Source organism: Echinicola marina (assembly GCF_020463795.1).
Taxonomy (GTDB): domain Bacteria; phylum Bacteroidota; class Bacteroidia; order Cytophagales; family Cyclobacteriaceae; genus Echinicola; species Echinicola marina.
The window spans coordinates 5225001-5340343 of the sequence record NZ_CP080025.1 but is presented as its reverse complement, the minus strand read 5'-3'; the positions used below and the strand labels follow the sequence as shown (position 1 = coordinate 5340343).

At 39.8% G+C, this 115343-nt stretch carries 89 protein-coding genes and 1 other RNA gene (1 of these 90 only partly in view); 55 read left to right on the top strand and 35 right to left on the bottom strand.

What is annotated here, in order from left to right:
- Nucleotides 1-1341 carry the end of a SusC/RagA family TonB-linked outer membrane protein gene (locus tag KZP23_RS21710; protein ID WP_226333905.1) on the top strand. Its footprint begins 1878 nt before the window's first position, so only the last 1341 of its 3219 coding nucleotides appear in the window; its start codon lies beyond the left edge, outside the window; the stop codon is at nt 1339-1341.
- A 939-nt stretch (nt 1342-2280) separates the two neighbouring features.
- Nucleotides 2281-3645, top strand: coding sequence for a RagB/SusD family nutrient uptake outer membrane protein (locus tag KZP23_RS21705; protein WP_226333904.1), 1365 nt, complete (start codon nt 2281-2283; stop codon nt 3643-3645).
- 62 nt (nt 3646-3707) lie between these two features.
- On the opposite strand, the gene KZP23_RS21700 is transcribed toward KZP23_RS21705, so the two are convergent.
- Nucleotides 3708-3980, bottom strand: coding sequence for a DUF6520 family protein (locus tag KZP23_RS21700; protein WP_226333903.1), 273 nt, complete (start codon nt 3978-3980; stop codon nt 3708-3710).
- A 1017-nt stretch (nt 3981-4997) separates the two neighbouring features.
- Nucleotides 4998-5402 carry a MauE/DoxX family redox-associated membrane protein gene (locus KZP23_RS21695; RefSeq protein WP_226333902.1) on the bottom strand — a complete coding sequence of 135 codons (405 nt, stop codon included), beginning with the start codon at nt 5400-5402 and terminating at the stop codon, nt 4998-5000.
- A 343-nt stretch (nt 5403-5745) separates the two neighbouring features.
- Here KZP23_RS21695 and KZP23_RS21690 point away from each other — a divergent pair, with 343 nt between their 5' ends.
- From KZP23_RS21690 to KZP23_RS21640, 11 genes are all read left to right on the top strand, one after another.
- A complete protein-coding gene (locus KZP23_RS21690; RefSeq protein WP_226333901.1) occupies nt 5746-7296 on the top strand; it encodes a terpene synthase family protein in 1551 nt (516 codons plus the stop codon).
- 125 nt (nt 7297-7421) lie between these two features.
- Nucleotides 7422-7622: a hypothetical protein gene (locus KZP23_RS21685; RefSeq protein WP_186758550.1), complete on the top strand. Its 201-nt coding sequence runs from the start codon at nt 7422-7424 to the stop codon at nt 7620-7622.
- Nucleotides 7623-8353: 731 nt separating this feature from the next.
- Entirely contained in the window at nt 8354-9100 is a 747-nt protein-coding gene (locus KZP23_RS21680; RefSeq protein WP_226333900.1) for a hypothetical protein, read from the top strand.
- Between the two features lie 4 nt (nt 9101-9104).
- The gene (locus KZP23_RS21675) at nt 9105-9554 is read left to right on the top strand and encodes a DUF5675 family protein (protein ID WP_226333899.1); all 450 of its coding nucleotides are present in this window, start codon (nt 9105-9107) and stop codon (nt 9552-9554) included.
- Entirely contained in the window at nt 9530-9751 is a 222-nt protein-coding gene (locus tag KZP23_RS21670) for a hypothetical protein (protein WP_226333898.1), read from the top strand. Before KZP23_RS21675 ends, KZP23_RS21670 begins: the two co-directional genes overlap by 25 nt.
- Before the next feature lie 27 nt (nt 9752-9778).
- Nucleotides 9779-10015: a hypothetical protein gene (locus KZP23_RS21665; protein WP_226333897.1), complete on the top strand. Its 237-nt coding sequence runs from the start codon at nt 9779-9781 to the stop codon at nt 10013-10015.
- Nucleotides 10016-10403: 388 nt separating this feature from the next.
- Nucleotides 10404-10820 carry a hypothetical protein gene (locus KZP23_RS21660; RefSeq protein ID WP_226333896.1) on the top strand — a complete coding sequence of 139 codons (417 nt, stop codon included), beginning with the start codon at nt 10404-10406 and terminating at the stop codon, nt 10818-10820.
- Between the two features lie 261 nt (nt 10821-11081).
- Nucleotides 11082-12146, top strand: a complete 1065-nt coding sequence (locus tag KZP23_RS21655; RefSeq protein WP_226333895.1) for a hypothetical protein — start codon at nt 11082-11084, stop codon at nt 12144-12146.
- A gap of 64 nt (nt 12147-12210) precedes the next feature.
- Nucleotides 12211-12363: a hypothetical protein gene (locus tag KZP23_RS21650; protein WP_226333894.1), complete on the top strand. Its 153-nt coding sequence runs from the start codon at nt 12211-12213 to the stop codon at nt 12361-12363.
- A 283-nt stretch (nt 12364-12646) separates the two neighbouring features.
- Nucleotides 12647-12808, top strand: coding sequence for a hypothetical protein (locus KZP23_RS21645; RefSeq protein WP_226333893.1), 162 nt, complete (start codon nt 12647-12649; stop codon nt 12806-12808).
- Nucleotides 12792-13295, top strand: a complete 504-nt coding sequence (locus tag KZP23_RS21640; protein ID WP_226333892.1) for a DUF6169 family protein — start codon at nt 12792-12794, stop codon at nt 13293-13295. Before KZP23_RS21645 ends, KZP23_RS21640 begins: the two co-directional genes overlap by 17 nt.
- Nucleotides 13296-13892: 597 nt before the next feature.
- Here the strand turns inward: KZP23_RS21640 and KZP23_RS21635 are convergent.
- Nucleotides 13893-14966 (bottom strand): ATP-binding protein, encoded by a 1074-nt coding sequence (locus KZP23_RS21635; RefSeq protein ID WP_226333891.1) that lies wholly within the window; start codon nt 14964-14966, stop codon nt 13893-13895.
- Here KZP23_RS21635 and KZP23_RS21630 point away from each other — a divergent pair.
- Together KZP23_RS21630 and KZP23_RS21625 are read left to right on the top strand one after the other, a co-directional pair.
- Complete coding sequence (locus tag KZP23_RS21630) at nt 14965-15153, top strand: AlbA family DNA-binding domain-containing protein (RefSeq protein ID WP_226333890.1); 189 nt, start codon at nt 14965-14967, stop codon at nt 15151-15153. The genes KZP23_RS21635 and KZP23_RS21630 overlap by 2 nt on opposite strands.
- Before the next feature lie 140 nt (nt 15154-15293).
- Entirely contained in the window at nt 15294-18347 is a 3054-nt protein-coding gene (locus tag KZP23_RS21625) for a TOTE conflict system archaeo-eukaryotic primase domain-containing protein (RefSeq protein WP_226333889.1), read from the top strand.
- Nucleotides 18348-18632: 285 nt separating this feature from the next.
- Here the strand turns inward: KZP23_RS21625 and ssrA are convergent.
- From ssrA to dut, 16 genes are all read right to left on the bottom strand, one after another.
- Nucleotides 18633-19042, bottom strand: a transfer-messenger RNA (tmRNA) gene (ssrA, locus tag KZP23_RS21620).
- A 115-nt stretch (nt 19043-19157) separates the two neighbouring features.
- Nucleotides 19158-19835 (bottom strand): energy transducer TonB, encoded by a 678-nt coding sequence (locus KZP23_RS21615; protein WP_226333888.1) that lies wholly within the window; start codon nt 19833-19835, stop codon nt 19158-19160.
- An 828-nt stretch (nt 19836-20663) separates the two neighbouring features.
- Nucleotides 20664-21338 (bottom strand): energy transducer TonB, encoded by a 675-nt coding sequence (locus KZP23_RS21610; RefSeq protein WP_226333887.1) that lies wholly within the window; start codon nt 21336-21338, stop codon nt 20664-20666.
- Nucleotides 21339-21411: 73 nt separating this feature from the next.
- Complete coding sequence (locus KZP23_RS21605; RefSeq protein WP_226333886.1) at nt 21412-21804, bottom strand: VanZ family protein; 393 nt, start codon at nt 21802-21804, stop codon at nt 21412-21414.
- Nucleotides 21797-22174 (bottom strand): glycine cleavage system protein GcvH, encoded by a 378-nt coding sequence (gene gcvH, locus KZP23_RS21600; RefSeq protein WP_226333885.1) that lies wholly within the window; start codon nt 22172-22174, stop codon nt 21797-21799. Before gcvH ends, KZP23_RS21605 begins: the two co-directional genes overlap by 8 nt.
- 58 nt (nt 22175-22232) lie before the next feature.
- On the bottom strand, nt 22233-29273 hold the full coding sequence (sov, locus tag KZP23_RS21595; RefSeq protein WP_226333884.1) for a T9SS outer membrane translocon Sov/SprA: 7041 nt from the start codon (nt 29271-29273) through the stop codon (nt 22233-22235).
- 98 nt (nt 29274-29371) lie between these two features.
- Complete coding sequence (gene ruvA / locus KZP23_RS21590) at nt 29372-29971, bottom strand: Holliday junction branch migration protein RuvA (protein WP_226333883.1); 600 nt, start codon at nt 29969-29971, stop codon at nt 29372-29374.
- On the bottom strand, nt 29968-32241 hold the full coding sequence (locus KZP23_RS21585) for an NADP-dependent malic enzyme (RefSeq protein ID WP_226333882.1): 2274 nt from the start codon (nt 32239-32241) through the stop codon (nt 29968-29970). Before KZP23_RS21585 ends, ruvA begins: the two co-directional genes overlap by 4 nt.
- Before the next feature lie 22 nt (nt 32242-32263).
- Nucleotides 32264-33358 (bottom strand): DUF4837 family protein, encoded by a 1095-nt coding sequence (locus KZP23_RS21580; RefSeq protein ID WP_226333881.1) that lies wholly within the window; start codon nt 33356-33358, stop codon nt 32264-32266.
- Nucleotides 33359-33448: 90 nt separating this feature from the next.
- Nucleotides 33449-34846 (bottom strand): lytic transglycosylase domain-containing protein, encoded by a 1398-nt coding sequence (locus KZP23_RS21575; protein ID WP_226336567.1) that lies wholly within the window; start codon nt 34844-34846, stop codon nt 33449-33451.
- A 13-nt stretch (nt 34847-34859) separates the two neighbouring features.
- A complete protein-coding gene (gene gatA / locus KZP23_RS21570; RefSeq protein ID WP_226333880.1) occupies nt 34860-36290 on the bottom strand; it encodes an Asp-tRNA(Asn)/Glu-tRNA(Gln) amidotransferase subunit GatA in 1431 nt (476 codons plus the stop codon).
- A gap of 12 nt (nt 36291-36302) precedes the next feature.
- Nucleotides 36303-36509 (bottom strand): Sec-independent protein translocase subunit TatA/TatB, encoded by a 207-nt coding sequence (locus KZP23_RS21565; protein WP_186758532.1) that lies wholly within the window; start codon nt 36507-36509, stop codon nt 36303-36305.
- A 132-nt stretch (nt 36510-36641) separates the two neighbouring features.
- Nucleotides 36642-37892 (bottom strand): murein hydrolase activator EnvC family protein, encoded by a 1251-nt coding sequence (locus tag KZP23_RS21560; protein ID WP_226333879.1) that lies wholly within the window; start codon nt 37890-37892, stop codon nt 36642-36644.
- Between the two features lie 3 nt (nt 37893-37895).
- Complete coding sequence (locus KZP23_RS21555; protein WP_226333878.1) at nt 37896-38636, bottom strand: DUF4292 domain-containing protein; 741 nt, start codon at nt 38634-38636, stop codon at nt 37896-37898.
- Nucleotides 38629-40377 carry a tetratricopeptide repeat protein gene (locus KZP23_RS21550; RefSeq protein WP_226333877.1) on the bottom strand — a complete coding sequence of 583 codons (1749 nt, stop codon included), beginning with the start codon at nt 40375-40377 and terminating at the stop codon, nt 38629-38631. Before KZP23_RS21550 ends, KZP23_RS21555 begins: the two co-directional genes overlap by 8 nt.
- A gap of 114 nt (nt 40378-40491) precedes the next feature.
- Nucleotides 40492-40926: a dUTP diphosphatase gene (dut, locus tag KZP23_RS21545; protein WP_226333876.1), complete on the bottom strand. Its 435-nt coding sequence runs from the start codon at nt 40924-40926 to the stop codon at nt 40492-40494.
- Nucleotides 40927-41263: 337 nt separating this feature from the next.
- Between dut and KZP23_RS21540 the strand changes: the two genes are divergently transcribed.
- Entirely contained in the window at nt 41264-42676 is a 1413-nt protein-coding gene (locus tag KZP23_RS21540) for a hypothetical protein (protein ID WP_226333875.1), read from the top strand.
- A 22-nt stretch (nt 42677-42698) separates the two neighbouring features.
- On the opposite strand, the gene KZP23_RS21535 is transcribed toward KZP23_RS21540, so the two are convergent.
- Nucleotides 42699-44213, bottom strand: a complete 1515-nt coding sequence (locus tag KZP23_RS21535; RefSeq protein WP_226333874.1) for an oligosaccharide flippase family protein — start codon at nt 44211-44213, stop codon at nt 42699-42701.
- 22 nt (nt 44214-44235) lie between these two features.
- Complete coding sequence (locus KZP23_RS21530; protein ID WP_226333873.1) at nt 44236-45021, bottom strand: enoyl-CoA hydratase/isomerase family protein; 786 nt, start codon at nt 45019-45021, stop codon at nt 44236-44238.
- 231 nt (nt 45022-45252) lie between these two features.
- Here KZP23_RS21530 and KZP23_RS21525 point away from each other — a divergent pair, with 231 nt between their 5' ends.
- From KZP23_RS21525 to KZP23_RS21515, 3 genes are all read left to right on the top strand, one after another.
- A complete protein-coding gene (locus tag KZP23_RS21525) occupies nt 45253-46716 on the top strand; it encodes an NADP-dependent isocitrate dehydrogenase (protein WP_226333872.1) in 1464 nt (487 codons plus the stop codon).
- A 112-nt stretch (nt 46717-46828) separates the two neighbouring features.
- Nucleotides 46829-47308 (top strand): hypothetical protein, encoded by a 480-nt coding sequence (locus KZP23_RS21520; RefSeq protein WP_226333871.1) that lies wholly within the window; start codon nt 46829-46831, stop codon nt 47306-47308.
- Nucleotides 47309-47500: 192 nt separating this feature from the next.
- Nucleotides 47501-47944 (top strand): hypothetical protein, encoded by a 444-nt coding sequence (locus KZP23_RS21515; protein ID WP_226333870.1) that lies wholly within the window; start codon nt 47501-47503, stop codon nt 47942-47944.
- 67 nt (nt 47945-48011) lie between these two features.
- Here the strand turns inward: KZP23_RS21515 and typA are convergent, their stop codons facing one another.
- Nucleotides 48012-49817, bottom strand: a complete 1806-nt coding sequence (gene typA / locus KZP23_RS21510; RefSeq protein ID WP_226333869.1) for a translational GTPase TypA — start codon at nt 49815-49817, stop codon at nt 48012-48014.
- 651 nt (nt 49818-50468) lie between these two features.
- Between typA and KZP23_RS21505 the strand changes: the two genes are divergently transcribed.
- The 4 genes from KZP23_RS21505 to KZP23_RS21490 all read left to right on the top strand — a co-directional run bounded on the left by KZP23_RS21505 (nt 50469) and on the right by KZP23_RS21490 (nt 54151).
- On the top strand, nt 50469-50681 hold the full coding sequence (locus tag KZP23_RS21505) for a hypothetical protein (RefSeq protein WP_226333868.1): 213 nt from the start codon (nt 50469-50471) through the stop codon (nt 50679-50681).
- Nucleotides 50682-50969: 288 nt separating this feature from the next.
- Nucleotides 50970-52343 carry a histidine--tRNA ligase gene (gene hisS / locus KZP23_RS21500; RefSeq protein ID WP_226333867.1) on the top strand — a complete coding sequence of 458 codons (1374 nt, stop codon included), beginning with the start codon at nt 50970-50972 and terminating at the stop codon, nt 52341-52343.
- Between the two features lie 468 nt (nt 52344-52811).
- Nucleotides 52812-53144, top strand: coding sequence for a YbaB/EbfC family nucleoid-associated protein (locus KZP23_RS21495; RefSeq protein ID WP_226333866.1), 333 nt, complete (start codon nt 52812-52814; stop codon nt 53142-53144).
- On the top strand, nt 53144-54151 hold the full coding sequence (locus KZP23_RS21490; RefSeq protein WP_226333865.1) for a glycosyltransferase family 2 protein: 1008 nt from the start codon (nt 53144-53146) through the stop codon (nt 54149-54151). Before KZP23_RS21495 ends, KZP23_RS21490 begins: the two co-directional genes overlap by 1 nt.
- Here the strand turns inward: KZP23_RS21490 and KZP23_RS21485 are convergent.
- The gene (locus KZP23_RS21485; protein ID WP_226333864.1) at nt 54148-54366 is read right to left on the bottom strand and encodes a PspC domain-containing protein; all 219 of its coding nucleotides are present in this window, start codon (nt 54364-54366) and stop codon (nt 54148-54150) included. The two genes, KZP23_RS21490 and KZP23_RS21485, sit on opposite strands and share 4 nt — an antisense overlap.
- 44 nt (nt 54367-54410) lie before the next feature.
- Here KZP23_RS21485 and KZP23_RS21480 point away from each other — a divergent pair, with 44 nt between their 5' ends.
- The 4 genes from KZP23_RS21480 (at nt 54411) to KZP23_RS21465 (ending at nt 58922) form a co-directional block, all read left to right on the top strand.
- Nucleotides 54411-56252 carry a tetratricopeptide repeat protein gene (locus KZP23_RS21480; RefSeq protein WP_226333863.1) on the top strand — a complete coding sequence of 614 codons (1842 nt, stop codon included), beginning with the start codon at nt 54411-54413 and terminating at the stop codon, nt 56250-56252.
- Nucleotides 56253-56435: 183 nt separating this feature from the next.
- Nucleotides 56436-57416: an isoaspartyl peptidase/L-asparaginase family protein gene (locus KZP23_RS21475; RefSeq protein WP_226333862.1), complete on the top strand. Its 981-nt coding sequence runs from the start codon at nt 56436-56438 to the stop codon at nt 57414-57416.
- A 5-nt stretch (nt 57417-57421) separates the two neighbouring features.
- Nucleotides 57422-58162, top strand: a complete 741-nt coding sequence (locus tag KZP23_RS21470; RefSeq protein ID WP_226333861.1) for a copper homeostasis protein CutC — start codon at nt 57422-57424, stop codon at nt 58160-58162.
- A gap of 298 nt (nt 58163-58460) precedes the next feature.
- The gene (locus KZP23_RS21465; protein WP_226333860.1) at nt 58461-58922 is read left to right on the top strand and encodes a CBS domain-containing protein; all 462 of its coding nucleotides are present in this window, start codon (nt 58461-58463) and stop codon (nt 58920-58922) included.
- A gap of 24 nt (nt 58923-58946) precedes the next feature.
- On the opposite strand, the gene KZP23_RS21460 is transcribed toward KZP23_RS21465, so the two are convergent.
- Entirely contained in the window at nt 58947-59678 is a 732-nt protein-coding gene (locus tag KZP23_RS21460) for a YdcF family protein (protein ID WP_317198024.1), read from the bottom strand.
- A 192-nt stretch (nt 59679-59870) separates the two neighbouring features.
- Here KZP23_RS21460 and KZP23_RS21455 point away from each other — a divergent pair, with 192 nt between their 5' ends.
- A complete protein-coding gene (locus KZP23_RS21455; RefSeq protein WP_226333858.1) occupies nt 59871-63086 on the top strand; it encodes a UvrD-helicase domain-containing protein in 3216 nt (1071 codons plus the stop codon).
- Between the two features lies 1 nt (nt 63087).
- Nucleotides 63088-65949, top strand: coding sequence for a PD-(D/E)XK nuclease family protein (locus tag KZP23_RS21450; protein ID WP_226333857.1), 2862 nt, complete (start codon nt 63088-63090; stop codon nt 65947-65949).
- A gap of 80 nt (nt 65950-66029) precedes the next feature.
- On the opposite strand, the gene KZP23_RS21445 is transcribed toward KZP23_RS21450, so the two are convergent.
- Nucleotides 66030-66482: a YciI family protein gene (locus tag KZP23_RS21445; RefSeq protein ID WP_226333856.1), complete on the bottom strand. Its 453-nt coding sequence runs from the start codon at nt 66480-66482 to the stop codon at nt 66030-66032.
- Nucleotides 66483-67512: 1030 nt separating this feature from the next.
- Here KZP23_RS21445 and istA point away from each other — a divergent pair.
- From istA to KZP23_RS21415, 6 genes are all read left to right on the top strand, one after another.
- Nucleotides 67513-69060 (top strand): IS21 family transposase, encoded by a 1548-nt coding sequence (istA, locus tag KZP23_RS21440; RefSeq protein WP_226332541.1) that lies wholly within the window; start codon nt 67513-67515, stop codon nt 69058-69060.
- A gap of 29 nt (nt 69061-69089) precedes the next feature.
- On the top strand, nt 69090-69815 hold the full coding sequence (istB, locus tag KZP23_RS21435) for an IS21-like element helper ATPase IstB (RefSeq protein ID WP_226332542.1): 726 nt from the start codon (nt 69090-69092) through the stop codon (nt 69813-69815).
- 150 nt (nt 69816-69965) lie between these two features.
- Nucleotides 69966-71042, top strand: a complete 1077-nt coding sequence (locus KZP23_RS21430; protein WP_226333855.1) for an ATP-binding response regulator — start codon at nt 69966-69968, stop codon at nt 71040-71042.
- Between the two features lie 126 nt (nt 71043-71168).
- Nucleotides 71169-71912 (top strand): MlaE family ABC transporter permease, encoded by a 744-nt coding sequence (locus KZP23_RS21425; protein ID WP_394370989.1) that lies wholly within the window; start codon nt 71169-71171, stop codon nt 71910-71912.
- Nucleotides 71913-71915: 3 nt separating this feature from the next.
- Entirely contained in the window at nt 71916-72665 is a 750-nt protein-coding gene (locus tag KZP23_RS21420) for an ABC transporter ATP-binding protein (protein ID WP_226333853.1), read from the top strand.
- Nucleotides 72665-73657: an MlaD family protein gene (locus KZP23_RS21415; RefSeq protein WP_226333852.1), complete on the top strand. Its 993-nt coding sequence runs from the start codon at nt 72665-72667 to the stop codon at nt 73655-73657. The genes KZP23_RS21420 and KZP23_RS21415 overlap by 1 nt, the downstream gene beginning before the upstream one ends.
- Before the next feature lie 148 nt (nt 73658-73805).
- Here KZP23_RS21415 and KZP23_RS21410 read toward each other — a convergent pair whose 3' ends face one another.
- Nucleotides 73806-74801, bottom strand: coding sequence for an endonuclease/exonuclease/phosphatase family protein (locus tag KZP23_RS21410; protein WP_226333851.1), 996 nt, complete (start codon nt 74799-74801; stop codon nt 73806-73808).
- Between the two features lie 210 nt (nt 74802-75011).
- On the opposite strand from KZP23_RS21410, the gene acnA reads away from it, so the two are divergent.
- From acnA to pgi, 7 genes are all read left to right on the top strand, one after another.
- A complete protein-coding gene (gene acnA, locus KZP23_RS21405) occupies nt 75012-77789 on the top strand; it encodes an aconitate hydratase AcnA (RefSeq protein WP_226333850.1) in 2778 nt (925 codons plus the stop codon).
- Nucleotides 77790-77891: 102 nt separating this feature from the next.
- A complete protein-coding gene (locus tag KZP23_RS21400) occupies nt 77892-79007 on the top strand; it encodes an alpha/beta hydrolase family protein (protein WP_226333849.1) in 1116 nt (371 codons plus the stop codon).
- Nucleotides 79008-79197: 190 nt separating this feature from the next.
- A complete protein-coding gene (locus KZP23_RS21395) occupies nt 79198-79731 on the top strand; it encodes a hypothetical protein (RefSeq protein WP_226333848.1) in 534 nt (177 codons plus the stop codon).
- Between the two features lie 50 nt (nt 79732-79781).
- Nucleotides 79782-80480 (top strand): hypothetical protein, encoded by a 699-nt coding sequence (locus tag KZP23_RS21390; RefSeq protein WP_226333847.1) that lies wholly within the window; start codon nt 79782-79784, stop codon nt 80478-80480.
- A 68-nt stretch (nt 80481-80548) separates the two neighbouring features.
- Nucleotides 80549-80899, top strand: a complete 351-nt coding sequence (locus tag KZP23_RS21385; protein ID WP_226333846.1) for a hypothetical protein — start codon at nt 80549-80551, stop codon at nt 80897-80899.
- A 20-nt stretch (nt 80900-80919) separates the two neighbouring features.
- The gene (locus KZP23_RS21380; RefSeq protein WP_226333845.1) at nt 80920-81621 is read left to right on the top strand and encodes an AAA family ATPase; all 702 of its coding nucleotides are present in this window, start codon (nt 80920-80922) and stop codon (nt 81619-81621) included.
- Nucleotides 81622-82288: 667 nt separating this feature from the next.
- Nucleotides 82289-83935 (top strand): glucose-6-phosphate isomerase, encoded by a 1647-nt coding sequence (gene pgi, locus KZP23_RS21375; RefSeq protein ID WP_226333844.1) that lies wholly within the window; start codon nt 82289-82291, stop codon nt 83933-83935.
- A 212-nt stretch (nt 83936-84147) separates the two neighbouring features.
- On the opposite strand, the gene KZP23_RS21370 is transcribed toward pgi, so the two are convergent.
- From KZP23_RS21370 to proB, 4 genes are all read right to left on the bottom strand, one after another.
- On the bottom strand, nt 84148-84573 hold the full coding sequence (locus KZP23_RS21370) for a DUF1801 domain-containing protein (protein WP_226333843.1): 426 nt from the start codon (nt 84571-84573) through the stop codon (nt 84148-84150).
- A 61-nt stretch (nt 84574-84634) separates the two neighbouring features.
- On the bottom strand, nt 84635-85621 hold the full coding sequence (locus tag KZP23_RS21365; protein ID WP_226333842.1) for an NAD(P)-dependent alcohol dehydrogenase: 987 nt from the start codon (nt 85619-85621) through the stop codon (nt 84635-84637).
- Between the two features lie 263 nt (nt 85622-85884).
- Nucleotides 85885-87132 carry a glutamate-5-semialdehyde dehydrogenase gene (locus KZP23_RS21360; RefSeq protein ID WP_226333841.1) on the bottom strand — a complete coding sequence of 416 codons (1248 nt, stop codon included), beginning with the start codon at nt 87130-87132 and terminating at the stop codon, nt 85885-85887.
- A 2-nt stretch (nt 87133-87134) separates the two neighbouring features.
- A complete protein-coding gene (proB, locus tag KZP23_RS21355; protein WP_226333840.1) occupies nt 87135-88226 on the bottom strand; it encodes a glutamate 5-kinase in 1092 nt (363 codons plus the stop codon).
- 477 nt (nt 88227-88703) lie between these two features.
- Here proB and KZP23_RS21350 point away from each other — a divergent pair, with 477 nt between their 5' ends.
- Together KZP23_RS21350 and KZP23_RS21345 are read left to right on the top strand one after the other, a co-directional pair.
- Nucleotides 88704-90059: an alanine/glycine:cation symporter family protein gene (locus tag KZP23_RS21350; RefSeq protein WP_226333839.1), complete on the top strand. Its 1356-nt coding sequence runs from the start codon at nt 88704-88706 to the stop codon at nt 90057-90059.
- Nucleotides 90056-91180 carry a glycerate kinase family protein gene (locus KZP23_RS21345; RefSeq protein WP_226333838.1) on the top strand — a complete coding sequence of 375 codons (1125 nt, stop codon included), beginning with the start codon at nt 90056-90058 and terminating at the stop codon, nt 91178-91180. Before KZP23_RS21350 ends, KZP23_RS21345 begins: the two co-directional genes overlap by 4 nt.
- A gap of 34 nt (nt 91181-91214) precedes the next feature.
- Here the strand turns inward: KZP23_RS21345 and KZP23_RS21340 are convergent, their stop codons facing one another.
- From KZP23_RS21340 to KZP23_RS21330, 3 genes are all read right to left on the bottom strand, one after another.
- Entirely contained in the window at nt 91215-92234 is a 1020-nt protein-coding gene (locus tag KZP23_RS21340) for a pirin family protein (RefSeq protein WP_226333837.1), read from the bottom strand.
- Nucleotides 92235-92354: 120 nt separating this feature from the next.
- A complete protein-coding gene (locus KZP23_RS21335) occupies nt 92355-93761 on the bottom strand; it encodes an amidohydrolase family protein (RefSeq protein ID WP_226333836.1) in 1407 nt (468 codons plus the stop codon).
- Between the two features lie 95 nt (nt 93762-93856).
- Complete coding sequence (locus tag KZP23_RS21330; protein ID WP_226333835.1) at nt 93857-94846, bottom strand: NAD(P)H-quinone oxidoreductase; 990 nt, start codon at nt 94844-94846, stop codon at nt 93857-93859.
- A gap of 322 nt (nt 94847-95168) precedes the next feature.
- Between KZP23_RS21330 and KZP23_RS21325 the strand changes: the two genes are divergently transcribed.
- The 5 genes from KZP23_RS21325 (at nt 95169) to KZP23_RS21305 (ending at nt 104615) form a co-directional block, all read left to right on the top strand.
- Nucleotides 95169-97400, top strand: a complete 2232-nt coding sequence (locus KZP23_RS21325) for a sodium-translocating pyrophosphatase (RefSeq protein ID WP_226333834.1) — start codon at nt 95169-95171, stop codon at nt 97398-97400.
- Between the two features lie 284 nt (nt 97401-97684).
- Complete coding sequence (locus KZP23_RS21320; RefSeq protein ID WP_226333833.1) at nt 97685-100879, top strand: SusC/RagA family TonB-linked outer membrane protein; 3195 nt, start codon at nt 97685-97687, stop codon at nt 100877-100879.
- 12 nt (nt 100880-100891) lie between these two features.
- Nucleotides 100892-102289: a SusD/RagB family nutrient-binding outer membrane lipoprotein gene (locus KZP23_RS21315; RefSeq protein ID WP_226333832.1), complete on the top strand. Its 1398-nt coding sequence runs from the start codon at nt 100892-100894 to the stop codon at nt 102287-102289.
- 66 nt (nt 102290-102355) lie between these two features.
- A complete protein-coding gene (locus KZP23_RS21310) occupies nt 102356-103651 on the top strand; it encodes a D-alanyl-D-alanine carboxypeptidase/D-alanyl-D-alanine-endopeptidase (protein ID WP_226333831.1) in 1296 nt (431 codons plus the stop codon).
- A 46-nt stretch (nt 103652-103697) separates the two neighbouring features.
- Nucleotides 103698-104615, top strand: coding sequence for a serine hydrolase (locus KZP23_RS21305; protein ID WP_226333830.1), 918 nt, complete (start codon nt 103698-103700; stop codon nt 104613-104615).
- Nucleotides 104616-104622: 7 nt separating this feature from the next.
- Here the strand turns inward: KZP23_RS21305 and KZP23_RS21300 are convergent, their stop codons facing one another.
- On the bottom strand, nt 104623-105195 hold the full coding sequence (locus KZP23_RS21300) for a TlpA family protein disulfide reductase (RefSeq protein ID WP_226333829.1): 573 nt from the start codon (nt 105193-105195) through the stop codon (nt 104623-104625).
- Between the two features lie 229 nt (nt 105196-105424).
- Between KZP23_RS21300 and KZP23_RS21295 the strand changes: the two genes are divergently transcribed.
- Nucleotides 105425-107683 carry a Tex family protein gene (locus KZP23_RS21295; protein ID WP_226333828.1) on the top strand — a complete coding sequence of 753 codons (2259 nt, stop codon included), beginning with the start codon at nt 105425-105427 and terminating at the stop codon, nt 107681-107683.
- A gap of 41 nt (nt 107684-107724) precedes the next feature.
- Here KZP23_RS21295 and KZP23_RS21290 read toward each other — a convergent pair whose 3' ends face one another.
- Nucleotides 107725-110052: a TonB-dependent receptor family protein gene (locus tag KZP23_RS21290; RefSeq protein WP_226333827.1), complete on the bottom strand. Its 2328-nt coding sequence runs from the start codon at nt 110050-110052 to the stop codon at nt 107725-107727.
- A 278-nt stretch (nt 110053-110330) separates the two neighbouring features.
- Between KZP23_RS21290 and KZP23_RS21285 the strand changes: the two genes are divergently transcribed.
- The 5 genes from KZP23_RS21285 (at nt 110331) to KZP23_RS21265 (ending at nt 114950) form a co-directional block, all read left to right on the top strand.
- The gene (locus KZP23_RS21285; RefSeq protein WP_226333826.1) at nt 110331-110588 is read left to right on the top strand and encodes a hypothetical protein; all 258 of its coding nucleotides are present in this window, start codon (nt 110331-110333) and stop codon (nt 110586-110588) included.
- A 10-nt stretch (nt 110589-110598) separates the two neighbouring features.
- Complete coding sequence (locus KZP23_RS21280) at nt 110599-111366, top strand: XRE family transcriptional regulator (protein ID WP_226333825.1); 768 nt, start codon at nt 110599-110601, stop codon at nt 111364-111366.
- 843 nt (nt 111367-112209) lie between these two features.
- Nucleotides 112210-113556: a Gfo/Idh/MocA family protein gene (locus KZP23_RS21275; RefSeq protein ID WP_226333824.1), complete on the top strand. Its 1347-nt coding sequence runs from the start codon at nt 112210-112212 to the stop codon at nt 113554-113556.
- 12 nt (nt 113557-113568) lie between these two features.
- Entirely contained in the window at nt 113569-114339 is a 771-nt protein-coding gene (locus KZP23_RS21270; protein ID WP_226333823.1) for a 3-keto-disaccharide hydrolase, read from the top strand.
- 2 nt (nt 114340-114341) lie between these two features.
- The gene (locus KZP23_RS21265) at nt 114342-114950 is read left to right on the top strand and encodes a 3-keto-disaccharide hydrolase (protein WP_226333822.1); all 609 of its coding nucleotides are present in this window, start codon (nt 114342-114344) and stop codon (nt 114948-114950) included.
- Nucleotides 114951-115343 lie beyond the last annotated feature (393 nt).

The following is a 115343-nucleotide window of genomic DNA, read 5'->3' as shown; positions in this document are numbered from 1 at the left end:
TCGGGGACGGTAGACCGTTTTGTATCGGGGTATGTCAATGCAGGATATACCTACCGGAAAAAATATATGCTGACCGCAAGTGCCAGAAGGGATGCTTCTAACCTTTTTGGGGTGGCCACTAATCAAAAAAGTGTCCCGTTATGGTCCACTGGTTTGGCCTGGATCATCAGTGAAGAGGATTTTTATGGAAATGGGGGCGGATCATTTATGAAATTAAGGGCCACCTATGGCTATAATGGCAATATCGACAAATCCCTTTCTGCCTTGACCACGGCAAGGATGATGGGCACTTCCTATGTCAGTGGCTACCCTTATGCCCGTATCATCAATCCCCCCAATGAGGAACTTCGGTGGGAACGCATCCGAATGATGAATTTAGGTATGGACCTAGAATTATGGGAAGGCCGACTATCGGCGGTATTGGAATATTATACCAAGAGCGGCCTTGACTTGATAGGGCTGAGCCCTTATGCTCCCTCTTCTGGTATCGTGCAATTCAAAGGAAATAATGCCAATACCCAAACCAAAGGTTTTGATTTCGAGTTGCATACGCTGAATTTGGATAAGGCCATACAGTGGAGAAGCTCCCTGCTCCTAAGCCATGTGTCGGAAAAAGTGACGGATTATGAGCTAAAGGCCACGGTAAGTGATTACCTGAACTTCGGAAGCAGTGGGAGTGGAGGGGAATATTTTCCCCTGAGTGGCCGGCCATTATTTGGCATCTATAGTTATGACTGGGCAGGACTGGATCCGGATACTGGTGATCCTATGGGCTATGTGGATGGTGAGCCCAGTACAGAGTATAGGGAAATCGTGAACAGTGCCACGATAGAAAATATTAATTACCATGGTCCGGCCAGGCCCCGATATTTTGGTTCTATCAGGAATACCTTTTTATGGAAAGGGCTGTCGCTGTCATTTAATACGGTATTTCGGGCAGGGTATTATTACCGAAGAAATTCCGTGGTTTATGGGACTGTACTAAGTGGAGAAGGGGGGCATGGGGATTTTTCCAAGCGCTGGCAAAGCCCCGGTGATGAAATGCTGACCCAGGTGCCTTCCATGCCGGAAAGCAGGGATGCTTATAGGGATTTATTCTATAGAAACAGTGCTGTATTGATAGAAAAAGGGGATCATATCCGCTTGCAGGATATTCGATTGGCCTATACCATGGACAATAGCATGGTCAAAAAGCTACCCTTCAGGCGGGTAGAGATTTATTCCTATATCAATAACCTGGGTGTACTCTGGAAAGCCGCGAAGGATGATCCCTTGGATCCAGATTTCAGGACCGCCAAGCCATTGAGGAGTATGGCCTTGGGCGTGAAGATAGACTTCTAGCACATTAAAGACATAGCTCCGTCCGCCGTATTCATGTTTAATTTAAACCGGATTGATTATTAAAGGCGAATCTTGGTGGGCGGAGCTTAAATTGAGTAGTAAGTAGCTAGATGATAGTAGTAAGAATTATAGAGAAAAGAATAAAGAGCAAAGAAGAAGGAGGAAAGATTGATTTCGGAGATGAGAATATCTGTTTCTCCGTCATACGAACGAAGAGAATCGAAGTGAAGTTTACCTGCCTCAGGTAGGCAATCTCATCTTCGATGTACGGGATTGTCACAGCTTCTGTCACTGCCTGCCTGACGGCAAAGGCAGGCGAGGAGCTAGCGACGTGGCAGTCTCCTTTTTAGAAAACGAGATTGCCACAGTCGTACTCCCGTCCTCCTTCGCAATGACGGAGACCAAATGAACTCGCTGCCGTGAACAAGTCTTTTATCTAGCGTCTTATGTCTAACATCTAAACCGAGTCCCTTACCGCGTACTTTCTTCATATGTGATCATGCATCATCTTAATAAACAGCGGGAAATGTTTCCAGACGGGAAACGGGGACTCTTTTTAGTAGCAAGTAGCTAGATGGCAGTAGCAAGTTGGAAAAAAGAGAAAAGAGCAAAGAAGAAAGAATTTCCCCCCACCTAACCTCCCCCTGAAGGGGGAAGAACCGATTTTGGTTACGATATCAAGAAGTCCCCCACAGAGCCTGTCCCGAACTTGATTCGGGAGGGATTTAGGGGAGGGACAAGCGTAAAGAAAGCAGTCGGTGACTGTTTTTAGCGAGTAGCCAGCCTGTAGGGCAGGAGGAAGGGGAAAATACGAGATTGCTTCTCCCGGCTCACCGGGAGAAGCAATGACGGATATGATACGACCTCGCTACCGAAAACAAGTCTCAAGACCTGTCTGACGCCAGGCAGGCTCAATACTAACGACAAAATACTATAAATATGAAACATAAAATCAACCCCATACTCAGCATCATGATCATCAGCATCATTCATTTATTGACTTCATGCGAATCCTTTTTAGAGGAGAAGCCCAATAAGGATATAGTAGTCCCCAATACATTGGAGGATATGCAGGCATTACTTGATAATAGTGTCCAGCTGTTTAATACTAGCCCCTGTATCCCACAGATAGCAGCAGATGACTTTGTTATTACTGATGAAGGGCTGTTGAACCTTAGTCAGCCTGTAGAGAGAAATGCCTATCTATGGGCTGATGAGGTTTATGAGGGAATGCCTAATTATGATTGGAATTATACCTATGAACAGGTCTTTTATGCCAATGTGGTTTTGGAACAACTAAGGGATTATAAGGGTGCTGAAACATCCCAGTATAATGAAATAAAAGGAAGTGCCTTGTTCCTGAGGGCAATTGCCTACTATCAACTTTTGCAAGTATATGCGCCTGCGTATGATCAGGCCTCCAGAATAGATACCCTAGGAATTATCTTAAAGGATTCTCCGGATGTCAATGAATCGCCTTCAAGGGCAAGCTTGCAGGAATCCTATAATAAGGTGATTGGGGATTTGGTGAAAGCAAAGGAGTTACTACCCCTTTCTGTTGCCATTCCCACAAGGCCTACGCAAGTGGCTGCACTTTCGCTTTTGTCCAAGGTGTTTTTAGAAATGGGGGACTTTGATCTTGCCCTAGAAAATGCCCTATCAGCTTTGGCCCTGAAATCCGATATAATGGATTATAACTATATTGATGTGGATGAACGAAGGCCATTTGATGTTTTCAATGAAGAGGTGATTTTTCATAGTACCTCATTGACCTATTCATTTATGACCAATTCCGAAGTGAGCATTTCTCCGGAATTAATAGATCAGTATAAAGAAGGTGATCTTCGCAAAAAGGCCTTTTTTGATGTCACCGATGATGGAAGATACCGGTTAGTAGGAAGCTATTCCGGAAATTATGTTTGGTTTTCCGGTATTACGGTGCCAGAAGTCCTATTGACAGCAGCGGAATGCATGGTGAGAAAAGGGAATAGGACAGGTGCATTATCCTTGCTGATGGATTTACTGAATAAGCGTTATATCCCTGAAGCCTTGCCAGATTATTCCTCTTTGGAGGATAAAGAACTATTTGAGGCCATTTTAGAGGAACGGCGTAAAGAACTGGTGGGTAGAGGTACGCGATGGACTGATTTGAGGAGGTTAAATAAAGAAGTGGATTTAAAGGAGACATTATTTAGAGAAATGAATGGGGAAGTGATCAGCCTAGCGCCCAATGATCTAAAATATGTTTTTCCGATTCCTGATGATGAAATAAGAAGAAGTGGGGTAAAACAAAACCCACGGTGAGCTAGCATAGAAAGCCAAGGGAAACTTTCCCTTGGCTTTACCTTAATACTTAATTCTTTAGGCTAAAGCTCTGTAAATTCCCCATTGGTCAATACATTCTTGACGCCAGTATCTGGATTATCGTTTGAGAATTCCACCCTGCATTCTTCAGAAGAGGGGTTGCAAACATAATCCTCTCCAATTTCAAGATGGGTAATCTCATCATATTCCATGGTCTGGTCATTCCAAGTGAATACTTTAGTCGGTTCATTTGCCTGAGGCATATTGAATGCCAGTGCACTTGCCGCCGCGAGCACAAAGGCCAGCAGTGGCATATTCTTTATTAGCTTTTTCATGTTTGAAAATGGGATTTTTAACGATCAAAATCCCTTAACGTTTATGGTTGCTTTTTGCCTACTCTTTTTCAGGATTTTCGGCATTCTCCTGCTACTGCCAGAAGCCTGTACTGATTCCACCTAGTATACCGGCTCCATGGAATCGGGCAGTGTTTTTATATTATGTTTTTTGATTATCCGCAATGATGCCAGTAACTCCGTTGTCCCGTCAGCTGAGCTGCGGGACGATTAAATTTGAGTCTCTGACTCAACTATTTTTTTTCAAGTTATGTCTCTTCCCCGCGGTCTGTGTTCCCACAGACCGGACTAATTTACATTTATTGAGTTGGACTGTGAGGACACATGCCACGGTGAAGGTCAATCTCACCTTCGAAGGACGGGATTGCCGCAGTCTCCGCTGTGGCGGATCCTTCGCCTACCTGCTGCAGGCAGGCAATGACGGTTACGATTCGACTTCTCAGGTATTATGTTACTGGAAGAGATCCTGTGATGCCTAGAGATGACATGTTTTGAAATCCACCATTAACGGTCTTCGGCATTAGCGGAAAAGGGAATTCGCTGCAATCTGTTTTGACTGCTAATGCCATGAACCTTTGTGTTCCTTTTACCCCGGTCGGCACAGGCTTGCCCGGGGCTTTCTAAATTGCTCCCCGTCGGGGAGCCTTTTTTTTACAATTGACATCCTGTTTGTTACATTCTCTAAATGTTAGGCGCTGTTGTCCCATCTCTCCGTTGTCTCATTAGCTGAGCTGCGGGACGATTAAGATTGAGTCTCCAGACTCTCAATACTCATGCCTACCTATATCCATGCAGTTTCCTTTATGGGACTTTGTTCGACCCCTTCAGGGTCGTGTGGATTTGCCTTAGCGATTTCGTCTACGTAGATTTTACCCCTTCGGGGTAAGTGGCAAAGTAGCAAAACTATTTCTCACTCCGTTGTCCCGTCAGTTGTACTGCGGGACGATTAAACTTGAGCCTCCAGACTCAACTATTTTCCAGAATCTCAAGACTCACGATTCAAGACTCAGATCTCAATACTCCAACTACCCCCAATACTATCAATGCCATGTTAAACAGAAAATGTCCTTCCCAAGACATGGACTCGATAAATCCGGCACAAGTGCAGGGGACTCTGGGGAAGGCGCCCATCCATACCAAACCAATGTATGTGGTAAATACGGTCATCAATAAGGTAGATAGAAGAAGTCCCGGTTTCCTGCTTTGGGGAATAAGTAATATCAGTACCAATAGCAGTTCCGTAACAGGAATGGAATAGACCAGAATTTCGGCCAGCTTGGAAGGAAAAGGTTGGTTATGGAAAGCGTTATAAGTGGTATCCCAGTTAATGAGCTTTTCCAGACCTGTATAGGTCCATAATAATATGAAAATAGAGTTGATGATATGGCGAATGGTTAAGTTCATGATGGTGTACAAATGGGAAAATCTTCTATTTTGTTGTTTGTATTTTTAATGTTTTTATCAAAGTTTATTTTGTAATAAGTTAAATGTCAAATAGTTGGGTGTTTAATATTGAAATGTCTTATACGATTATGGACATTGTCCGAAAAAATGATTCTTTTTTTAATTTATAGTTGAAAAACTTGACATGATTTAAGGTTATCATTTAGATTTAGTATAAGCAAGGGGGCTGAAGCCATCATATAGGGGGAAAGTAAAGAAGTTTTCCAGCGTTTTTTGGATAGATTTTTACCTACGACCGGAAGCAAGGCCGGGATGGTGCTATTGTTTGAAATAAAATACGGATATGAAAAAAGTCACTTATTTGAGAGATCTAAAAAGTATGCTTGATCCATTTCAGTGGATCGCATGGGAAAGGTATTTGTTGGTACAGGATTTTATATCCTTCCATTCCTATCGAAAAATGGAGGTGATCAGGAGTGAAAGAAGGAAGGATATGTATATTTTGTTGGTTATGAAGGGGATGGCCGGGATGAGCTTACATGGGAAATTGAAAAAGGTTTTTTCTTCTCCCGGTTTGGTGTTGGACAGGAGTAATTACCAGCTGGATAAAATGAGTCCATTTTCGATAGAGGCATTGGAAAAAACCATGATAGCCAGTGTTCCGGTTGCAGAAATAAAAAATATCTTAGGGGATATGCCGGATTTCAAGGTGTTATATGAGAAGTTATATGCAGCATTTGAGAAAGAAGATGATTTTTGGAACAGCTTGAACGGTATTCCATATGGGCGTGCTATTTCGATCATACGAGGGGCCCATGCAGAACTGGAACCCAGGCTTACCAAGAACCGCTTTGCAGAATTGGTGGGCGTATCTGCCAAGACCATTTCACGTTATGATGAACTTAGAGGTAATAAAGAGTTAAGGATTCATCAAACGATGATGAATATTTTAGGTTTCCGCTTGATGAGAAATAGTAATAGGGTGGCAATACAACAATCTATGAGCAGTTGGGGTAGCTTTTTTTCTGTTTTCGTAGATGCTAACAGTAGTCGAGTGGTAGAAAGGATGAATTTGGCATATATGGTATCCTTCCTTTTTCCCCGGGGAGATCAGGAGAAGATTATCTGGTCCGCAAAGCTGATCATGTTGCTTACCTCCATAGATGTATACATGTATCAAATACCCTCCGGAGATGGACGAATTTATTGGAAAAAAATAAGAAAAGGACTCCATTGTGCTATCAGCGGGAAAGATTTCCAATCTCCTATTCCCCGGTTGATGGCCTACTATTCTGCCATGAAAGATTTGGTTGAAGAAGCATTTCAAAAGATGGATGCTGAGGTTTGGGCAGAGATAAGACAACTGGTAGAAGGTTATATAGAAGAGCGTGGTTGGAAGGTGAAAAGTACTGAATATGTGGATAAGACTGATTTGGTTTTATTCCAGTCATTAAGGCAATCTTTTTCAGAAGGTCTTCTATGTATGCAATTACTGAAATGGGTGGCAGGTAAGCAATGGCAAGTACTTAATAGCTATCATGAAGGCCTTGAAAAATACATGTTGAAAGCTGTCAGGTTAGTGTCCTTGTCCAATGAGATTCTGGTAACTGAAACAGATGACTTTTGGGATCTGCCCCATAATCTGGTGAATTTATTGTCCCGTATACATCAAACCAATAAGCAGGAGGCCTTGTCGTCATTATGGGATGATTACCATAGTGTACTGGATTCCATGAAAATAATAAAGACTGAAATTTTTATGGGATTAAGACCAAAAGATACAGAAAAAATAAAGGATTTTTTGCTATTGGTGGAAGCCCAGGTAGGCGGATGGGTGGAGTGGTACGGGAAGGTATTGGTGAGTAACAGGAACAAAAGCAAAGTATCATCATAATCACTTAATATAACTAAGCGTATACTCCATTTTTCAAGGGGTGATTTTTCCGATTGGGCAGCATATTATTGCAAGGAAAAGATTCAATCTCCAAGTACTAAAAGGCATGGATAAAATGAAACAGCATGTTCCGTAAAAAGAAACGATGTGTGATTTATCCCAAGGATATCCAGTTGCTCACTGGAAGGAGTATTCGTCATGCCCAAGAGGTAATTGCCAAGATCAGGCGCTTGCTCAATAAGGGGCCAGAGCAATATATTACTGTTTCAGAGTTTTCATCATTTAGTGGAATTCCCGAAGAGAAGGTGATGGAGTATATAGATTGAGACATGAGATGGTAGACCGGAGACAGAATGAGAAATGAAGAATGTAAAATGAGGAATTGAAGAGCGGAGAGGGAAGGAAGTGGAGGGGATTTTTTAGTCTTGTGGAGTGTCTTAGAAAAATACCATGATTTCTTGGAAAATAGCGAAAAGGGAACGTATCCCCAAGGTATCCCCAAGGTATGTACTAGAGAAGTAGGGAGTATCTAGTATTGAGTAGCTAGTACTTAGTATCAAGTAGGGAGTATTGTCGTGGGGATTGAGTCGGAGGTACGGGGTATGTAGTATCAAGATTTAAGTATCAGGATCGGAGTAAAGAAGAAAGAGGGGGTACGTCACTGCGAGAAACCAACATTTTCTCAAATATAAAAGGGTTGTATAACGTGCGCTTAAAATCGATGTCATGCTGACGATAGAGCCTGTCCCGATTATCGGGAAAGCATTTCTTCCAGTAACGATTAGGAAAAGAGATCCTCTCGCCGCGGCGAGTGACTTTGATTCACGTCACTGTTAATGGTAGCTCAGTGAAGCCATCTCCTCTTCGGTAGACGGGATTGCCTGCCCTCCGGGCATAGCCGTCAGACAGGGCGGATCCTTTGCAATGACGGATTTTGCGGGAATCGGGGTGCGGGGAAGGGGTAAAAGCGAAGAATACGCAGGATGCGCATGTTCATTTGAAATACTGGTTTGAAAGGGGCAATATCGGGTATGTTTAACTTAAAAACGTCAATGAAATGGCTAAACAAACAAGTATTATTACGCTAAATGGGGCAGTGGGAGCGCTGTCTTTTTATAAGACCAAGGATGGGTATTTTGCCCGTGCCAAAGGTGGAGTAAGCAAATCGCGGATCATGAGTGATCCCAAGTATGCACGTACCCGAGAGAACCTTAGGGAATTTGCCACCGCAGCAGATGGGGCCAAATTCCTAAAGGATACTTTCAGGGATGTGATGTTGAAAGCCAGCGATTCCAGGCTTTATAATCGGATTTACAGTGCCATGCTGAAAATTTTAAAGACTGATCCGGTCAATAAGCGGGGTGACCGTAAAGTAACTGAAGGGGATTGGAGTTTGCTGACCGGACTTGAAATCAACGGAAGGACCAGGTTGGCATCTACGCTGTACATGGAGTTTTCCATGACGGATGCTGCGGCATCTTTAGAGGTGGGTTTTTCAGATTTTAATCCTGCAGACCATCTGATGATTCCTGAGGGCACTACACATTTTAAAATCTTTGCCTCTGGGGTGAGCTTGGATTTGACCGGCAAGGAAAGATCCTCCTTTTCTGTTGATTCTGGATTACTTCCAGTAGGAGATCCAGTAACGGGATTGTCCCTGAGTGTGGACAAATCAGGCTTAACGGAATCCCATAAGGCATATGTCCTAGGGGTGGAGTTTATCCAAGAGGTCAACGGGCAGGAGTATCCATTGAATAATGGAGCGCATAATGCTGCTTCGATTTTGTTGACCGAAGTGGTATAATGCCATGAAGCTTTTATTGAAACGGAGTTACTGGCCTACGGCCACCCATGGTGAAATTTCCCTTCAAGGGAAGTCAATTTGCCAGGTTTTGGAGGCCAGTAGGGCCCACCCATCCTTACCGTGTATTGCTGAAGGGATATACCGACTTGGTCTCCTTTATGAAGAAATGGGCGGGTGGAGTTATGGCATATGCAAGCTGAAAGGTAAGCTAGTGAGCCAGTTTTCTCCATTAAAGAAGGAAGAGGTGCCATCCAATTATATCTGTCCGGTAAGCGGCATAGAAAAAGAGGGGAAGGGAAGTTTTTCCAGACTTGCTTTTCTAAAGCTTAGGGACAGGCTCCATGAATTATTCCAATCAGAAGATGAGGTATTATTGGAAATTTATAGTGATGTAAATGAAGGCCTCAATTTGTGTATGGGTGAGGGATCATGGACGGAAGCATCTATTTGGTAGGGCTAGGAGGGCTGGTATCAGCCCTCCTTTCCATCATCGCTTATTTCCTGCACTATCTTCACAGGGATTTCAGGGCTGTTCAGGCAGCTATGCATCAACTAAAGTCAGAAGTGGGCTTTATCAAAGTGGATTTGGTCAGGTTACTAAAGGTAATGGGGCTGGAGGAGTCTGGTTCCCGTTTTGTGTCGGGTAAATAATTGTTTTCTAATATTTAAATATAATCTATGAAAAAGGAAATAATAAGAAGGTTGAAGGCTCCTACACCACCATTCTTTAAAAGGATGCAGGAAGTGGGAGCGGCAATAGTGGCTACTGCTGTTACACTCTATGGTATACCGATGAAGGTTTTAGGTAGTCTGCCAGATTATCTGTTTATAGCTGGAGTATTGATAAGTAGTATAAGTCAGCTGACGGTATCCGAAACTTCCGCTTTGAAAAATGAGGAAGATCATGGAGTGTGAAAAGCTGAAGGTCTAAGGCCGAAAGTGAAAAGCTTAAAGCTCAAGGTCTAAGGCTGAAAGAAGTAAGTCTAAAGCCGAAAGTATAAGGCCTAAGGCTCCAGGCTGAAAGAAGTAAGCCGAAAGAAGGAAGGGCGAAAGCTTAAGGCCAAATGCCAAATGCCATTAATTATTAAAAGCCATCTCATTTATTTGAGGTGGCTTTTTTTTTTAAGGAAGGTTTTTTATTTAAAACGGCGGGGCTTTTGCTTTATGTTATATTAAAGGATAATTTGCATGAAATTAATTGTTTAGATGGATATTATTTTTGTCATACTGGCTTCGTTTATCATAACCTTGATTAGTATTCCCATAGTGATCAGGTTAATGTCCAAAAGAAATTTGTTGCCATATGTTGGCCATTGATGATGGTAGAAATAATTTTTATGCTACAGATAATGAAGGCAACAGAATCAATATTGATGATGTCCCTGATAATCTTAGGCACGTAATCATAGAATCTTCACCTTTTGATAAAGACCCTGATAAGCAGAATGGACAGTTTCAAATTAATAACCAAATAGACAGTGGTGGCCCTTATCCGAGTGGTGGAAATGTGTTTTTATTTTTTACTGTGACTGATTTAGGAAGCAGTTGGATTGAGTTGAAGGTTGAGCAGTATGGCTATTATTCCTTTTATGAAGGAGGCATGAGCTTTATAAGGTCAGGGAGTTTAAAAAGCAGTACCAGACCAAAAACAACTATACCAATATTGCAGCTCCTGAAAGGTTTATTGATAACTGCAGAATTGATAAAGGAAGCTTATTAGTGAATCAATGCCAATCACAGTGAGTTGAATGGATATATAGAAATTACAAGTCCTTCTTATGGGGCTTTAACAAATGCTTGGAAAGGTGAAATTACTGGAAATGTAGTAGGTCAAACTGTAGGGACAGGAACCCATTAAATAAGGTATTATAGGAGGTCTGATATTGATTATCTAATTCAGACGGTTAATGTATTAAGTGATGGTTCTTTTACCATTGATAGCAGCTTACAGAGTGGGATTATTGTTTTAGAGCTTTATGATGTGGTCAATACTTTTGTGGTTTCTACTTGGGTAAATGATGGTAATACAATTGATAAATGGATAGACTTGGAGATTCATAAGTTTGTAACTACTGATACCGATTATAAAGAAGCTGAAATATTAGCTCCGTTTAATAATCAGTTTAGCTATGATTATACCTATAATGAAGGCTTGATTAAATACAAGCTTTATAGACCTAGTGATGATACCTATTTAGCGGAAACACCAATTAAAGCTGATTTACCTAGAGGCTATGAAATACCACCTGAAGAGGAAGATGTTTATAATTCTCCTTTTGTGGATAGAAACTATTTATATGATGCTGCTTTGAGTTTATTAAGTGCAACTGGTTTAAAGGAGTTTGAATTGGCTGATAAGATTGTAAAAGGAATCTTGGTAGCTCAATTTCTCAATGGTGCTTTTCCTTTTGGTGCAAACCATTCAAGTCCAAACTATCAATACAATGATGCTTATTTTAGAGTAGGGGCTATTGCTTGGGTGGCTTATGCTTTGGGTTTCTATTTGGAATACAGAAGAAGCCCTGAAAATAGGAGTGAGTTGGTAACAGCTATTTCTAATACCCTTAATTACATAGCTTCCTTAGAGAATAATCCAGTAGGATTGCCTACAGGAGGAAGTGGGAGGTATGAAGGAGAGGAGTTCAATCCTAATTATTCCATTGGTTGGATAAGTACAGAACATTGCATTGATTGCTATTTTGCCCTTAAGCAGGCAGGAAAGGTGTTGAAGGATTCTGTTTATAAGCATAAAGCCAATACAGTTAAGAACCTTATGCTAAATGAGCTTTGGGATGAGGCAAACCAGAGGTTTTACCAAGGTATAAGTGATGCTCAGACCAATACGAAAGATACTGCTGATGCCCTTGATTGTAACAGTTGGGGATATTTGTTTTTGGCTGCTTCTGGTGAGGCTAGGAGAGGTCAAAACCTTTTGGTTAGGTTAGAGCAGTATTATTATGTTGAGGATGTAGAAACAGGTGCAAAAGGCTATACCTTATTCGGATTAATGGGGCTATCCAAGTGCTGTAGATACAGTTTGGTTTGAAGGAAGCTTTGGTGTTGCCCTCGCTTATTGGAGAGCTAGGGATTACAGTAGATACAATCAAATAATGAGTGATCTTAAGTTGTTTGAAGAAGAGGATGGGAGTTATAGGTATGCAGTCTTAAGGGATGAGACTTATGAGATTTCCAATTATAAAAGTATTGCCAGTACAGCTTGGTTTGTAATTGCAAGTAAGTTGAAGAATGTGGTTTGGAGGTGAATGGGTTTCAAAATAATAGTGAATTATCTTTCTTATTTTAGCTAAAAACCCTTTTTTAACACTATAAAACCTGAATTTTAAGGGGATGAAATTTGTGTTTTATGGGGCTATTTTTTAAGTTTTAACTCGTTATTTTATAAAAAGATTTATAAATTGTTTAAACAAAACAAATATAGGTGGTATATTTGTAGATTAAAAGAGTGGCACTTTTCTTGATGAAAGTGTTGGTGGTCAGTAGTTTAAAAAACTAGCTATCAGAAAAACCAGTAAATTGTAAATCACAATGGAAAAAGTAATCGTTAAAACCGAAAAGAACGCAAAAATTTTCGATTACATTCAAAAAAGAGTCGAAGATAAAAAAGCAATTGTTTCTTATATTCGAGAGGGAAAAGATTTAAAAGAACTCGAAGAAAAAAGAAACATTAAGTTTGTCAAGCCTTTATAAAATAGAAAAATCAGAACAAGGGTATTCTTTTGTTACGGACAAAGGAATACCCTATGTTATTTTATTGGAAAAATCATCTTTGACTCCACCATACGGAGATTTTTTATATGATTTCTCATTTTTTTCTGTTCTGCCCAAAGAAAATAGAACAAGAGAGCAGAATGGATTTGATCCTAAAATTTGTGATACCATAGTTAAATTTCTTGAAGAGCTTTTTAATGAAGATAAAAGAAATTCAATAATTTTTATCTGTGATAGTGTTGACAGAAAGGAGCACTTTAGAAAAAAGTTATTTAATAAATGGTATGAGGAATGCTCTTTGGATAAGTTTGAGAAACTAGATTTTACTCTTTTAAATGAAGGTGAAGGATACTTTATTACAATCTATATTTCAATTGTTACTCAAAAAGTAAACCCTCATCTTGAAGAGTTGAAGGAATTTGCTGAATCAAATATGGAAGAGTTTGAAGCTTCTAAATTGGAATAGTATTAGTGTATTTATTTGTAAAAAGTAAGGATGAAAGACAGCTAAAAGGCTGTCTTTTTATTTTAGAGGAAGTGTCAATGTTAAAAAAGTACAATAAATATAGAGGGATTTAGTGTGGGAATTTGAGGTTTATTCATTCGAAAAATGGCCAAGAATTTTAGTGTCAAAATAGGAAATGTACAATTCAAATAAGTTGGATTTTTGAGAATATGATGGGAAGAAATTGGGGAATTTTGAGTAAAATTATAGAGGCGAGAAAAATTTTTTAAAAGAAAAATAAACTTTGTGACTTATTTGTGACTAGAAAAATAAAAACCCTTGCAATCAGTTGTAAGTCAATTGGTTATAAATGGGTTAAGTTGGGGGTAAGAGCAAATTCGAACTATTTAGTGGAGGATTTAGGGCTTTTGGCGGATATATGAGATCAGAATGGGTGATCAAAATTAGGGTAGTCATCTAAGCATATAATAAGTGGCTCTCCCTTTTCCCTGTTTTTTGATAAAATCTTGGTCTACCATTTCAGTGAGAATTTCGTAAGTTTTTGTGTTTTTTAAGTCCAATAGGATTGTAGCCTCTTTCCTTGAGATTTTTCCTTTTTCAAGTAAGTATAAAAGGATGGTCTGTTTTTCTTTCTCTAATCGTTCGTAATCGTTCGTAATAATGTCTTATTGATTGGTCTTGCTCAATACTACTATTCTGGGAGGATGAAGTTACCCGTGGTCGAATAAATTCAATGTCAAAATAGTCATTCTTCTCTTGGATTGTTGGGGACTGAAGCCCATAGCTTTTACAAGTGTTGATGATCCTGTTAATTCCACTTCCCCATTGCTCGATCAAACCTAGCTCCTTAAATACATTTGCGAATACTCTGTTGCGAACTTCACTGCGACCATTAAAAATATCATCCATGGTTATATTATTGGGCAAGCTACCAGGCGATACAATATTTACAATGTCATCAAAAATACCCACTTTGATATCCCTGCCTTGGTTGACATAGTCCCGATGAATAATCGCATTGACCAAAGCCTCCCTTAGGGCGACCATGGGAATTTCATATTTGTCTTCCCTGTATAGCCCTTTTATTTCGGCTTGGAGGTTGATATGGTTCAATACAAAATTTTGGGTGTTTTCAAGAGCTGTAAAAATATCCCCACTATACTCCTTCTTATCAATAAAAGTCTCCATGGTAGTTCCCTTAAACCGGGCGCATTTAATAGTACAGTGAGGGAATTTTCCTAAAATAATCATCAAGGCATTTGAAGGATATATTTTGTCATTGGAGGTTTTTATCAGCTTTAGGTTTTCTAGCTTCTCACTATTTAAGGGTTTACCAGCTTGTTTGAATTTATCAAGTAGAGGGGACAAGTCAAGTTTATTGAGTTCAAGATCGTAATATACTTCCTCATCATAGCTTATATGATGTTTTTGACGTTCAAGCTCTGCAATTGTAGTAGGATCTGCAAGACGGTTGGTAGCACCAATTCTAATATAGCATCCTTCTTCCCAACCTTTGTTTTTTAGGTAATAAGGTTTTTGGTTTCCCCGTACGACTTCAATAACCAAGACAAGTTTGTTGTCTATGTTTACACTGTAAATATCAGGAATAATCCCAGGGAAACAACTGTCAGAAATAATCGATGCGATCTTATCCTGTATTTCAAATAACATGCCCTTAAACGATCAAATTCAACAAGGAGAAAGTAAAACGCTCGAATTAAAAGAAAGCCTTCCAAAAAATGAAAGTATCGCTAAAACAATAGTGGCTTTCTCAAACACAAGTGGCGGCAAACTGATCATTGGAGTGAATGATCAATTAAGCATTGTTGGAATTGATGACACCATGGTTCTATTGTGATAGTTGTGTGGGACTTTTTGAATGGACATAGATAGGCAAATTAACCAAAAGCTTAAAGAATAATAAAGCAATCTTGATTTCTTAACTTACTATCTCACTTGAAATCTATATTATGTAATATTTTTGAAGTGATTGGCAAAATGAAAAGGTTATCAGAGAAGTTTATGGGGAATGTTGAAATCACTTATTCAGAATCAGATAAACTGATAATATTCAATGGGCTCTTTAAGGGGAGGTCAGATGTTTTCGCTGTTCGTTGGGATAAGGGAGCCAAGGGCGGATATATGCCCGCATACCATTATGATCCTTACATGTATCGGAGACATAAACTTAATGGTGGTACATTCAAAACCTATAAGGACAAAACCTATATCCCGCTAACAGACATTGAAATACAGAAACACCTTAACGGGGAACAACAAATCGGGATTTACCCGCTTTTACAGGACAATACTTCATGGTTTATTGCTGCTGATTTTGATGGGAAAAATTGGGAAGGGGAGTGCAAAAAAGTAATGGAGCTGTGTAAATCCAAAAACATTCCTTCATATCTTGAAAGATCAAGGTCCGGGAATGGAGGACATGTTTGGATATTTTTCGATAATTCTTATCCTGCGAGAAAAAGCAGAAAGATACTTATTTGTCTTCTAAAAGAATCCCGATCAATTTCTGAATTTGACAAATTTTCCAGTTTTGACCGGCTGTTTCCAAATCAGGATTATCTATCCGGGAAAGGGCTAGGGAATTTAATTGCGCTTCCGCTAAACCAAGCCGTTTTGGAGAAAGGAAATGGTGGTTTCCTGAATGATAATATGGAACCATATCAGGACCAGTGGACTTTCCTGAAATCCGTCAAAAAGATTTCAGTGGACCGATTAGATGCCTTATATGACCAATTAACATTGGTCGACCATGGATCAAGCCCCTCAGATTTCAATACTTCAAAGAAGCTGTTGATCAAACTGAGTAACAATATTCGACTCAATAAGTCTGCAATTACAACAGAGCTAACTGATTTTTTAAAGGAAGAACTGAATTTTTCCAATTCAGCCTATTTCGTAAAGAAGAAGGTTGGACGAAGCACCCATGGTACACCATCTCATTTCCGTTTGATTGATGAAACCGAAAATAAGGTTGTCATCCCCAGGGGTATTATGGGGAAGCTGGTGAGGTTTTGTACAGCCCAAAACATTCCGTTTGAATTTAAAGATGAAAGAAAACTACAACCGAAAATCTCCTTTAACACCACTTTTGAACTAAGGGAACATCAGGAGAAAGCAGTCTATGCAGCGGAAAAGAAGCAATTTGGGATTATTGTGGCCCCTCCGGGCACAGGAAAGACAATAATAGGTTTACAGATAATAGCCAATAAGAAACAACCGACACTTATTATCGTCCATCGGAAACAACTTATGGAGCAATGGCTGGAAAGGATCCAGTCTTTTATGGGATTGAGGAAGGCTGAGATAGGAAGAATTGGACAAGGGCGTGCTAAAATCGGTGAAAAAATAACCGTCGCAATGTTCCAAAGTCTGGCCAAGTTTTTGGACAAACCTGAATCAAGTGAATATTATGATGCATTCGGTACGATCATAATTGATGAATGCCACCACATATCAGCAGAGAGTTTTCGAAACAGCTTGTCTAAGCTCTCTACTTTCTACCTGTATGGGCTGACGGCGACACCATTTAGAAAGGGAAATGACGGGAGGCTCATTTTTATTTATCTGGGTGATGTAATTGCCAGTATTGATCCCAAGGAAATCAAAAACTACCGGCCTGCAACGGTGAAAGTGAGGAAGACCGCCTTGCAAGTACCGTTCAATCCAAAAACTGATAGTTTTGAGACACTTTCAAAGATTTTGGTGAAAGATTCAGCCAGAAATCAGCTCATCATCAAAGATGTAATAAAAGAGGTGAATGAAGGGGGAGGTGTAGTGGTTATTACAGAAAGAAGAGAGCATATCGCTACATTAAACTACTATTTGAAAGGGATTTTTGAAGTAATCACTTTGAGTGGGGAAGATAATGAACGTAGCCGCAAAGAGAAATGGGGTCAGATATCCAGAGGAGATTTCCAGGTCTTGATTACTACCGGACAGTTGATGGGGGAAGGTGTGGATTTGCAAAACATTTCAAGGCTGTTTTTGGTCTATCCTTTTTCTTTCAAGGGCAAACTTATCCAATATATAGGGAGGGTACAGCGCTCCGAACTGGCCCCTGTGATATATGATTATCGGGATTATTTGGTTGATTATCTTGACCGTTTGTTTTTGAAGAGGAACACCTATTATAGAAAACTTAAGAAAGAAGCCCACTTGTTTATGGATCTAAGCGAACCTGGAGAAATGAGTGCTGTCACCATCGACAAGACGGTTAAAATTGCACTGGACAAATTGGATTTCAGGTATGGCAGCATTGCCTTTAATTATCCCGTCAAAGAACTCAATACAGAAATTGAATTTGAACTGGAAAATGAATACGTCCGTCCCGAGTTGGAAGTATTAAAACCATACTTCTCCAAGTCACTAAAAATGAAGTATGCCAATGTGGAGATTTTTGTTGAATTTGAAAATGGAATGTTAGTGGCTCAAAAAGCTGAATCTGAAGACTTGGGAAAGATTAATCAAGATACCATTGAAAGTGTCAGGTTTCAGTTTGCCATCGATGAAATTAAAAATGATCCAAATCATCAAAATGACAATAGATCTACTTCTGATCTTGAAGGTTTAAGAAGAGCTGATCAATTCCCCGCCTCTCATTTTACAGAAGAGCAATTGATCAATAATCTAATTGGAGATGAAAAGTACAGGCATTTCAGACAATTGAGGTACTTGGCATCAAAACACGAAGGTTCATTGTTAAAAATAAGGTTTATATTAAAACCTTTCTCATTCGTCTTTCTATTAAAAGGTAAGAAATTTCACCATATCATTTTAGAAACCTTGGATACGGAAGAGGCTACCTATATTTGGCACACGGAAATCATGGTTAATGGAGGAGGAATTTCCCAATCCCTGCTTGGAAAAAGACTGAATGAGGTAGAATCGGACCTTCAGAATATAAAAGATAAGGGAAGACAAGCCTTTATAGAAAGCTCCCCGGAAATGTTCAGTAGGTTAAATCATGACTATTCGGATCCAAGAAAGGGATATATCCTTTGGAAGGGGCAATTGGAAGAACGGTTGGTTTAGTTTTTTCTTTTGATATAAATGTCAATTGATGTGGAAAAAAACATTTAAAAAGTGAAATTTACATGTGGTTCGACTCTCTTCAGCTAAGCTGAAGGGATTGGTCGAACTTTTAAAAAGTAGTTCGTTTTTTGAATGATATTGTTAGTAAATTGTTTTTGGTATAAATTGGCAGAGGCTCGTGAAATTATAAGGATGTAAACGTTATACTATGGTAAAATAGAGTTTTATTTATATGTTTTTGTTTTTTAAATAAAAAACGAGGTGAATTTTCACCTCGTTTTTGTGTTGTGGAGCTGCAGGGAGTCGAACCCTGGTCCAGATAGGGAAACACCGTACCGTCTACATGTTTAGTCACCTGTTGGGTTTTCGTCCCAGGGCTGCTGGATGACACAGCTACCTTTGGGCTTAGCTATTTGAATTTCGCAAGGGATTAATAGCATCTCCAATGCTAGACCTGGCAAGTCGACACCCCAGGATCAGCTCCGCCAAGTCAGAGAGCTGCGGGATGTGGCCGGGGAATCCGCCTCGGCGGGCTCAACCCTTTAAGCAGTATCAATCCCTATTGGGTTTGATTAGGCAGCCATGGCGTAATTAGATTCGCCAATTATAGATCGCATGAATTATTCACGGACGTACATGCTCCACCCGACATGCGAGCCCAGTCCTTACACCTACTGTCAAAACCGGTCAGCCCCATATTTCAAGGATGACAAAAGTAACACAAAATTCGTTCCCATTAAAGGGAATTAATATTCCATTTAAAATAAAACAGGGCAGCCACACGGCTACCCCATTTAATCCACATAATTTTTATTGCAACTGAAACTTGATAGGTAGGGCCATTTTTACCCTTACGGGCTTGCCCCTTTGTTTTCCTGGGGTCCATTTTGGGGCGTTTTGGAGTACCCGAACTGCTTCTGCATCACAGCCTGCTCCAATGCCTCTGGCTACGGTAATGTCTTGGATGGAGCCGTCTGTGTTTACTACGAAATAGAGGTAAACGGTACCACCTATGCCCATGCGTCTGGCCTGTGTGGGATATTTGAGGTGCTTGTTCAAATATTTGGCCCAGCCTTCTAAGCCGCCAGGTGGGGTGGGCATGGTTTCCACCACTTCGAATATTTCCTCTGCATTTTCCTCCACTGGTGGCGCTTCATTGATTATATATTCGGGGATCTTGACTTCTTCGGGTAGATTGATATCAAATACTTCATCGATCTTGTCCATGATCTCTTCTTCATCGGGGACTTCCTCGATTTTGGGTTGCTCCACTTTTTGGGGGAGAGGAGGCTCATGAACCGTGATGGGAATATCCAAAATTTTGTCAAAACTATCAGACTCGGTCTTAAGTTCCAAGGAATTGACCTTTTGATAGGATTTGAATTCAAAGGCGGCCAATATTAGTGCCACACTTATCAATAGACCTATATTGAAAAACAATCCATATTTCCCTCTTAGGTCTGCTTGGGGAGTTTTCTTTGCTTCCATGGTAATGCTTTATGATGGTAAATGAACTTATAATGAAGGTGCATACTGATCCCATTGTTCTAAGTGATTTACGCTACTCAGATATGAAACCAGACCTGCAAGTACCCGGGTAAGCTTTGCGCAGTCTTTTGCTCAATAAGATATTACTAATATAGAAATAATTAGTTGAAAAACTAAGTAAATAGTTTTAAAATAATTTATCAATATTTATTCGTAATGGGAGAGGAAAGGTTTACTTTTTCTGTCGATGAAAAAGTAAAGAGAAACTTGATCGTCATGATGGTTCTAGGAAGTTGGTAGGCCTTTTGAAATGGAATATAGGATTTCCGCCATTAAGACGTTTCCCCTATTTAATTTTCAGATATAGGCTGGAGGCTAAAAGGTAGTGAATCCAAGTAGGCTAGTGTATGAGCTAAGCCATTTTCTTAGCACTACCTTGAATTTTCCCAAAAATGGGATGCTCTAAAGTCCAGCATAAAGGGGCATTTAGATCAACAAGAAAAACTGTGAAAAACCAACTTTTCATTTATAAAAATTAGAAAAAGCTTTCTTTAGGTCGCAATAGATATGTTAATGTATTTATCGGATCAAGCCATATTTCTGGGGGAGCTGTTTTAAAAGAAAAGTAGATGTATTATAAATTAAGCATATCCGTATTCATCTTTATCCCTCTGTGGTTAATAAACAGCGCATATCAAAGCTAAAATAGACTGTTTTCCCCCAGCTTTTCGGCTTGGTCGGAACAGAGGAAAGTCAATAGGAGAAATGAGGGCAAAAAAAAGACTGCCAGCAATGGCAGTCTTTCAAAATTATATCTTTAAATACCGATTAGCTCAATTTGAATCGGATAGGTAGTCTCATTTTTACCCTTACTGGTCTACCTCTTTGTTTACCAGGTTCCCAAGCAGGGGCGTTTTTAACTACTCTCATGGCTTCTTCGTCGCAACCACCGCCGATTCCTCTCAAGATACCAACATCTTGGATAGATCCATCAGTGTTAACTACGAAAACCACATATACTGTACCTTCGATTCCCATTCTTCTGGCCTGAGTTGGATACTTCAGGTTTTTGCTCAAGTATTTGTTCCAACCTTCCATTCCACCTGGAGGGGTAGGCATGGTTTCCACCACATCGAAAATCTCATCAGCTTTTTCCTCAACAGGGGCATCAGCAATAACTACCTCTTTGATGACAGTTTCTTCCTGAACGTCCACGTCAAAGTTAACTTCGATCTTTTCTTCAATCTCAACTTCATCAGGGATTTCCTCGATGATAGGCTGCTCTACTGGTGGAGGCGGTGGAGGTGGCTGTTCCGTAATCGGAATATCCAATAGTTCCTCGAAATCGTCTTCCACTGTTCCCAAGTCCATCAGTTCTCCTGATTCATAAGACTTGTACTCGAAAGCAAACAGCGTAAGACCAACGCTGATCAATAGACCTAGGTTCAGGAACATGCCTGACTTTTTGGTCAAATCAGCTTTTGGTGTCTTTTTAGCTTCCATAGTTAATACTCATATAAAGGTTAATAATTCTTGCTCTATTTTAGCGATAACAATTCTAACCATTTATTTTTATTTATACAAGCTTACTTTTCTTCTTGTATAAAATATAAAAACAAAGGGTACCGATTAAGCTTCCTGTAAGATTAGCCACAATGTCCGTAAGGTCAAAGCTCCTATTAGGAGCCAATTGTTGCATCTCTTCTGCTAATATAGCAAAAATGATACCCAAAACTAAGTGATTAGTGATAAATCTTTTAGTTGGTAGGGATTCATCCTTGTCCATTATTGCCCTATTCCATAAGAATAAGAGGCCTGCAAATAAGCTGAAATGGATGATTTTGTCCAGTCCTGGTATTTTTGGGCCTTCTGGTAATTGATCCCCTGGGGACATGATCAGTAATAATAACATCACCAACCATAGCAAAGCGGGTAGCAAGCGATCGCTAAAGTAATTTTCTTTATTCACCTACCAATTCAGCGTATTCTTCAGCTGAAAGCAAGTCAGAAGGCAATTCGTTTTCAAACTTCACTTTGATCATCCATCCCTCTTCATAAGGAGATTCGTTGACCAACTCAGGAGATCCTTCCAATTCTTCATTGAATTCGATAATTTCTCCTTCCAATGGCATAAATAAGTCAGAAACAGTCTTTACTGCTTCTACTGTACCAAACACTTCTCCGGCCTCGATAGTTTCACCGACAGTTTCTACTTCTACATAAACGATGTCACCCAATTCTCTTTGGGCAAATTCAGTTACGCCGATAGTAGCTGTGTCACCTTCGATTTTAACCCATTCGTGGTCTTTTGTGTACTTTAATTCTTTTGGGAAATTCATATTCTATATTTAGGATTAATCAAAGCCAAAAATACAAGCTTTCCCCAAATGATAAAACCTATTGGCCTAAATTAAATCGTAATTGTCCGCCAAAAGCAGTGGAACTTCTTCTATAGGCTGTGGTGATTTTGGGATCATTGACGGTGCGGTCAAAGTAAAGTGAAACTTTGAGATTCTGGTTAATGATATATCCAATCGTAGGTCTAATCTGTAGATTGAGGTTACCGTTGGTAATGGTGCTGCCTTCTTCAATCTTTCTCTGCAGGGTCTGTGTATCCACAATACTGGTACTGACCCGGATTTCCAGGTCGTTGTTCAATACTTCCTGTTGGCCTTGTATTTTGAAAGGGATTTTTACTCCTGATTTGGTGTATCCTAGGTCAAATCTAAAATCATGACTGCTTTGTTCTGTTACCTGCGCATTGGAGAAGTTCAGTCCGATATTCCTTTCCGTGTTGTATTCAAAAGAAATGTTCATTCTGCTTTTGGTCAGTAAGTCTATGCCAATCAATGGTGCAAACCGCTCGGAAATGACCACCTGGTTGAAAATATAAACTGGAATATAACTGCCAAATTCATCCGTTATGCTGGCCATGGGGTAATGTTGCAGGCTATTGTATAATTCAAGGCCCGATTGGTACAATAATGAATTGGAGAAATTACTTACATCATAGGCAGAAGTGTAATTATGCGTAAGGTTAATGGAACTAAAATGTTCTTGGAACAAAGGTAACCTGGAAAGGCCTCTGTATTCCAATCTCCAATTGGGCAGCGGGAATTTAGGGAAAGGATTGAGGTCGATCTCTTCTGCAGACTTACCCGAGTATGCCGCTAAGAAGGAAGGCACCAGGACATCTTGCCCATTGAGATTATATTCTCCTCCTGGGTTCAAAGTCTCTAGCCTTGACTTGATGATGGGTCTGTAATCCTCAAAATTGCTGAATAATGGGGAGTTGTTCTGATCATCATTTTTTGCAAAGGCCGTTTTAATGATATTATAGCTAATGCTATAGGCTCCAAGGCGGTTAGGGTTGATGGAAGCATATTCCTCTTCTAATTCACTGTTGCGCCTAAATATTTCAGCATATTGCCCCGTTTCCCGTTTTCGTAAATCCAAGGTGATGCGTAAATCCTTAATAGGCTCCAAAATTGCATTCAACCTAAGGTCTTTGACCTGGTTTTGACGGAAAGTTTGCGTCAGCTCTGTACTAGGAGCCAAGAGTCCTTGGTTGGCCAAATCGTATCGAATATCAGCATTTTGGCTACCGAAAATAAAGCCCAAGCCTGGATTCATAAAGCTCCTGTCCAATCCAAATAAGCTGGTATTTTCCATATAACCGGGTAGGAAAGTACCTTCTGTAATGCTGTAGCGACCAGAGACTTCTTTAAGCATCATGGCAAACTTCAGAAAACCATTTAAGAAACCATCTGTATTAATGGTGTCCTGAGGCTGTTTCTGTCCAGGAATGGATGGCCTTTTGGGGGTGTTGAGTACCCGGAGCTTGGTGACCTTATTGTACAGTTTTATCATGTCCAATTTACCTGTAAAGGTTCGGTCCCTAGTGTTTTGAATGACATTCCCCAGGGTGTCTTTTTGTCCTATGGATCCTGTCATCCAGCTGTATGTCGCCTCGTAGCGGAAATCAGTGCTGATCCAATCAAGAATAGGTACTTTTTCGGTTGGGATATGATAATTGGCCACTAAGGAATGGTTATAATTAGTGGTCCTGCCAAAATTCCTCAGGTTATGCCGTACAGAATCCCTTTTGGCCTCTGTGTCCAGATCTCCTTCTGGTTCGTCCACCAATGCGTTTACCCTTGCCGTATAGTCAAAGGATAGGTTATTGGTCAGGTCCCAATTGAGGCTATAAAAGCGATTGATATAATAGCTTTTTTGGAATAATGGCGCCACATTTTCAGTGGTAAGCTGATCATTTCTATACTGTGTACGCATAAACCGCCTGTCCATGTCAATTCTAGCCGTCATCAATGTCGGGGCCAAGTTTATATTGAAGTCCTTGATCAATTGCAGGTAAGGACTGCTTATTTTTTCTGAGCCTTTAAAAGGTTCTATGAGTACAGGTTCAGGAGCATAACTATAGGCGATATTTCCTTTATAGGTTTCAAAAGTATAATCCTGGGTATTGATATTACTTTGTTTTACCAAGCCATAGGCATATGAAAAGGAGAAATTGGAGAGGTCATAAATTTTGTTTTTTTCATTGTCCTCTCCTTTGATTTTACGCACATTGGTAAAGCTGATATTTCTTCTTTTTACTTGGTCAAGCACCAAGTCTTTATAGGCTTCCCTTTCAGCATCTGTCCTGAATTTGGATAGGGCCAGTTCAAAAGGAACATCAGGGTTCAAGGGGTCATACTGAGGCTTTGTAGTTGCATTTTCCATGCTGACATACATGGGTATGCTAACGCTCAATGCCTCTGGTAATAAGCGGTCTACCTGCACATTGGCAGAAATGTCATATTGGGTGCTGGATTCCCTGGATCTCTGGGATAATCTGGTTTCCAATCCTCCAAAACCAAATGTATTGTGCCTGATGGTAGAAGAGATGGTGGCCACATCTGCAATTTGTGCGTTTAATCTTGCATTGGCAGCCCAGCCAGAAGATTTGTTGAAGTCGACTACACGCAATTCATTGGCCCATACACAGATGGATTTACTGGCCCCACCTGTAGAAGAAGGGTTTCTTACTCCGATCATCAAGCCTTGGACATAGTTTAATTCAGGTCGTCCCACAACCGTGACCTTATACTGTCTGACTTGGGCAGTATAAGGCAGATTTTGTGGGGATTGGCTATTGTCCCTTTCTGATTTTACCCCTACAATTTCATCAATGCCAATATTGATTTCATTCAACTCAGGCCAAATTTGCTGAGGATCCCGGGTGCCAGTGGGGGTGATGTGCAGTGGAACTTCTATTTCATAATAGTTATCTGTATAGTCCGTGCCTAATCTTAAGAAAGCACTTAATTCCCCATCTTCAGCATCTTCGCTGTCTGCATGGAAGAACATCTTTAAGCGGCCATATTGGACCAGATCCAAGTTGACATTTTTAAATACGGCCCTGGCATCCCTGGCCTGAAGATTATCAATACATAAACGTAAAGATTGCTCATTCAGTCTTCTTTCTACAGTAGAGGTATTGTCCCTGTCTCTGATGATGCCTGGAGGAAGTACGTAAGGGCTTTGGTTAGGGCCTCCCTGGCTGTTTTCTTCAATATTTACCACGCCCACTGTGAGATTGGAAACATCAGGTTCTGGCACCTCAAAAAGCCCCCTTTCGTAAAGGGATTCCTGGAAGGTTCTCCATTGGCTTCCTACCATTTGGAACTTGGCCATTCTTAATACCACGGGCTGTTCGAAATCTGTCAGGTAGGTTCTGATAAAACGCATGGACTTGAAACCTGTAATGTCCCCCTGGACATTGTCAGGTTGGCGAACAGGAATTCGGAACAGGTACCAGTTGACTTCATCACCATTTTCATTATGGGTCACCTTGTCCACAATATTGTTTTGGCCTACCACCAATTGACCTGGGCGAAGGTCTACCTCGTATTCATAGTAATTTTCTATTTCATTGATGGTATTGTCATTGTTCAGGTCTTCATTGTCCGGTTTGTTGGAGCCAGAAGGGGTATAGGCCAAATTAGAATTGGTGTTGATAGGCGTATTATTTTCCAGCCCATTGAACCGTTTATACCTTTCCAAGATTTTTACGTCATTTTGGTCCAGTTCATCACCCAAATAATATTGGAATTTGTCTGCAGAAGGGTCTGCTTCAATTTCGGCATAGACGTCCGGGTCCACATTGAGACGGCTGAGGAAACGGTCGGCAAAATAGTCCACTTCGTCTTCACTGCTGAGACCATCCAGGCCTACATCTTGGTTGGGACGTGCTTCTGGGGAATTGTCAAAACCAGGTGTAAGGTACTGCTGGCTGGTTACACGGCCCCATTCATTTTCAGTGGTCGCTGCAGGGTCACCATCAGCAGGAAGGCCATTTTCAAAAGCATGTCTGCTGTCTTTCATCACATCCTCGGAGATTTCTCCAAGGTTAATCATCAGTTTACCACCTGTAGTATTGTTTTCATTGAAAATTCCATCTAGCACGCGGCCGTTTTCTCCAGAGATAAAGGGATCCATCAGCCAAAATTCAATGTATTCAATATTGGTTCTGTCAAAATCTACATCAGAGGTGATGGCACGGGTAATCCCGCCATAATTCTCTTCTGGATTGGTAAGAAGTCCCCGCCGATCCAAATTAGGGTTATAATTGTACATCCCTCTTTCGTGAGGAAAATAGGCCAACTCAAATAGCGGTTCCGGCGTGACAATCACATCCCTGTCTCTTTGCGGGAATATTTCCTGAGGAATGACCCTTCTGACATAATGGTTTTGTCGGTCTTCTGAATTGATGTTTCCGGGGACACCTTGGCCACTTTCCCGATAGAATACATTGTCGATATTGTACCAAGCTAAGCGGGCTCTTCGGTAGGTATTGCCCAAACGGTCTTCAGTCTGCATGCTTAGGTCAAAGCGGTCATTCTCGGTACGGGGAGTGGCAGAAAGGTTCCAGTTTTGGGAGGAACCGCCTAGGCTAAAAGGTGTGACGGCCGTTTCAAAATCATCAATATACGAGGCACCTTCTCCATTTACTTCATTGGAGGTGCCAGGGATCAGTTGGGCAAATTCACCATTAAAGGTGATCAGGGACTTTTCCTTGGTGTCTGTAAAAGGTAGCGCATCGGCCAGTTTGGTCAACCACCTGGACTCATCACTATAATTCATATCCAGTCCCCAAAGGCTATTTTTAATGGTTTCACTTCCTGTGCTGATCCTAGTGATATTGGGTCTTTCATTTAAATACAGAAAGGTTCCTCCGATATTGAATTTATCATTGAACAAATAGTCAAAACGGGTGCCCAATAAGCTTCTTGTCTGGAAGGAAACAAGGTCCGCTTTTTCGAAACTAATGGATATACGTTTACCGGATGAAAGTATACCTTCATTAATAATGACCACCCTGCCAATATTATAATCCACCGTGTAGTCGACGCCCTCAGTTAATGGAATATTGCCGGCCCTTACCAAAACAGAGCCTTCGGAAATATTCAGACCTGGCAGCATGATTTCTGAAGAAGATCCAGCAGTCAAACTGCCTTTTAAATAGTATTTGTTCAGTCTAGTGACCAATTCCGCATCCGCTTTGGTGGTGCGGTACAGGGTGTCATATACAAATTTATTCTTGAGGCTTTCTTCGTTGGGAAGGAAATTCTCACTGAGGGTCTGTCCGAATGGTTCCAGAACAGGGAAAATCAACATGCCCTTTTCGGGGAGAATGGTCAGGCCTGGTACAAAATCAAAATTGCCATCTGGCTGAGGGTCATTTTGAGGGTTCAGGTTATCCAATTTCATCAGCCTGATCAAAGGCACATCCTTTACCTGCTCTCCTTCCAATAGGCTAGGGTTATCCAGTCCGGTTCGGTCATCCCGGTAGATCACCTGTAATTGGAAGCCACTTTGTTGGATTTGGTTGGCATTGAAATTATAGATGTTTTTCATCATCAAATCCCAGGTAGGGACATTGACGTTGATCCTTGCGGGGCGCAATAATTTCAGAAATAAAACATCCGATTCATCCCTGTTTTGGTAGTCTTCAGACATTTCACCCACTTTGTAAGACTGTCCATTATAAGTGTATTCAAAGGATACCGCGACTACCTCATCATTTTGTAATTTTCTGTTTAGGCTTAAGTAGCCTAATTCCTTATGGAAGGTATATTCGTTTTCAGCAAGTTTTCTGGCACCATTGACTTGGGAGAAATCAGTTCCCTTCACGAGGTTAAGGTCGTTTTCTATGGCAGTGGAAGCATTGTCATAAGGCCTGAAGGATGGGTTTGAGGTCAGGGTTTTGAAAAGTTGGTTGGCATCATTGCTGGCAGGACTACCAGGTACACCTGATCCTATATTGGGATTTTCAGGTTTATAGATCCTCTGGCCTTCTCCCAGGTCCATAAAGGCTACAAAATTCCTTAAGGTTTCCGTATTGTTGGCCCTGTTCATGATATAAACTTCCACGCGGGTGACATTTACACCAGAGAGGATTTGAGGTAAGCCTCTTAGCCATCTTTCATAGTTTTCCCTAAAGAAATGGGCCAAAAAGAAGTGGCGGTTATCATCATATTCAGAGGCCCTAATTTCAAAAGGTCTACCTTGACCACCGCCCTCGATGACGATTTCATCTCTTCGTCCTCTTTGGGTGGAGGCGACAGAAGTCATGAACAGTTTGCCAAACTGCAATTGGGTTTTGACTCCGAAAAGGTTCTGTGCTCCTTGTATTAGGCTGTTTTGGACGGGCATGCTTACATTCCCGATTTCTATACTTTTGACAATATCTTCCTCGAAGCCCCTGTATTCGACTTTTAACTGATTTTCAAAGTCAAAGGAATTATTGCTGTCAAAATTGGCATTGATCTGCATTTTTTGTCCAAGGCTACCATTGACGCTCATCTGTATCTGCTGGTCAAAGTTGAAACCACCATTTTGCTGCTGCCTGATGGGGATGGAGGGGTTATCTATCCTTCTGAAAATCCCGCCAAAGTCAAGATTGACATATCCGGTAGGGGTAATGTTGATTTCACTCCCTCCAAAGAGCCTGTCAAAGGTTGGGCTCATGGTGATGGGGGGGATCAGTCCTCTTCCACTGACGGCACTTTCTCCATACATACCTCTGGACCTGTTCCTCCAGTATTCCTGACGCATGCGTAGTTCTTGGATCTTTGAAAATTCTTCAAAATCAAAATAATAGCCTGGGGCAATATCTGTGGAATCCAATTCATCATAGACTTTATAATGGATTGTAGAGTCCATTTGTACTTCCACCTGTTCCTGTGTTGGTCCCGTCTGGTAAAAGGGGGACTGACGATTTTGGAATGGTGTTTGATTTGGAAATAGCGGATTGGTCTCAAAATTATCCCAGAGCAAGAAGGAAGGCAAAGTCCTTCTTTTGTCTAGGGAATCGACCAAATTGGGTACAGTATCCTGAACGACATTTTGAGCGGTTGTCTCGTTAGAAAACAAGAAAATCGCCGTTAACAACAAGGTAATTGTTGTATAAAAGTGATATAGCTTATTGGTTGAGAAAAAGTAATGTCTCACTGTAGTCAAACTTGAATAAATTAAGTTGACCTTAAAGATGCTTTAATTAATTCTTCCAAAGAAATTTCTTTGCCGCTTTTTTTCAAAATTGTATTGATATTTTTTTCTGCTACAGCCTTGGTGAAGCCCAAGGTTAAAAGAGCCTGTAAAGCTTCTTCTTTGATGGCATGGTTTGGTTGGACAAAGCCAGCAGTAATGGCAGCGGAGGTTTCTATGCCTTCTTTTTGGATTTTATCCTTAAGTTCCAACACAATCCTTTGGGCCGTTTTGGCTCCGACACCTTTAACCCTTTGAATGGTTTTGTGGTCATCATGGAGAATAGCTGTGCCCAACTCTTCCACATTTAATGAGGATAAAATCATCAATCCTGTATTGGGACCTACTCCACTGATGGAAATTAATAGCAAAAAAAGTTTTTTTTCCTGCTCTTCTTTAAAGCCAAAAAGGGTATGGGCATCTTCTTTGATATGCAAATGAGTGAGGAGCATTATCTGCTCCTCATCTTTTATCTGAGAATAGGTGTTCAAGGATATTTTGACATGATAACCTATCCCGTTAATATCAATGACCACATAGGTGGGGTCTTTGGTAACTAGTTTTCCTTTTAAATAATCTATCATACTTTTTCGTGACTTTGGGCATCCACCACTGCAATGGCAACCATATTGACAATTTCCCTAATAGAACTGCCCAGCTGTAAGATATGCACTGGTTTGTTCATTCCCAAAAGAATTGGGCCGATAGCTTCTGCATTGCCAATTCCTGCTACCAGTTTATAGGCAATGTTTCCAGAGCTCAAGTTAGGAAAGATCAAAGTATTGGCTTTTTTGCTTGCTAGGGCGCTGAAAGGATAATTTTCCTGTTGGATTTCTTCACTTAATGCCACATTGCCCTGCATTTCCCCTTCAATGACCAAGTCAGGGAATTTAGCTTTTGCCTTGGCAGTAGCCAAAGCCGTTTTAGTTGGCGTATTACCTTTTGCTGAGCCAAAATTGGAGTAGGAGAGTACTGCTACCCTTGGTTCCAAATCAAAGAACCGTACAGCATCAGCAGTCAACCCGATGATTTCTACCATTTGATCCACAGTAGGGTTGACGTTTACTGTCGTGTCAGCAAAGAAGAAAGGTCCTTTGTCAGAATTCATAATATACATCCCCGCTACACGGTCGACATCCTTTTTCACGCCTATTACGTGAAGGGCAGGAAGGATAGTCTTTGGGTAATCCTTGGTCAAACCTGAAATTAAGGCATCTGCTTCGCCAAGCTCCACCATCATGGCTCCGAAGTAATTCCGGTCCCGCATTAGTTTTTGGCCTTCAAAGGGCGTTAAGCCTTTACGCTTACGCTTATCATATAGGATTTTTCCATAGCGTTCCAATCTTTCAGGATCTTCAAATGGATCAATAATGGAAACATTGTCCAGTTCCAGAGAATTTTCTTCGATCAGCTTCATGATGGTTTCCCGGTTACCAAGGAGTATTGGTTCACCAATTTTTTCATCAATAATAAGCTGAGCAGCTTTAAGGATTTTACGGTTGTCCGCTTCAGCAAACACCACACGTTTTGGATTCTTCTTGGCTCTGGAAATTACCCTGGACATCAATCGCTGGTCAATGCCGATTCTTTCCTGTAGTTCCAGTTCATAGGCTTCCCAATCCGTAATAGGGTTTTGGGCAACACCGGTGTCCATGGCAGCTTTGGCCACGGCAGGGGCAATGGTTGTGATCAGTCTTGGGTCCAGAGGTTTGGGAATGAGGTATTTTCTTCCAAATCCCAGCTGGTCATCTCCATAGGCTTTATTGACAATATCTGGTACGGGCTCCTTGGCCAATTTTGCAATGGCATGGGCCGTGGCCAATTTCATTTCTTCATTGATTCCTGTGGCCCTTACATCCAAGGCACCCCGGAAAATATAGGGAAAGCCCAAAACATTATTTACCTGATTGGGATAATCAGATCTACCTGTTGCCATGATCAAATCTTCTCTGGTAGAAGTTGCTAGGTCATAGGCGATTTCAGGATTAGGGTTGGCCAAGGCAAATACAATGGGGTTTTCGGCCATTAATTTGATATGTTCTGGGGAAACTATATTTCCGGCAGAAAGCCCTAGAAATACATCAGCGCCTTTCATAACATCGGCAAGATTGTGAAGGTCATTACCTGCATAAGCAAATTCTCTTCTAATATCATCTAGGTCTTCTCTGTCTACAGTAATCACCCCGTCTTTATCGACCATGACCAGATTTTCCTTTTTTACCCCTAGGGATACGTAAAATCTTGTACATGAAATGGCCGCTGCTCCAGCCCCCAGGACGACAAGCTTAATATCTTCAATTTTCTTGTCGACAATTTCCAGGGCATTGAGCAGTGCCGCACCGGAAATAATAGCCGTGCCATGCTGGTCATCGTGCATGACTGGGATTTTCATTTCTTTTTTAAGGGCTTGCTCTATTTCAAAACATTCAGGAGCTTTGATATCTTCCAGATTTACCCCGCCAAAAGTAGGCTCTAATGATTTAATGATCTGGATAAGGTTTTTTGGGTCTTTTTCATCAATTTCAATGTCGAAAACATCGATACCGGCAAATTTTTTAAAAAGTACTCCTTTCCCTTCCATTACTGGTTTACCTGCTTCAGGTCCAATATCCCCAAGGCCGAGGACAGCAGTTCCATTGGAAATTACAGCTACCAAATTGCCCTTAGCGGTGTATTTATAGACATTTTCCTTTTGAGCGGCAATTTCTAAACAGGGTTCAGCTACACCTGGAGAGTAAGCTAGCGCCAGGTCCATCTGGCTAGATAAAGGTTTGGTGGGAACTACTTCGATTTTTCCCGGACTACCTTGGCTATGATACCCAAGTGCGTCTTCTTTTCTGATTTTTATCGCCATGCTAAGCTATATGTTGGATTTATTATTGAGCAGCTTCCGGGAATTTAGTGGCCAATAGTATGGTCTCTATTTCCCTCAAGGCTGATTTGTGGGTTTCATTTGGATAATAGAGGAAGCCTTCCATATAGTATAGTTTTCCTCTTTTTTGGTCCACTACAATATAAGAAAGAAATGAGCCTCCCATGCTAATATTATTGGTTCTCCATTGTCCTCGAATTTCTAGGGCGTACTTTCCATCGACTTTGATATCCCTAAAGGAAGGAATGATGGTTGTTTCAGTTTTAAGATAAGAATTAGGTTTGTCAGGATCACCAAAAATTCTGTCTTTCAAAATTTGATCGCGGAATGGAATGATATTTTCAGGGAATACTTGCTCTTCTGAAGTATAGTCTGTTTCATAAAAAAAGAGGCTGATATCTGCTCTTTGGGTATTGGGGGTAGGTTGTCTCAGCCACATGAAATTATCTTCTTCCTTAACGAATTGATAGGAGGCTGGGATAGACAGATCAAGGTTGAATTTCTCTTTGGCTTTTTGTTCTGCGGCCCCATTTCTGCGATTCAAGATAGCAGTGCTCAGTCTGTTTCTTTCTCTTACTTCAAATAGGTTTTGTAATTTACCTTTGTTTTTCTGAAGATTTCTGACTAATTCTTCTTCAGTGTTTCCAAATAAATAGATTACCTCTTGGCCTTGGGCAAATTCATCCTCATTCCTTATCATGAATAGTGATTCATCTTCCATGGCCTTTTCCTTGGACTGCGGACTGAACTGCGCGTTGATCATTCTGCTGCCCGGTTTATTGTCATCAAAGGTGGTGACATATACTATATTAAAGGCCATCTTTAGAATCCTGGTCATGGTCCTAGGATCAACTTTCCTAATATCAAAAATGCTTTCTTCCCTTACCAATCCTTTGATGTCTTCCTCGAATACATTTTCCAAGGCATCCTTTAAAGGCCCCTTGTATTTTAGGGAGTCGATGACCAGTAGTATTTCTCCATGTCCTCCTCGAGCTTTGGGTTTGTTACTTCCTGATTCACTCTTAAGGTCGTCACAACTGGAAATAAGGGCGATAAATAGTAGAGCTGAGGCTAATATTAATATTCTTTTCGTAGGCATTTTTTGAATGATTTGGTTAAGGACTGATTACAATTTATAAAAATATGTGAGAGCGAAAAAGCTATTATTAAAAAATTAGTTATAAGCCTTCTAGCCAATAATCAATTTTTGTCCTGGTTTGATCTTATTGTTGTTGAGCTTATTTAGCCTTTTGATTTCTTCGATGCTTACGCCCTCTAATTTACGGGCGATTAACCATAAAGAATCTCCTGGCTGTACTGTATAAGTTTTTGGATTTCCCGACAGTCGTGTAGCATCCTGCTTGGCTTGGTTGCTTTCCGCGATTTGTTGGTTGAAGGCTTTAGGGTTTTGATAGATGGTCAGTTGTTGGCCGATTTTTATATTATTGGAATAGAGGCCGTTCCAAGCTTTAAGGTCGGAAACTGAAGTGCCATATCTATTGGCAATCCTGCCTAAAGCATCTCCTCTTTTTACTTTATAGATCAGTTTTTCAGCTACTTCTTCTTCTGGTTTTTCCTCTGCCAAACTTGCCAATAATCTTTCTTCCCTAATGTTAAGTGAATCTATAATCCAGCCTTTGTTCTCCACTAAATAGTTGGCCTGGTTTTTTGGGACCCTTAGTGCAATATGTTTTTGTGCATGGGGGACCTTGTTTTTAATGATTGATGGGTTTAGAAATTGGAGATCTTCCAAACAAACACCGGACACTTCAGCGAGTTCTTCAAGGTCCATTTCTGCATTAAAGTGAACTTTTTCATGTGCTACAGGGAAGGAGCCGTCTTCAAGGATAAGGTTGTGTTCATCGGCATACTTGAAAACATACATGATGGCTTGAAACTGAGGGATGTAACCCCTGGTCTCTCTTGGTAGCCTATTATAAATTCCCCAGAAGGTTTGCTTTCCTCCAGACCTTCTAATGGCCTTTCGTACATTTCCAGGGCCACAGTTATAAGCTGCAAGCGCCAATTCCCAGTTGCCAAACATCCTGTGTAGGGCTTTCAAGTATTTACAGGCTGCTTCGGTGGCCATTTCTGGGTCCATCCTTTCATCAATATCCCTAGTGACATTGAGGTCATATACCCTGCCGGTAGCGGGCATAAACTGCCAAAGTCCCATAGCGCCTACCCTGGACTTTGCTTTTGGATTTAGTCCGGATTCTATGATCGCCAGATACTTGATTTCTTCTGGCATATCATGACGTTTGAGGGCTTCTTCAAATAATGGGAAATAAATTTCCTTGCGTGCCAAGGTCATCTTAGAATATTCCCTGTTCCTTACCGTAAAATAGTTGATAAAAGCAAAGATGGTTTCATTCAGCTCGAAAGGCATTCCCGTATCCATTTTCCGAACCCTTTCATTGACTTCATCATAGGTGAAATCAGGAATGAATTCGTAATCATAGACCGGTGCTATGAAGGCCTTATCATCAGCTTCAATGAAACCATCTTCCTGTTGACCTTGAGCTATGGTAATCACGACACAGTTTATCAACAGCGATAAGAGTGTATATAATTTCCAGTTTCTCATGGTCATATGGTATTTATAGTTTTTTAATTTTAGTTAAGTAATCCGCGAAAGCGTACAGCTCTGATTCCTTGAAAGAGTTGGTTATGATCTGCAAACCAATCGGTAGGCCCTGATCATCCGTTCCGTTAGGGATGGAGATGGCAGGAACACCAGATACTGAGGCTTGAACAGTGTACAAATCTTCCAAGTACATGGCCACTGGATCATCACTATGCTCTCCAAACTTAAACGCAGTAGACGGAGTGGTTGGCATAACAATATAATCAAATTTATTCAAAAGATCTTCAGTGAACTCTTTGATTAACCTTCTGACTTTTTGCGCTTTAGTAAAGTAAGCGTCATAATAACTGGCACTTAACACGAAAGTTCCAAGCATGATCCTTCTCTTTACTTCTTCTCCAAAACCTTCGGATCTGGTTAGCTTATACATGCTTTCCAGGTTATGGGCATTAGGAGTCCTGTAACCATATTTTACGCCATCAAATCTAGAAAGGTTTGAGCTAGCTTCGGCAGTGGTCAGGATATAATAAGTAGGCAATACATATTCGAGCAGTGGGAAATCCACTTCTTCCACATGATGACCTTCTTCTTTTAGCTTATTGAGTACATCAAGGGTGTGTTCTTTGATCTCTGACTGTAAGGCTTCAGATTCAATGGTCTCTTTCAAATAAGCAACTTTAACTGGTTTTTTCAAATCCAGCTGTTGGCTATATGAAGGGACTTCTTTTCTGGAGACTGTGCTGTCGTTGTCATCATGGCCTGCTATGACTTCCATGACAAGGGCATTGTCCTTTACATTGGTAGAGAAAACGCCAATAGTATCAAAGGAAGATGCATAGGCGATCAAGCCATATCTGGAAACCCTGGAATAGGTAGGCTTAATACCCACCAATCCGGTAAATGCAGCTGGCTGTCTGACGGATCCACCTGTATCTGTACCCAGAGAAGTGGTGCAAAGGTTCGCTTGCACAGCAACGGCCGAACCTCCTGAAGAACCTCCAGGAACACGCTCTTCATCGAGGGCATTGAGTACATTTCCATGAACGGTGTTTTCATTGGAAGAGCCCATACCAAATTCGTCACAGTTGAGTCTGCCAATAATGATGGCATCTTCATCGATGAGCTTTTGTACTGCTGTAGCAGTAAATTGGGATTGGAAGCCTTCTAGGATTTTACTGGAAGCATTGACTTCATGGTCTGCATAGCAAAGCACATCCTTGATGCCTATTACCATTCCAGCCAGTTTTCCTGCAGTGCCACTTTGGATTTTTTGATCTACTTTTTCTGCCTGTTCTAAAGCAGATTGCTCATAAACTTCAACGAAGGCGTTTAAGTGCGCCTTCGTCTGAATGTTTTTGAGATAATAATTGACTATCGCTTTACAGTCAGTTTCCTTATTTTCAAGCGATATTTTTATTTCGTCGAAAGAATGGAATTTTTCCAATGGTGATAATATTTAGCTTTTCTTCTTACTGTCTCCTTTGATTCCTTCCTCGATATCATCCTGAATCTCTTTGGTAGCATCTTTGAATTCTTTGATGCCTCTGCCCAATCCTTTTGCTAATTCAGGGATTCTTTTAGCTCCGAAAAGAAGGATGATCACTAGGATAATTACCACCAAGGAACCGCCTCCTATATTTTGTATGAAACCCAATGTAGTCATGATAAGCGAATTTTAGTTTTTTAAATCGTTACAAAGATATAATTGTGACTTACTATCACAAAGGAATAATGCACAGTTATTTATATTTTCGTAATCTTTTTTGTAAAGATACTCATATTATAGGATAAATACTTATTTCCCCGTTAACCAAATGGAAGGATTCATTACTTTTAGTCCTTTCCAAGTTTGAAAATGGACTTCTGAAACCCCATTGTTGCCTGTGGAAACTTCCCCAATTTTGTCATTTGCTTTCACTGTTTCTCCTGATTTTACAGCAATGGTCTTTAAGCGACTATACATGGTATAATATTCGCCGTGACGGATAATGATGGTTCCGCCCATGCCAGGGACCGTAGAGATTTTGGTGACCACTCCATCAAACACTGCCCTGACGCTTTCATTGGGGCTGGTTTGAATGTCTACCCCGTCATTGGCGATCATGATATCCTTCAGGGTAGGGTGGGCGTGTTTACCATAAGACTTAGAAATAAAGCCTTTGGCTACTGGCCAAGGAAGTTTTCCCCTGTTTTCGGCAAAAGAACTCGACAATGCTGCGGCTTCTGGCGTCATTGGCATGCTGCTGCCAGCTGACTTTTTGGTAGTTGTATTGGCTTTCTTGGCTTCTGCTTCTGCTCGTCTGATTTCCTCTTCGATCACCTTTCTGATCAAATTATTTAGCTCTTCCTGTTGCTTTTTAGTTTTGGCAATATCCTCGCGAATTTCTTTTTCTTTTGCTGCCAATGAATTGACAATGCTTTGTTGTTCTTTCCTGAGTTTATCCAACTCTGCTTTTTGACTTTGCTCTTCGTTAAGAGCATCTTCTTTTTGGCCTTTTTTGGATTGTAGTTCTTCTTTTTGTACTTGTAAATCAGCACTGACTTTGAGGATCTGGTCTACCTGCTTTTCTCTGGCATCACTGTATTGCTTGAGATACCTCAGTCGCATATAGAACTGTTTGAAGTTTTCAGAACTGAAGATAAAGGAAAGGACTGTTACACCTCTATTGAGTTTTGAGGATACATAAATCATCTGGGCATATTCCTCTTTCAATGTCTTTAAATCATTTTCCAAAGACCCGATCATACCCTCAGTTTCTTTGATCTCTCTATTGAGTAATATTACCTCAGTGTTTAAGGTTTTGATGAAGTTAACCCTGGTTTCTAACTGTTTATTGACTAGATTTAGTTCACCGATGGTGTTCTTTTTCCTGGCAGAAGTCTTTTTTAGGATTTCATCAAACTCTTTTAATCTCTGCTGAACTTCTGCTTTTTCTTTTTCAAGCTGGGCTCGGGTTTTCTTGGTTTGGGCTTGAAGTTCTGCCGGCCCCAGCAAAAACAAAAAAGCAGTGAATGAAATTATGAACAGATGAAAACTGCGCTTCATAGCTTAAAAATTATAGGGGAATGAAATGGGTGTGTTACTAAGGTCCACTTTGTTGACTTCCATATTGACCAGGGTAGACTGAGGGTTGTTAGATTGTTGTTGGATCAGCATAGTGATGAGGATTTTATTGGCAAAAGGTTGGCCTTCTAAGTCCTCAAATTCAGGGTAGACCGCAGTAAGTTTTCCTTTGTGGTAACGGGAGGAAGTATTTAGTTTTTCTACTTTTCCATGCTGGGCACCGATGACCGATTCATAAATAATATCATCTCTTCTTTGCCTAAGTTCAAAGGTCTTGCCTACACGCACGAGCCTGTCCCTGTAGCTTACTTTATTGGGGATATTGGCAAAAAGGATGTTTTGAAATAGATTTAGAGAAATCCTCAATCCATAGGTGTTTTGGAATTGATCATAGCTCAGGTCAATGTCCTGCCCGTTAATGCGATCTTTGATTTTGATGGATTCAGTGGTGATGACTCCCCTGACTGCTTCAATGCCCAAGCCGGGGCTTACACTGAACCAAATAATACTATCCTTTTTTGCCCTTAGGTTAAGGGTGCCTCTAGTGGTTTTGCCGTTTTGTTCCTCCAAAACTACCCTTGCCTTGGCACTGAGGTAATTGAATTCAAAATAGGAGGGGCTAAACTCCTTCATGGTTTCATCGGAGGTGAAAAGGTTGGTTTTTCTGGCGCAACCTGCTAAAAGAACTAGTGCAGCAATAAGGCTTAGTAAAAAGTATTTACTCATAGTATTTTATGTCCTTGATTTTTTTGTTCAATACTTCGCTGATATCGTTTAAGCTGAGGGCCTTCTTCCAATATTTCAATGCTTCGTTCTTTTCTCCCAGATGATAAAGAATATCCCCATAATGCTCCAACATAACGCCACTAGGTTCTACTTCATTGTCCAATGCCCGCTCCATAAAGATTTTTGCTTGTTCGTAATTTTCCATTTGGAACAGGACCCAGGCATGGGTATCTAAATAGGTAGCATTATCAGGGAATTGTTTTACCAATTTATTGGACATGTTATAGGCTTTGGGGAGGTCTTTTTTCTCCAGAGAGAGAAAATAAGCATAATTGTTCAACACATGCTCATCATTTGGTGTTTGTTTCAAGATGCTGTCATAGGCTGCATAAGCCTTTTCATTTTTGTCCAGGGCATGGTAAGTGTCTCCTAATTGGCCCATGATCATAAGGTCCAGTTGGCTGTTCAGTCCCTTGTTCAACTCTTGACTTTTAAGCAAAGATTGTTCCGCTTCTTTGTGTTTATTGAGGGCCAATTTGGTAGTGCCATGGAAAAACCAGAATTCAGGCTTGTCTTCGAATACCTCCACACCAATGGTGGTATATTTTTCAATTTCTCCAAAGTCCTTGCCCAGTTCAAACATTAAACTAATGATGCTTTGCAAGACTTTTGGATCGTTTTGGTTTAGGCTGATGGATTTTTGATAGTGAGAAAGGGCTTGGTCATTATTTTGGTCAAATAGCGCCCTATCTCCCAATATAGCGTATACTTCAGCTTCATTTGGGTTTCTTGAAACCATGAGCTGTCCCAAGCTGTCCAGTAAGGCTTCCCGCTCAGGTGTTTTGAGGTCTTGTTGTATGATGTCTGCGTATGTTTGGGCTTTGACGCTGCCTTCTAGGTCAGGATTGCTAAATCCTTTATAAAGTTGGGCATGTGCTGCTTTGATTTCCCCTTTTTTCTTCAATAGGGTATAAGAGGCCAAATTGAGATCTCCCTGGTTAGGGTAATCTTCCAGTGATTTTGTGACGACCTCCAAGGCTTGGTCTGTCCTGTTATTGTTGAATAACATCTCAACTAATGCCAATACAAACCGTGAATTGCCGGGATTGGCTTCGATGAGTTTTTCGCCTTCCTTTACGGCTGATTCCAAATCATTCTTGCTGAGGTAAATCCTTTGTTTTTGGACGGAGAGTTGTTCGAGTACACCATAATATTCCTCTGCTTCATCTAAGGCCTTAAGTGCTTTGTCATATTGCTGAGTGCCTAGATAGATAGAGGCTAATTCAAGGATATATTGTTGGTTTTTATCGGAGTTTTCAATAAGCGATTTTAGGATTTCAGCGGCTTTGTCAGGTTGGTTTTGTTTGGTGTAAACTTCTGCAACCAACAAATGGTAGTATTTATTGTCAGGGTCAGCTGCTATGGCTTTTTGCCCATATTCCAGGGCATCTTCATTTTGGTTTGCTCTGGAGAGGATTTCAGCCAATTTGAAATTGATGGCTCCTGCATCAGGATTTAGTTCATGTGCCTTGCCAAAATAAAAATAAGCTTTTTCAAAATCCTCCAACATCATGTGCTTTTCACCTTCTATAAAAAGGCGATCCGCCATGGCTTCTTTTTTTTGTTGTTTTTTACTTTTACGCGAACCTGATTTTTGTGCAAATGATTCATTGGCAATGAAGGTCGTGAACAGTAAAACAGTAAATGGAAAGATATATTTGTGTATGCTTTTAAAACTCATGCTTTGAATAAGTCAAATTGGTCTAGAACGGGATTAAGTCCTTTCCTAGAATTTTACAAACTTAATGCCTTTTTGGTTCACCAACTAATAGTCCCGGAAGTAAAATGATCAATATCAGGACTTTCCTGTACTGCCATATCCGCCAGCGCCTCTTTCTGTTTCAGAAAGGTCTCCTGCTTCTTGCCATTGAATCTGTTCATGCTTGGTTACTACCATTTGTGCAATTCTTTCGCCATCTTTGATTTCAAAGGTTTCTTTGGACAGGTTGACGAGTAACACTTTTATTTCTCCTCGGTAATCAGCATCTATTGTGCCTGGGCTGTTCAGGACGGTAAGGCCATGCTTATAGGCCAAGCCACTTCTAGGCCTGATTTGAGCCTCAAAACCTGCTGGCAATTCCATGTACAGGCCAGTTCCTACCAATATCCTTTCCAAAGGCTCTAGGAGAATGTTTTTCTCAAGATTGGCCCTTAAATCCAAACCGGCAGATAAAGCTGTCTGGTATGCTGGTAGTGGGTGTTTTGATTGATTGATTACTTTTACTTTCATGGAATTTTGAATTTTAAATAAAGTCAAAGATAGGGGGTTATTTTTATTTTGAGGGAATGGTCTAGCTTAAAAATAGGAAATAGCTTTTTATATCTGATTCCGTTAGCCTTTTGAATATAATCCATGGTTTTTATATCAGAGTGGAAAGGATCTTAATTGGGAGAGGTGACCGGGGGCATGAACTTAGAAATGAAAGCCCCAAATATGAATAGCCTGAAGAATGAGAATTTTATACTGACAAAGTATTATGATGGGGGAATTAGTACATTTGCCTTAAGTTTGAATTTGTTGACATACTTTATTATTTATCTTTCAGATTGTACTGATTATATTTGAATTGAGAAGTTTTATTTTGTTTATGCTTTGCTCAGTGGCCTTTTGGACTAAGGGACAGGATGCTCTAGGTCGACAGCATATAAGTGTCGAAGAAGGGGTGAATTGGGTCGAATGTATTGATTGGACACGTTTTGAAGACTATCCAAAAACATCGCCACAACAAATATTGGTGGGGAAAATTTTGCTCAATGCAAATAAATATGCCCTCAGCTCATGGTGGGACCTACGCGGTTTTTCTGGAACTCCAATTGGGGAGTTTTTGGATTTAAAAGGTACTTCGGAGCATAAAATACGTCCTGTAGCAGCAGAGGCAGAGTCCTTGGCCGTATCCTTGAGGATGGGACTGTATGATAGTGATGTCACTGGGGTGTCGCCCAAAGTGGCTACAGCCAAAACCATACAATTGATCCGCAGCTTGGTCCATAGTCATCTAGCCAATTCAAAAGACGGGTGGGGAAGAAAATGGCAGTCCGCCTTATGGGCTGGTTATAGCAGTTTTGCAGCTTGGATGATGTGGGATAAGTTGGATCATCAAACTCGTATGGAAGTGATGGCGATGATTTATAACGAATGTGATTGGGTGATGAAAAACAAAGGTATGGCCGGTATAAAGGTTTATCAAGACCGGACAGGTGAAATTGCCAGTCCGGGAGATACAGGTGCTGAAGAAAATGCCTGGGATAGTCTCATCCTTACAGTTGCCTGTGCCATGATGCCAGAGCATCCCAAACAGTCTGAATGGATGAAGAAGACAATTTTCCTGAATCTCAACGCGCTCTCAGTTCCTAGTGATCTGGATTCAAATGAAAAATATAATGGAATACCACTAAATAACTGGTTGGTAGGAAGCAATATCAATGAGGATGGTACAGTCGTGAACCATCACTTCATTCATCCAGATTATATGACTTCTCCTTTTGAGTTTAATGCCATCAAGTTTTTTTGGTTGGCTCAAGAAAAGACACCTAAGTCAATGAAAAGAAATATGGATTTGGTTTTTCGGGCATTAACAGAATTGGAGTTTCATAAAGGAGATAGTATAAAGGGAGGCGTGGTAAAGGCTCCTGGAGGGACGATTTACCGCTCGGGCTCTGGAGATATCTTTTACCCACTAGGCACTGACTGGGGAGAAGGGAGAAGAATGAATTTTGTCTCTTTTAATAGTACTGTGGCCGCCTATTCAGGTGATAGCAGGGTGAGGGCACAAGCTTCAGAATGGGTTTTGCAGCAAGGAAGGGTGGTGCTGGAAATGCAAAACAGGTTTGATGATGGCCATACTTATTTGGATAAAAGTGAAGACAGTTTTGCGTCCCGTGAAGAATGGGTGGCTGATAAGGCTGCCACAGCTTATATTATAGAAACGTTGAAATTAACTGGAAGACCAAAATTTACCAATAAGAAGTTTAAGGATTAAATAGGTGGTGTTTGCCCGGCTCCTATTTGATGAGCCTTTTTTTCAATTGATTGATTTCCTTTTTCTCTAAAAGAAACACAATCAGCAAAAAGACAATAGGAAGCGAGTTTCTACATAAAAATGTAAGTACGGGAGCATCCAGTTCAATATAAAAGCCAGCATAGGATGCAATAAAAGCAATCAGCAAATAGAAGGAGTCCTTGACGGTTTTATAAGGTATAGGATAATGCTTTTGCCCAAGCACATAACACATGATAGACATCAACAGGTAAGTAGCCAAGGTGCTCATGGCTGCTCCGGTGTAGCCTAGTTTGGGCACAAATAATATGATTACTAAAATCGTGACGATGGCACCTGTAAAAGTAATATAAAAGCTGTAAATGGTTTTGTCGGTAATTTTAAACCAAATGCTTAGGTTAAAATAGACTCCAAGCATCAGGTATCCCATCAATAACATCGGAACAATATTGGTGGCCGTCTGATAACCTTTATTACCAAGGATTATTGGGGAGATGATATTGAGGTTTACCGCCACCAAAATCATCAAGGTGGCGCAAAATATGATGAACCAGTGCATGACGGTGGCATAGAGCTGAGGGCTGTTTTTATCTTCACTTTGAGAGAAGAAAAAAGGTTCTGCAGCGTATTTAAAAGCTTGAATGATCAAGTTCATAAAGATGGCCAGTTTAAAATTGGCTCCAAAAATACCTCCTGCCTCTCTGGCGCTTAGTCCAGGGTAAAAGTTTTCAGGTAAGAGGTATTCAAATAGAAATCTGGAAAATACTTCATTGGTGACTCCAGCCAAGCCCATAAATAGTAGGGGAAGGGCATAATGCCACATGGGACCTAGTATGCTTTTTTCTAGGCTCCAGCTGAATTTACCAGAAAGGAAGAAAAGAACTGGAATGATCAAGGCATTGGCCAGTAAATTAGATAATAAAATATAATCAACTCCCCAATCCGGATGGTAAATGGCATCAACCCAAGGCTGTAAAAAGAGTAGATAATCTCCACGGTGAATATGGAAGAATATTACAATGAACAAAATATTGAAGCCTACATTGAGCAGGATGTTCAACATCTTGGTCAGGGCAAACTTTATGGATTTATTTTCAACCCTTAATTTGGCATATGGAATGGCCAATATGGCGTCAATGGTCAATATTAAGGCAGTCCACTTGAACAAATAAGCCTTGCCCGGATAGTTCATCCAAAGGCTAATGGGCTCTGCTGAAAGGTATAAGAGGGCGCCAAGTGATAGTGAGGTGGTAAGGATCAGGGATTGGGCATTATTGTAGACTGTCTGCGTATTCAATCCTTTACCAGTAGAAAACCGAAAAAAAGTGGTTTCCATTCCATAGGTGAAAATAATATTGAAGAATGCGATAAAAGCATAAATGGAGGTGAAAGAGCCTAAATCCTCCTTGGAAAGGTAACCTATATAAAGCGGGAGAAGAAGGAAATTAATGACCCTACCAAGAATGCTACTTATCCCGTAAATGGCGGTTTGTCCCGCGAGTTTTTTGAGATTGCTCATGGATTAGCAGCAAAGTGTTTGCTTATTCTCCTTTAAAGTTGGGTTTTCTTTTTTCCAGAAAGGCGCTGGTACCTTCATTATAGTCTTCGGATTTTACACATCTGGCAAAGCTATTGGCTTCGATAAGGTAGCCATCTTCATTATTGGAGTAGACTGCATTGACGCAATCCACTATCATACCTAAGGCCAAGGGGGCTTTGGTCATGATTTTTTGAAGGATTTCTTCTGCTTTTTGAATGGCCTCATCTTTATTGCTGGTGACATAGTTTACCAAGCCCAATGCTTTGGCTTCTTCTGCTCCAATCATATCACCAGTCATCAAAAGTTCATTGGCTTTTCCTCTTCCGATCAGGAAAGTAAGTCTTTGGGTGCCGCCATATCCAGGGATAATTCCCAAGTTGACTTCTGGTTGGCCAAATTTAGCATTGGCAGAAGCGATGCGCATGTGACAGGCCATGGCCAGTTCACATCCACCGCCCAGGGCAAAACCATTGACCACGGCTATTACTGGTTTATGGCAAGATTCGATCAAGCTGTAAACTTCTTGCCCGTTTTCAGAAAATTTCCTGGCATTTAACTCGTTCAGTTCGGCGATTTCGGTAATGTCCGCACCTGCAACAAAGGCCTTTTCCCCAGCTCCAGTAAGGATTACCGCCCTGATGGATTTGTTATCGCTTACTTCATTGAAGATATTTTTCAGCTCCTCAAGCGTTTCAAAATTGATTGCATTGAGTTTTGTTTCGCGATTGATGGTGAGGTATAAGATGCCATCCTTATTTTCGGAAAGAATATTGGTAGTTTCAGCCATGCTTTAAAACCTATGTTTGAATCCAAATATACGAGGTGGTGTAGCAAAGACAAAGTAAACCTAACAAAAATGAATCCGTATGATAGCTTGTGCCTGATATCCTGAGGATTGAAATTCAATAATTCATTTGGCTTTTTATTTGAAATAGTCATTTTATTATCAAACAGGTCTGACAAAATTTTATATTTTTGTAACACATTTTGAAACCTCAAATCTATAATAATATTACGTATGTCATCCAAAAGAAAAATAACCGTAGCTTACGGAGATGGAATCGGTCCAGAAATCATGAAAGCCACGCTGGGGATTTTGGAAGCAGCTGGAGCAGATATCGAAACTGACGTCATTGAGATTGGAGAGCAAGTCTATCTTAAAGGAATCAGCTCAGGTATAGAACCAAAAGCTTGGGATTCCCTAAGAGCGTCTAAGGTGTTTTTGAAGGCACCTATCACCACTCCGCAAGGAGGAGGGTTTAAGAGTTTGAATGTGACTACAAGAAAGACATTAGGACTTTATGCTAATGTGAGGCCTTGTAAGGCGTTTTCTCCCTACATACACACGCACTTTCCTAAGACTGATATGGTGATTATTCGTGAAAACGAAGAGGATCTATATGCAGGAATTGAGCATAGACAGACGGATGAAGTTTATCAGTGTTTGAAATTGATTTCCAGACCTGGTTCAGAGAAAATCATTCGTTATGCCTTTGAATACGCCAAGAAAAACAACAGGAAAAAGGTAACCTGCATGACCAAGGACAATATTATGAAGTTGGCCGATGGTCTTTTCCATAAGGTGTTTAATGAGGTGGCCAAAGAGTATCCGGACATTGAGGCGGATCATAAGATCATTGATATCGGTACAGCCCTGATTGCTGATAAACCAGAGATGTTTGATGTGATTGTTACTTTGAATCTTTATGGAGATATTATTTCTGATGTAGCCGCTCAAATTACAGGTTCTGTAGGTTTGGGAGGTTCTTCCAATGTGGGTGAGGATGTGGCCATGTTTGAGGCTATCCACGGTTCTGCTCCTGATATTGCCGGACAGGATATTGCCAACCCTTCAGGATTATTAAATGGCGCCATCATGATGCTGGTGCATATCGGCCAACCTGAAGTGGCGGCATTGATCAGCAATGCCTGGATGAAAACTCTAGAGGATGGAATTCATACTGGAGATATTTACCAAGAAGGAGTTTCTTCTAAATTGGTCGGTACCCAAGAGTTTGCTCAGTCAGTGATCGAAAGATTAGGGCAAAAACCTGAGAATATGACTCCTGCTTCTTTCAAGAAAAGTGAGGATGGCGATGATAATATGGGGGCGATCAAGTTGACAGAAAGAAAGCCATGTGTTAAAGACTTAATCGGCTTGGATGTATTTATCGACTGGAAAGAAAACGATAGGGATGCCAATGTGATTGGTGATAAATTAAGGTCAGTGGATGCTGATGGGCTGAAGATGCAGTTGATTACTAACAGAGGGGTGAAGGTTTATCCTGATGGAATGAAAGAAACTTTCTGTTCTGACCATTGGAGGGTGAGGTTCTTTAATGCTGACCAAAGCACCATTACTCATGCACAAGTATTAGAGGTTTTGAAGCAGGTTGAGGCGCTTGGTTTTGACTTTATTAAAATTGAGAACCTTTACACCTTTGATGGGGAATTAGGTTTCTCGCTTGCACAGGGAGAATAAAGATTGAATATTCATAATTAAGGGCAATCAAATGGTTGCCCTTATTTTTTTATGTTTTTTGAGACATAGTGATCTTGTATTCCGTATAGGTTTATAAAACCAATTTATTATTATGAGAAATCTATTTTTGATAAGTTTTTTGTTTTGTTCCTCGATTTTTGCTTGCTCTGAAGTAGGGGAAGATCCGGAAATTATTATTGACCCCAGTATATCTTTCGTTACTGGAGATTGGGAGTTGGTAGAAGTAAGTGGGGGCTTTAAAGTGGAAGATTCCCCTGAGCCTGAGGAGTTAAACCGAAAAGATATCTATACTTTTACCAATGAAGGTACTTTTATAAAAACTGTGGATTATGAGGGTTTTCATGCTGAGGCAACAGGTACTTATGTGATAAAAGAGGTTACTGAGGAGTTTGAAGAAGAATATGTTGGGGTTGTGGTGCTTTCCTTTACAGGTGGTGATGACATAGCTTATAATTGTACTAGCCAGGATATAGAGAAAGAATCGCTATATATCTCAAAAGAAGGACAACTGGCTAATATCAGCTGGGCACCATGTGATGGGCTTTTCATGTATTACGAGAAGAAAAAATGATATTAGAATTATATAATTATCTGTTTTTACACCAGTAATCTTATTTCTCACGGATTACACAGATTTACCTAAAAGCGGTAGACAGGTTTAAGTAATTAATTCTGATATTTTTGTGTAAGCGTTTTTTATGGAAACACATTCTGGTGCCATTACTTGTATATAAATGAATTAAATAGAGGTCTTAATTTATAGATGATGAAAAAGCTGTTTTTGCCTTATGTGATTTTAGTTTTGTTCTTTTCGAGTTGTAAAGAAGAGGAGTTTGAACCAGCTGCTGCTATTCGTGGAGAGTGGGAGCTTAGCAAAGCAAATAGTGGCTGGTCAGGAGAGTTGTCTGCAGAAGAACTTGACTATTTTGAAACGTATGTTTTCAATAAGGATGGTTCTTTTGTGAAAAAACGTGAAGGAAAAGACGAAAGCTTTCAGATTAGTGGTAACTATACCTACAAAGAGGCTGAGATGGGAGATTCAAGTATGGCACAGGTCTACATAACCTTGGATTATACTACTGAAGTGAATAGGGCCTGGCTTTGCAGTGAGGATAAAGAAGAGTTTGTGTTGACACATCAAGGTGAACTTTTCAAAAGTTGTCCAAATATGGCTGATGGACCAATTTACTATTTTGAGAAAAAATGAATGAAAAAAGCCTGTTTAATTTAACTTAAACAGGCTTTTATTATATTAAGAGTGGCTGTGCTGCTAATTAAGCATCTTTTTTCGCCATTCTGTTTCTTTCACCTTCGTCAAGGTAGATTTTTCTCATTCTCATGCTCTTAGGAGTGATCTCCAAGTACTCATCCTTTTGGATATATTCCATGGATTCTTCCAAAGAGAATTTCTTAGCTGGAGCAATTTTAGAGTTATCGTCTGAACCAGAAGCACGCATATTGGTCAATTTCTTGCCTTTTTGTACGTTTACCACGATATCATTGTCTCTGGAATGTTCTCCAATCACCTGGCCACCGTAGATTTCTTCTCCTGGATCCACAAAGAATACCCCTCTATCCTGCAATTTATCAATTGCATAAGCAGTAGTTGGACCAGATTCCATAGAGATCAAAGAACCATTAGTTCTTCCAGGAATCGGGCCTTTGAATGGTTCATAAGCGATAAATCTGTGATTCATGATCGCTTCACCTTGGGTAGCAGTAAGTACATTGTTTCTCAATCCGATCAAGCCTCTTGAAGGGATTTGGAATTCCAAGTGCTGAAGATCTCCTTTTGGCTCCATCACCAAAAGTTCACCTTTACGTTGAGTAGCCAATTCGATTACCTTCCCAGCAGTAGTCTCAGGTACATCCACAACCAATGATTCGATTGGCTCGTGTTTTACTCCGTCGATTTCTTTATAAATTACCTGAGGCTGTCCTACTTGTAATTCATATCCTTCCCTTCTCATAGTTTCGATCAATACTGACAAGTGAAGAATACCACGTCCGAAAACGATGAATTTATCTTCGTTATCAGTAGTTTGAACTTTAAGGGCAAGGTTCTTTTCCATTTCTTTGAAAAGACGGTCCCTTAAGTGACGAGAAGTTACAAATTTACCTTCTTTACCGAAGAATGGAGAGTTGTTGATCGTAAAGAGCATGTTCATAGTTGGCTCATCGATCGAAATTCTTGGAAGTGGTTCTGGGTTTTCAAGATCAGCAATGGTATCACCGATTTCGAAATCTTCAATACCTGTGATGGCACAGATATCTCCTGCATTAACTTCCTGAACTTTATTTTTACCTAGTCCTTCAAATACATGAAGTTCTTTGATTCTTACTTTTTTGATAGATCCATCGGCTTTGCAAAGGGAAACTTGTGCGTTTTCTTTCAAAGTACCTCTCTTTACTCTACCAATGGCTATTCTTCCCACAAAGTTGGAATAATCCAAAGAAGTAATTTGCATCTGAGGAGTTCCTTCTTCGATCTGAGGAGCAGGTATATGCTCAATGATGGCATCCAATAGTGGAAGGATAGAATCTGTTTGTTCTTTCCAATCAGGTCCCATCCAGTTGTTCTTAGCAGAACCATACATGGTTACGAAATCCAACTGCTCTTCAGTGGCATCCAAGTTGAACATCAAGTCAAATACGGCTTCATGTACCTCGTCAGGACGACAGTTGGGCTTATCTACTTTGTTTACCACTACAATAGGGGTAAGGCCAAGGTCCAAAGCTTTGCTCAATACAAAACGGGTTTGAGGCATTGGCCCTTCAAAAGCATCTACCAATAGGATTACCCCATCAGCCATTTTCAACACACGTTCCACTTCACCACCAAAGTCGGCGTGACCTGGAGTATCGATAATGTTGATTTTGGTATCTTTATATCTAACTGATACGTTCTTGGATAGAATGGTGATTCCTCTTTCTCTTTCCAAGTCGTTATTATCTAGGATCAAGTCATCAAACTGCTGGTTTTCACGGAAGATTTTAGACGCGTGAATGATTTTATCCACGAGTGTAGTTTTGCCGTGGTCAACGTGTGCGATAATCGCGATGTTACGAATATTCTGCATGGTAAGAATTAAATTAAGTTGCAAAAGTACAAAGAATATTTGGTATTATAATTAAGAGAATGTAAAGTTTGTTGAATCAAGGATTTAAAAACTTATTGTTTGCAATAAAGCCGGTTTCAATTAAGAAAGACCATCATCCATACTTTTTAACTTAAGTGAGCAATTGCATCTCAACCATTTTTCAGGATCAATTATTGTCTTTACTCATCGGAATTAAAAGAGCTCCTTTAATTGAAATAGAAGGGGAACCGACTAGAATAGTTGTAACAGTACAAAAACTTTAAAATTACCTAGATAGCTAGACAAATAGAGAGATGATGAAGTCAGGATTTGCTTGATAAACTGGTATTTAATGAGGCCTTTGAATGTTATTGGTACAGTTTTTGGAACAGTTTGTTTACAGAAAGTAATCCAATTATATGTTTAAATCGTATAATCGGATAAGTATAATGTCCCATAATTGAAGGAAAAAATGAGAAGCTATGGGAATTAAATAATTATTGTATATATTTACAAACTACATAATAGTAGTTTTAAAATACAAAAATAATTATTTTTACTGTTATTTAGGTGCCGGGGTGGCCGGTAGGAGACACGAAAGTGTAAAAAATGCGACTGTTTTTGTTTTAGGGTAATTAAACACCTGTAGTCATGAAATACTTGATTAAAATTGAGATTAATGATATTGAGTTTCAGATTCATACTGAAGCGGGAAGTGAAAGAGAAGCCAAAGACAACGTTTGGGAAATCATTAGAAGAAAGACTTCATTAAAATCCATAGAGAAAGAAGCTATGGGGAATGAAGAGGTTGCTTCACTAGGTCAGAAGCTAGCTGAAGGGATCAGAAGTGTGTTATTATTGTGATCTAAAGGTTGAAAATTCGTTTTATGTAAAAATTTTACATTTTGTAATTGATTGAAAAATGTTGAGGACATCAAAAGTTAGGTCGTACGCTATAAAAAGGTGTACGGCCTTTTTTGTCTGGCCGCTTTTTAACTTTTTGAATATTGGGTATATGTTTCAGATGATTGTTTGGTCAAGGCTTTCACTTCATGTTTCAGGAAAGAAAGTATAATAAGGTGGGTTTTCAGGTGAGATAATTTTTTCTCTTAATTGGATAGATTTTTTACCTTTGGGCAAAATTTAGCATTCATGAGCATCCAGAAACCAACTTTACCAAAAGGAACGAGAGATTTTGGGCCTACACAAATGGCAAGAAGAAACTATATTCTTGATACCATCAAGGCTACCTTCAAACTATTTGGCTATCAACAACTCGAAACCCCATCTATGGAGAATCTATCTGTATTGACAGGTAAGTATGGTGATGAAGGTGACCAATTGTTGTTTAAGATATTGAATAGTGGGGACTTTTTGAAGAAGGTAAAAGAGGAAGATTTGGAAAAAGGTACTGGTCATGTATTGCCAAAGGTGGCAGAAAAAGGGCTGAGGTATGATTTGACCGTTCCTTTTGCCAGGTATGTGGTGATGAATCGCAATGAGTTGACATTTCCATTTAAAAGATTCCAAATTCAGCCAGTTTGGAGGGCAGACAGGCCGCAGAAGGGGAGGTATAGGGAGTTTTACCAATGTGATGCCGATGTGGTCGGTACGGATAGCTTGATTTGTGAGGCTGAAATTCTTTTGATGATCAGACGGGTTTTGGCCCAATTGAAGCTTAGCGATTATGATATCAAGGTCAATAACCGTAAAGTTTTGACTGGAATTTCTGAGGTGATCGGTGAGCCAGGAAAAGAGGCAGAATTGTGTGTTGCTATTGATAAATTGGATAAAATTGGCTGGGAAAAGGTTCAGGAAGAATTGCAGCAAAGAGGTTTTACCGATGATGCTGTGGCTAAATTGGCTCCGATCATTCATCTTAAAGGAGACAACGAAGAGATGCTATCATTTTTAAAATCTTTTTTGACTTCTAGTCAGGAGGGTTTGAAAGGAGTGGAGGAATTAGAGTCAGTGCTCGAAATTTTGAAGCATTTAGGTGAGGATGAAAGTCATGTGGAGCTAGATGTGGTATTGGCCAGAGGCCTTTCTTATTATACAGGAGCGATATTTGAAGTTAAGGTAAACAATGTTTCCATTGGCTCCATTAGTGGAGGTGGAAGATATGATAACCTCACAGGAGTCTTTGGCCTTGAAGGAGTTTCTGGGGTTGGATTTTCTTTTGGAGTGGATAGGATTTATGATGTATTGGAGGAGTTGGGCTTATTTCCAGAGGATCAAATGCAGTCTACCGCTGTGATGATAGGTTATTTTGATGAAGAGGGCAGGAATTACGGTTTGAATGTTTTAAATCAGCTAAGAAAAGTTGAAATAGCGACAGAGATTTATCCTGATTATGCCAAAGTGAAAAAGCAATTCAATTATGCTGATAAAAAGCAGATTCCGTTTGTCGTGATGATCGGATCAGAAGAGATTGCCCAAAATAAGGTGGCCTTGAAGGATCTGGCCACAGGGGAGCAAAGAATGCTTAGTCTGGAAGAGGCCATTCTTGCGATTAAGGAAAAATAAGATTGTATTTTTTGGTGGCTGTCTGATACTGTGATAGCCGTTACCTCAGTGGAGGGAGGGATTCTGGGACAGTCCTGTTTTGGTATTATGGGACAATTTATCAAGAGTGTTTTTCAGAAAAGACTTTTGTGAATGGTCCCTTTTCTTTATAATCAATTGGACCATTGAATCCAAACCATTTAAGTGTTTCTTACAGAAGACATGGATTATACACAGATGTTTTGAGAAATACAAGGCATGCATTTAAAAGGAAGGTTCTATTCAATTTTATGAAATTTTGTTCAGAAGGTGTAATGGTTAGAAGGTGAAGGGGGAATTTGTTTAATAGGTGATAATCTTTTATTTATGAAGAGAATATGGAATAGGGTTATATGGCATGCTGAAGGAGTTGGTGGTTTTAGCTTTTCATTGTCTCGAATAGTTCTCGCAAATAGTTTATATTTGGGTCTAAAAATAATTAGTTGAGATATGTTTGACTTTATGAATATCATGAATAAGGTGAAGGAAGCTCAGGCCAAGATTAAGGAAAAGCAGGCCGAGTTAGTTCATCTTACTGCCGAGGGAGAAGCAGGAGCAGGAATGGTTAAGGTAATAGTAAATGGCCACAGAAAAGTAGTGGACATAATCATTGATGATAGCCTTTTTACACCTGATGATAAGGATATGTTGAAGGATTTGATTGTTGCAGCCACTAATAAAGCCTATGAAAGTATTGAGATACAAATCAAAGAGGAAATGAAAAAGGCGACAGAAGGCATGATGCCAAATATTCCAGGAATGGATTTTGGCAATATGGTTTAATGAAAAAGGCGGCCATTGTCATACTGAACTATAATGGGAAGGAAATGTTGGAAAAATTCCTTCCCGTTATTATTCAAAACAGCAGTTTTGAGATTATTATAGCTGATAATGCTAGCACTGATGAATCAGTAAATTTTTTGGAATCCCAATTTTCCCAATTGCGTACTATTATTCTTTCTTCTAACAGTGGTTTTAGCGGAGGGTATAATGAAGCCTTGAAGCAGATTCAAGGAGAGTTTGCTTATTATATTCTCTTGAATTCGGATGTTGAAGTTAGCCCAAATTGGGATATTGAATTAGTAGACTGGCTTGAAGTCCATGCTGGATATGTTGCAGTTCAACCCAAGATACTGTCTCAGCAGGCTCAAGAGTGTTTTGATTATGCTGGAGCCGGAGGTGGTTATATAGATCGGTTGGGTTTTCCGTTTTGCAGGGGTAGGATTTTGAATACTATTGAGAAGGACCAAGGACAATATGATGATACGGTTCAGGTTGATTGGGTTTCAGGTGCTTGTTTTGCGATTCGTGCAGAAATATTCCATGAAATGGGTGGTTTTGAGGATATATTTTTTGCGCATATGGAGGAAATAGACTTGTGTTGGAGGATGAACCTTAATGGATATAAACTAGGCTATCTAGGGGCAGTGGGGGTTTATCATGTAGGTGGCGGTACCTTGTCTAGAAACAGTCCTTATAAAACCTACCTGAATTTCAGAAACAATTTATTAATGCTATATAAAAACCTCAGTACTTGGGGATTTATTAAAGTGATGTTGGTGAGGGGCATGTTTGATATAGTAGCTGCCTTATATCTATTTTTAGGGGGAAAAACCAATCATGCCAAAAAGGTGGTTTCAGCCTATATTGACTTCTACAAAATGCGGAATCAAATCCAAAAAACACTTCCTTTGGCATCAAAATTGCCTTTCCAAAATGCTGGTAAAAAAGTCTATTCAATCATTATGACTTACTACCTGAAAAGGAAAAAAATATACTCTCGGATTTAGTCAAACAGAATAGGGTTATTACTCTTTCTGAAATACTTTCTGATTTTCATCATCATGGCCATGGCCACATATATGATTACCGGAGAGCCAAGGGTGATAAAAGAGGTGTAAATGAAGAACAACCGAATGCTGTCGATAGGGAAATTAAGTCTTTCTCCTAATTTGGAACAAACGCCAAATGCCCTGTCTTCGAAGAATATTTTCAGTTTTTCCATTTTTATAAGATTTAATTTAAAGTGATAAAAGTAGTGAAAATATAATGAATATTCCAATAAATCAGTCCATGCTGAAACAGATTATGAAACATTCTTATAAGTATTTAATACTTTGTATTACAGTGGTTTTCTCAGCCTGCAATACTCGTTCCATTTTTGATACGGCTGGTAAGCCAAATATTTCTGTGGATAGGGATCCTTTGGTTCTGCACAAGGATTCCATACAGTTTACCTTGAAAGCCAGCATCCCCGGGGGACTGGTTTCTGAGAAAAGTAATTACACGCTCTTGCCAGAATATGAATATGGAGAAGGTGCCTTGCCTTTAGAAGAAATAGAAATTACTGTGGAAGATTTGGCCGGAAAAGGACAAGCTGTGGAAATCATCAAGAAGATGTCATTTCCATATATGGAAGGTATGGATAGAGGAAAACTTAGAGTGAAAGGTTTGATGGAGGAGGTGGAGTCTGGTAAAAGCTATACTACTCCCTATATTGAATTGGCAGAAGGAATAATCAGTACGCCTAAGCTAAGCAGAGTGGGACAGTTTGCTCCGGGGGAAAATATTCCTGAAGTGGGTGCTTATATGAGTTATGAAGGAGAGTTTGGTAATATGTCCTCCCATGAAACGGCATTTTTCTTTGCTAAAGAAGGATCAAATATAAATCCTGCTATTAATAACGATGCTTTCGAAGCTCAGGTGGAGGAACTCGTTTCCAAGGGAGAGGAAATCAACGAAATTCTCATTAGTGGGATGGCTTCACCTGACGAATCCAATTATGATGTATTGGCAGCAAAACGTGCCCAAACGCTAGAGACTTATATAAAAGAAGCTTTGGAGAAAGCAGGCTATGCTTTTGAAACAAGTGACATAACGTTTAAATTGATCAAAAAGGAGCCTGACTGGTTAATGTTTAGGTACCTTTTAAGGACCTTTGACAAAATAGATATGAATGAAAGGGATAAATACTTTGATATTATTTATGCGGATGATTCATATGCTTCAAAGGTGACTGCTATGAAGGAATTGCCTTCTTACAAACAGTTTTCAAGAGAGAAGTTTTCAGAAATGCAAATGGCACAGGTTGCATTTGCAACGGATAAAGAACTTCGTGATGATCCAGAAATCTCAGCCTTAGCCAATAGATACATCAATGGAACGGCTGAAGGAGATGAGTTGACAGAGGCAGAACTGGCCCGGGCAGCTGAATTTAATCCAGGATTAAATGAAAAGCAATTATTGTATGAGGCAATGCTAGCGAAGAGAGGTTCTGCATTGGCATTGAATAATCTTGGAGTGGTTTACCTTAACCAAGCACACAGAATGATCAAAGTCAGTGATAAGAATAGGAAGGTGAATGAAGCCATGAAGTTATTTAGGATGGCCAATGACCTTAGGGAAAGCGCCTATGCTACTCATAATATGGGGCAGGCATATTTGATGTGGGAAGACTATGGCGCAGCCTATTTGGAAATATCCAAAGCCAATGCCCTTTCGAGAGAAGATTCAGTGTTCAATAGTTTCAATGAAGGTAAAAGAGGAGCTATAGACATTATCAGGGGAGATTATAAATTGGCCACTATCCGATTAGATAAAGCGCCTGAAACTGCTACTAACCTTTTCAATAAAGGCTTGGCCTATTATTTAGCCCAAGAATATGCTGAAGCAGGAGTAGCTTTTGAAGAAAGTGCCCTCCAAAACATGGAGTTTGGTTATGCATTTTATGGATTGGCCATGGTTGCCGCAGAGAACAGTGATGAGGAGCGACTTTATGAGAATTTAAAAAAGGCTGTTCAAAGAAGTCCTTATCTTAAAAGAAGGGCTGCTACAGACATGGAATTTGAGGACTATTTTTCAAAACCTGAGTTTAGGGAAGCGATAAGATGATAAGATAGATAATTATAAAAAGCACTTCATATTCAATGAGGTGCTTTTTTGTTTTGATACTTTAGGAAAAAATATTGATATATCGATTTAGTTGATTAAAAAAATAGTATAACGAAAAATGTTTTTTCTGTGTAAAATTTTCTAATTTTCGTCACAAAGATCACCTTATAGTTTAAGTATAATATGTCAAATAGAAGAAAATTCCTCAAAAATACCTTATTGTCGTCAGCGCTGATTCTTCCTGGAACCATGAGCCCAAGCTTGTCTTTGAGAGCGAAAGGAAAAAAAGAGAAACACAAACCATTGATCCTTTCAACATGGAATCATGGAATGGCAGCCAATGATAAAGCATGGGAAGTTTTAGGAGAAACTGGTAGTATTGTGGATGCCGTGGAACAAGGAGTAATGGTGACCGAGTCGGACTTGACGAATTTATCTGTTGGGCTGCAGGGTTTACCTGATAGGGAAGGCATCGTTACATTAGATGCTTCGATCATGAAAGGAGACGGTTCATGTGGTTCAGTTTGTTTTGTGAGGCAGGTGAAACATCCGATTTCATTGGCCAGAAAGGTGATGGAAGATACACCGCATGTGATGTTAGCAGGTGAGGGAGCGCGTCAGTATGCCATGGAATTAGGTATGCCGATCGAAAAGGAAGAAATGAGTCCTGCTGCCAAAAAGGCATACGAAAAATGGAAGGAAAAATCTGAATATAAGCCTATAATCAATATTGAAAACCATGATACCATTGGAATGATTGGTATGGATAAAGATGGTAACTTGGCCGGATCATGCACGACCAGTGGCTTGGCTTATAAAATGCATGGAAGAGTAGGTGATAGTCCTATCATTGGTGCCGGATTGTATGTTGATAATGAAGTTGGTGCTGCGACCGCAACCGGTTTGGGAGAGTCGATCATTAAGGTTTGTGGTAGTTTCTTGATTGTGGAATTGATGCGTCAGGGGAGAACGCCTCAGGAAGCCTGTGAAGAAGCAGTTAAAAGGCTTGTAAGAAAGAACAAGGGCATAGAAGGAATACAGGCTGGTTTCTTGGCGATGAATAAAGATGGGGAGCATGGAGCTTACGCAGTTCATCCAGGATTTAATTATGCCATGCATCACCAAGGTGGGAAATCATTGATTGATTCAAAAAGTAAATTTTAACAAATATGTCTTCGTTGATTTTAGAAGCTCCGGTTTTTACTGTGGAGGCAGCCCTGAAAGCTGCCGAATATGGTATTGACAGGTTGGAATTATGTGCTGATTTTCTGGAAGGAGGGGAGACTCCCAGTGCAGGTACCTTGAAACTTATCAAGGAAAAGGTCGATATCCCTGTTTTTGTCATGATCAGGCCCCGTGGTGGGGATTTCGTTTATACCAGTGAGGAGCTTGAAGTGATGAAAGAAGATATTAAAGTACTCAAGGGGCTAGGTGCTGATGGATTTGTGTTTGGTGTTTTGACTCCTTTGGGAGAAGTAAATATTGGAGCTTGCGAGCAATTGATAGAGGCTACGGGAGGATTACCTTGTACTTTCCATAGGGCTTTTGATGCATCAAGGAACTTGGAAAAATCATTGGAAGCGGTCATTGAATGTGGGTTTAGGAGAATTTTGACATCAGGAGGGAAAAATACTGTCTCAGAAGGTATGGAGATGATCAATAGGCTGATTAAGAAAGCAGGTAACCGTATTGTAATTATGCCTGGAGGTGGAATGAAACCTGATTTGGTTGCACCACTGTCGGCCTCTGGAAATCTTAAAGAAATTCATGCGAGTTGTAAGGTCTGGAGGAATTCCTTTAGCGAGTATTGGAATAAAGACTTAGTTTTAAGCAGTGTCCCAAAATACCAAGATAGGGTGTTGTCTGTAAGTAAGGAAGAGGTTGATAAATTCTTGAAAGTGATAAAATAGAGCCAGAGATTTTATTTTACCGATAATTTAAGTTTTGGTAAAATAAACCTGAGGTTAAGACTAATTGAAAGTGGTTTTACTAGCAGAGAGCTATTGAAACCACTTTTTTTATTACAAAAGGTCATTTAATTTATATAGGGTGAAAATGTCATTTTTTGGTAAATATATAGCAGTGGAGTAATGATGTAATCCGCTTGTTTGTTGTTTTTTTATGTTGAAAAATTGTGTAGATGTCTTTTTATGTTTTGATTAGAAGCTATTTGTTGTTATATTATTGGGTACACTAAACCCAAAAATTATGGTAAAAAGCTTTCAAGGAGTCAGGCTAGCCGAGCCCAAGAAATCCCCAGCACAAGCAGTGTTGGTACAAGATCATATGAGCACAAATCTAGTCACCTTTCATCCTGATGATCCTATTGATTATGTCATAGAAATACTCACCCAAAAGAAAATATCTGGAGCTCCAGTAGTGGATGATTTCCAGAATCTTGTTGGAGTAGTATCAGAAGTGGATTGTTTAAAAGAGATCATTAAGGGAAAATACAATAATTCACCAAGGATCGCTGGAAAAGTCAGGGAGCATATGAGCAAAGATGTAATTACGATGGATCCTGAACTCACCATTTTTGATGCTGCCCATAAGTTTCTTGAACTTAAAATCAGAAGGTTCCCTGTCTTAAAAGAGGGTAAGCTGATTGGGCAAATAAGTCTGAGCGACATCATTAGGGCTATCCCAAAACTCAAGTCCACAACTTGGTAGTTTACTTTTCAGTAAACTACTTTTTTATATATAGCCCACCAGTTTGTATACTATCAGTCCAATCCATTCTTTAAATAGCTTATGCCAAATTACAAATCCTTCTGGAGACGGTGTAAGCAGTGATTTGAAGGTTAATTTCATGTCATGAGAATAGTAATCCACTGGGAAAGCTTTGGTATTAAGGCCCACTTTATCAAAACATGCTTTGGCTCTGGCCATATGAAATGCGGAAGTGATCAGTAAGTGTTCTTTTTCAATATCAATACCTGATTTTTTTATTAGGTCTTTTGTAAATGAGGCATTTTGACGTGTATTGACAGCTTTGTTTTCTATGGTGATGTCTTCAGGAGGAACACCGGCTATCATCATAAAGTCGGCCAGGAGTTCTGCTTCTGTATTGGGATTGGTGGGGTTGAGGCCTTGTCCACCAGTGATGAGTATGTGTTTTATTTTACCCATTTTATAGAGTTGCATGGCTTGGGTTGCCCTGTCAGCTCCCTTATTGAAAAAAGTCCTATCATAAACGGTCTTGTCCAGATTGGTTACACCTGTAAGTACGATTCCTAGTTCGTATGTTGGCAAGTCAGCTATTCGTTCAAAATCAGGCTCCCAAGCATTCATGACTGCATTGGATATAAATTGATTGGAAAAGAAAAGCGTTAAGATAAGTCCTGATAATAAAAATGTTTTGCCCAATGCTTTTCTTCTAAATAAATAGGCAAGGATAAATAGGCCTATCACTATGGTAAGCGGCATTGCTAAAAATGTGAGGAATTGGGCTAGATAAAAGAACATAGGGTTGAGATTCAATTAATAGTTTTTCAAAGCATGAAATTAAGCTTTAATATTAAATTAAAGCTATCTCATCAATTAAATATGACAGTCTGTGTCCTTCATTTTTATAATCCGAAAAAATGCTCTTGTTTTGTCTAAATTGTTTTAATGTCCATGGATCAAAAGCCATTTATTATATATAAGTCCTCGGCAGGTTCGGGTAAAACCTATACCCTGACCTTGGAATATTTGAAGCTAGCTTTGGTGAATGAAACAGCCTTTAAGTCTATTTTGGCTGTGACGTTCACGAATAAGGCTACCCAAGAAATGAAAAGTAGGATTTTAGAAGAACTTGCCCGACTAAAAATCGAGGTGAATCCTACCGAGTTTTTGGATCAAGAGCTGATGAAACATTTGGGTACAGATGCCCAGGAGCTGCAAGTAAGGGCTGGAAAAGTACTCAGCGCTATTTTGCATGACTATGCCCAGTTTTCGGTCAGTACCATTGATAGCTTTTTCCAAAAGGTAGTTCGGGCTTTTGCAAGGGAAATAGACTTGCAGGCCAAATTTGATATTGCCCTTGATCAAGAGGCCGTTTTGGAGCAGGTGGTGGATAGGGTAGTTCAAAATGTGCTGGAAGATCAGTACTTACATAAATGGTTGGTGGATTATGCTTTGACTCAGATTCAGAATGGTAAATCTTGGGATATCAGGGCTAATATCAAGTCATTGGGCAGGGAAATATTCACGGAAAATTTTAAACAATACCAGCAGTTTATTAGGGAGTTTCTGTCTAATGAAGAAAATATAGAAGCTTTTAAGAAGTATTTAGAGCAGAGGAGAAAGGAGATTGTTGATAATGCCCTGGCATTAAAGAGACAGGCCAATGAGCTCAGGCAGCAGTTTGGGCTAGAATGGTCTGACTTTTCCAGAGGATTTGCCAGTAAATTCGACAAGCTAGGTATAAAAGAAGAGCCTGTTCCAGAGCTTACAGGCCCCCAAAAAGAGCTGGTCCATGATGAATCCAAATGGGCTACCAAGAGTAGTAAGCTGAGGGATACCATATTTTCCGCTTATTATGCTGGTTTGGGAGAAATGTGGGGTAAATTGATTCCAATGCGGGCTGAATGGCTAACTTTTGAAGCCATCAATAAAAACTTTTATGCCTATGGTTTATTTAGGAACCTGTTGGATGAATTAAGGGATTTCAAGGACGAAGAAAACCTTTTGATGATTTCTGATGCTAATGATTTTCTAAAAGAGATTACCAAAGAGAATGATGCGCCATTTATATATGAAAAAGTAGGCAATCAATATCGTCATTTTTTGATAGATGAATTTCAGGATACTTCAAGTTTTCAGTGGGAAAGCTTTAAACCACTATTAGAGAATTCACTTGCCCAAGGAAATAAAAACCTTTTGGTTGGAGATGTGAAGCAGTCAATATATAGGTGGCGCGGGGGAGATATGAAATTATTGTTGGAAAAAGTGGAGGAAGATATTGGGGACAGGCAAATATCAGTCAAAAACCTGGATACCAATTACCGGAGTTTACCGAATATTGTTGATTTCAATAATGCATTATTTAAGTTATTGCCTGAGCAATTACAGTTGAGTTTTTCAAAACAGGTAGGTTTGGATGGCGGAGATATCCTCGTTAAAGCCTATGAAGATGTTGCCCAGAAGGTTTCAGGGAGAAAATCAAGTGTGACCTATAAAGGAAAAGTGCGCATGGAGTTTTTGGAAGAAAGCAGGCATGAGGAGCTTAAATTCAAAGACAAAGTGGTTGAAAGGCTTCCTGAAATGGTTATGCAACTTCAGGATAAAGGGTATGAACCAAAGGACATTGCTTTTTTGGTCAGGAGAAAAAGTGAGGGGGCTATGATTGCTGATGCGCTTATGGCCTATAAATCAGAAAATCCTGCACTCAATTATAATTTCGAGGTGGTTTCAGATGAGTCCATGTTTCTGGACAGGGCGGCCACTGTGAAAGCCTTGGTTGCAGGTTTACAGTTTCTATTAGATCCAGAGGATAAGGTGCCTTTTCAAACCATGTGGTTCTATTGGAGCAGTTTGCACCAAAAGGAAATAGGCCATGATATTTTTGGTGATAAGGCACATCCAGTTTGGCTGGAAGAGAAAATAAAAGCATTTATATCAAAACAAGCTTTACTAAGTCAGTTGCCATTATTTGAAATGGTGGAGGAACTGATTGTATTGCTAGATTTTTATGAATTGAAAGAAGAGTTGGCCTATGTCTCCGGTTTCAAAGAAGCAGTATATGATTATGTGCTCAATAGTCGAGCTGATTTAGTAGGTTTTCTTTCTTGGTGGGAGGAGAACAGCACCAAACGAACCGTCAAGATTCCCGAGGGGCACAATGCCATGTCCATAATGACCATTCACAAATCCAAAGGTCTTCAGTTTAAGGTTGTACTAATGCCATTTTTGAGTTGGGAAATAGTGGATTTTAAAAAGGACAATATCATTTGGTCTCCATTTAAGGATTCAGCTCATAATATGCAGGCTATTATTCCCCTGACTATGAGGAAAGAATTGGCTGAATCTGTTTTTCAGCCTATTCATGAGGAGGAGGTAACCATGTCTTATTTGGATACCCTGAACATGATTTATGTGGCATTGACCAGGGCAGAAGAGGTGCTGTGGACCTTAAGTCCATATAAGGCGCTTAAAACTGCTCCTTCTTTAAATCCGATAGAAAACAATATAAAGCTCATCTTCGAAAATGGTCGATTAAGGACTGAAAAGGAAGATTTGACGACGTTTTATGATTCGGAGAAAAAGCTTTTTGATTGGGGGGAATGGCCGGAAGAAGCAAAGGATATTGAGAATGTTCAGTATTCCCCAACTACGCAATTTTCTTGGAAATATAGAGATTGGTCTGAGTTGTTGAAGGTGAAAACCAATGCGGTTGATTTTAGTGAGGAGGGATTGAAACACAGACAAAAAAGAAATTTCGGATTATTGATCCATGAGTTATTGGAGCAATCAAGGAATAAAAAGGAAGCCTTTAGCTTTTTGCAGTCCTATTATTTTGAGGGGAGACTGGATAAGAATGAAATGTTGATGGTAGAGGAGCAACTAGAAAACCTGTTTTCCAATAAGGTTTTTAATGATTGGTTTGAAGGCCCCGGAGAAATGCTGACGGAGCAAGGCATCATTTTGCCTGGAGGTATGCAAAAGCGACCTGACAGGGTGATTTTGTTAGAAGATAAGGCCATAGTAGTGGATTTTAAGACGGGAGAGGAAAAGGAACAATATTTCAAACAGGTGAAAGGCTATATAGCATTGCTAGAGGAATTGGGCCATAAAATGGTTAAAGGCTATTTATGTTATTTGGAAACAGGGAAAATAATTGAAGTAAAGTGATATGCAGGGATTTCTAAAAGATACCGCTGAGGACTTGCTGGTCAAATATCCAGATCTAAAGGAAGTGACAGTTATTCTTCCCAACAGAAGAGCAGGTTTGTTTTTTACCAAATATCTGGGGCAACTCATTAGTCAACCGATGTGGATGCCTGCTGTACGAACGATAGAAGACTTATTTTATGATTTGGCCGGGCAAAGACCCACCGATCAGCTGAGCTTGATTTTTGAGCTATATAAAATATACAAGGAGCTACAGCCCGATCCAGAGCCATTTGATAGGTTTTATTATTGGGGGGAAATGATCCTAAAGGATTTTAATGATATCGACCAGTTCTTGGTGGACCACAGAAAGCTTTACAGTCTACTTTCAGACATAAAATCAATAGAATCAGATTTAAGTTTTTTGACTAATAGTCAGGTCGAGTTAATTAAGCAGTTTTGGAAATCTTTTGAAAGAGAAGGGAGGGGACATCAGGATAAATTTCTGCGGTTTTGGCAGCTTTTGACCAGTCTGTATGATAGGTTTCAAGAGGAATTGAATGTTTTGGGATATGCTTATTCCGGCAAATTGTACAGAAAGGTGGCAGAACAGTTGGACAAACTCGAACGGCCATCTAAGCAATTCGTTTTTGTAGGTTTCAATGCCTTTACGGGCACAGAAGAAAAGCTTGTCAAACATTTTACGGCAAAATTTGGTGCGAAAATCTATTGGGATCTGGATGCCTATTATACCAAGAGTCCACAACAAGAGGCAGGTTTATTTTTTAGGGATTACCAAAAAGATAAAATACTTGGGCCAACTTTTCCGAAGGAATTGCCAGAAAATATCAGCACTAAACCAGCTAAGATTAAGGTATATGTTACTCCGCTGAAGGTTAATCAGGCCAATTTGATCGGAACTATCCTTGATGAGGTGCTGCCTGGGGAGCATTTAGAAGAAACGGTTGTGATACTTCCAGAGGAACAGCTTTTGTTTCCGGTAATGCATCAATTGCCATCTCATATAGACCGTGTCAACGTCACAATGGGCTATCCGGTTAGAAATGCACCTGTATATGCCTTTTTAGAGTCATTGCTGGATTTACAGCGCTATGTGAAGGTAGAGAATTCGAAAGTGTATTTTTATCATCAGGTAGTAAAGGATTTGCTTTCCTCTACCTATTTGAAAATTGGGAATGAAGTTTTTGTCAAGCAGTTTTTGGAAAGAATTCAAAAGCAGAATCAAATATATATTAGTCAAGAGGATTTAGCAGCAGGAGGAGCGTTTTATGCACTTGTGTTTCAGCGACTGGTGCCCGAACAACTTTTTGACTACCTGGAGTCCTTGATGATAAGTTTGGCAAATCAGCTTAAGGAAGACACCCTGCAGGGGAGTTATCTCTATCAGTGTCATAAACAATTAGTGAGGCTCAAAGAGATTTTTCAATCCCAGACCGAGATAGACTTTAACTTGGAATTCTTTATCAGGTTATTTAGGCAAATTTTTAAAGAAGTTAGATTGCCCTTTGAAGGAGAGCCCTTGGCAGGTCTACAGGTAATGGGAGTACTGGAGTCCAGAAATCTTGATTTTAAGAGGGTAATCATCGCCAATATGAATGAAGGGAGTTTCCCGCCTTCTTCAGCCCTTAATTCCTTGGTCCCGTTTAATCTACGAAGAGCTTTTGGTTTGCCAGTACAGGAGCAAAATGATGCTATTTATGCTTATACTTTTTACAGGTTGCTTCATAGGGCAGAAGAGGTGCATATGGTGTATGCTACGGCGGCAGATCAAGGAAAAGTAGGAGAAAAAAGTCGTTATATACAGCAAATGATGGCAGAAATGCCCATTGAAATAGAAGAGGAAGTCGTATTTGTGCCCGTAGATCTTCAGCAGCCAAAAGAGATCAGTATTGCGAAGACTCCCGCAATCTCTGCGCTTTTGGAAAAATATGTAGTGCAGGAAGATGGTAAGTCCTTGACAGCCTTTTCTCCTTCTGCGTTCAGTGTTTGGCTGGATTGTAAACTGAAGTTTTATTTTCAGTATTTGGCCAATATCAAGGAAAAGGAAAAAGTAGAGGAAGAGGTCAGTGCATCAGTTTTTGGCAATTTGGCACATTATAGCCTGGAATTTTTGTATAAAGGATTTATGGAGAGGAAGCAAAGAAGGGTGGTTGAAAAGGGTGACTTCGACCAACTGTCTAAGTATATCTTTCCTTCCATAGAAAAGGCCATTCGTGATTTTTATCATCTTGAAGTAGGGGCCGATACCAAATTGACTGGGCAAATGGCCATTGTGAGGGATGTTTTGCAGAAATATATCACAGCCCTATTGGATTTGGATAAAGCTGGAGCACCGTTTGAACTGGTAAGCTTGGAAAAGGATGTGCGCTATCAAGCAGAAGTGCCAGTAGAGGTAAGCGGCCGCAAGTATGAAATTGCCATTAGAGGGATTATTGATAGGGTAGATAAGCAGGACGGGGTAGTACGTTTGATAGACTATAAATCTGGAAAAGACCAGAAAGATTTTCCTTCTGTGACGTCCTTATTCGATAGGGATGATCCTAAGCGCAATAAAGCGGCCATGCAAACATTGATATATGGAATGCTATATCAAGAAAAATTTCCAGAAAACAGCCTTCCACTCAAGCCAGCTATTTATAATCTTAAGGAGATATTTAGCAATGATTTTAATCCTTACTTGCAGTTAAAAGAGGGTAGGGGGAAGGTTGAAGAAATAGATGATTACAGGAATTACCAAGAAGAATTTGAACAAGGTCTTAAAGGTTTGCTTCAGGAGATTTTTGATGATGAGGTTCCGTTTGGACAGACAGAGGATTGGGAAAAATGTAAATATTGTCCTTATAATAAAATCTGTGGAAGGTGATATTCCAAGAATTAATTGAACAGCTTATGGCCGGAATAGAATACTGATTCCGGCCATTTTTTTATTTCTTTTTACAGTTTTTAGAATGCCGTTTTTTGAATTTTTTCATGAATTTCAGGAATAGCCATCGCAGCTGCAGATCCGTACCATTCTAGTAATTCCATGGTCAAAACTCCAGCTTTTACAGCGGGATCTTCACTGGTCAGTTTTTCTGCTTCTTCCAGATTATCTACATCAAAAAGAAAGATGCCCCTTAGTTCACCATCTCCAAAAAAAGGACCTGCCAAAACTAGTTTTTTTACTTCGGCCATTTTTCCAATATGTGCCATATGTCCTTGCTGAATATTGTTTCTTTCTTCCTCAGAATAGTTCGCTACATTTGGTCCCTTTTTCAAGAATGCCATGACATATTTTTTCATTCCATAATCATCGGCTTTGTATTTTTCAGCAAGTTCTGCATCGTATTTTTCTTGTCCATATCCGGTCAGATTTAACAATAGTATAAGGGGGAATACTGCTATTAATTTTTTCATGATTAAAGGGAGTTAAGGAGGATGTTTTTGTGATTATAGGCTGGTATATTGTACGTGTTAAACTAGTGAATATAACTTGTTTTTATTTCCGGATTTGATCTATGATAATGTCTTTTTCTGTTTTTCTATAATTTATTTTCCTTTGGATTATGGACGGGCGGTCATAGCATATGGAAAATACCGAATAGTTTTAATAAAAGGAAGATAGTTATTGTTCTTTTTTTGCCCCCTTTTTTAAGTGGTTGCAGGTATGTAGACACTCTCTTTATTTATAAAATTAATGTTTTTTTTGGATTGATGAATTGAATGAGAAAGAAGATTACTTAGATAAAACCAAGCAGATAATCTATTGAAGTAATGGATGAAAAAGGATAGGAGCAAGGCTTATAGATTCATTGGTGAAGAGAGGTTTATTAAAAGTGTATTAGGACTTATTGTACCTGTAGAAGTTACTTTTAATGGCGTGTATTATGATAAATAGAGCTTTTATAAATGATGAGAAATACCAAAGGATGAATTGTATATATGAACAAATATATTCTTATAAAAAGGTTTAATTAAAATATATTAAATATTTGAAATATAGTGTATTAAGATAAGTTTAGATAAAGCTAAATAAGTTTAGGCTAAAAAAATTAGTTTAAACTAAATCAAAATAAGGCACTGTTAAGATGTTTGGCGGGGCCCTTTTTTGCAGATTATTTTTTATCTTAGTTACTTACTCAATAAAGGAATGAAATCTAGTTATAGAATCCCCTTAATTTATATTTTGATAGGAAGTGTATATTCCGATTCATGTTGACCACCTGTTCCAGTGATGCTGACCACTTTTTTCCGATGATGTTGACCACCCCCCTTCTGGGTATCAACTTTTGTCGAAGGGTAAAATTCCGGTGATATTGACCACTGTCAATCCGGCCATGTTGACCACCACTTTAAGTGGTCAGAATGGCCAGAATGACATTATTGACCACCTTTAATTTTTCAGTTATCGTTTCCTTTACGGTTGATTTAAAACCAACCGTAAAGCATGGCAGGAAAAACGATAACCATGAGTAATCTCAAACAGATAATTCGCCACCGTGACAACGGAATGGCACTGCAGACCATCTCCAAAACCTTGGGAATTGCCCGGAACACGGTCAAGAAGTACCTTCAGCTGATTGATTCCAAAGGTTTTTCTTACGGAGAGCTTTTGTCCATGAATGACGAAGAGCTTGATGCCCTACTTTCTGATCCGGACCATGTTTCAGGGGAGCGGTACCAGGAGCTTATATCTTTTTTTCCCTATATGGAACCGGAGCTTAAACGGACCGGTGTGAACCGTTGGGTCCTGTGGGGAGAATACAGACAAAAACATCCTGACGGATACAGTTACTCACAGTTCTGTGAAAGCTTCAGGCAGTGGCGTACCGGTCTATCTGCCAGTATGAGAATTGAACATGTTCCGGGAGATAAATTCTATATAGACTTTACGGGTGATAGGCTGTCCATAGTAGATCCTGTAACAGGTGAACTCACTGATCTGGAAGTGTATGTTGCCACACTCGGAGCCAGTCAATACAGCTATGTAGAAGCCATTCCCTCCCAAAGAAAAGAAGACTTCATAGCAGCCACTGAAAATGCTTTACATTACCTGGGCGGTGTTCCCAGGGCCCTGGTGCCCGACAACCTCAAAAGCGCGGTCACCAAAGCCGACAAGTATGAACCGGCCATCAACCCCGATTTCCTGGACTTTGCCAACCATTACGGCTGTGTGGTCTTTCCGGCAAGGAGCAGGAAGCCGCAGGACAAGGCCTTGGTGGAAAAGACCGTCAGCATTGTCTACAGCAGGATATACGCCCCGCTCAGAAACAAAGTTTACCATGACATCAATACACTGAATGCGGATATACGGCACTACCTCAATATCCATAACAATACCCCTTTCCAGAAAAGACCGGAAACAAGGAAGGAGCTTTTCGACAGGGAAGAAAAGGGAACCCTGGCCCCCCTGCCTGCCGAAAGATATGAACTCAAACAGTTCAAGTATGCCACCGTCACTAAAACCTCCCACATATCCCTGAACCCTGAAAACCATTATTATTCTATTCCCTACAGGTATATCGGCAAAAAAGTCAAGGTTGTGTACTCAGCCAGTTACGTTTCTGTTTTCTACGATGGGGAAAGGATCGCTTTTCATAAAAGAAGCCTTAAGGAGCGCGGATACACTACGGTCCAGGACCATATGCCTTCAGCCCACAGGTTTGTAAGTGACTGGAACCCTGAATTCTTCCTGAACTGGGCAAAAGGGATACATCCTGAAGTCCGGCATTATTTACAGGTTATCCTCGACAGTTACCCGTATCCGGAACAGGCCTATAAAAGCTGTCTGGGGATTTTGGGATATGATAAAAAGGCAGGCAGGGAAAGGCTCATAAACGCAGTAATACGTGCCAAACACTACAACACTTATAATTATTCGGTCATCACCAGAATACTCAACAGCGGGATGGATTCAATCCCTTTAGATACTGAAAACAAGTCCGATAAATCAGTTGACCACGAAAACATAAGGGGAGCGGAAAGCTTCAGGTAATTATCAAACATATAACCGATCACACAATTATGACACAGAGCATCGCATTGAACCAGATGTCCAAAATGAAGTTTCACGGAATGATGGAAGCATACAAAACCATTCTGGACAGCAACAAACATCATGATCTCAATCCCGAAGAGCTTATAAACCATCTCTTGCAGGCAGAATGGGAAGAAAGAGAGAACAGGAAAATCAACAGACTGTACAAAACGGCAAAGTTCAGGTACAGTGCCACTGTTGAAGAGCTTGAGTTCTCTCCAAACCGGGGGCTGGATAAAATGCAGGTCCTCAGACTTGCTGATATGTCCTTTATTAAACGAAAAGAAAACATACTGATCACAGGAGCAACAGGGGCCGGCAAAAGCTACATTGCTTCGGCCCTGGGAAACCAAGCCTGTATGCAAGGGGTCAGAACCCAATATTATAATACCACCAAGCTGTTCCCGAAACTCAAAATGCTGAAAGCTGACGGCTCATATATCAAAGAGATAGCGAGAATAGAAAAACAGGATTTATTGATCCTGGATGACTTCGGCATTCAGCAACTGGATGAAATGGCAAGAATGGCCCTGCTTGAAATCATAGAAGACCGCCATGGAAGGGCTTCAACAATAGTGGTATCACAACTTCCGGTTACAAAATGGTTCGAAACCATAGGTGACAGTACCATAGCCGACGCTGTTCTCGACAGACTGGTGCACACCGCACACAGAATCGAGCTAAAAGGAGAATCAATGAGAAAAAAACAATAACTTTAACAGCCTCCAAACGGTAACTGAAAACCCTAATTGAAAGGGTGGTCAGGATGACCGGATTGGTGGTCAAGATCATCGGAATATACAGGAAGTACTTGGGTAGCTTTTTCATCCCTTTATTTAGGGGAGGTTTTAGAAGAGATTGGTGTGGCCAAGTATATTTTGATGGAAGTGTTCAAGGCAGTCTTCTTTGTGATTCTTTCAGGCGTCTTGATTTATTTTCTTGTGGACCGTGCATTGGAAAGGGAGCGTAATCTATGGCGTAGTTATTTTTCCATGTTCAGGTATAGTCCAATCTATAAATGGTTGGTCCGTAAAGATGGGCAGACGGTTTATGCGGTAAACCTTATTGCGGAGCAATATTTTAAATCGGAACAAAATGGTAAAAATAGCCTGAAATTCAATGAGGTCCTTCCTTTAACAGATGAAGAAAATATTCAAATTTTCAGGGAGGATAATTGCCTGATTCAGGATGTGAAAGTAAGGGATAATAAAGGCGTCTTGAGGGAACTTGATCTTTATACAATGTCGCTTAGGATGGATGATTTGGAGCTAATCGTTATCACTGCTGTGGATAATACAGATTTGAGAAAAACATTGAAAGAAAAGACCCAGCTCAATGCGGATCTGAGGAAACAAAACGAGCAATTGAAGAAGTATTCATTTATAAATTCCCATAACTTAAGAAGACCGCTTTCGAATATACTTGGGATCATTAATCTGATTGATTCGAATGAAAAGAAATCAGGAGATGTAATAGGGCTTCTTAGACAATCTTCGGAGCAATTGGATATTGAAGTAAGAAAGATGAATGATATTTTAAACGGAGAGAAGTTAACGATAGAAATGTCAGATAAAATTAAAAGAGATCAAGTTAAATCCGTCCTTATAATAGATGATGATAAGGTGCAGCACATGATCAATAAGCGTATTCTCCTAAAGTATAATCCTGATTTGGATTTGTACTTTTTTGATAATCCAGTTGAAGCATTAGAATGGATCAAACATAATTCTGTGGACCAGCTTTTGTTGGATATCAATATGCCAGAAATGAAGGGCTGGGAATTTTTGGACCATTTAGTTGAATTAGGGATATATGTGGATGTTAAAATGCTTTCCTCTTCTATAGACCCTAGAGATGAAGAAAAATGTAAACAATATGATATGATAAGTGGTTTTTTGACGAAACCTTTAAAGAAAGAGGCTTTGAATGATATACTATAAGGTTAAATTATCCGAAATATATAAAGCCTAATCTATCTAAAATTATTAGTTTCGCACTTTCATTAAATGTCTATGGCTGATAAATCAAGTAAAAACGAAAATATCATAAGTCCCAAGATAGATAAAATGCTGCTGGCGCTGACGGATGCCTTTGCTTTTGTCAAAAGGTTCTTTGTGGAGGTTTGGTTGCCTCCATATGAATTTAAAGAAGTAATCCGACAATGCTATAAGATAGGCTATAATTCTTTGGCCTTGATTTCCCTTACAGGTTTTATCGTTGGGATAGTATTTACCAATCAATCTAGGCCCTCACTATCGGAGTTTGGCGCCACATCCTGGTTGCCAGCATTGATTTCCATTGCCATTGTAAGGGCCATGGGGCCTTTAGTGACGGCGCTGATAGCAGCGGGGAAAGTGGGATCAAGTATTGGTGCGGAGATTGGTTCCATGAAAGTTACTGAGCAGATAGATGCAATGGAGGTATCTGCAACCAATCCTTTTAAGTTTTTGGTGGTGACTCGAGTGTTGGCTTCCACCTTTATGATTCCGATTTTGGTGATGTACACTGATTTTGTTGCGCTGATGGGTGCATTTTTATCCGTACACAGTAAAGAAATGGTGAGTATAGACACTTTCTTTGTTCAGGTATTTGAGGCGATTTCCTTTTTGGATATCTTCTCTTCTATCATAAAGTCCCTGGTTTTTGGTTTTACCATCGGGATTGTGGGCTGTTATAAAGGTTATCATTCTTCCAAAGGTACAGAAGGGGTAGGAAAGGCAGCCAATGCAGCGGTGGTTTTGGCCATGTTCTTGATCTTCATAGAGGAATTGTTGGCATTACAGATCGTGAACTTTTTGAGAATGTCATAAAATATGAGAGAAAAAGTAGTAGAGGTAAGAGGATTAAAGAAGTCATTCGGTGATTTGGATGTACTGATGGGGGTGGACCTTGATTTGTACAAAGGGGAGAACGTGGTTGTTTTAGGAAAATCAGGTACGGGTAAATCTGTTTTGATCAAGATAATGGTTGGGCTACTTACTCAAGATGAAGGTAGCATGAATGTTTTGGGAGATGAGGTGTCTAACCTAACTGCAAAGCAATTGAATGACCTAAGGTTAAAAATTGGTTTTTCCTTCCAAGCGAGTGCCTTGTACGATAGCATGACCGTAAGGGAGAATCTTGAATTTCCTTTGGTAAGGAATGTAAAGGGGCTGAGCAGAGGAGAAAAGAATAAGATGGTTGAAGAAGTGCTGGATGCCGTAGGACTTTTACAAACCATCAACCAAATGCCCTCTGAACTTTCTGGTGGGCAGAGAAAGAGAATTGGTATAGCAAGGACCTTGATATTGAAGCCAGAAATCATGCTTTATGATGAGCCTACTGCTGGCTTGGATCCAATTACTTGTAGTGATATCAATAACTTGATAAATGAGGTGAGGGAAAATTTCAATACTTCCTCTATCATCATTACCCATGATTTGACCTGTGCAAAGGATACAGGAGACCGGGTGGCAGTATTATTGGACGGCGTGTTTGGCGCTGAAGGAAAATTTGAGGAGGTTTTCAATAACCCTCAAGATCAAAGAGTGAAATCATTTTATGACTATAATTTCATTGTGTAATGAGAAATGATAATAAAAAATCAGTTATTGTTGGGATCTTCGTATTGATTGGGATCATTATTATGGTAACTGGAATATTGACCTTGGGTGCCCAGCAAAAGGTTTTTGTAAAAAGTTACAAACTGAAGGCCGTTTTTGATGATGTCGAAGGTTTGCAGACTGGGAATAATATTTGGTTTTCTGGGGTGAAAATCGGTACCGTGTCGAAAATTAGATTCTATGGAGATTCCCAAGTGGAAATCGAAATGAATGTGGATGCCAATACCCAGGACTTTATCCGAAAGGATTCCAAGGCTACCATTAGTTCAGATGGTTTGATCGGTAATAAAATCATTGTCATTTATGGAGGAACTACCCAGGCGCCAGCAATTGAAGATGGGGACCGGCTAGAGGCAATAATGCCTTTGGATACGGATAGTATGATGGAAACCCTTCAAGAAAATAATGAAAACTTAGTCTCTATAACGAATGACTTAAAAGTGCTTACAGGAAAGATCGCTAAAGGAGAAGGCATAGTAGGAGCAGTCTTGACAGATAGTTTATTGGCTGAGAACTTCAGACAAATGATGGCCAACTTAGAGCAAACTGCCGTAAATAGTAACCAACTTACTGCAGATCTTAAGGAGTTTTCTTCCAGCTTAGAAAAAGAAGGAACATTAATGTATGAGCTGGCCAATGATACCAGCATCTTTGCCAGCTTGAAAAGCTCGGCCTCCAAATTGGAAAAAACCACCGATGAAGCATCTTTAGCAGCTTCCAACATCAATCAGGCTACCGGCAAGTTAAACTCCACGGACAATGCCCTTGGTATGCTTTTGAACGATGAGGAGTTTGCAGCCTATATAAAAGAAAGCCTCGCCAATGCAGAGGTAACCACAGAATTATTGAATGAAAATCTTGAAGCCTTGAAATATGCTTGGATCATGAGAAAGGCGCATAAAAGAAAAGAAAAAGCTGAGGCCAAAGAAGCTGAAGCTGCAGCCCAAGAATAAGGGTAAAAGGAAAAAATAGAACAAAATAGGGTGTCCAGATACATGGTCACCCTATTTTTATTTTATGATGTTTTGAAATGAAGGCAGGTGTTTGAATACGGTTCAAGTTGGTCAGGTATCAGTTGATGTGTTTTTTTGCTTGTTTAGATTAGAATTCAATCCCGCTAATTATTTTTTCCTGAGCTTCAATTTTGTCTTCTTGGTCGGCTTTTAATTGTTCATTTTCCATAGATTTATCCAATACCAGTTCGATGCTGATAGGAAAATGGTCTGAACCTATGGACGGCTGAACTTTCAGTTTTTTTACTTTGAAATGTTTACTGACAAAGATATGATCCAGTGGCCACCTCAGTATAGGGTATTTGGCGTGAAATGTATTGAACATCCCTCTTCCTCTTCTAGGATCGCCCATACCACTTATTTTGAGAAATAGCTCTGTAGTGTAGCTCCAAGCCACATCATTCAAATCCCCCATGATAATACATGGTTTGTTATAGGCTTTGGCTTTTTTGCCTACCAATAGAATCTCAGCATCACGTTCAGTACTGCGCGTATTTTCTCCTGGGACTGGTGGGGTTGGATGGATGCCATATATTCTGATCAACTGATGCCCCAAATTCAAGTCTGTAAAGACCGATGGGATTTCATTATCAATTAAATAATTGATGGTGGTGTTTGTTAAGGGAAATTTGGAGTAAAAGAGGAGGCCATAGGTGTTGTCTTTTGGTAATTCGATACAGTAAGGGTAATTGGTTTTAAGACTGGACATGGCATCTGCCCAGCCCTGATCTGTTTCTACCAACATAAATACATCAGGGGCAAGTTTTTTTATCAGGTTTAGGCTTTTTGTAAAATCCCGATTGTATTGGTAGACATTGGCAGTAAGTAGTGACAGTGTTGTTTTTTCATGTTTTTTGGCAGAGTTCACCATTTTGGTACTGAACGGGGAATAGGGAATTATTTGCTTCAATAGGTAAAAAAAGAGTAGGATTAGCACAGTTAAGATACCAAAATCCACTTGTGTTAATTTATCGTAATCCTCGAAAAACCAGAAGGCTATCAAGGTTAATATCAATATAAGCTTTTGGAAGCGCGGATAGTCAAAAACCCTAAAAGTCCAATAGTCTTTTTTTACTAATGGCATGAGGCTTGCGGAAATAATTATAATCGAAAAAACATATAATGCTGATTTCATCTAATAATTGGATCAGGTGATTATTAAGGTTTTTTAGTTGGGGGAATTTCCCGCTGTTAATGGATTTACAATTAACGAAAAAAACTTAAATTAAGGAATCAGTCAGTTTTTATGGTGCTTATCCATAAGCAAGTCTTTTAACCCAAAACCATTAAAGATATGCCATTAGACCCATATAAAATCAAAAGTAAACTTCAATCAGCAAAAGGGAACTTGACCTATTGGAGTCTAGAGAAACTTCAAGAGCAAGGTTTTAAGATTAACCAACTTCCATTCTCTATTAGAATTCTTTTGGAGAATGCCCTAAGGAATTTTGATGATTTTGCTATTACGAAGGAACATACAGAAACCTTATTGGGCTGGAAGCCTGAGGCGAGTGATAAAGATGTACCTTACAAACCTGCAAGGGTATTAATGCAGGATTTTACGGGAGTCCCCGCTGTAGTGGATATTGCTTCGCTAAGGGCTGAGGCAGTTAGAAAGGGTAAGGATCCCAATAAAATCAACCCCCTCATTCCTGTGGATCTTGTAGTCGACCATTCGGTTCAAGTGGATTACTTCGGAACCAATTATTCCTATAAGAAAAATGTGGACGTTGAGTATGAGAGGAACGGAGAGCGATATGAGTTTTTGAAATGGGCGCAAAAGTCTTTTGATAATTTTTCGGTAGTTCCCCCAGGAATGGGAATTTGCCACCAGGTAAACCTTGAATACTTGGCACAAGGTGTCATAGCCAGAGATGACCAGGTTTTCCCTGATACATTGGTGGGAACAGACTCCCATACCCCGATGGTAAACGGAATAGGAGTAGTTGGATGGGGGGTAGGAGGAATTGAAGCTGAGGCAGCCATACTGGGCCAGCCCATTTATTTTATTATGCCTGAGGTGGTAGGATTGAAGCTTACAGGGAAATTGCCCCTAGGGACAACTGCTACTGATATGGTATTGACCATCACCGAGCTGTTGAGAAAGCATGGTGTGGTAGGGAAGTTTGTGGAGGTATTTGGGCCAGGACTGGATCACCTAACTGTCCCAGATAGGGCCACTATTTCCAATATGTCTCCTGAGTTTGGCTGTACGGTGACCTATTTCCCGATTGATGACCGCACTTTGGATTATATGTCCAAGACTAACCGCCCAAAGGATCAAATACAATTGGTAGAAGACTATACCAAGGCCAATATGCTTTGGAGGGAGAACGAAGAACTTATACACTACAGCAGTGTGGTAGAATTGGATTTAAGCACGGTGGAGCCTACAGTTTCAGGTCCTAAGCGGCCACAGGATAAAATATTGGTGAGGAATTTTAAGCAGAAGTTTGGGGAGTTGCTTGAGGAAGTGCATGGAAGGGAATATATCCCAATTGACAAAAGGGACAAAAGCCGTTGGTTTGGGGAAGGAGGCAGTCAACCTGCCCATAAGGCTGGAGATCTACCAGAAGATGTGGAAATAGCAACTAAAACTAAAAACGGCCTCAAGACCGTGGAGGTTAGGATCAATAATGAAGAATTTGCTTTATCTGATGGTAGTATAGTCATTGCGGCGATCACTTCTTGTACCAATACGTCCAATCCAAGTGTGATGATAGGTGCCGGCTTGGTGGCTCAAAAGGCCAGGGAGCGAGGCTTGGATGTAAAGCCTTGGGTCAAGACTTCACTTGCACCAGGCTCCAAGGTGGTGACCGACTATTTGAAAGCATCTGGGCTTTTGGATGATTTGGAAGCGCTAAGATTTCATGTGGTAGGATATGGCTGTACTTCCTGTATTGGGAATTCAGGTCCTTTGCCCAGGCATATTGCCCATGCTGTAGAAGAAAATGATTTGGTAGTGGCTTCAGTACTATCTGGTAACAGGAATTTCGAAGCCAGGGTACATCCACAAGTTAAAATGAATTATCTGATGTCCCCTATGCTGGTCGTGGCCTATGCACTTGCAGGTAGGGTGGATGTAGATTTAAATAATGAACCACTGGGCTATGACCCTAATTTAGAGCCTGTTTACCTGAAGGATATCTGGCCTAGTAATGACGAAATTTTTGAGGTGATGGGCAAGGTGCTCAGCCCTGGAGACTTTGAGAAAAATTATGGTGAAATCTTTGAAGGAAATGAGCAATGGAAGGCCCTTGAGGCTCCTAATGACCAGGTTTACCAGTGGTCAAATAAATCAACTTATATCAAGGAAGCCCCATTCTTCAAAGGAATTTCCAGTGAGGTGCCAGTACCCAAGGATATTGAAAATAGTCATGTATTATTGAAACTGGGAGATTCTATCACTACAGACCATATTTCTCCAGCAGGTGCCTTTGCAGCTACTTCTCCAGCAGGCAAGTACCTTGTTGGGAGAGGAGTGGAGAAGAAAGACTTTAATTCCTATGGTTCCAGGCGCGGTAATGATGAAGTGATGGTCAGGGGAACCTTTGCCAATGTGAGAATCAAGAACCAATTAGCCACACAAGAAGGAGGTTATACGACACATATACCTTCTGGTGAAGAAATGACTGTCTTCGAAGCTGCCGAAAAATATATTGAATCGAATACACCTTTGGTGGTTTTGGCTGGCAAGGAATATGGTAGTGGCTCTTCAAGAGATTGGGCAGCAAAGGGCACCAATCTTTTGGGAATTAAAGCTGTCATTGCAGAAAGCTATGAAAGAATTCACCGGTCTAATTTGGTGGGAATGGGTGTATTGCCTTTACAGTATGCTGAAGGTCAATCTGCCGAAGAATTGGGGCTGGATGGCAAGGAAAAAATCAGCATTAAAGGTATCAGCGATGAGCTTAGGCCTTTGAAAAAATTACAGGTGGAGGCAGAAAAGGACAGCGGTGCCAAAGTCAATTTTGAGGTGATATGTAGATTGGACTCAGAGATAGAGGTGGCCTATTATAAAAACGGTGGGATTCTACATTATGTCCTCAGGCAATTTTTAAAGCAGGATTGATTTCCATGTTCTAAAACTTCTAATGATTGACCACAGATAGACAAGGGTTAAAACGAGTTGTTTTCATCCTTCTTATCTGTGGTTATATATTATATTGAAGCTATGATAAAAGTTTCCCTCTTTCTAATCATCAACTTTTGGACTTTCCTCTGGGGAGGAAAGGGCAATGTTGTGTTGGAGAAGGAACTACAAATACATGAAGAGTCTTTTTTATTTAGGGCTGCTGATAATTTGATTTTAACGGGGACGCTAAGCGTTCCGAATAATGTCAGCCATAATGCTATTGAGAAAGCGGTTATTTTAGTTTCTCCACCACTTCCGATTTCAAGGGATTATGGAGGCTTATACAGCGAGCTGGCAGATATTCTTCTAAGCAATGGCATTGCGGTGCTGAGGTATGATAACCGATCATTTATTGACCCCGCTTTAGCTAGAAAAAAAGACTATACCATGCACGGACAGGCCGCAGATGCAGAAAAGGCCTTTATGGCATTGCATGATGACCCACGATTTACCCATGCCAAGATTGGACTAGTGGGACACAGTGAAGGAGGAGCCGCAGTAGCTATTGCTGCATCAAGAAACACTGAGATTGATTTTGTGGTTTTGATGTCCACTCAGGGAATAGCTGGCGATGAATTGAGCTATTCACAATTTTCTAATGCCCTTGATAAAATTTATCAGGGGGAGGAAGAAATTAAAGCAGCTATGCGTTCATCGGTAAGGAAGACCATTGAAATAATCAATAGAAATGAGGATATAGCTACCATGCAAGGTCTGCTTAAGGAAAGTAAGCGGTATTATTATGAGAAATATGCGGACAAAGACCCAAATCTTTTCGGAAACCTTGATAAGACCTACAAGATGGATTCTATCCAGTGGCTGAATCCGCATAGGATCGCTTATATTCAATTTGAGCCTGGATTATATTACCCTAAAATAAGCTGTCCCGCATTGGTGATCTATGGAAAGATGGATGAGAAGCTGGAGTGGGAGGAGAATATAACTGGCATTGAAAATTTGTTTAAAAGCAGTTCAAAAAGCAACTACCAAGTGATATTATTGGACAGCATCAACCATTCTTATAAGCAGGCTCAGCCTTCGGATAGTTTGAACTTTTTGCTTGGAATCAGTCAAGAAATGCCAAAAAGTAAGAAAAGAGCTTATTCAAGAAAATCATTTTTGGAAGTAGCCAACTGGATAAATAGGGAGCTTTAGGCTAAATGAATAATTATCCTATGAGTTTTTGTAAGACATTAATGGGTAGCTAAATTTATTCTAGGAATATTTTATCCTGATTTCAATTTTTATGAACAGTTTTTTAAGTATCCAACTTAGTGAGCTTTTCATTTTGAAAAATATAGCAAAGTAAATTTTGACATGATGGAAATTAAATAGAATTAAAAAAATGAAACAAAGAAGTCCTGTACAAAGTAGTTTTCGTGATTTATTGATTTCCATAACAAAAAGAACTGATGAAGAAAACCTGAAATTATTTACAGCGTTCCATGAGGCCAATATTGAAAAAGTAGATTACGCTGCTATTCAGCAAACATGCCAGAATTTTATGGCCACTTTTATGTTTGAAACCCAAAGGGAAGAGGAAGCAATAGACTTATTATATGAACTTTTACATTCCTCTACTGGTGATTTAGTCCAAGCTTCTGGGACTTCATTTACCCTGGCTAAATTCCTGGATTTGACCGAAAGAAATCAAGAAGCAGTTAGTATTGCTCGGAGCACTTTGGACAAATACCAAATCGAATGGTCAGGTACACTATATTTACTGAAGATCTTAGCAAAGGGGGATGAAGAAGGGCTGTACAAGTATAAAGGCCTTATAGAGAATATAGCACATGAAATGGAAGTACAACTTCCTGAAAGTATCAAGGTTACTGAAGCTGTATTAGCGCTTTATAGAATGTATGAAAGAGGAGAATAGTTAAATTAGAGGGCAATAGAGTTGGTTGAACTTTAAAAATTTAAGCACCTATGGAACAAAATCATGCTATTCAGGACGAATTCCATCATCTACTTGTAAAGGTATTCAAGTCTGAGCCTTCTGTAGCGCTTGAAGAATTGGCTGCTTTTGAAGATAGAAACAGTGGAGGTCCTGATTTTGAAGGTATTAGGGCTGTGTTTTATTCCACAAAAGCCAAAATCCACGAAGATATTGGGGATTTCCCCAAGGCCATGTCAATCTATCATGAATTGCTTGAAGAAAGTATAAACAAAACCCCAAGGGATGATTATGAAATAGGCGTGAATTCTCTTTCATTGGTTCGCCTTTTGGAAAGAATTGAGGCTATCAATAAGGCAGTAGATCTGGCAGAACTTACCTTAAAGCGCTATGATATTGGTTTAAACTGTTCCTTATCACTTTTGAACTTCCTCACAGCTCATTTGAACGAAAGTCAATTAAAGATTTATCAAGGGACATTAAAGAAAATAAATGATACGCTTGGAGCTTCAATCAAAAATGGAACTAGGCTCTCTGATTCCATCAGGAAACTATTTCAAGAAAACAAAAGGGCAGCACAAAAACTGACACAGTTGCAAGCTTCAATTTCCGATCCAATAACCAAAGAATATATTGAAGAAATCCAAGAATATGTGGATCGTGAACCTCTCACATATTATAAAGAGCAAGGTCAGAGATTTTTGGATTACCTGCTTCAAATTGGGAAATAAAATTGTTTGTCTTATAGAGGCGAATGGCCTTTTTATAAATGTAATTTTCAGAATTAAATAAATTTTAGATGATCATTTTTGAAATTAAGATTAATCAACAAAATAAGGTACAGACAGCCATAAATCATGGAGTAATGACTTTTAGTCTTTGCCGACTTAAAAACCAAACAAAAGATGAAATAACAGTCCATCTTGGTGGATATAATCCGGAAAACCATCAACATTTTGACTGGTTACAAGAAGCTATTTTCCTGAATGATGAAATCACGATCAAAATCAAAGATAAAAAAGACAAAGAGGGATTAAGCCAACCGGTCAATATAAGAACTGAGAATGAAGTCAATGATATGATCATTGAAAGTAAATTGAAAAACTATTATTCCTTAAAAAGAGAATTGGAGGACAAAGGACTAATATAATGTATGACAACCCGAACTATTTGCAGTCGATTCGAAAGAAGAAGACCAATATGAGGGGATATCCTTATGATATTCCTGCTTTATCCTCATTAAAGGAGCTGTCTTTTGACCGTCCAGTAACTTTCTTTGTTGGAGAAAACGGTAGCGGAAAATCCACTTTATTGGAAGCGATCGCTATTGGGATGGGGCTTAACCCGGAAGGCGGAAGCAGGCACTTTCACTTTGCCACAGAAGAAACGCATAGCCTCCTTTTTGAGGATTTAAAAATGATAAGGGGGATTACAAGACCCAAGGATAGTTACTTTTTACGGGCCGAATCTTTTTACAATGTAGCTTCTGAGATAGATCGGATAGCTGATGATATTCACTTGGCTTATGGAAATCGGTCCCTGCATACGAGGTCTCATGGTGAATCCTTCATGACCTTATTAGAAAAAAGACTACTGGGAAAGGGCTTCTACCTTTTTGATGAAATTGAATCTGGAATTAGTCCATCCAAACAAATGGAGGCATTGGTCCATATTCATAGATTAGTGAAAAACAATTCTCAATTTATCATTTCGACGCATTCTCCCATTCTTTTGTCTTATCCTCATGCGGATATTTATGATTTTTCTAATAAGGGAATTCGAAAAATCAACTATGAAGAAACGGATACTTTTAGGGTGACCAAGGATTTTCTGAACAATTACCAACACATGCAAAAAATCCTGTTTGGATAAATATTATATGTGTATATGCAATTTTACAGGTAGGGAAATTTACTACTGTTTTTTTACTTAAATGATCTTTCCTACTTTTTATTCAGGTAATGTTTTATTCTTAATGGTCATCATGAATGCTCCGCATTTCCATCGATGAAAAAGTAGGCAAACCTTGCCTGTGGAAGGCAGAAAATCTAGGCTGTGTAGCATTCTTCAAATTGATCAAATGAAGATTCGAATACGATTATCGCTCCTCAATTTGATTTTGTGCCAGTCACTACTAGCTAAAAATAAGTGGATCACGCTTGTTCACTATGCGAGCTAACTCATTTTCTTAACGCCACCATCAACTGCCCAAAACCGAATGCTCCAAAATCCGACTAACGGAGTTATGGATAATATTATGCCTTTCTTGATCTACATGCAAATTGATGGATAGTCAGAGAAAATTGACCAGCATTATCAGAAAGGTAGGAGGGGATATAAGTCAATCGGGATTTTCTTAAATTTTGGTTAATTGAATGATAATTTTATTGGTCCAATATAAATCTTATTTTTGCTCCCTAGACCTTAATTAATGAAACCAAAATGGATAAATAATCCGCCTTTGTGATTTTTTATTCAGTAAACCTGTCCATCTTTTGGCAGGGGTTCCATGTGACCTATTAAAATCATAAACAAACACATGAAAAACATCAATCCAACCCAAACAGGAGCCTGGAAGAAACTTAGCACCCTTTCTGAAGACCAAAAGGGGCAAACTATCAAATCACTTTTTGCAGATGCATCACGATTTGATCAATATTCAATCAAATTTGAAGATATTTTACTTGATTACTCTAAGAACAGGGTAGATGACCAAGTGATGTCCGCACTTTTTGAATTGGCCAAGGAGACGGACTTACCATCTGCCATTGAAGCCATGTTTGCTGGTGAGCATATCAATCAAACAGAAGATCGAGCGGTGCTGCATACTGCCTTAAGAAACCGTTCGAATAGTCCTATTAAAGTAGATGGCAAGGACGTGATGCCTGATGTTAATGGAGTGCTGGCGCAAATGAAGGAATTTGCAGATAAAATCAATGCCGGAGAATGGAAAGGCTATACAGGCAAACCGATCAAATCTTTGGTCAATATTGGTATTGGCGGTAGTGATTTGGGGCCAGTGATGGTGACGGAGGCATTGAAACCTTACCAAAATGAAAGCTTGGATATCCATTTTGTTTCCAATGTGGATGGAACCCATATTGCCGAAACCTTGAAAAAGGTGGATCCAGAGACTACCCTTTTCTTTATTGCTTCTAAGACTTTCACCACACAGGAGACCATGACCAATGCGCATTCTGCCAGATCTTGGTTCTTGGAGGCTGCAAAGGATGAATCAGCTATTGCCAAGCATTTTGTGGCTTTGTCTACCAATGCTGATGCTGTGGCTGCCTTTGGAATAGATACCAAAAACATGTTTGCTTTTTGGGACTGGGTAGGAGGAAGATACTCTCTATGGTCGGCTATTGGACTGCCAATTGCCTGTGCGATTGGCTTTGATAACTTTGAGAAATTATTGGAGGGAGCTCATGCCATGGATAATCACTTTAAGGGAACTGAATTGAAGTCAAATATCCCAGTGATATTAGCTCTGATCGGTATTTGGAATACCAATTTCCTTGGTGCATCTTCTGAGGCTATCCTTCCTTATGACCAATATTTACACCGATTTGCGGCTTATTTCCAACAAGGAAATATGGAAAGCAACGGTAAATATGTATCCAGAACTGGAGAGAAAGTGGACTATACTACTGGACCCATCATCTGGGGAGAGCCAGGCACTAATGGGCAACATGCTTTCTATCAATTGATCCATCAGGGAACGCATTTGATTCCTTGTGATTTTATTGCACCTGCCATTTCCCATAACCCGGTTGGGGACCATCACGTGAAGTTATTGTCCAATTTCTTTGCCCAAACTGAGGCCTTGATGAATGGCAAGTCTTTGGAAGAGGTGAAGGCAGAGCTCAAAGCGGCAGGGAAATCTGAAGAGGAGATTGAAAAATTGGCACCTCATAAAGTATTTGAAGGTAACAGACCTACCAATTCCATTTTGGTGAAACGTGTTGATCCTTATACTTTGGGAGCTTTGGTAGCGATGTATGAGCATAAAATCTTTGTTCAAGGTGCTATCTGGAACATTTTCAGCTTTGATCAGTGGGGTGTGGAATTGGGTAAGGTATTGGCCAAGAATATCCTTCCAGAATTGGAAGGGGATGAAAAAGTGGGCTCACATGATGCTTCTACCAACGGCTTGATCAATGCCTACAAAGATTTGAGAAAGTAAAATGACACAGTTATAGCCATTACAATGGTTAATAACTTGAGAATAATAAGAAGAAGGTCCGACCTATTGGTTGGACCTTTTTTGAAGTATGAATGAAAGAGTTGTTGTTGAATTAAGTTCAATAACTATCGTGTTGTTTAATAGTAGTTTAACTTCAGTGTGAGTTGTTCTATTTTAACCTACCTAAGTTGTTGACTTTTGTTCAATTGTTCTTAATACTGAATTCCTAAATCGTCCAATTGCTTTACCTTGTGATAAGAAAGGGCAGCCCTGATACATGCTTTTAGTTCTTTTTCTGGGATTTTTTGGTCTATTTGAAAAACTATGGCCCTTTTACCCTCAAATTGAAATTTGTCTTCGAAAACCAACTTAAAAGTTTCAACTAATCTACTGGTGCATTTAAAATACATGGCATATTGGTCAGGGGATTTGGCTTTCCAGTCCATCCTAAGTGTGCTACCCTTTTTACAGATATAGCTGGGCTCTCCCCATCTCAGGGTTTCTTCCAGTTCATCAATTCCTTCTATTTCTTTGGCAGTTTTGATGACCAGTTCTCTCAAATCCTGCATTTTATGCCTAACAAAGTCAGGGTATTCAGCAAATACTGCAGCGACTTCAGGGGTAGTTATGAGTTTCAAAATACTACTGATTTAATGATATAGTTAAGTTAACCGCTCCATTTGATCCAGTTGATGTAAATTAATCTAATGGATTTTGATCAGATGAGAAATTAATAAGTACATTTCCGGTCTTTTGTCCACTCATGACATAATTATAAGCCTCTTTAATTTCCTCAGGCTGATAATATCTGTCTATGACTGCTTTGAACTTGCCTTTCTCCATAAGCTGCTTGACAAATAATAAGCTCCTTTTACAGTTTTGTGGAACTGGAAAGATCACCCTTCTGCCTTTTTTGAACTTTGTAAGCAAGGGCAAGTACAGGTTTTCAGCATTTGGGCCAAGTTCTGAGGAAATATAAATACCATTTTTCACGAGCAGCTTTTTGCATTTCCCGAAAGAACTCTTTCCTACAGCATCAAAAATAAAGTCATACTTTTCCTTATCTATTTCAGTGAAATCCTCTTTTTCGAAATTATAGATTTTGTCCGCACCAAGGGACTTTAGCAAATCTATATTTTTGCTGTTTCCCACTGCAGTAACATAGATTCCTTGACTTTTTAGGATCTGAAGGGCAGCAGAACCAATGGCTCCAGTTGCACCGTTTACGAGCACTTTATTTCCCTTTTTGAGATGAACTTTATTAACAAAATTATAGGCATAATGAGCTCCTTCTGCAGAAGCAACAGCTTCTTGGTAGCTAATATTTTCTGGAATCAGGCAAACAGCCTTGTTTTCATTTATTGTCATAAACTTAGCCTGAGAAGCTAGCCCTTCGTCATTTAAGCCCCAAACTCGGTCTCCAACTTTGAAGTTCTTTACGTTTTGACCAATGGCCACCACCTCACCAGCAAAATCAGTTCCAGTGACCTTTGAAGAGGGGTTAAATAGGCCAGTAAAAAATCGAATGGCAAAGGGCTTCCCGGTTAATATTCCACAATCAGTCCTGTTAATGGTTGTAAAATGAACTCTTATCAATACTTCCTTAGAGGAGGGGACAGGCTTTCCAATGTGGCTTATTTGGAGGACATCACTGTTTCCATATTGGTTTCGGGTAATTGCTTTCAAAGCTTTTCTGGTTAATGGCTTATAAAGTTACAAGAAAGTGCATGTTTCTGGTTAAGGCAATAGAAAATATTGATTTTATTATAATATATCAGTATTGGAATATTTTTGCCTTTCAAGGCAAGTTTAGTATTCACATTTAACAAAACCTATGTATTCAACTTTTTGGAAATTTAGATGGTTATCCGATGATTTAGAAAAAAGTAAAGCTGAGCTTCTAACTCGGCTTTAGTGATAATGTTTTGAATATTGAGGGTGCAACTGATCTAATCCCTAATATGGCCATCTCCACGAATGATCCACTTATAAGAAGTAAGCTCTTCCAAGGCCATGGGGCCTCTGGCATGTAGCTTTTGGGTAGAAATACCTATTTCAGCGCCTAGGCCAAATTGGGCTCCATCGGTAAAGGCCGTGGAGGTATTGGCATAAACCGCCGCTGCATCGACAGATTTTAGGAAAATGTCCAAAGCAGCCTGATCTTCAGCTACGATAGCTTCACTGTGTTTGGAGCTGTGTTTGGCAATATGTTCCAAAGCAGACTCCATTGAAGGAACCGTTTTAATGGACATGGTCATGGCCAGGAATTCAGTTCCAAAATGTTCATCCTCAGCTTCAAATAATAAAGCTTTAGGATAGCTTTCTTTTAAGACCTCATAGGCTGGTTTGTCAGCAAAGACTTTTACCTGCTTTTCTCCTAGAGATTTAGCGATTTTGGGTAAATCTTCCAGTTTATCCTGATGGATCACCAAACAGTCCAATGCGTTGCAGACACTCACCCTTCGGGTTTTGGCATTGGTAACGATTTTGGCTGCTTTTTCGATATCTCCGGATTTGTCCAGATAAGTATGAACTATACCAGCTCCAGTCTCAATGACAGGTACTTTGGAATTATTCCTTACAAAATTGATTAGTCCCTGGCTTCCCCTTGGGATGATAATATCAATATAATCTACCGCTTGAAGCATCTCAGCAGTGGCTTCCCTGTCAGGAGGTAGCAAGGCTACTATATTGGGATCAATTTCGTTTTTCTCAAGCACTTGGTGGATCAGTTTAACGATGGCTGTATTGGAATCATGGGCGTCACTACCTCCTTTTAGCACCAAGGAATTTCCTGATTTCAGGCAAAGACTGAACACATCAAAGGTTACATTGGGTCTGGCTTCATAAATAATACCAATCACACCTAGGGGAACGGATACCTTTGTTAATTTCAGCCCGTTTTCCAAGGATTTTTCTGACAAGGTTCTGTTCAGGGGAGAAGGGAGTTTGACCACATTTAAGATATCTGCAGCAATCGCTTCTATTCTTGCTTGGGTAAGCTTAAGTCGATCATATTTTGGATCTTCCGGATCCATTCTTGCTAGATCCTTTTCATTGGCTGCCAATATTTCTGGGATGTTTTCCCATGTTAATTGGGCAAGATCATCTAATGTTTTATTGATTTTATCTTCTGTGAGCAATGCCAGAGACCTACTGGCTTTGTTGACCTTAGAGAATGTATCTTGTAAATTCATAATTACTGATTGTTGTGGTGAAGGTAGAGGTAATCATAATGGATTATGGGTTTCTGATTACTTATACCTATTTTTTCGATAGCTACTTTAGCGCCATAAGCCGCCTTACCTAAACCAATTTTTCTGCCATCTTCACTGATTATTCTGATAATTTCACCTTTTATAAAGTCTCCTTTTACCTTTAAAACTCCGATAGGGAGTAAGCTGGTAATCTTACTGGATTTTAGGGCACTTTCTGCTCCGCTGCTAATGATTAATTCGCCCTTTGAATAATGGTCACTATGGGCGATCCACTTTTTGGGGTTAAGTTTGGCCTTGGAAGGCTCAAAGTAGGTACAACGAAGTGTCTTTTGATAATAGTCTACCAGTACATTTTCTCTTTTGCCATTGGCTATTATCACTCCAATCCCCAAATCGGCTGATTTTTTGGCCATATTCATTTTGGTTAGCATCCCACCCCTTCCAAAGGAAGATTTGCTAGAGGAGATATAGCTGTTCATAGATGGAGACTTGGCGTCTACATGTTCGATTAACTCCGAGTCAGGATCATTGGGATGGCCCTTGAAAATACCATCCACATTACTTAAAATGATCATTTCCTGTGCATCCATCATGGCTGCTACTAATCCTGCTAATTCATCATTGTCCGTGAACATCAGCTCAGTGACTGCCACAGTATCGTTTTCATTGATAACTGGGATGATATTGTTTTTTACCAATCCTTCCAGGCAGTTTTTCATATTCAGGTAATGCTTTCTATCCCTGAAATCACTTTTGGTGACCATTATTTGTGCTATGGGAGTTTGACGATTACCAAAAAGGGATTTATAGGAATTGATCAGTTCTATCTGACCGATAGCGGCAAGAATTTGCTTTTGAACGACCGGATCAGTTTTTTCCTCAAAAACCGTTGACTTTCGTCCAAAGGCTACTGCCCCTGAAGAGATCAATACAATTTTTACCCCTTGTTCTCGAAGGTAAACCATTTGATGTACAAGGGCTTCCATGCGTGATTTGTCCGGGGATCCGTCTGCTTGGGTCAATACATTGGAACCTATCTTGATGACTACTGTTTTTCCCTTTTGCTGTACCATATACTGATTATCAAACTGAAACCAAAAATAATAAGGATTATCAGATAGTGCTATGTTTTTTATTATTGAAATGCGGTATTTTATAAAAGTATATACTTTCTGAAGACAGAGGGAAGTCCTCACGAATGGCAAGGATTTTTACTGAGAAATTGTTGGATATGAAAGGTTAAAATAGCTTTAGTGACTAGAAAAATCAATGTATTTTCTTTTTAGATAAAATATATCTGTGCAAATCAGAGAAATCAGTGAGCTTTAAATTCACTAGCAATTTATTGGACTCTAAGCATAAATCCATGATACTAAATCAAAGCATATCAGATATTAAGTATTGAAGTCCAATCATTAATGGCAATTAACTAGGATTCAGAATCCTGCTAAGGTTTGGATTAAATGGAAATTGGTGCTAATATTCATTTTGTTTTAATTTATATAGCGGCCAAGTGGCCATGAAAAACCGTTAAAGAACTACCGGATCTTATGGGGCAATTAATTATTGATTTTAGTAATTGGATATGGGGATGGCCGTTGCTTTACCTTTTATTGGGCGGAGGAACCCTCTTATTTCTTTATTCAGGCCTGATTCCTTTCAGGGGATTTGCGCATGCCATGAAAGTGGTAGGTGGAAAATATGATGATCCAAATGCAAAAGGGGATATTACTTCCTTCCAGGCCTTGAGTTCAGCCATTGCTGCTACTGTAGGTTTGGGCAATATCAGTGGCGTTGCATTGGCCATTAGTACTGGTGGGCCAGGAGCTATTTTCTGGATGTGGGTATCTGCTTTTGTGGGAATGGCTACCAAATATTTTACCTGTACTTTGGCGATCATGTACCGAGGAAAAGACAGTGCGGGACATATTCAAGGTGGTCCAATGTATGTAATAGAAGAGGGGATGGGCAAGAAGTGGAAGCCCTTGTCCATTATATTTTGTGTCGCAGGGATTTTGGGACTATTGTCCATATTTCAGGCAAACCAGCTGACTGATGTTTTGAGAGTAGTGATGTTAAAGCCTTTTGGGCTTGATCATGGTGCTAGCACACGATGGATCTTGGGAATTTCAATGATGATTTTAGTTGCTACAGTTATTTTAGGAGGAATTAAAAGGATAGCCAACGTGGCCTCAAAACTTGTACCTTTTATGGTCAGTCTTTATTTTATCAGTGTTGTGCTGATTTTGGTGCGGTTCAATGACCAAATTATATCTTCATTATTGTTTATTGTGGAAGATGCCTTCTCTGGCAAGGCTGTTTTAGGAGGATCAGTAGGGGCGGTGATTATTACAGGTGCTAGAAGGGCTGCTTTTTCCAATGAAGCAGGTATTGGTACAGCACCGATGGTTCATGGAGCTTCCAAAAATGAGGAGCCAGTTAGGGAGGGCTTGATTGCCATGTTGGGCCCATTTATTGATACGATAATAGTATGTACTTTGACTGCCCTGACCATTATGGTTACAGGTGTTTGGGAATCCGGAGAAAAGGACGGTGTGTTGATGACCCTTTCTGCCTTTGAAAGTGGTATTCCTGGTTTAGGTAAATACTTTTTAATGGCTGCCGTATTGGTATTTGCATTGTCTACGATGTTTACCTATAGCTATTATGGCCACAAGTGCTTCAATTATCTTTTTGGGGCAGACAAGGCTGATTATTATAATTATTTCTATTTGCTTACCATAGTAGGAGGGGCAGTGGTATCCTTGCAAGTGGTGATGAGTTTTGTGGATGGGATGTATGCTATCATGGCTTTTCCAACCATGATTTCGGCCATTTATCTTTCACCTAAGGTCATTGCTGCAACCAAGGATTATTTCAAAAGAATGAAGGAAAAGGATATATGAACATCCTAATAGCTCCAAATGCCTTCAAAGGAACCATTAAGGCGGATCTGGCCGCCAAAATCATCAAAAATGGCCTTCTAGCCGTTGATTCCAATCTTGATATACAAACAAGTCCCATTGCCGATGGAGGTGATGGGACTTGCTTTTTATTGGCCAATGAGTTGGGATGGGAGCCTAGGGAATGTACGGCCTTAGATGCTATTGGAAGGCCTAAGGCAGGTGTTTTTTATTTGAATAAAAGTCAAAACAAAGCCATGCTGGATGTTTCCACTGTTAGTGGTTTGGATGGGCTGAAGCCTTTTCAAGTGGATGCCAATCTGAGCAGTACTTATGGTACTGGGGAGCTCATTGTTGAAGCTATTAAGGAAGGAGTGAATGAAGTAATACTTGGACTTGGAGGCAGTGCCACCGTGGATATGGGAACGGGTATTTTGAGGGCCTTGGGTTTTCTTTTTCTTGATCAAAATGGTAGAGAGATTTCGATGTTTGGTCATGGATTTATCTCCCGAATAGCCCATATCCAAAGACCAGCGAAAAGGCAGCCTATTCGCTTTACTTGTCTTTGTGATGTGGACAATACCTTTTTTGGGCCAAAGGGAGCAATTCCTGTTTTTGGGCCACAGAAAGGGATAGCTCCTGATGATATTTCAGCATTTGAGGATTCAGCCAAAAGCCTTTTTCAACTTTTACAGAAGAAGTCTAAAGGAGTTTTAATGGATAGGGAGGGATTTGGAGCTGCAGGTGGGATTGCACTGGGCTTGAGTGCCTTTTTTCCGGTGGAGATAAAATCCGGAGCTCAATATTTTTTTGATCAGGTCAAAATGGTGGAGAAGGTAAAAGCCGCAGATTGGATAATAACCGGAGAAGGCCGATTTGATAGCCAATCGGCAGGAGGGAAGGGGAGCTATGAATTACTTCAGCTGGTGAAGTCTATGGGAAAAAAATGTCTAATCATTACTTCCGGAGAAAAAGATGAAGCCATAGAAAGTGGTTTTGATGAAGTCGTGCTATTACCTGAACTGGATTCTAATCAACATAACTATGAGGATAAAGCCATAGAAAGTCTAAAAAAATCAATGCAAGAATTCTCTTGGGGTACCTTATTTGAAACCAAAAAATAAGAGGCTGCTTCCTAAAGAAACAGCCTCTTGAGCATTAATCTTTTATTTCTTCTCTACCATCTGCATGAATAGCAAATCTTCCCCTTTCTTTTGGATGGGTAGGCTCATGATTCGGCCAAGGCCAACCTCCAAATTGGGTAGTCTGGAATTCCTTTATGGCCTGATGAATTTCCTGATTGCTGTTCATTACGAATGGACCATGTTGTACTACAGGCTCATTGATAGGCTTACCTTGTAAAAAGAGTAATTCAGCTGGCTGATCTCCATTTACAAAGGTAATTTCCTTTTCAGAATACAAGTCTATAGAATGTCCCTCAGGCAGTTCGAAGCCCTCTGTTTCCAATTGACTTCCCTCGTAGAAGAACAGGCTCCTGTTTATGCCTTCTTCTGTTGCAGGAAGTGTCCAAATAGCATGAGCATCCATTTTGATGGTCCAAATAGCCACATGGTTTTCAGGATCTGCTGCCCAAGAATCAGGATTGGGTGCTGGAGCTTTGGTTTCACCGATTTGTCCAGCAATTACCTTAATTTGAGTTTTGTTGCCATTTTTGTCTACTTCATTATGGTAAGGAATAGTGTCTGCCCATAGCATTTTGAAATGTGGAGGCACATTTTTACTGGCTTTGGGAAGATTTAACCACAATTGGAAAAGTAACAAAGGATTCTTTTTGTCTTGGTTGAGCAATGGAAACATTTCACTGTGCATTACCCCTTTGCCAGCTGTCATCCATTGTACATCTCCTTCTCCAAATCTACCGGCAGCGCCCAAGGAGTCGGAGTGGTCAGCCAAACCTCTTTCTACGAGCGTAACCGTTTCAAAGCCTTTATGGGGATGCGCTGGAAATCCAGGAACTTTAGAACCATGGTACATTCTCCAGCCATCTTTAATAGTGAAATCCTGACCTATGTTTCTTCCTTCCAAAGAAGCTTTTGGACCTAGGCTTTCATTGCCTTCAGGGTAATCATCCAAATGGTAGGCACAAAACAAGAATGGATCTTGGGTCTGCCACTGGAAACCTAATTGTCTGATTTTTTTTATTGCTGTATCCTTCATGATATCCTCCTGGATTAATTAATGTAGTTGAATTTAATGTATATACATTTATTATTGAGAAAAGGTTTCATTGATTTTTGTATATGTATATATTTTTCTGTAAATCAGTTTTTTATGATGTTATTTTTCTGTCTTGAATTTATCAGATATGGATTTTAACTTTTGGTCAATTTCGTCTCTGCTTATCCAAGTTCCCCTGACCATTACCCCAGCTGGGTGTTCCATATTTCTGATATCTTCTAAGGGGTTTTTGTCCAATAAAATCATGTCTGCACTTGCTCCTTCCTTGATTTCTCCGAATTTTCCAGATTGGTTAAAATATTTTGCCGGGTTGATTGTGCCAATCTGTAATGCTTCCAAGGGGCTTAAGCCAGCATCAACCATGGCTTGGAGTTCATGTTGGATGGAAAAGCCAGGAACATTGAATACTTGTGGAGCATCTGATCCCAATAATAAGCCTTGTCCATTATCATGTAAGGATTTGATCAATCGCTTTCTGATGTGCATGAAATCTTCCCATTGTTCAGGATCATAGCCTTCGCCCTCCGTAAGGTTTACTTTGCTGTTGGTCCAGTTTTCAATCACTTCAGGAGCCATATACTGCATTTCTGGCTGATTGGCCAAAGAATCAGCAGGAATAGGGGAGAACCAGCGGGTGAACAGGCTTTGGGTAGGTACTACCCACACTTTATTTTCTGAGGACATTTGGACAAGTTCGGGTATAAGGCTGGTATCTGCCAAAGAAGTGAAATTGTATCCGAAAAATCCGTTTTCACTAGGATTGACCTCCAATGATTCCGGAACCAAACCTTCTAAAAAACCATCTATATGGTCCACGCTGCCATATTTACTTTCCAAAGCGTGTCTGATTCCTACCAAAGTGGAAACGTGACCCGCAAAGGGAATTCCTACTTCATTTGCCGTTTTTACGATCTCATCAAATACATGTAAACGTATTCCTGGATGAAGCTTAAGGAAGTCATAACCCTCTTTTTGGAAGTTTGTGACCATGCTTTGGGCCTGTTCCACTGTAGTGACACTATTGCCATTTAGGGAGGGGCTGGAAGTATAGATTCTTGGGCTTAAAATGGCCATGCTATCTGCTTTTTCCCTTAGTGTCAAATGCAGAGGATGACCTAGCATACCTCTAATAGTAGTGACACCATTGGAAAGATACAAGAATAAGGTTTCTTCCATTTGGGGATCGTTCCAAATTACAGAAGGGATATGCGCGTGCATCTCTGCCAATCCTGGAACGAGATACTTTCCCTCTCCATTGATCAAAACAGCATCCTTTATTGTTTTATTGCTCGGTGCTAAGATGCTTTTTACTTTTTGATCTTCTATAATCACTTGTGCTTTATTGATATCTCCTGTTCTGATATCAATTAGGTTTACATTGGTGATGATTTGGGTATTTTTAAGGTTTTCTGTTTGTTCCTTATTTTGATTTTGACAGGCTGCTAGAATCTGAATCGCCAGCAGGAATGTAAATAATTTTAAAAAGCCATTCATAGGATAAGTCATGTTGTTTCTAATTAAAGCTACTTGATTTTTTTCTTATTAAAACACTAAAACCATTTATTGATTGACTTTTGTTTAATTTTATTAAATATCATTCATTATATTGTTTCTGTATTTTGCAACAGTATTTTACCAATATGCTTGGAACTTTCCATGAGTTGATGGGCCTCAGTGGCCCTTTCCATTGGGAAAGTTGTATAGATGACCGGTTTTATTTTTTCATCAAACAGTGGCCAAATATGTTTTAGCAGATTTTGGGCTATTTTACCTTTATAATCAATCGGTTTAGGACGAAGGGTAGAACCAGTGATTGTCAATTGATTTTTCATCACCCTCATCAAGTCTATTTCTGCAATTTTGCCCTTCATGGCATTGATCATTACCAACCTTCCTTTGGGTTTAAGGATATTGATGTTCTTAGGCCCGTAGTCTCCACCGATCATGTCCAAAATGATATCCACACCATTTTCATCGGTATATTCCATTACCTTTTCTTCAAAGTCTTCTTCATTATAATTGATGGCTTTAATTGCCCCAAGAGATTCACAGATACCGCATTTTTCTGTTGATCCAGCAGTAACTATTGCTTTCCCACCCATAGCGGTGACCATTTGGATGGCAGTCACGCCGATTCCACTGCTTCCTCCATGAATAAGGACAGTTTCGCCTGGCAGAAATTTGGCTATATCGAAAATATTGTTCCAGACTGTGAAAAATGTTTCTGGAAGTGAAGCCGCATCGATCAGGGATATACCTTCAGGGATAGGTAAGCATTGAGCAGCAGGTGCACAAACAAACTCTGCATATCCACCACCAGCAACTAGTGCGCATACCTCATCACCAATTTGCCAATGTTCCACATCAGGACCTTTGGCAGTAATGGTTCCAGAAACTTCCAAGCCGGGTATATCTGCTGGAGCATCAGGTGGAGCGGGGTAGAACCCTTTTCGTTGGATAATATCTGGTCGGTTGATTCCTGCAGCTTTGACTTTTATCAATACTTCATGGGCCTTTGGTTTTGGAATATCTCTTTCCTGTACCTGTAGTACTTCAGGTTTGCCTGGTTTGCTTATGATGACTGCTTTCATATTGGATAATTAAATCTTTAATTAAATATAAGAGATTAAGCATAGAGGCTAAAAGAATAGTTAGGAAGATTGCGCTATTAGCGCCTGTGCCCATAAAAAATATTCATAAGCTTGATTATTAAGGAAATGAGGAAATTCTTTTCTTTTTATTAATAAATATTATTTAAAATTTAATATTAAATAATATTTCGGTTAATGAGGTGTTTATTTGCTATTTATGTTATCATAACTGTGTTTTTACGAGATAAAATGTTAGTTGTTTGATTGATGAATAATAATATCTTTGTTTAGTTGTATTTTATTAAAAAACCACTGAATTCATATGGAACAAGTTATCTATGTAGTCCCCGCGCTGGGGATTTTGGGTTTAATAGTCATGGCCATCAAATCTTCCTGGGTCAACAAACAGGCCAATGGTGATGAGAATATGTTGGAATTAGCAGGACATATCGCCAAGGGAGCCATGGCATTTTTAAAAGCAGAGTGGAAGGTTTTGTTCTACTTTGTAATTATTGCAGGGATTATCTTGGCCTGGTCAGGCACCTTGGTAGATAATTCTACCCCAATAATAGCTGTTTCCTTTGTTTTGGGTGCTTTTTTATCCGCTTTTGCAGGTTATATAGGAATGAATATTGCCACAAAGGCCAACGTGAGAACCACCGAGGCGGCCAAGAACAGCCTGGAAAAAGCCTTAAAAGTGTCCTTTACTGGCGGTTCAGTAATGGGCTTGGGTGTAGCAGGCCTAGCAGTTTTGGGAATGGGTTCTTTGTTTATTGTTTTTTACCATGTCTATGTGGTCAGTACAGGAGGAGATGTGAACGGTCTGGACATGGAAAAGGCATTGGAAGTACTTGCCGGTTTTTCTTTGGGAGCGGAGTCCATCGCTCTTTTTGCTAGAGTGGGCGGAGGTATTTATACTAAGGCAGCCGATGTAGGGGCAGATTTGGTAGGAAAGGTTGAGGCAGGCATTCCTGAGGATGATGTGAGGAATCCAGCCACCATAGCAGATAATGTTGGGGACAATGTAGGTGATGTAGCTGGAATGGGGGCCGACCTTTTTGGTTCTTATGTGGCCACGATTTTAGCGTCCATGGTATTGGGAAGGGAAATTGTCTCCAATGATCAAATTGGAGGAATTGCTCCGATATTATTACCCTTATTGATTGCCGGAATTGGATTGGCGTTTTCGATAATTGGGACCCTATTTGTCAAGATAAAAAGTGAAAGTGATAGTGTTCAGGCTGCCCTGAACAAGGGGAATTGGATTTCCATCATTCTCACTGTTGCTGCTTCTTATTTTCTAATCGACTTTTTGTTGCCCGATGGTGATCTCAGAATGATGAGAGAAGGTTCTCCGACTTTTACAAAAATGGGCGTATTTGGCGCGGTGTTTATAGGCCTGATCGTCGGAGCCTTGATGAGTATGATTACAGAGTATTATACAGCTATGGGACGTAGACCGGTTAATAGTATTATTAAGCAGTCTTCTACTGGTCATGCCACCAATATTATTGGCGGCTTATCTGTGGGAATGGAATCTACTGTATTACCTATTTTGGTATTGGCATCAGGAATTTATGCTTCTTTTTGGAGTGCAGGTTTATATGGAGTGGCCATTGCGGCTGCAGGTATGATGGCCACTACGGCCATGCAGTTGGCCATTGATGCTTTTGGTCCTATAGCTGATAATGCTGGTGGAATAGCAGAAATGTCAGGTTGCGATAAAAAAGTAAGGGAAAGAACAGATATTTTGGATGCAGTCGGAAACACTACTGCTGCTGCGGGTAAGGGCTTTGCCATTGCATCAGCTGCCTTGACTGCCTTGGCCTTGTTTGCAGCTTATGTTGGTCTCGCAGGGATCAACTCTATTGATATCTATAAGGCAGATGTGCTCTCAGGCTTATTTGTGGGCGCTATGATACCTTTTATATTTTCTTCATTGGCCATAGCTGCCGTAGGGCGTGCGGCCATGGATATGGTCAATGAGGTAAGAAGGCAATTCCGGGAGATTCCCGGTATCATGGAGTATAAGGCCAAGCCTGAATATGACAAGTGCGTGGAAATTTCCACCAAAGCCTCTATCCGGGAAATGATTGCACCCGGGGCAATTGCCTTGCTTGCGCCTATTATCGTGGGATTTAGCTTTGGCCCGGAAGTACTGGGAGGTGTTTTGGCTGGAGTAACGGTGTCTGGTGTGCTGATGGGGATTTTCCAAAATAATGCTGGAGGAGCATGGGACAATGCCAAGAAATCATTTGAAAAAGGAGTTGAAATAAATGGGCAAATGGAATATAAAGGGTCAGAACCACATAAGGCATCTGTGACAGGAGATACAGTTGGGGATCCATTCAAAGATACTTCAGGGCCATCCATGAATATTTTGATCAAGCTGACTTCCATTGTTTCCTTGATCATCGCACCGCATATTTCGGAAGTCGATCATCATAGCGTGGGAAATATTGAGCAAGAGGAAAAAGTGATTCAGGTGGACGAAGTAAAATCTGAATTGACAGCCTTTTCGGAAATTAAGAACAACCAAAACCCAATGAAATGATATATTCAGGGTATATATGAAAAAGATAAGTTGATAATAGCAATAAAAAAGCCCCGGAATTCTTTCGGGGTTTTTTTATTGCTTAATAAATGAACAAAAATTTAAATGGATTATTAAGTGAAATTTATTTTAGCGGTTTGTTTCTTAACAAATTATTTACAAAATTGAAGTAGTATGTTTTGAATGTATTGATATTTAAATCTTGTTTAGTTTTTAGTTCTGTTTTAATTTATTTTATGAAATTTTATTTTAATTATTATTGGTAACTCATAAATCATATCTCTATGGAAAAAATACTTACGAGAACGTCCCTTTTTGTTTTCATATACCTTCTGGTTTTTCAGGTAATGGCCCAGGGGATAATGATTACAGGAAAAGTGACTACACAAAAAGATGGTTCTCCCCTGCCTGGAGTGAGCGTTCTTTTGCAAGGAACTACGAGTGGTTCAGTGACAGATTTAGATGGAATGTATTCCATTGATGTTTCAGAAGGAGAAGGTAATTTGGTGTTTTCTTACCTTGGTTTCGTCTCCCAAACAATTGCTATTAACAACAGAACCGAAATAGATGTGGTAATGGCTGAAGATGTTTCTCAGCTTGGTGAGGTGGTAGTGACAGCATTAGGAATCACCCGTGATGAAAGATCCATTGGGTATGCTACCCAAGAAGTAGATGGTGAAAACCTCACTTTTACCAAAGAACAAAATGTGCTGGGATCATTATCCGGTAAGATCGCAGGGGTTCAGGTAGAAGGAGCTTCAGGAGCAAGTATGGGGGGAACACAGAAAATCAAAATCAGAGGGGTCAATTCCATTTCTGGTGGTAGCCAACCTCTTATTGTGGTAGATGGAACGCCTATTTCAAACTCTAATTTCTCAGGTAGTTCAGGAGTGGATTACGGTAACTTGGGTCAAGATGTAAACCCTGAGGATATAGCTTCAATCAACGTACTTAAAGGCCCAGCGGCATCAGCATTATATGGAATAAGGGGCCAATATGGAGTGGTGATGATTACCACCAAAAAAGGACAAGAGGATTCCAAAGTCAAAGTAGAATTGAGTTCTGCGGTCTTTGTAGAAAGTGTCTATAACTTGATGCCATATCAGAATTTATACGGTGGAGGTTCCAGCCAGACATGGAGAACTTTGCCAAATGGAGACAAGTATGTTGATATAGCAGTTGATGAGAGTTGGGGGCCGCTTATGGACGGAACCATGGTGAGACATGTGGAAAGCTTCTATCCACAGGATCCCGAGTATGGCCAATTGGCACCATTTGTTCCTCATCCTGACAATATCAAGGATTATTATGAGACTGGCACTAATGTAAATAATGGTGTAACCATTACTGGTGGAGGAAAAAATTCAAATTATAGAATAAGCTTGAACGATACCAGAGTCCAAGGAGTGGAACCCAATACAATGCTTAAAAGAAATAATGTAGGGGTGAGTGTAGGGACAGATTTAACAGAGAAGTTGAGGGTGTCTACCAATATTAATTATGCAGCAAACAGAGGTAGAAGGCCTGGACAAGGTTCTGAGGATGGTTCAAGGTACATGGGGCAATGGTTCCAAAGGAGTTTGGATATGGAAAGACTCAAGAACTACAAGTATGATGATGGCAGCTTTTTTCACTGGAACTTAAGAAGACCAAGTACTTCTACTGGTGAAGTAACGAACTTCTCTCCATTATACTGGGCAAACCCTTATTTTTTAGCTTATGAAAACTTCTCGAATGATAGTAGAGATAGGCTTTTCGGTGATGTTGGATTAACTTATCAGGTCCTTCCCGAACTGAAGTTAAGCGGTTTTGTTAGGTCAGATATGTACACACAGAATATTGATTCTAGGGCTGCTTTCGGTGGACGTGGAAACCCGGGTTATTCTGTAGGTAAGTACCAAAATAAAGAGATGAACTATGAGTTTTTGGCCCAATACACCAAGGCTTGGGACAAATTCTCTCTTGATGCCAACTTTGGTACCAATTTCTATGATAGGGATTATTCTTATCTATCCATGGCTACCGTTGGAGGTTTGTCTTCTCCAGGTTTTTACAATATTGATGCTTCCATTGATAGACCAGCGACAAACTCTTATAAGTTGAGAAAGCAAATCAAGAGTATCTATGGAATGGTTTCTTTAGGGTATAATAATATTTATTTTTTAGATGCTTCTATCAGGAATGATAATACATCAACATTGCCCAAGGGAAACAATTCCTATTGGTATCCATCATTGTCGGGTAGCTTTGTCTTCAGTGAACTAATGGAATGGAAACCATTGTCATTAGGTAAGTTAAGATTGAGCTATGCCCAAGCAGGGTCAGACCTGTCTCCATATGGTACTACTTCTTTTTATAATGTTGGGTCAATTTATTCTGGATCTTCCACAGTGAATACACTTGCGGTGCCTGATAATCTGAACAATCCAAATGTAGAACCTTCTTTCGCACATTCTTATGAGGCAGGTTTGGATTTGAAATTCTTCGAAGGAAAGTTGGGATTGGCGTTTACCTATTATCAACAGATCAATAAAAACCAAATCCTAAGCTTGGATGTGTCTGGAGCAAGTGGCTATGGATCTGCTACTATCAATGCAGGTCAAATAGAGAACAAAGGTTTTGAATTGGCGATTACTGCATCTCCTCTACAGCAAAGCAAACTAAATTGGGACATTGCCTTTAACATCAGTAGAAACAGAAATGAAGTGGTTGAACTTTACCCGGGTATTGATGTATATCAGTATGGTAGCACCACTTATTCATCCACTTCTAGCTATTTGAATTCCTATGTAGGTAAACCTTTTGGAAGTTTGGTAGGTCAGGCATACCAAAGAGATGAAGCAACTGGTAAGATTTTGTTAGATGGCAACAATCTTCCTCTTTATACAGATGCTACACATGATTTTGGTACAGTATTGCCTGATTTCAATGGTGGTTTGCAAAACGTGTTCTCTTATGGGAATTTCGATTTAGCGGCAATGGTTGACTTCCAGATCGGTGGTCAGTTCTTCAGTAGATCCAAAATGTTGGCAGTTAGAACTGGACTTGACCCAATAAGTGCCGAAATCAATGATAAAGGATTCAATGTTCGTGATGATGTGGCAGATGGTGGAGGAGTAAGAGTGGAAGGTATTTCTGCAGAGACTGGCGAAGATGTGGTAGCTTATGTTAATCCTAGATCATACTATGGAGTGGTAGCGAGAAGAATTTATGAAGACTGGTTGTATGATGCTTCATATGTAAGATTGAAAGAAGTGCGATTAGGTTACAACTTCACCAAAAATAAGTTGGGGAACTTACCTGTAGAAAATGTAAGGGTAGCACTTGTAGGCAGAAACTTAGCGATGATTTTCCAAAATGCACCTAAGGGCATCAACCCTGCTGAAATTTCCACTGGAAGCCAGTCGATTGGTTGGTATGAGTCAGGTCAGTTGCCTTCTGTACGTTCTGTTGGGTTTAATCTAAATGTTACCTTTTAAAGAGAAGAAACCATGAAGAAGTTAAATATATTTATACTATTAGTAGCCTTATTTTCTGGCTGTGATCAGTTTGATGATGATATCAATGTCAACCCAAACGCCCCTAGCCAAGCTTCAGGTACGCAACTAATCGCAAATGCCATGTTGTATTTACCGGGGTTAAGTTCATCTCCATCGGCTCAGTTTATGTCTCAGTATCTTTCTGAAACACAATATGTAAACGCATCCCTTTACCCTCAGTCCAGTACCAGTTTTTATGGTTTATACCAAGGACCATTGATGAACTTGGAAACCGTATTGAATGCAGATGATTTAAGTGGTAATGAAGGCCCAATACCCAATCAATTGGCGGTAGCAAGTATTCTTAAATCCTACTTTACTTGGCATATCACAGATAGGTGGGGAGATATACCTTATACCGAGGCACTTCAAGGTGCTGATGACTTTACACCAGCATATGATACACAAGAATCGATTTACAGCGATTTGTTCAGTGTTTTGACAGCAGCCAATAATCAAATTGTGTCCGGTAGCATTAGTAATGACATCATTTATGATGGTGATATGTCTAAGTGGTCCAAATTGGCCAATACGATTAGGATGTTGATGGCACTTAGATTGTCTGAGGTAAATCCAAGTCTCGCCCAGCAGCAGTTTACTGCAGCAATGCAGGCTGGTGTAATGGAATCCAATGATGATAATTTGGTTTTCAAACATTTGGCAGATGCCAACAACCAGAATTATTGGTTTAGCCAAATAGACCTGCAAGGCAGAGAATGGTGGGCATTGAGTGAGACTTTGGTGGAAAAAATGAAGCCATATGGAGATCCAAGGCTTTTCGTGTACGGAGATCCTAATAGAACGGATGGTGATTATACAGGATTGCTTTTCGGTGATACCGAGGATTTCGATACTGAAAAGTATGCCCTTTTGGGAAGTGCCATTCATCAACAGGATGCTCCGGTATATTTGGTAACTTATGCCCAGGCATTATTTGCTATGGCAGAGGCAGCGAAACTTGGATGGATTTCTGGGGGAGATGCAGAGGCTGAAAATTACTATAATATGGCGTTAGAAAATTCCATGATGCAATGGAATGCTGATATGAGCGGATTGGATGCATTTATGATGCAGCCAGATATTGCTTATGATCCAGCAAGAGCCATTGAGCAGATAGCAACCCAAAGATGGATTCATTTGTTTATGCATGGATATGAAGGATGGGCCGAATACAGAAGGACAGGTTATCCTGATAATATGGTTTCTCCTGGAGGTGCTGATGTACCTAACCGACAAATTTATATTGAGGCAGAGCAGTTCAATAATACTGACAATTATAATGAGGCAGTCCAACGCCAGTTTGGTGGTCCTGAAAGCCTTTATGGAAAAGTCTGGTGGGACGTTAATTAATTGAAGGAAAGGTTAACTAAAATCTCCTGTATTATGCAGGAGATTTTTTTATTGACTACTAACACTATGAGGAAATTAATATTTGCAGCTATTATTTTTTGTGCTTCCTGTACTGTTCAACAGGTTAAAAAGTCTGTCAGGGATTCGGAGGTCTTTGATCAGGGATTTACTGGATTTATGCTATATGATCCGGCAAAAGATAAGGTGCTTTATGCTTTGAACGAGGACAAGTACTTTACGCCAGCATCAAATACCAAAATGTTTACTTTTTACGCAGCCTATAAGGTTTTGGGAGAACGAGTGAATAGTTTGGATTATTTGGTTAGTGGTGACTCTTTGGTTTTTTGGGGAACGGGAGATCCTTCTTTATTGCACCCTGATTTCGAGGATAGTTCAGTAGTAGACCTTTTGGGAAAAACTGACAAAAAACTGTTTATGGCCAATAATTTTGATGAGGTGACCGCTTACGGTTCTGGTTGGTCTTGGAATTGGTACAATTACTACTATGGTCCTGAGCGGTCTGCCATGCCCATATATGGGAATATTATCCGTTTTATAAAAACTACTGAAGAAAAGGAAATGGCTTATACGCCAAGCTTTTTTACGCAGCATATAATAGAGAACAAGAAATTGTCGGCTATGGATTATAGTATTATCAGGGATAAAAACAGGAATGAGTTCAGTTATTATCTGAAAAATGCCTCATCGGAATTTGAAACAGATAAGCCCTTTGTGACCTCAGCTGAATTAACTGCAGAGATGTTAGGTGATCGACTAAACAGGGATATCAAACTAATAGACTATACGCCTTTCAAAAACCGGCCACATGAAAAATTAAAGGGGATTGCAGCCGATTCCCTTTATAAGCAGATGCTGAAGATCAGTGATAATTTTTTAGCAGAGCAGCTGATGGTATTGGTTGCTGATGAACTTTTTGATTCATTGGATATGGGGGAGGCTATTGATTATGTGAAAAAGGAATATTTGATGGATTTGCCTGATGCACCCCAGTGGGTGGATGGTTCTGGGCTTTCCAGTCATAATAAGTTTACACCAAGGAGCATTATCAAGCTTTTGGAAAAGATCAGGGCGGAGGTTCCCGAGGATAAAATATATGCCTATTTTCCATCAGGAGGAGAGTCGGGTACGATAAGGTCTTGGTATAAGTCTGATGATGAACACCCCTACGTTTACGCCAAAACTGGAACCTTGAGTGGAGTACATTGCTTAAGTGGTTATTTGCTGACCAAAAGTGGCAAGACGCTTTATTTTAGTTTTATGCACAACAATTACCTGATCAGTTCCAATGAACTAAAAAAGGAAATGGAAAAGATATTATACCATATCCACTCAAAATATTAATGCCACCATTTAACCATTGAATTTCAACTGCCAAATTCCAAAGATCATGAAAAAGTATATGCCATTAATTTTAATTCTTTCATTGCTCATGATTTCCTGCAATAGCCCAAAAGAAGAGAAGAATAATATGGAGGATTTGAAAGTGTTAAAGAGGAATGTCAAGGCTACTTTGAACACTGTTCAAGGGGATTTTGCGATGGCCTTTAAGATGGTTGGTAATGACTCCATCAGCCTTTATATCAATGAAAAGGAGGGGTTTCATGCGGCTAGTACCATGAAAACTCCTGTAATGATCGAGCTTTATAAGCAGGTGGAAAATGGAGCAATAAGTTTGGATGATTCAGTGATGGTGATCAACGAATTTAAAAGTATAGTGGATGGGAGTCCTTATAGCATGGACATTTCAGTAGATAGTCAAGAGGGGCTTTATGGGAAAATCGGCCAAAAAACTACCTACAGGGAACTTAATTATGAGATGATTACCAAAAGCAGCAATTTGGCTACCAATATTTTGATTGATCATCTGGATGCGAAAAAGGTTAACCAAAGCATGCGAGATCTGGGAGCAACGGATATTCAGGTGTTACGGGGAGTAGAGGACATAAAGGCCTATGAGTTGGGTATGAGCAATACTACCACCGCTTATGATTTAATGTTGATCATGGAGGCTATAGCTAAGGGAGAGGCAGTGAATCAGGAGGCAAGTAAGGAAATGATAGGGGTGCTTAAAGACCAGCATTTTAAAGAGCTAATTCCTGCTAAATTACCTAAGGAAGTGATTGTAGCCCATAAAACAGGATCTATAACAGGGGTTAGACATGATTCGGGTATCGTTCAGTTACCTGATGGTAGAAAGTATGTTTTGGTGTTATTATCAAAAAATATGGAAAACCCTGACCAGGGAGTTGCTGCCATGGCCGAGGTTTCCAAAATGATATATGATTATGTGATGAGTTTAGATTAGGGCTTGCCTATAGACTTAAAAGAAAGTTCCTAAATTCTTCACTGTCAAAATTGCTCATGCCTTCTTGACGGAAAACCATCTTTCCTTCAGGGCTGATAACCATGGTGGTTGGTATTGACTCATGTTTAAAAGAACTGTTGAGACCATAGCTTGCATGAACCACAGGGAAAGTGAAGGCTTTGTCCTCTATGTATTTTTTAGCTTTATCAATATTCTGGTCTAGGCTAACCATTAAAAAGGCAATATTCTCTTCTTCTTTTAACTTTTCTTGCAATGAGGCAATATGGGGCATTTCGGCCCTGCAAGGTGGACACCAAGTGGCCCAAAGGTTGATGAAGATGGTTTTGCCGCGATAAGACTCCAAATTTACAGGATTGCCATTGAGATCTTTGAACTGTGCCATATAGTTGAAATCTTCAAACAACTTTTCTTCCTTGTCCACATTGGGAGTAAACAAGCCAGTGGCCAATACAACAGATTGAATTTTTCCCATCACAGGAGTATGCCAGTCCATCAAATAGAGAAATCCAAACACCCCTAAAATGATGGCCCAACTTTTTAATTCCTTTTTCCAATTCATAAATACTCGATTGTAGTAATAATACCCTAGTGGAACAAAGGTAAGCTTTTAGAAATTCAATGTTTCCAAAAACAGAACCCCCTATTCCTTGATTGACAGGTAAAGTTATATTTTGATTTACAATCCCTTAGTGATAAGCATCACAATAAAACCAATTTCCTTTCAGAAAACTGTACGATAAACTTTAAATTGCAGGTCTTAAGCAGGACATTTATTTATCTAATTATATATGAATATCAATCATTATCTAAAGATAGCCGAAGAGCTTAATATCAAACACAAGCAAGTGTCTGATACCATTGAATTGTTGGACGAGGGGGCTACGGTACCATTTATTTCAAGGTACCGGAAGGAAGTAACCGGTTCATTGGATGAGGTGCAAGTAGCAGCCATCAGGGACCGAGTGCAGCAGCTTCGCGACTTAGATAAAAGGAGAGAAGCCATCTTGAAATCAATCAAGGAGCAGGAAAAATTAACCCCTGAACTGGAAGAAAAGATCAATGCAGCAGAAACCATGTCAGCCTTGGAAGATCTTTACCTTCCATATAAGCCAAAGAGAAGAACCAAGGCAACCATTGCCAAAGAGAAAGGATTGGAACCTTTGGCAACTAAGGTTTTCGAACAGGAATCAATTGATCTGGAAGGTGAGGCCAGTGCTTATATAGATGAGGAAAAAGAGGTGGCTAATGTGGAGGAAGCCTTGCAGGGAGCCCGTGATATCATTGCCGAATGGGTGAATGAGAATGCGGAGTTGAGAAAGAAAATGCGTGATCTTTTCATCAATGAAGGTCAGTTTGTTTCTAAAGTGATTCCAGGAAAGGAAAACGAAGCGATCAAGTATAAAGATTATTTCGATTGGGCAGAACCGATCAAAACAGCTCCTTCCCATAGGGTGCTGGCCATGAGAAGAGGTGAAAAGGAATTATTCTTAATGTTGGATTCTTCTCCTGAAGAATTGGATGCTTTGGCGCTAATGGAGAAAATGGTGGTAACCGCTAATAATACCAGTGCTGAGCAAGTGAAGTTGGCCATTAAAGACTGCTATAAGCGTTTGATGAAGCCTTCCATGGAAACTGAGGTTCGCCTTTTTACCAAGAAAAAAGCAGATGAAGAGGCTATTAAGGTATTCACTGAGAACCTTCGCCAGTTATTGCTGGGAGCCCCATTGGGAGAAAAATCAGTGATGGCGATTGATCCTGGTTTCAGGACAGGTTGTAAACTAGTGTGCTTGGGACCTCAAGGGCAGTTGTTGCACTATGATGCTATTTTCCCTCATGAGCCACAAAGAAAAGTAACAGAGTCGGGAGCCTTGGTAAAGTACTTGGTTGAAAAGCATCAAGTCCAAGCTATTGCTATTGGAAATGGCACTGCAGGAAGAGAGACCGAGCAGTTTATCAAGTCTTTAGGACTTCCAAATCATGTGTTAGTGGTAATGGTAAATGAAAGCGGTGCTTCTATTTATTCTGCCTCAGAAGTGGCGAGGGATGAATTCCCAGATCATGATCTAACTGTAAGGGGAGCGGTTTCTATCGGTAGAAGGTTAATGGATCCATTGGCTGAGTTGGTGAAAATTGATCCAAAGTCTATAGGTGTTGGTCAATACCAGCACGATGTTGACCAAAACGCCTTGAAGAATTCCCTTGATGATACGGTGATGAGCTGTGTAAACGGTGTAGGAGTGGAGGTTAATACTGCCTCCAAGCAGTTGTTGACCTATGTGTCTGGTCTAGGCCCATCTTTGGCTCAAAACATAGTTAATTACAGAAATGAAAATGGTCCTTTCAAAAGCCGTGAGGAAATCAAAAAGGTACCTAGGTTGGGAGATAAGGCCTATGAGCAAGCAGCTGGTTTCTTGAGAATCAGAAATGCAGAAAATCCATTGGATAGAAGTGCTGTTCACCCCGAGCGATATGAGTTGGTAAGTAAAATGGCTGCTGATATTGGAGCTAACCTTAGCGATTTGATCAATAATGGTGACTTGCGTTCAAAGGTAAACCTAAAGAACTATGTGACTGATACAGTAGGTTTGCCAACGCTTCAGGATATCATTGATGAATTGGCCAAACCAGGAAGAGATCCAAGGGAAACTTTTGAGGTATTTAGCTTCCAAGAAGGGGTGAATGAGATGAAGGATCTTAAGGTTGGAATGAAGCTTCCTGGCATCATTACCAATATTACCAATTTTGGTGCTTTTGTGGATGTTGGGGTTCATCAGGATGGATTGGTGCATTTGAGTCATTTGGCTGACCGATATGTTTCTGATCCAAATGAAGTGGTAACTGTAAACCAAAAAGTAGAGGTTACAGTGGTTGAAATCGATTTGGCTAGAAAACGTATTGGTTTGAGTATGAAGTCTGATCCTTTTGCCGAAAGAGGAAAAGGCAAATCTGGTGGAGGAAATAGAGAGAGAAGAAGAGAGCGTGAAAAAGAGCCAGAAGGGGATTTAGCGGCCAAGCTGGCCATGCTCAAAGGGAAATTTGGAAAGTGATCCAAAAAAAGCCGGTCTCAAAAATGACCGGCTTTTATATTTTAAAAATTATATCTGGCACTAATCAGTAATATCCTAGTTTCCCAATTGTTTCTAAATTCTTGGTAAAACTGGTTTGATCGGTTATAGCCACCAAAATTAGCGGTATTGAAAACATCTCTAACACTTAGGGATAGACTTCCTTTTTCTTCAAAGAAATTCTTTAGCAAGGTAGCATCCATACTGTAGCGAGCATAATCTTTTCCTTGTGCTTCCACTTCAGGAGATTCATAGTCCCCTACTAATTGTAAATTCAATCCATATGGTAATTTGAAGCTACTTGTGATTTTTGAAACCAACATAAAACCATCGCTGACAAATTCTTCTCCTATATTGGAACCGTCTACTTTGGTGTAAAATGCAGATATACTACCATTTATATTCCACCAATCGGTAATGTCTGCAATTCCAATGAATTCTACTCCGTAAGCAGTACCAGAATTTAGATTTTCTGGTTGCATATATGAAATTCCATCCTCAATTACCGTGATATAATCCAATACACCGTTGGTATGTCTGTAAAACAGATTGGTCGTCAAACTGGAGTTTTCGAAGTTGACCATATGACCAATTTCAAAGGAATCAATCATTTCTGGTGCTAACTCAGGATTACCTCTTCGGACGCTGAGCGAATCGGTAATATCAGGAAATGGGTTTAGTCTCCAGGCTGTTGGTCTATCTATACGGCGACTATAGGTGAATTTAAAGGAGTTTTTGTCATCTAGTTTATATAGTGTTTGAATACTGGGAAAGAGATTGAGATAATCCTGTTTATTAAGTTCATTGGTATTATATAATAGTCCTTCCACATGGGTGTGTTCAGCTCTGGTGCCCAGTGTGTAGTCAAATTTCTCTGAACTTCTGGAATAGATAAAATAGGCTGCCTGAATCCTGTCTTTGTAAAGGAAGTGATTACTCACATCAGGATTTTCTACAAAGTCATTTTCGCTTTCCGAAAACTCATAGAACTTATAGTCATTGTCAAATTTTCTAAAAGTAGATTTAAGCCCCATCTCCAGTTTTACCTTTTCATTAATGGGATGAACATAATCAGCCTGGGCTACGGTAGTGTACCTTTTTTCATCTGTAAGGGCCTGCTGTCTGCCATTGAGATTTTCTGGAACGACCTCTGAAGCATCCCTGTAGATGTCGATATTTTGGATTTTGTATTGGTTTTGGTAGGAGTTATTGACGCTTATCTTAAACTCCCTGTTTTTGTCATCAAAGGTCCTCTCATAAATCATAGCATTGTCATATCCATCATCGGCTTCCGATTCGCTGTTTTTTCTAATATATTCCAAGATAGTGTCCCCTGTAGGTTTCTCCGTTAATTGGGAATACAGCGTCCTGTTGTCATAATCATCTCCAGTAAAATACACACCTTGGTAGCTTAAGGAATTTTTGCCAAAATAATAATCAGCGCCATAGTTGAGGTTGTGATTGACCCGTTTGTCACTGGAAGCTGTGTTTTGATTGAGCAATTCATTGTCTTCAAAGATTTCCCTGAATACAGACCTATTTCCAACACCTTTCCAATTACGGTAGTTATAACCTGCATAAACGTTGAATTTGGCAGTGGTATGGTTGATTCTAGCTCCTGTGTTTAAGCGATCTCTGGTGCCATAAGTGATTTCGGCTCCTCCATGTGTACCCATATTTTCACCCTTCTTCAGGATAATATTGATCACGCCACCTTCTGCTTCTGCATCATATCTTGCGTTCGGATTATTGATGATCTTTACTTGGTCTATGGCACTGGCCGGAATTTGATCCAAGTTTTTTGTCAAGGAAGAGTTTCTGCCATTGATGAGAACATTGGTGGCAGAGCTTCCTCTTAGGGAGATGGACCCATCCTCAGATACACTCACTGAAGGTGTGTTTCGCAGTAGGTCCAATAAGGTTCCTCCAATATTGGCCAAATTGTTTTCTGGGGTAATGACAATTCCCTCTACATCAGTACGCATAGGGATAGAACTGGACTTGACTACAACCTCGTTTAATTGTTGGTTTTCTGATACGAGCGTGATTTTCCCCAAATCTTTATTGGCTTGGAGGTCTATATCATCTAGTATTTTATCTTCAAAGCCAATAAGGAATATCTTAACATCATAATTACCTTTTTCAGTTGCCAGTTGGAAGTAGCCATCTTCATCAGACTGTGTGTGTGTAATATTATTGTCTGTCCCCGCTTCAAAAAGTGCGACTTGGGCAAAAAGTAATGGTTCATCGGTATTATTATCAACAATCCTCCCTTTCAGACTTATTTGCGCCTGTAAGCTCATCGTGATAGTGAAAAGTAAAATCGTAAAAATTGATCTAGATAGGTTCATTTGGTTCTTTGGTTTATAATATATCAACTGATATAGGCCTCAAAGTGTTGGGTTTATGATAAGATTTTAGATTAATGGACGAATAAACTGATTTTCGGCTAAATACTTTAGGAGGAGGAAGGGTAAGAAACTGTGGATGTCATATTGATGCACCATAATAGTTTGTTTTTTTATTTTTGAGACAATTAATGTCTCAATTTAGTGTTTATAAATAACCCTGTATTGTTTATTTAATAAACATACGCTACCTTAGTGAAAGTAAATTAAAGGAATAGAATATGACAACTTCAGCAAAAATCAGGATCGTAAGTAAGCAGTTAGCTTCGGGAAACCATCAGGTGAAATTTTATGTAGATGATGAGGCTCATCCAAAATATGGTTATTTGTTAGTTACTGGTAACAGGGCTGTTGGGGATGTGATTCAGGAAATACGAGAAAGGATAGAAATGATGGAAAGATCAAGGATGGATCTCAATCGTTTTTCCTTTAAAAATAACTGGAGGGACGATCATAATTTTTATCTTTACAGTGCATAATTCGTAGACAATGGTTTTAGGGAAAAACTTAAAATATCTCAGGAAGTCCAAGCAAATGACCCAAGAAAATCTTTCTGATCAATTGGGGATAAAACGTACAATGATATCCGCATATGAGGACGGAAGGTCTGAGCCAAAGCTGACTACATTAAAATTAATAGGGGATATTTTTTCTGTTTCCTTGGATGAACTATTGTATCATGATATTGAGGAGAAGGGCAGGAGAGCAACCCAGAAAAAGGAAATCAAGATCCTGACTGTATCTTTGGACCAAGAGGAAAATGAAAATATCACCATGGTCCCTCAAAAAGCATCAGCAGGTTATTTGAATGGATATGCAGATCCTGAATATATGCAGCAATTGCCCCAATTCCATTTGCCTAATTTGAATAAGAATGTTACTTACCGTGCTTTCGAAATCAAAGGTGATAGTATGCTTCCCTTGCCTTCTGGTACTGTGGTGATCGGGGCTTATGTGGAACAACTGACGGATATCAAAAGTGGAAACACCTATATATTGGTCACTGACACGGAAGGAGTTGTTTATAAAAGAGTTTTTAACTACTTAGAAGAGAATGGTAAGCTATTCCTGGTTTCTGATAACGATTTTTACAAGCCATATGAGATCCCTGGAGAGGATGTAAGGGAAGTTTGGGAGGCTAAAGCGTTTATTAGCACCGATTTTCCTAATCCGAAGGACAAGTCCAAAACAACCTCACTGGAAGATATAGCTGCCATGATTGCTGACTTGAAACACGCTATTTTGCCAAGTAAATAAGTCCATTTGACTTAATTTTACAATTATTTGAATCTTTTAATATAAGTTATATTTCCTCTACTAGACCAGTATATTTTACACTTCAAAACATTATCTCCAAATAGTACGGCTCTAACAGAAATGATTGATTATACCTATCTGTCCGCTCGGTATATCCGTGGAATCAATGGGAAATCTCTTGACTGTCAAGTGACTGGTGTGAAATTGGTCCATATTGATTGAATTTAACATTTTTAACGTTCATGGTTTAACCCGTATTTAACCCCTAGTTAAGCCGTGTTTATCCCGTGTTTTAGCTGTGTTTTTCTTAATAGGAACTTAGGGAAATCTACACCTTAAGTCCTAGCAAAGTTAGGAAACATACCATTCAGTATTTTAGCTAGATGCAGCTTAAGCTCTCTTCTTTCTGTTATGGAGATAGGTCAATATTTTTCCAACCATTAAGGAGCTGATTGGTTTGGTTTGTAACTGCTACTGGCACCATAGCGGATCATCGGACAAAATAAATAATAAGGACCTCAGGTTTGAGCTGTTAGGATCTTTTTGCTATTAATTGTGTAGAGTTAAAGGTGGGAGGATTTTTATGTGATTTAATCTTGTGCATTTCAGTGATCAACTATTTTTCAAGCTTTTCAAATAGTATTTAATTCCGGATTAAATGACGCAGTGGTTAACTTATAAGAAGCTAATGCTATATACTTTTATAAGTAGTGCTATAACACACTCACGGTCATCACTGAATGTAACCATTGGAAAGATATATTAATAAAAAAAATAGTATAACTTAAAATATATATGTGAAAATATTATATTTATGTCCTTAGATTTTAAATAATATGTCTCATGAAGAATAATAGAAGGTTTTTCCTCAAGAAGCTAGGGTTGGCTGGGGCTTCTGCTGCAGTGGCACCTATGGTTTTCGCTGAGGAAAATAAAAAGTTTGACATCATTAAAAGAGCTGGGGAGGATTTTGCCGGGAAGACTATTAATGTAGCGTTAATTGGTGCTGGTGGAATGGGAACCGAAGATATGAATACAGCGCTTCAAACTCCTAATGTAAAGATGTTAGCTGTTTGTGACCTTTACCAAGGAAGGTTAGAAAGTGCCAAAAAGAAATGGGGTGATCATTTATACACTACCATGGATTATAAAGATATCCTGAAGCGTAAAGATATTGATGCGGTGATTATCGGAACCCCAGATCATTGGCACAAACAGATCAGTATAGACGCATTGAAAGCAGGAAAACATGTCTACTGTGAAAAACCAATGGTACATTCAGTAGAGGAAGGCCATGAGGTTATTGATGCATGGAAGAAATCAGGCAAGATATTTATGGTGGGAAGTCAGGGGCTTTCGTCATTGGGGAATGAAAAAGCCCGGGAGTTATTGGCTGAGGGGGCAATTGGCGATATAATTTATGCAGAAGGTTTCTGGGCTAGAAATTCAGCTGCAGGTGCATGGCAGTATCATGTGCCTGAAGATGGAGATGAATCCACTGTAGACTGGGATAAGTTTGTTTCCAACACCAAAAAGAGAGATTGGGATCCGTTGAGGTTCTTTAGATGGAGAAACTACAGGGATTATGGTACAGGTATGTCTGGTGATTTGTTTGTTCACTTGTTTTCGAGCTTACATTATATTACAAATTCCTTAGGGCCTACCAAGATTTCCTCTATGGGAGGATTGAGATATTGGAAAGATGGTCGTGAGGTGCCGGATGTATTATTAGGTACATTTGATTATCCCGAATCCGAGCAGCATCCTGGTTTTAATCTTTCATTAAGATGTAATTTTAAGGATGGTACCAGTGGGACTACCTATCTTAGAATTGTGGGGACAAAGGGGTCCATGGATGTGAAATGGGAAGAAGTGGTAGTAAAGCTTAACAGCAATGATGTGGGTGATGATCCGTTTTTAGCAGCTCAGGCAAGGCTTAACGGGGACGTTGAAGAGAAGAGGGCTGAAATAGTTCCGCCAAGGGAGATGGTTTACAAAGCAGAAAAAGAATATAAGGGAGCTCATTATGATCATTTTTCTAATTTCTTTGGCGCGATCAGGAATGGTGGCACGGTAGTGGAGGATCCCGTATTTGGCTTTAGGGCAGCTGCTCCGGCTTTACTTTGTAATGATAGCTTGTTTGAGGATAAGTTTATCAAATGGGATCCAGTAAATATGAAAATAGTTTAAACTCAATTAAATATGAAAAAGAAAACACTAAGTATTTTTGCCCTTGCAGCAGTATTGTCTGCATGCGGAGGTGGTAAAGAAAGTGCCACTGAAGCTGAAGTTGTTGAAGTAGCAGTTACGGAAGAAGTCGCTGCAGTAAATGCCTTGACGGAAGAAGAAAAGTCTGAAGGATGGCAATTGTTGTTTGATGGAAAAAGTGCAGAGGGTTGGAGGGGATATGCAGCCAAAGAATTGCCTGCTGGATGGATAATTGAAGATGAATTGTTTGTAGCACTTGGAAAAGGCGGTGATATTGGAGGAGACGTGGTGTATGGTGCTGAGGAATTCGGTGAATTTGAGTTGAAATTGGAATGGAAAATTGCTGAGGGAGGTAATAGTGGTATCTTCTACCATATTGTGGACGAAGAAAAACATAAGGCACCTTATTATACAGCTCCGGAATATCAGGTGATTGATCAAATCGGTTTTCCTCAAAAATTAGAGATGTGGCAATCAATCGGTGCTGATTACGGTATGTATACTCCGGATTTTGAAGGTGCTGTAAAGCCTGCTGGTGAATGGAATACTACCAGAATTGTTTTTACTGAAGACAAGGCGGAGTATTTCTTGAATGGTAAGAAAACCGTTTCTTTTGATCCTTGGTCTGATGACTGGAAGCAAAGAAAGTCTGAAGGTAAGTGGAAAGATTACCCTGATTATGGAGAGGCAAAGTCTGGTTATATAGGGTTGCAGGACCATGGTGCTAAAACTTGGTATAAAAACATTAAAATTAGAAAACTATAAAAATGAAAAGAATTCAGCGTTATTTATTGATTATACCGATTGTGGTTGCTTTGACAGCTGCAGGTGTGGTAGCCAAGAAGATTAAATTGTTCAATGGTAAGGATTTATCTGGATGGACTGTTTATGGCACGGAGAAGTGGTATGTAGAGGATGGTCTTTTGATCTGTGAAAGTGGCCCGGATAAAGGATATGGCTATTTGGGTACGAATGAAGATTTCAAGGATTTTGAATTGGAATTGGAATTTAAGCAAGGTGCTGATGGAAACAGTGGTGTTTTTATTCGTTCTACTGTAGAAGGAACTAAAGTGCAAGGCTGGCAGGTAGAAGTAGCGCCTCCAGGTCATGCTACAGGTGGAATCTATGAGTCATATGGTAGAGGATGGTTGATCAAGCCAGATCCGGAAAAAGATAAAGCCTTGAAATTTGGTGAGTGGAATAAGATGAAGATCCGTGTTGAAGGAGATAGAGTTATTAGCTGGTTGAACGGAACTGAAATGGTTGATTTCTCTGATGCTAAGATTGGAGAAGGAGAAGGAGGGATTTGTTTACAGATCCACGACGGTGGAGGAATTAAAGTTGCGTGGAGAAATATCAAATTAAGGAAATTATAATCCTGCTTTAAGCCCCGGTTTCGGGGCTTATTCTTTTGTTCTATTTTTTTAATGTTGCTTTTCAGTGTTTTAGCCTAAATCGAGTTTTATTTTTGGTAAAATCCCTTGCAGCAGGTAAAACCTTTCTTACCTTTGTCATCCTGTTGGACGGACAGGGTTTGAAAAGCGGAGGGTTTTTCCTCCAAGATTGATGTAAGAGATTGTGTTCCAGTAGGGGAAAACAAATTTGAAAAAAATGTTTTTCCGTTAAGGAAAAAGCGTTTATCTTTGCAGACCCAAAAGGGGGAAGGCGGAAGTGATGGCAGGTGCCGAAAGGGCCTTGGATAACTTTCCGAAAAATATTTTGAAAAGTCTTGTTGTAAAACGAAATATTTTCCTCACCTTTGCAGACCC

Coding starts and splice junctions, on each gene's coding strand:
- KZP23_RS21705 (WP_226333904.1), top strand. CDS start 2,281: ATGAAACATAAAATCAACCCCATACTCAGCATCATGATCATCAGCATC.
- KZP23_RS21700 (WP_226333903.1), bottom strand. CDS start 3,980: ATGAAAAAGCTAATAAAGAATATGCCACTGCTGGCCTTTGTGCTCGCG.
- KZP23_RS21695 (WP_226333902.1), bottom strand. CDS start 5,402: ATGAACTTAACCATTCGCCATATCATCAACTCTATTTTCATATTATTA.
- KZP23_RS21690 (WP_226333901.1), top strand. CDS start 5,746: ATGAAAAAAGTCACTTATTTGAGAGATCTAAAAAGTATGCTTGATCCA.
- KZP23_RS21685 (WP_186758550.1), top strand. CDS start 7,422: ATGTTCCGTAAAAAGAAACGATGTGTGATTTATCCCAAGGATATCCAG.
- KZP23_RS21680 (WP_226333900.1), top strand. CDS start 8,354: ATGGCTAAACAAACAAGTATTATTACGCTAAATGGGGCAGTGGGAGCG.
- KZP23_RS21675 (WP_226333899.1), top strand. CDS start 9,105: ATGAAGCTTTTATTGAAACGGAGTTACTGGCCTACGGCCACCCATGGT.
- KZP23_RS21670 (WP_226333898.1), top strand. CDS start 9,530: ATGGACGGAAGCATCTATTTGGTAGGGCTAGGAGGGCTGGTATCAGCC.
- KZP23_RS21665 (WP_226333897.1), top strand. CDS start 9,779: ATGAAAAAGGAAATAATAAGAAGGTTGAAGGCTCCTACACCACCATTC.
- KZP23_RS21660 (WP_226333896.1), top strand. CDS start 10,404: ATGTTGGCCATTGATGATGGTAGAAATAATTTTTATGCTACAGATAAT.
- KZP23_RS21650 (WP_226333894.1), top strand. CDS start 12,211: ATGAGTGATCTTAAGTTGTTTGAAGAAGAGGATGGGAGTTATAGGTAT.
- KZP23_RS21645 (WP_226333893.1), top strand. CDS start 12,647: ATGGAAAAAGTAATCGTTAAAACCGAAAAGAACGCAAAAATTTTCGAT.
- KZP23_RS21630 (WP_226333890.1), top strand. CDS start 14,965: ATGCCCTTAAACGATCAAATTCAACAAGGAGAAAGTAAAACGCTCGAA.
- KZP23_RS21635 (WP_226333891.1), bottom strand. CDS start 14,966: ATGTTATTTGAAATACAGGATAAGATCGCATCGATTATTTCTGACAGT.
- KZP23_RS21625 (WP_226333889.1), top strand. CDS start 15,294: ATGAAAAGGTTATCAGAGAAGTTTATGGGGAATGTTGAAATCACTTAT.
- KZP23_RS21615 (WP_226333888.1), bottom strand. CDS start 19,835: ATGGAAGCAAAGAAAACTCCCCAAGCAGACCTAAGAGGGAAATATGGA.
- KZP23_RS21610 (WP_226333887.1), bottom strand. CDS start 21,338: ATGGAAGCTAAAAAGACACCAAAAGCTGATTTGACCAAAAAGTCAGGC.
- gcvH (WP_226333885.1), bottom strand. CDS start 22,174: ATGAATTTCCCAAAAGAATTAAAGTACACAAAAGACCACGAATGGGTT.
- ruvA (WP_226333883.1), bottom strand. CDS start 29,971: ATGATAGATTATTTAAAAGGAAAACTAGTTACCAAAGACCCCACCTAT.
- KZP23_RS21585 (WP_226333882.1), bottom strand. CDS start 32,241: ATGGCGATAAAAATCAGAAAAGAAGACGCACTTGGGTATCATAGCCAA.
- KZP23_RS21580 (WP_226333881.1), bottom strand. CDS start 33,358: ATGCCTACGAAAAGAATATTAATATTAGCCTCAGCTCTACTATTTATC.
- KZP23_RS21575 (WP_226336567.1), bottom strand. CDS start 34,846: ATGAGAAACTGGAAATTATATACACTCTTATCGCTGTTGATAAACTGT.
- KZP23_RS21565 (WP_186758532.1), bottom strand. CDS start 36,509: ATGACTACATTGGGTTTCATACAAAATATAGGAGGCGGTTCCTTGGTG.
- KZP23_RS21560 (WP_226333879.1), bottom strand. CDS start 37,892: ATGAAGCGCAGTTTTCATCTGTTCATAATTTCATTCACTGCTTTTTTG.
- KZP23_RS21555 (WP_226333878.1), bottom strand. CDS start 38,636: ATGAGTAAATACTTTTTACTAAGCCTTATTGCTGCACTAGTTCTTTTA.
- KZP23_RS21550 (WP_226333877.1), bottom strand. CDS start 40,377: ATGAGTTTTAAAAGCATACACAAATATATCTTTCCATTTACTGTTTTA.
- dut (WP_226333876.1), bottom strand. CDS start 40,926: ATGAAAGTAAAAGTAATCAATCAATCAAAACACCCACTACCAGCATAC.
- KZP23_RS21535 (WP_226333874.1), bottom strand. CDS start 44,213: ATGAGCAATCTCAAAAAACTCGCGGGACAAACCGCCATTTACGGGATA.
- KZP23_RS21530 (WP_226333873.1), bottom strand. CDS start 45,021: ATGGCTGAAACTACCAATATTCTTTCCGAAAATAAGGATGGCATCTTA.
- KZP23_RS21525 (WP_226333872.1), top strand. CDS start 45,253: ATGTCATCCAAAAGAAAAATAACCGTAGCTTACGGAGATGGAATCGGT.
- KZP23_RS21520 (WP_226333871.1), top strand. CDS start 46,829: ATGAGAAATCTATTTTTGATAAGTTTTTTGTTTTGTTCCTCGATTTTT.
- KZP23_RS21515 (WP_226333870.1), top strand. CDS start 47,501: ATGATGAAAAAGCTGTTTTTGCCTTATGTGATTTTAGTTTTGTTCTTT.
- typA (WP_226333869.1), bottom strand. CDS start 49,817: ATGCAGAATATTCGTAACATCGCGATTATCGCACACGTTGACCACGGC.
- KZP23_RS21505 (WP_226333868.1), top strand. CDS start 50,469: ATGAAATACTTGATTAAAATTGAGATTAATGATATTGAGTTTCAGATT.
- hisS (WP_226333867.1), top strand. CDS start 50,970: ATGAGCATCCAGAAACCAACTTTACCAAAAGGAACGAGAGATTTTGGG.
- KZP23_RS21495 (WP_226333866.1), top strand. CDS start 52,812: ATGTTTGACTTTATGAATATCATGAATAAGGTGAAGGAAGCTCAGGCC.
- KZP23_RS21490 (WP_226333865.1), top strand. CDS start 53,144: ATGAAAAAGGCGGCCATTGTCATACTGAACTATAATGGGAAGGAAATG.
- KZP23_RS21485 (WP_226333864.1), bottom strand. CDS start 54,366: ATGGAAAAACTGAAAATATTCTTCGAAGACAGGGCATTTGGCGTTTGT.
- KZP23_RS21480 (WP_226333863.1), top strand. CDS start 54,411: ATGAATATTCCAATAAATCAGTCCATGCTGAAACAGATTATGAAACAT.
- KZP23_RS21475 (WP_226333862.1), top strand. CDS start 56,436: ATGTCAAATAGAAGAAAATTCCTCAAAAATACCTTATTGTCGTCAGCG.
- KZP23_RS21470 (WP_226333861.1), top strand. CDS start 57,422: ATGTCTTCGTTGATTTTAGAAGCTCCGGTTTTTACTGTGGAGGCAGCC.
- KZP23_RS21465 (WP_226333860.1), top strand. CDS start 58,461: ATGGTAAAAAGCTTTCAAGGAGTCAGGCTAGCCGAGCCCAAGAAATCC.
- KZP23_RS21460 (WP_317198024.1), bottom strand. CDS start 59,678: ATGCCGCTTACCATAGTGATAGGCCTATTTATCCTTGCCTATTTATTT.
- KZP23_RS21455 (WP_226333858.1), top strand. CDS start 59,871: ATGGATCAAAAGCCATTTATTATATATAAGTCCTCGGCAGGTTCGGGT.
- KZP23_RS21450 (WP_226333857.1), top strand. CDS start 63,088: ATGCAGGGATTTCTAAAAGATACCGCTGAGGACTTGCTGGTCAAATAT.
- KZP23_RS21445 (WP_226333856.1), bottom strand. CDS start 66,482: ATGAAAAAATTAATAGCAGTATTCCCCCTTATACTATTGTTAAATCTG.
- istA (WP_226332541.1), top strand. CDS start 67,513: ATGGCAGGAAAAACGATAACCATGAGTAATCTCAAACAGATAATTCGC.
- istB (WP_226332542.1), top strand. CDS start 69,090: ATGACACAGAGCATCGCATTGAACCAGATGTCCAAAATGAAGTTTCAC.
- KZP23_RS21425 (WP_394370989.1), top strand. CDS start 71,169: ATGCTGCTGGCGCTGACGGATGCCTTTGCTTTTGTCAAAAGGTTCTTT.
- KZP23_RS21420 (WP_226333853.1), top strand. CDS start 71,916: ATGAGAGAAAAAGTAGTAGAGGTAAGAGGATTAAAGAAGTCATTCGGT.
- KZP23_RS21415 (WP_226333852.1), top strand. CDS start 72,665: ATGAGAAATGATAATAAAAAATCAGTTATTGTTGGGATCTTCGTATTG.
- KZP23_RS21410 (WP_226333851.1), bottom strand. CDS start 74,801: ATGCCATTAGTAAAAAAAGACTATTGGACTTTTAGGGTTTTTGACTAT.
- acnA (WP_226333850.1), top strand. CDS start 75,012: ATGCCATTAGACCCATATAAAATCAAAAGTAAACTTCAATCAGCAAAA.
- KZP23_RS21400 (WP_226333849.1), top strand. CDS start 77,892: ATGATAAAAGTTTCCCTCTTTCTAATCATCAACTTTTGGACTTTCCTC.
- KZP23_RS21395 (WP_226333848.1), top strand. CDS start 79,198: ATGAAACAAAGAAGTCCTGTACAAAGTAGTTTTCGTGATTTATTGATT.
- KZP23_RS21390 (WP_226333847.1), top strand. CDS start 79,782: ATGGAACAAAATCATGCTATTCAGGACGAATTCCATCATCTACTTGTA.
- KZP23_RS21385 (WP_226333846.1), top strand. CDS start 80,549: ATGATCATTTTTGAAATTAAGATTAATCAACAAAATAAGGTACAGACA.
- pgi (WP_226333844.1), top strand. CDS start 82,289: ATGAAAAACATCAATCCAACCCAAACAGGAGCCTGGAAGAAACTTAGC.
- KZP23_RS21360 (WP_226333841.1), bottom strand. CDS start 87,132: ATGAATTTACAAGATACATTCTCTAAGGTCAACAAAGCCAGTAGGTCT.
- proB (WP_226333840.1), bottom strand. CDS start 88,226: ATGGTACAGCAAAAGGGAAAAACAGTAGTCATCAAGATAGGTTCCAAT.
- KZP23_RS21350 (WP_226333839.1), top strand. CDS start 88,704: ATGGGGCAATTAATTATTGATTTTAGTAATTGGATATGGGGATGGCCG.
- KZP23_RS21345 (WP_226333838.1), top strand. CDS start 90,056: ATGAACATCCTAATAGCTCCAAATGCCTTCAAAGGAACCATTAAGGCG.
- KZP23_RS21340 (WP_226333837.1), bottom strand. CDS start 92,234: ATGAAGGATACAGCAATAAAAAAAATCAGACAATTAGGTTTCCAGTGG.
- KZP23_RS21335 (WP_226333836.1), bottom strand. CDS start 93,761: ATGACTTATCCTATGAATGGCTTTTTAAAATTATTTACATTCCTGCTG.
- KZP23_RS21330 (WP_226333835.1), bottom strand. CDS start 94,846: ATGAAAGCAGTCATCATAAGCAAACCAGGCAAACCTGAAGTACTACAG.
- KZP23_RS21325 (WP_226333834.1), top strand. CDS start 95,169: ATGGAACAAGTTATCTATGTAGTCCCCGCGCTGGGGATTTTGGGTTTA.
- KZP23_RS21320 (WP_226333833.1), top strand. CDS start 97,685: ATGGAAAAAATACTTACGAGAACGTCCCTTTTTGTTTTCATATACCTT.
- KZP23_RS21315 (WP_226333832.1), top strand. CDS start 100,892: ATGAAGAAGTTAAATATATTTATACTATTAGTAGCCTTATTTTCTGGC.
- KZP23_RS21310 (WP_226333831.1), top strand. CDS start 102,356: ATGAGGAAATTAATATTTGCAGCTATTATTTTTTGTGCTTCCTGTACT.
- KZP23_RS21305 (WP_226333830.1), top strand. CDS start 103,698: ATGAAAAAGTATATGCCATTAATTTTAATTCTTTCATTGCTCATGATT.
- KZP23_RS21300 (WP_226333829.1), bottom strand. CDS start 105,195: ATGAATTGGAAAAAGGAATTAAAAAGTTGGGCCATCATTTTAGGGGTG.
- KZP23_RS21295 (WP_226333828.1), top strand. CDS start 105,425: ATGAATATCAATCATTATCTAAAGATAGCCGAAGAGCTTAATATCAAA.
- KZP23_RS21290 (WP_226333827.1), bottom strand. CDS start 110,052: ATGAACCTATCTAGATCAATTTTTACGATTTTACTTTTCACTATCACG.
- KZP23_RS21285 (WP_226333826.1), top strand. CDS start 110,331: ATGACAACTTCAGCAAAAATCAGGATCGTAAGTAAGCAGTTAGCTTCG.
- KZP23_RS21280 (WP_226333825.1), top strand. CDS start 110,599: ATGGTTTTAGGGAAAAACTTAAAATATCTCAGGAAGTCCAAGCAAATG.
- KZP23_RS21275 (WP_226333824.1), top strand. CDS start 112,210: ATGAAGAATAATAGAAGGTTTTTCCTCAAGAAGCTAGGGTTGGCTGGG.
- KZP23_RS21270 (WP_226333823.1), top strand. CDS start 113,569: ATGAAAAAGAAAACACTAAGTATTTTTGCCCTTGCAGCAGTATTGTCT.
- KZP23_RS21265 (WP_226333822.1), top strand. CDS start 114,342: ATGAAAAGAATTCAGCGTTATTTATTGATTATACCGATTGTGGTTGCT.